Genomic DNA, 115343 nt, shown 5'->3' on the forward strand with positions numbered 1-115343 from the left:
CCCCCTTAAAGATTTTCTTAAGGAGATTATTACATAGCCCAATTAATATTAGAAGGTGGTCTATATTTGACGCTTACGGATTAAATATCACTCACTTGTAATACATTACAAAAAAAGGCATAATAATCAAAAAGAATATATATGAGTTACTTGTCAGCAAACACCTTGTAATACTAAAAAACGATCGGGCACTAAGGGCACCCGATAAATTCCAACTACATACCGCATAATAAGAGGTTGACCAAGTAAATGTTTTGCTTTAAAGAAGTAGCTACCCTAATCTTGGCCGAGAATGGGGCAGTTTACTTCTTTCTTTGATTGGTGACAAGTGCGATTATAGTTACAACCGCTGTTAATGCAGTAACAACAATAGGAGCTATTTATTTTTGTGAATTATTAAACATGGTAAATTTATCAATTGGGAATCATCCCCATCCGTGCAAGGTCAATAGAACTGACATCAGAGCCCATGACTTTACCATCCCTTTAATAATTCTTAGCAGGTTAAAGCACTTCAGAATCATAATGCTTATGCCTATCCATATGTCTTTATTAAACTATACCTTAAATACTTTTTCCAAACCTTTACTACCATCTTCTTGATAATCAAAATATAAACTAAAAAAATTATCTACCACATCAATTCCAGTATATAAATAATCATCGACTATTAATTCATTAATGTTTAATTTCTCCAACCCTTCAAACAACGATACAATCTCTTTAGCCCACTGAGGATTCTTTAAACTCACAATATCTTTTTCCTCTAATTTCAAAAGACTTTCTAGTATAGCAATATTAGTATAAACTGAGGAAATAATACTTCCTTCTAAAGAATATACGGGATACTTTAGTATAATTTCTACTGGGGATTCCTCACTATTAAATTTAACCTGAATACCTAAACCGCTTATATTATTCGAGTTAGACAACTGTTTTTTCGGATCTGAAGGCCTATCGTTTATTGAAGACTTGATCTCTGATAGGATAGAAACCCTTTTATATTTATTAATAACAGTAAAATCTGGAGTTGAATCTTTTCCGTTAGTAATTTTTAACACTCCTAATGGAGAAACATTTTCTAGATTCGCTAGTAAAAGAAATCCTAAACCCTACCCATATGACGAGGATATATCTTTTTTTCTTTCAGGTGTACAGGCTTTGATTAATTTCTCCTTCCCGATTAGTACCCCGTTAATTACGTCTAATGGATGTTGATTTAAGACTGGACAGTATGAATACGAAATTTGGTTTCTTCTAATTTCACTTATATAATAAAAATAATTTACTAGCCATCTAACTTGATTATGATGTATCTGAATATAATCTTGATTTCCCTTTTTAGCAACGATTATTGATTTAAAGCTTATCTGCCCTAATTTAAGTGCGTCCCTTAAAAAGGTTGAACTATCTAAATTCAATAAATTTGAATAAAGGGCCTGCATCTCCGTGCGCGCTTTATTTAATAATTGAATATCATTTTCAAAAGTGGGAACATCAATATTCGGAGCAATCATAAAATTCTCTTTTCTCTTTGTGACAACCAATAATTAATCCTCCTAGAATATTTAATACCCTATAAAAGATCTCTAAACTTAAAAAGGACTCCAGTAAAACTAGAGTCCCAATATTAATAAAAAAATTAACGAAGAAGTTGTAAAACTCCTTATGGTAATTGGTTGGCTTGCTTTGCGCTGTTCTTTTTGGTTACAGAATAGACTATATCTTCATCCACGTTTTCCATGGAGCTAGGCACTTTGAACAGTTTTCACTGCCCTACGAGATTCATAGTCATAGCTTTTTGGCTTAGACCGTACTTCTTTAGTCGTTGGACCTTCTCCAGAATTTCCTCATAGAAGCTTGACTGCTAATTATCCATTGTTTCATTTTTATTATTTTAAGACCTTCACGCTGACCGTTTCCAGTACGTTGTGGTTGATAAAGCTTTAGGAAGTTTCAGCAATTCACCCAGTTATACTCTAGTCATTATCAAGCTAGACACCCTTCTAATCAATATCTCAAGAGTTGTAATACTCCTTGAGGCATCTGATTAGATTGGGCCAACATTGCTTACTGCTTGACCAAGAATTGAATTTTTAGTTTGTTCCATCATTTATTTCGCCATCGTGCGAATATTTACTTTCACAAATGACCAGACTATATCTTCACCCTCTAGCAACCTAGGGGGCGGGCACTTCGTATTCACAATGCTGATAACCATTGTTTCACCTATGGATTTCATCATCGCAGCTTACGCCTTAGATGGTCTATCCTAGTCGTTGAACCTTCCCCATCTTTTTGGGATAGGAGCTTAATAATCACTAGCCATTACCAGCAAGGATACTGTGCTGTCATTGTTCTATGTTTACCAAAGTACAGTCAACATCACGAATACAAAATCTTGAAATTGATGATTTTTCGAAGAACCATATCATCGAATCCTTTAAATGTTATGCTTCATAACATTCATATATTTTTCTGTTCAAAAACTGTCTGCATCTTGAATTTAATTATCCTTAATAATTCAATATATAATTTTGCCGAAGTATTATCAATCAGATTAAGATACTGTCCCCCATTCTCTACAAATACTTTTCGAAAGCTTTGATTATAAACTATCGTGGGATTGAGACTTTTAATCCAGTTAATAAGATGCTCTAAAACTTTTTTATGTACAAGTGCATCTTTTGTTTGTAAGGCACCCTCAAATATATATTTGATACTTCCAGCCACTACTCTACTAATATATATTTCTAACAAATATTTCTTATCATCAAATGATTCAAAATACTCCATACCAACCTTAAAAGATGCAAAGATATCATTCAATGAAGAGATTGGGTTTTTTGGAGCTATAAGCGAAAGAGAATCATATTGCTGTCTTATTCTGTAAAAATATGTAGTTGTAGGGGCTAAATAAATTTTATTTGCATATAGATAGGTATACATTGAAAAAGGTATATCCTCATTATAGTTAATATTTTCAGGAAAATAGAGGTTTTCAATCAACTCTTTTTTATATAACTTTCCCCAGGTATATACATTCGAAAATAACTCTGTGTTTATATAGTCAAATACCCTAATACCTTCAGATAAATCCACATAACTTTGGAAAATAGCAGGTAAATACATCCCATTGTCATTAAAGTTCTTATACATTCCCAAAACTAAATCCGCACTATATTTACTTACAATTCCCATCATGATTTGAACAGCATTCTTACTAAGTAAATCATCTGAATCAACAAACATTATATATGATCCATTGGCTAAGTCTAATCCAGTATTTCTTGCAACCGAAACACCCCTATTAAAAGTTTGACCGATTACTTTAATATTTCTATAAACTTCAGCAAAATGCGAAGCAATTTGAAGTGACTTATCGGTGGATGCATCATCAACTAATATAATTTCAACATTATTATAAGTCTGTTCCACTAAAGATTTTAAAGTTTCTTCTAGGTATTCTTCTACGTTATAGATTGGTACAATTATGCTCACCATTGGTTCATACACGTATACTCCCCCATTACAATATTAGCGGATTTTCTATTTAACAATAAAGTGATGATATAAATTTCCATACTCTTTCCGAAGACTTCCCGTCTTTATATTGATGAACTTTATCTTTAATTTCTTTTCTGAATAAACTATAGTAATCTTTATCTTTTTCATATTTTATCAATTCACATTGAAGTTGTTCCTGAGTAACAACTTTAGGGCCCGGAGTCCAATTTTCAAATGGTTTAAGGCAAAAACCTCTTTCTTCTTGATACTGTTCTAAGTCTGGTGTAGCAAAAACTATAGGTTTATCCAATAATAAATAATCAAAGTAAATTGAGCTATAGTCTGTAATTAAAATATCCGTTGCACTTAAAACTTCATAAAGGTCAGTAGTTTCCTTATAAGCTGTATGTTCAGGATACATACTTATTCTTGAATAACTGAATAAATTGCCGCTAAGATTCTTTTTATAAAGAGGATGAAGTTTTACTATTAGTTCGTAATTATTCACATTCAAGAAATTTTCTAATGAATCTAGGTTAAAATCTTTAAAACCAAAAAGGTTAGAAGAACTATTAGAATTTTGTACATCCTCATTACGAAAAGTAGGCATATAAAATATAAACCTTTGTCCATTATCCTCTTTTCCTAATAATTCCAACAGTAACTTCCTGCTAGTGTCCTGATTAAATAGAAAATCATTTCTGGGTGAACCAGTAATTATATATTTTTCAGGATCTACTTTAATTGAATTATTAATTGTATTACTATACAAATTTGAATATGATGTCAAAAAATCAACTTCGCTCCAAAATTGTTCAATTGAATTTTTATAAAAATAATATGGATCAGTATAAAACATATTTTTTAATGGGAAGCCATGCCATGTATCTATAATAATTTTTTCTCCAATATCAGAAATTTGTTTAGGATTGAATTCCATATTTGTTGTTACTATTACGTCACTCTTTAGAGCCTTTTCACTAAATTCATTTGTCGCTGCTTTAACAAATTCTATTTGAAAATTATCTGTGATGTATGATGGTATTGATTTATATAAAGCAAGGGTATTACAACCACTATAATCTCTATACCCCAGTAATACTTTAGGTTTCTTGGTTATATAATTTTGTTTCTGAATAATCTTTTTCTGTTTATAATCTACTCCGTCCATTTTTAAATTTTGCAAAATCCATTGTTCTTCTTCTTTTACTACCTCTATTGTAGAACTTTTTCTAACATCGTTACCGACCACTAACAGGAATTGAATACTAGCAAAATCACAATCTTTATTCAAGAAAGAAATATACGGATAACAAACAGTAAATTCATCCTTTTTTAGCGAAAAATGATTTATTAGATACTTATCTATATACTTCAAAAATACATCTAATATTTTATTTTGTTCGGTAATTATTATTTTAGTGCTTTCCTCATCCTTTAAGTTTTTTTCATTAGTAAGTGTGACATTTTTTAGATATTCACTGTGAGTAAATATCTTATTTACCTTTTCACTAACCTTTTTAAATACAAAGTTGTCCATTGTATTTTCCAAAACATACTTATAAAAACGAAAATCCTCTTCAAACGTATCCATTGCTAATTTCGCTACTTCTAAAACACTTTCTTTATCATTTGTTTCTATTAAACTATCAATTATATTTATAAAATCTTGCTCGTTAAATCTGTCCCAATCACATAAATCATATAGTTGCAAAGCTTCTCCTTTAAACTCATTAGAAAATAATATCCTAGCAACTTTAAGAATTGTTCCTTTATTAGTTTTTTCTATGTCCTCTAAAATTACATTACACAAGTCATATCTTTTATAAATAAAAAATTGCTGTAATGTATATACGATTAAATTCTCATCAAGATTTACGAGATACTCATTACCATCTAATAAATCCATTAATTCCCTAATCTGCTTACTCTGTTTCATAGAATTAATTAAGGGTATTAAATCATATTCTTGAGACACATAATCGTTTAATAATAATATATCGACAATATTAATCCAATTTGATTCTAACAATTTCTCCAAAACATCTGATTGTAATATGCCGTTTATTTCATCAATATCCCCTACATTACTAATACATAGTCTTTTAAGAATTGAAGCCTTTTGTAATAGTCTATATTTATCCGTATATTCTTTAAGTAAGTTTAATGCTAAAGAAGGGTTACCTACATCAAAACATGCTCTAACATATATTTGAATATTATTCTCATTCACTAGGTTGTTCGTTTTTAAAAAGGTTGCTATTTCATCTTCTGTATGAAATTTGTTTAGTAAGCACACTACCTTATTAATACTTTCTATATTGTTATTATTTATATTTAATACATTTGTAAAATGGTAAATTGCCCCATTATATTCTTCTTGGTTAAGAAATATTTCCCCTAAACGTAGGTGGGGCCTTTGGTCTTTTAAATCGGGTCTTAAAATAATATGCTGATATTTTTCATTATTCTCTATTAGTTCCTGAAAAGTAGATTTTGCATCCTCTAATTGCCCTCTCAAAAAGAAGATTTCACCTTTTAAACATGGAAATTCGGGGGAATTAGCATAAATTTTTTCAGCGTCCACAATAACATTTAATGCATCGTTATATCTTTTTAGATTAATTAAACATATAATAATTTGAATTAATGCAGTAGATACCCATGCCAACCTAAAATCCTTTTTTAATTTATAGGCTGCTAGATATGCATCTAATGCCTTTTCATATTCACCAATTGAACAATACTCATTTCCTATATTAAAGTGATCAAATGCTTTATTACTTCCGTATTTTATTTCCTTATCGATTAATTCTTTATTTCGCCGTCTTTTTTCTTTTTCAACAACTGTATTTTTTAAATACCCCGAATGAAAAATTAACAGATTGGACTTACTATTTTTCAATGGTTTTCCTGAGTTGGTTTTAAATTGTTCATGAATCTTTCGATAATAGCTAATTTCACCGTTATTTTTATAAATTCTATCATGAAAGTTCTGAACTAAAGTTTCTCCAAAACTTCCAGCAAAGTTAAGTATTTTGACAAAGTATGAGTCATATTGACCGTTATCTTCTTTTAACTTTAGAATAAAATCTTTAAAATTTTCCTCATCAACATACTCATCTGCATCTAATACAAGTATCCACTCCCCTGCGGCTTTTGAAGCTGCATAATTTCGCGCAGCTGAAAAATCATTAATCCATTCAAAGTCGTAAATTTTTGATGTATATCGTGATACTATTTCTTTAGTTCTATCTGTAGATCCAGTATCTACAACAACTACTTCATCTACTAAACGAGAAATAGAGGATAAACAGCGTTCTATTACTTTCTCTTCATTTTTTACAATCATGCATAATGAAATAAATGGTCTCATATTGTTAAACCCTCCTAAGGAGTAATAAACTAAATAAAAATATCGTGCTATAGTCACAGCACGATATTTCTTTTAACTTACTACTCCATTAAAATTAACGAAGTAATTGTAAGACACCTTGTGGCTGTTGATTAGCTTGCGCAAGCATTGCCTGAGAAGCTTGTGCAAGGATAGAAGCTTTTGTTTGTTCCATCATTTCTTTTGCCATATCAACATCACGAACACGAGATTCTGCAGCAGTTAAGTTTTCAGAAGATGTGTTCAGGTTATTAATAGTATGGTCTAAACGATTTTGCAAAGCACCTAGTTGTGAGCGTTGTTTAGATACGGCTTCAATAGCACTATCTATATGGGAAATAGCTGTACTTGCCGCAGCATTAGTACCAACAGATACATTAGCAGTTGTCATACTTAAAGCAGAAGCTCCCATGGCAGAGATCGCAACATTAATAACTTGTCCGGAATTCGCTCCAATTTGTAATGTTCCTGAGAATGACCCACCCAATAGGTTTTGACCATTGAATGCTGTGGTATCCGCGATTCTATCGATCTCAGACATTAATTGATTTAATTCGTCTTGAATAGCACCTCGATCAGCTGATACATTAGTATCATTTCCACCTTGAACAGCTAGTTCACGCATACGTTGAAGAATAGAGTGCGTTTCATTTAATGCACCTTCAGCTGTTTGGATTAGAGAAATCAATTATGTTATCGCAGTGGTTTTTTATCCTCTGCTTCTTTATGTTTCCATAAAGTTCAGGTCATATCTTCACCCCTAATCAGGGTGCCCCGCGCTCGTGGGTGGGTTATTGGTACGGTTCCTCACCACCTGACCGTCACACCTTCCTAATTACCAAACTACCGATTCATTAGGCTTGGCTCGGTATTGCCCACCATCCGCATTTGCTGGTTTGGGGTTCCACCGAATTCACGGAGTGTTTATCTAAGTATTACTACTTAGAGCGGCATTTCTAGTCTACCGTCTTGAGAGTTTTTAGCAGCCATATCTAACCCTCGAATTTGTCCACGCATTTTTTCTGAGATTGCAAGACCAGCTGCGTCATCTGCTGCACTATTAATACGAAGCCCAGAAGATAATTTCTCCATTGATTTAGATTGTGCATTGTTTGCCGCACCTAACTGACGATAAGTATTAAGCGCCGCAATATTGTGATTAATTCTCATTTGTTCCTACCTCCATGTGTTTGTTTTAGCAAGTCACGTCCTTGTGTCTCGCTTTAAATTTATAATAACTCCATCAAATGGAATTACTACCAAATAAAATTTGCTCCAAAAAGATTTTTGAAGACTTAAATGATTACCGGTATTTCCTAACGTTAGGCCGTTGTAAACATCTTCCTGACGTCTACACTATTATTATCGGTGGAGTTTTAACAAAGTTTAATAGTTTTTATAAAAATATTTTTTCAAACCTAAAATTTTCTCTAATATTATGTCTTACATTCTTACCATAAAGGGCACTACAAGATACCACAACAAAGAAAAATGTCTTCCTCCCAACAGGAAGAAGACATTAAATATTCCTATTTATTAATCACAGTTGATTGCACATTTGGAGTTCCATATTTAAAATACGTATCTGGTAACGGGGCTCCATAGAAGATAATTGCTCTTTCTACTTGCTCTTCTGCCCACGTTACTGGTTTCCAATCTGGATCAAAGATTAAATATCCAGAATCCCCGAACAGTTCAACACGGTTACCACCTGGTTCGATGACATACATACACATTGCTTGGGATACCCCATGTTTTAATGGACCAGCTTCGATTTGAATTCTATTTTCAGTAAGTACTTCCGAAAGATCGTGTAAATGTTGTGGAAATCCGTACCAGAATGCAACATGGTGAAGTTTCCCAAGGCCTTGCTCTGAAGTTGATGCATCACCCATAAACGCCAACTCATGAACGAGCGGGCTAACACTTAACCAAGAGCCAATTTCTGACCCATCATTTCTTACTACATGCTCTCTTAATCTAAAACCAAGTTCATCCATCATAAAGTTCTTATTTCTTGTTACATCACTAGACATTAAGTTCACATGATCAAGTCTGCGCACCGGAACACTTGTAAGGGGGCGTTTTTGTGGTCGGTTATTTAATACAGTGAATTGACTTTCATTCGGTTGAAAATAATCAACATCCCAAAGAATTTCCATGTTATGGTTGTCAGGAGTAACGAATTGATATGCTGCACCATGACCTAGGTCACCATCAATCCAACCTTTACCCGCTCCTGATTTCTCTAGTTCCTTCACACGTCTCTCTAAAGCTTCTTTAGAACTAGCCCTCCAGCTAATATGACCTAAACCAGGCTCATTTCTCTCCGTCACTTTTAATGTATGATGATAAAAGTCTTCATAAGCACGAAGGTAAACAGATTGCCCATCTCTAGCCGTTTCTTGCATACCTAATAGTTCTTTAAAGAACCATAGTGTGCCATCTGGATCTGGAGTAAAGATTTCCACGTGAGCTAATTGTGCAACATCAAACTTTTTCAATTCCTTTTCCATTCTAAATTCCTCCTTATTATAAAATTTCAATCATTTGGTAACGTTTTCATTAATTTTCAAAAGTTAATTAAACTGCTTGATTCGATTATAATGGTTAAACAAGTAATAAAAACCCAGTAGTTCCTCTATGCGCAACACTCTAAAGTTTCTACCGATAAATTACAAATAGTTACCATGATAGGAGACCCTACATTAGAATCTCCCCATCTCTCAACTACCTACCTAAATTCTTAGCACTTGTACCACCTATAGCCCAATGTGTTTTCGGTACTTCCGTTACAACAACACGAACATTTTCTTTCGGTGCATCCAGTGATTCGCTTACCGCAGTGGTTACATTTTTCAACAGAGCATCAATTTTTTCTTGAGGTCTACCTTCCATAATAGAAATTTGAACGATTGGCAAATCAATCCCTCCTATCTTGATAGTTAATTATTCTTTCACAAAGAAAGAAACATCACCAATCCCACCAACTTTTACATTTACGAAATCACCAGGAGATAACATAACAGCCGCTGTAAGTCCACCTGTTAAAATTGGTTCTCCCGCTTTTACTTTTTCCCCTTTTTTTGCTAACATGTTTGCTAGTCTAGCAACCGAATTAGCTGGGTGACCAAGTACTGCAGCACCAGCACCTAAAGCTTTAATTTCACCGTTAATCGATAGTGTTACACCAACTACATCTAATTCCAAATTGTCAGGTCTTTTCAAAGTGGTACCGAATACCGCTCCTGCTGCAGATGTATTATCTGCAATAACGTCTGGCAATGTGAAGTTAAAATTTTCATAGCGACTGTCAATGATCTCAATTGCCGGGAATACATATTCTGTTGCAGCAAGTACATCTAATGCGGTTACATTCGGACCTTCCAAATCCCTTGATAAAACAAACCCAATCTCAGGCTCTACTTTTGGATGAATGTAGTCTGATATCGAGATAGAATCCCCTTCATTAACTACCATGTAATCAAAAACATAACCATAAATCGGATCATCCACATTCATTTGTTTCATTTTCGCTTCACTCGTAATACCCATTTTCGGTCCTACAATTTTCTTTCCTTCTTCTAGCTTTTGTCTTACTAATTCTTCCTGGACTAAATATGCCTCTTCAATTGAAAGCTCTGGGTACAAATCAGCAGTAATTTTTGTAATCTCTCTTTTTTCTTTTTCTGCGCCATGTGTATAATTCGCAAGTTCCTTAATTAAATGTGTATCCATTTTAGTAACCATTTTCAGCCTCCTGATTGTATTAAACCAACGATTTTGCTTTCGCTAATTCCGCCGCAACATCGATAATCATATCTTCCTGTCCACCGACCACTTCTCGTTTTCCTAATTCTACTAAAATATCGCGGGAGTCAATGTTGAATTTCTTTGCAGCACGGTTTGCATGTACTTGGAAACTAGAATAAACACCCGCAAAGCCTAATGTTAAACTATTTTTTGTAATTTCTTGTGGCTGTGGTAAAATCGGTGCCACGATATTTTCGGCAAGATCCATCATCTTGTAAAGGTCAATTCCCGTATCAATTCCCATTTTTTCAAGAACAGCCACCAATACTTCTGTTTGAGTATTCCCAGCACCCGCTCCTAGGCAACGAACACTACCATCAATCCGGGTAGCACCCTCTTCAATTGCAGCTAATGTATTCCCCATCGCAAGGGAAAGGTTGTTATGAGCATGGAATCCAATTTCCACAGACAACTCTTGTTTGAGTGCTTTGATTCTTTCTTTTACCTCATGCGGAAGTAGTGCTCCAGCTGAGTCGGTTACATAAACGACATCCGCACCATAGCTTTCCATTAATTTCGCTTGTTCTACCAGTTTTTCCACTGGTGCCATGTGACTCATCATTAAAAATCCAACTGTTTCCATCCCTAATTCTTTTGCCGTTTCAATATGTTGCTTGGAAACATCCGCCTCCGTTACATGAGTTGCAACCCTTACCATTTTTGCTCCAAGATTTTCAGCAACTTTTAGATCCTCAATAGTACCGATTCCCGGTAACAGCAATACCGAAATCTTAGAAAAATCAGCAACGCCAACTGCTGCTTCGATTAATTTTAATTCGTCCGTCCTTGATAACCCGTATTGTAAAGAAGATCCTCCAAGTCCGTCTCCATGTGTTACTTCCACATAAGGAACACGTGCTTCATTTAACGCTTTCGTAATGGATGTTACTTGTTCTACTGTAAACTGATGACTAATCGCATGACTTCCATCTCGTAATGCAACTTCTGTAATTTTTAAATTGGACATATTCATCCTCCTCCCCGCTACTTATTTCGTTGTGACGTTCAATCTACTTTTCGCAAATTCTTCCGCTACTTTCACTGCTGCAGATGTCATAATATCCAAGTTCCCTGCATATTTCGGTAGATAGTGTCCTGCACCTTCCACTTCTATGAACACGGTTACTTTATTTCCATCAAAAATTGGATCTGTACGTAATTTATATCCTGGAACATAAGACTGTACTCTTTCTGCCATTTGTACAACAGAATCCGTAATTGCCTTTTCATCAACAGCCCTAGGATCTACAATCGCATGAACCGTATCACGCATCATGATTGGTGGTTCGGCAGGGTTTAGTATAATAATTGCTTTTCCTCTTTTCGCCCCTCCTACTTGTTCAATCCCTTTTGCTGTCGTTTCGGTGAATTCATCAATGTTCGCTCGTGTACCGGGGCCTGCACTCTTACTTGAAATCGTTGCAACAATTTCTCCATACTCGACTGGCGCCACTTGATTAATCGCATGGATAATAGGAATCGTCGCTTGCCCTCCACAAGTAATGAGGTTCACATTATCTGCATCCAAATGAGAACCTAGGTTTACTGTTGGAACGATAAATGGGCCTATTGCAGCTGGGGTTAAATCTATCATTTGTTTTCCTAGTTTTTTAGCCACTTCCGCATTAGCGATATGCGCTTTAGCACTTGTCGCATCAAAAATAATATCTACTAAATTAGGATTATCTAGTAAACCGTCTATCCCGTTATCAAACACTTCCAAACCGATTTCCTTCGCATGTTTCATCCCTCTTGATGTCGCATCAATTCCCATCATGGTTGTAACTTCTAGTAATTCGGATTTTCTTAATTTCACCATTAAATCGGATCCGATATTTCCAGAACCGATAATTCCAACTTTTACTTTACTCATGTTCATCCCTCCTCTTTACTCTGAAAATGAAACTTCCACGGAACCTAATTCAGCAAATTTCACATAAAAATGATCGCCTGGTTTTGCTTCTACCATGGCAGACAATGCTCCGGATAAAATAACTTCACCAGCTTTAAGCGTAATCCCGTAGTTTGCTAGTTTATTAGCCAACCAAGCAACACATTTCGCAGGATCTCCTAATGCTGCCGCACCAACTCCCGTGTTTTGAAGTTCGCCATTCTTATATAAAGCCATTCCAATTTGCTTAATATCTAAATTTGCCGGTTTTTTAAATGTTTCTCCAAGCACATAAAGTCCTGATGATGCATTGTCGGCAACCGTATCTGCTAAAGTGATTTTCCAGTCTTTAATCCGACTGTCAACGATTTCAATTGCTGGCACAATGACATCTGTCGCTTTTAACACATCTAAAGAAGTGACATTTGGACCAACTAAATCTTCTTTTAAGATAAAAGCAAGTTCGCCCTCAATTTTTGGTTGAAGAACACGGTTAAAAGGTACGGTACCTTTATTTTCCACATGCATATCATCTAATAAATGTCCATAATCCGGTTCCCCAACTCCAAGCATTTCTTGGACTGCTTTAGAAGTTAATCCGATTTTTTTACCTGTAATACGTTTCCCATTTTGCAAATATCTGTTAATCGTGTGCAATTGCACTTGGTACGCTTCATCAATGGAAATGTCAGGATCCAGCTCTGTAATTGGCTGAACCCCTTGTCCATTACTCCATGCACTTGCTAAATGTTTGACATGACTTTCTGTTTTAGCTGTCGTTTCTATATTCATCTGGATCCTCCTATAGTTTTAGCGTGACATTCGTTATTTCAGAATAGAAATCAAAACTATGTGCTCCACCTTCACGGCCAATTCCACTACGCTTCGCACCACCAAATGGGGTACGTAAATCACGTAGGAACCATGTATTGACCCATACCATTCCCGCTTCAATTTGTGCAGATAATCTTGCCGTACGTTTTACATCGCCAGTCCAAAGACTTGCACTTAATCCGTAATGCGTATCATTAACTTGTTCCATGACCTCTTCCTCTGTATCGAATGGAAGAACGGTTACAACGGGACCAAAGATTTCTTCACGTACACAACGAGAATCTCTTCCCAAACCGGTTATAATCGTTGGCTCTACATAGAAACCTTTTTCCATATCCGCTTTCTTACCACCAGTTAAGAAGGTACCTCCCTCTTCTTTTGCAATAGCTAAGTAGCTAAGCACCTTATTATAATGTTCCTCACTTACTAGTGCTCCGACTTTTGTATCTTCAGCAAAGGGATCACCAACTTTTAATTCTTTTGTTTTTGCAACGAATCGCTCTAAAAATTCATCATAGATAGCACGTTCTACATAAATTCTTGACCCGCAAAGACACACTTCCCCTTGGTTGATGAAGCTTGATTTCAATGTAGTCTCAATTACATCATCTAAATTTGCATCCGCAAAAATAACATTTGGGTTTTTTCCTCCTAATTCAAAAGATAATTTCTTCAAAGTTGGTGCAGCAGATTTCATAATGGCACTACCAGTAACCGTCTCCCCGGTAAAAGCAATGGCATCTACATCATCATGAGATGTAAGGGCGGCACCTGTATTTCCAAAACCATGTACCATATTAACCACACCTTCTGGTACACCTGCATCTGTACAAATTTGTGCTAAAACAGTCGCTGTCATTGGTGTTACTTCTGATGGTTTCATAACTACTGTATTTCCCGCCGCAAGTGCTGGAGCCAATTTCCAAGTCATTAGTAGTAATGGTAAGTTCCAAGGGTTAATTAATCCAACCACTCCAACTGGACGACGAACAGAATAATGAATCGCAATATCATCCTGTTGATAAGATTCATTGCCAACTGTTGTCATATAATCCGCGAAGAAATGAAAATTGTATGCCGCTCTTTCAATATCAACGCTGTTTGACAACCATATTGGTTTACCGGTATCTAATGTTTCCAGTGTCGCTAACTCTTGTTTTCTTTCTAAAATTAAATCCCCAATTTTACGGATAATAGCAGAACGCTTGCGAACTGGCATATTCCCCCATTCACCTTTCAATGCCTTTCTCGCTGCTTCTACCGCATCATTAACGTCTTCTCTTCCTCCTTCCGCAACTACCCCTATAACTTCCTCTGTTGCAGGATTGATATTTTTAAAGGTTTTTCCACTTTTTGATTCTACGTATTTCCCTCCAATATAATGGGAACAATTAATTGGTTTAATCTCTACCTTTTGTTCAGTCGTTTGCATGTAAAATTCCTCCCTAACATATTTCTTATTTCATCGCTTAACAGTTATCTTTTCTTTACAAATTCATTATAAAATCGAAAAGTGGAATTAAAAAGGTCGCAGTTCCTCTATACGCAACAATAGTTAAAAAATTTGGATTATTTATAGTATAATAAAAAGTAACCGTTACCAAAGATTGATAAAAATAGCATTTCATCATGAGTTTCACAAAAAATGATTGTTCTTATAGACAGAACATGTATTGGAGGAGAAATGATGAAAAAGAAGAATAGTGATCCACAAATCCTTTCATCTGTTAAAAATGCATTACGAATACTAAAAAGCTTTTCCACATTTGAACCAACACAAAAAGTAAGTGATCTTGCTGAGGAATTAGGTTTAGCAAAAAGTACGGTTAGTAGACTCCTTTCTACGCTTGCTAGTGAAGGATTTGTAATCAAGGATGAAGGAACGCGAGATTATCGGTTAGGGTTATCTGTTTTAACCCTTGGAGGAATTGTAACGAACAACCTAGAGATTCATAATGAAGCCGCCCCTGTTCTCAATCGATTAGTGAATGATACTGGTGAAACCGCACATTTATCTATTTTGGATGAACTAGATACCATTTATATTCATAAAGAGGAGTGTCATCATCCTGTCCGTATCTTGACGCATATTGGTCGACGCAACCCCTCTTATTGCACGGGATCTGGTAAAGTATTACTGGCATTTAATGACGATAATATTTTAGAAAGGGTCATCGAAAAAGGATTAGTCTCTTATACCGAGAATACGATAACGGATCCAAACAAACTGAGAAGAGAAATGGAAGTAATCCGAAAGCAAGGTTATTCGATTTGTACAGAAGAGCTAACAGTTGGGACAAGATCTGTTGCTGCACCAATACGGGATTACTCAGGAAAAGTCGTTAGTTCCATTTCTGTTGTTGGACCGATTCAACGAATGAAGGAAGGTAAAATTCCTGATATCACAAATAAAGTAGTAAACGCAGCAAAAGATGCATCCGAGCGTTTAGGATATGATGAACGATACTTTAGAAAATTTTCAAAGGTATAATAAAACAGGCTAGTCCACAGACTAGCCTGTTTTATTTCAATTATCCTGTTAATGATGGTAAAAATGTTACAATACTAGGGAAGATAATTAAGATAATCAAAAACACAATCATGACGCCGACCGCTGGCAGAACCCCTTTAAAAATTTGTTCAATTGGAACATCTTTCACCACACCACTAATAATATACACACTTAGTCCTAATGGTGGAGTCAATACACCGATATTGATCATTAACACCATGATAATCCCAAACCATAATCCATCAAACCCTAATGAAGTAATGATTGGATAAACGATTGGTAATGTTAAGGTCATAATCGCAATTCCCTCAAGAAACATCCCCAAAAATAAATAAACAAGTAAAATTAACGCTAGGATGACATATGGTGATACATCCATGGATACGACCGCATTTGTTAGATGTGCAGGAATTCGACTTAAAGCTAGGAAGCTTCCAAATAAATTTGCTCCAATAAAGATTAGGAAAATCATCACGGTTAATCGTAAAGATTCATCAAGTGATTCCAACATACCTTTGAAGTTTAATCGTTTCATGATAATTGTTACGATAAATGCTAAACATGCACCAATCCCAGCTGCTTCACTTGGTGTAAATATTCCCAAGTAAATACCACCAATACTTATAAGAAAGATTAGTAGAAATGGCCAAATAGTTTTTAAAGAAGCAACCTTTTCCCAAAAAGATATGTCCTCCGCTTTTGCTGGTGCATTTGAGGGATTTACCTTCACTTGAAGCTGAATCAAGAAAATAAACAAAAGCGTTAAAATTATTCCAGGAACAAATCCACCAATTAAAAGTGGTCCAATTGGTACATTGGTTAATGCCCCGTAGATGATTAATAAAACACTTGGTGGAATTAATGATCCTAGTGTCCCCCCTGCTGCTACAGCTGCCGTGGAGAACGTTGTTTTATAGTTATACTTTTCCATCTCTGGAATACTTACTCTTGCAATAGTTGCTGTTGTTGCATTAGATGAACCAGAAATCGCTCCAAAAATAGAAGAAGCGCCAACTGTAGCGATAGCTAGACCACCACGAACTTTACCAAACCATTTATGAACAGCAGAAAACAAGTCATTTCCTAATCCAGAATAGGACAAGAACATCCCCATTAAGATAAATAATGGAATAACACTTAGCCCATAGTCATTGGACGTCCCAAACGCCGCCATTGATAATTGTGCTAAACCTACTGTACCGTCTGTTATCCAAGATACTCCTAGAAATCCAATCAAAAATAAGGATAGACCAACAGAAACTCGTAGGAATATAAGAACAAGTAATAATATTATTCCTAAAACCCCTGCCACCTCAGGACTCATCTGGATTCACCACCTTTAATAGAGAGTTAAAGCCATCCAATAATAATGTGAGTGCAAATGAGAAAGAACCAATAATCGTAAGGCCAGAGAAGATATACAATGGTAAACCAAGGTCACCACTTGTTTCCCCGCCAATCCAAACCCTTACAGAATACTCATATAGTTGCCATGTTGTTAAACATAGTAGAATAAATAGTACGAATGACGATATGCTATAAAGAATGTGTTGGCTTTTAGCAGACATTTTTCTAGTGAAGAAGTCAATTTCAATATGATTTTTCTTTAGTTGCCCCGCGCCTAAACTATAAAAGATCATTAAAGCAAGTAATAAACCTGTTAACTCATAAGTTCCGATAATTGGAGCGTTGAAAAAAAATCTTCCAGCTACATCGGCTGTTGTTAAAAGCATTAACGCCATCAATAAGACACTAGAAATTTTGTGCAATACATCATTTAAATGAACTGTAACTTTTTCTAAAGCCCTTGTAAATTTGACCAGACTGGACGTTTGATCAATCGTAGCATTTAGTTGTTTTTCTTCATTTAATTGTGGACTCATTCTTCCAAACTCCTTTCTATTCATTGATTTCTTCTATTAAACGAACTGCTTCATCATAAATTTCTTGTCCTGGAATCCCTCGCTCTTCCATTCTGTTAATCCAGTTTTCGGCAACATGTTGGGATGCATCTTTAAATTTATTCACTTCTTCTTCTGATAGCTCGATGAACTCTACCCCCGCTGCTTTTGATTCCTCTACTGCTTTTTCTTTTTGTTCGTCGAACGTTCTTCCCGCTAAAGCCGCCATCGGTAATCCAAGCAATTCTTCCTCTAGTAATTTCTGTTCATCTGTAGTGAATTTTTCCCAACTATTTTCATTCATAGAAACATAGAATAAATTCGTATTAAAATATCCTATGGTTACATAATCTACGAGGTCCGTTAAATTAAAGTCTTTGATTGCTGCAATTGGTAGAACCCCACCATCAATCACTCCTTTTTGAATCGCATCATAAATATCTGGTGCACCCATAGATACAGGAGTTGCTCCCCACGCCTCTAGCATTTGACTACCTTCTTCAGATGGCGTTCTTAACCGAAGTCCTTTAACGTCTTCAAAACTACGAACTGCTTTACCCTTTGTGATAATTGCATACGGATCTGCCGCATGAATCCATAAAGATTTTACATCCCAGTACTCATCTTGTATCTCCGGAAACGTGTCATATAATTTCTGGGCAACGATACTTAACTCTTCACCAGTACCCTCTGCCATAAAAGGAAGATTTAGCACAGACTGCACTGGATACCTTCCAGCATTGTATCCGTGAATTCCTCTCCCAACATCCATTAAGCCAGTTACAATATTATCGAGCGTTTCATTTGGCCCTCCTAACGAACCACCCATATACATGCGAAAGTCTACCCTTCCGTCTGTTAACTGTTCCACTTTTTCAGCAAATGCTGGGAAAGTAATTGCATTTTGTACGTGTGGTGGACCATCCATGCTACCAAAATTAAGTGTGACGCTTTCACTTTCTTTCGCCGAACTAGCAGAACATCCGGCTAACACGATGAGACCAACCATAGTAAAAATAAAAACGAATATCCATTTCAACCTTGTTCTGATCATGTTCTTACTCCTTTCTATATAAATCCGTTTCATGTATTACCTAAATATTGGCAATATTCAATAAACAATAAGTGTACGACTACTTCGTTTTTTAAGGTTAACCTGCCACCATTTAGGTAGCAGATTATTATTAACATTTACTCTACATTATTTGGTACTTTAGGAAATTCTACTTTTAAGTCCGCATAATTTTCAGCTATTGTTTTAGATGCCGCTTCTGATGAAGAAATATATTCTAATTCCGCAAGTTGCACTCCATTTTCAAAGTCTGATTTCTGATCATGATGATGAAGCAAATTCGTCATCTGACTTGCAAATCGTTGGGCTCTCCAAACACGGCGTACGCATACCTCAGAATATTGTTCAAGTGCTCGCTCACTACCTGTTTCATAAAAATATTTAAGTCCTTCTGCTAATACGCGGATATCCCCTATCGCAAGGTTCAATCCTTTCGCTCCAGTTGGTGGTACAATATGTGCTGCATCGCCAGCAAGGAATAAACGTCCGTGTTGCATCGTTTCACAAATGTAGCTTCTCATCGACACAATATTCTTTTGAAATATTGGTCCTTCTTCAATTTTCCAATCATCTAAATCCACTCGTGCGTGTATCTCAGACCAAATCCGCTCATCAGACCAGTTATTAATATCGTCATTAGGATCCACTTGCAAATAATAACGCTGCACTTCTGGTGTCCTTGTACTTATAAGGGCAAACCCGCGTTCATGATACGCATAGATCAACTCTGGATTGGCTGGTGGTGTTTCTGTTAGAATACCTAACCATCCAAACGGGTGGACAAATTCAGATTCCTTTAAAAGCTCCTCTGGTATTGCTTTACGACTTGGTCCATGGTATCCATCACAACCTGCGATGAAGTCACAAATCAATTCTTGTTCTTCCCCGTCATACTCAAATCTTATTTTTGGCTCTTTCGTATCAATATCGAAAGGGCTTACATTTTTGGAATTAAATAGAATCCTTCCTCCTGTATTTAAGCGTGCTGCGATTAAATCCTTTAATACCTCATGTTGTGGGTAAACCATAATTTTCTTTCCACCTGTAAGCTTTTCAAAATCGATGCGATGACGTTTCTTATTAAATTGAAATTCGATTCCTTTATGAGGATCACCAAGTTTCATCATACGCTCGCCGACACCAGTTTCATTTAATAAATCCATTGTACTTTGTTCCAACACACCTGCACGAATAGTGCTTTCAATTTGTTCTCTCGATTTCTTTTCAAGAATAACAGAATCTATCCCTTGTAAATGTAAAAGGTGAGATAACATTAACCCCGCAGGTCCTGCCCCGATAATCCCTACTTTTGTCCGCATATAAATATCTCCCTTACTTTGATTTCTTTCAGTAAAATCTAATTTTCTTTCACTATGCAAGAACAATCTTAGGTGATTCAGCTAGGTGGGAATAGTCCTTTTCTGCAAACGTAATTAATGCATTCCAGCTTCCAGATGATTGACCATCTGCCAAATAGCTTGGTGTCCAGCTTTTATCGATCATACTAAATAGCATTGCGATATGGCGACCTCCAGATTCTACTCTTGCCATTCTTGCATACTCAGGAAGCATATTATAAGCAGATTCATAGTCTTTCTTCTTCACTAAATTAACAAACTGTTTATCCAGTGCATGCTCGGAGACAGTTGGAACATTATGTCGTCCTCTTACTAAATTATGGGATAAAGCACCACTGGACAGAAAGACATATTTCTTATCACTTTCTCTTAAGACTTGAGCGATGACTTGCCCCCATTTATTTGTTTCTTCTAAACTTGCCGCTAAGGTAACAGACAAATTCACAATTGGAATATTTTCCTTCGGTGTTAGATAGCGTAGTGGAACAACACTACCATAATCCCAAACAAAGTATGGATCATCTACCCCTTTAACATCCAGGTTCGCTTCTATTCCAGCTTCTACTAGCTGATTTCCTAATTCTGGATCCCCGGGGAAGTAATAAGGGACATCCTTAATTAAATCAGGTGCTTCTGTCGCTGTTAGGGAACCTTTATGAACAGATGTACAATCAACATAGTGAAAGAAAGTAGATGGCCAATGACAAGAAACAAGGACAATGGCATCTGGCTTAATTTTATCGATTTCCTTACTTATCTTTTTCATCGCATTTACCATTTCTCTTTGAAACTCAGGAACTTTCTCCTCATGTGTAATACTAGGTACATGTGGAACCAATGCTGCCAATTCAATAGTCATGTGAATAACCCCCTAAATTTTTTATAGTTTAATTGTGATATTCGATAACTCAGTATAAAAATCAAGACTATGCATTCCTCCGGCCCTTCCAATACCACTTTGATTCGTTCCTCCAAATGGCGTTCGCAAATCCCTTAAGAACCAAGTATTCACCCAGATAATCCCAGCTCGAATGGATTGTGCTACACGATGAGCACGTTTGATGTCATTCGCCCAAATGGTGGCACTTAAACCATAATGGGTATCATTTGCTTGCATAATCACTTCTTCTTCCATATCAAATGGGGTAATGGTTACAATGGGGCCGAAAATTTCTTCGCGAATACAACGAGAGGTTCTTTCTAGTCCAGTAATAATGGTCGGCTCGATATAATAACCTGAATCTAAATCTTCCGGGCGGCCCCCACCTGTTACTATTTCTCCACCATCGTTTTTAGCAATTGCCAAGTAATTTATAACGCTTTCATAATGTTCCTTACTAATTAGAGCGCCAATATCTGTATCTTCATGCAACGGATTCTCTACTTTTAATTCTTTTGTTCGTTCAGCAAACTTCCTGACAAATTCTTCATAAATTGGTCGTTCTACATAAATTCGGGATCCACATAAGCAAACTTCACCTTGGCTAATGAAACTTGATTTAATCGTAGTTTCAATTACCTCATCAACGTCTGCATCCGCAAAAATGATATTCGGATTTTTTCCTCCTAATTCAAATGACAGCTTTTTCAATGATTCCGCACCAGATTTCATAATTGCCTTACCTGTTTTCACTTCACCGATAAATGAGATCGCATCAACATCCGGGTGTTTAGAAATTGCTTCACCAGCAGAATCCGCACCATAACCATGAACTAAATTAACTACTCCATTAGGCAACCCCGCTTCCTGACAAATTTCCATTAATACAGTAGCAGTTAATGGTGTCCACTCAGAAGGTTTAATAACGGTTGTATTTCCTGTAGCAAGCGCTGGGGCTAACTTCCATGTTAAAAGGAGTAACGGTAAATTCCATGGTTTAATCAGTCCAACTACCCCAACTGGATGTCGATAGGAATAATGAAACGCTTCCTTATCTTGTTGATAAGCTTCATTTCCTATTGAGATCATGTAATCCGCATAAAAATGAAAATTATATGCTGCTCGAGGAATATCTATTTTTTTCGCCAAGGATAATGGCTTTCCTGTATCTAATGACTCTAAATACGCTAGTTCTTCTACTCTTTCTAAAATCAGATCACCAATTCGTCTAAGAATCCTCGAACGCTCCTGTAGTGTGTAATCTTTCCACGGACCATCTAAAGCTCTTCTCGCAGCTGCAACAGCATAATTTACTTCTTCTTCCCCTGCTTGAGCGACCGTACCAATTAATTGTTCTGTTGCAGGATTAATATTTTGGAAAGTTTTTAGATTCTGAGAATCAGTAAACTGGCCATTAATAAAATGTCGGCAATGAATCGTTTTTATTTTCGTTTCCATCCGCAAGCGCTTCCCCCCTAATAAAAAATATATCAATCTATCTAAATTAAAGTTACCAATGAAAAATTCCAGTTTCAACTTCCAGTTCCTCTATACGCAACTATGTTCTTTTTTTTGCAAAAATTTAGTATAGAATGATAAATAACAATTATGTTTTAATGAGGAGGTAAGGATAGTTGTTCGATTTTCATACACATTTTATTCCTAATCACGTTTTAACTTGGTTACAAGATCATAAAAAAACAGTCCACGCAAGGTGGGAAAAGAAATTACCTGATAAACATAAGTTTTTAACTGTAAATGGAAAATGGGGATTTGAATTAAAACCAGCATTTTACGATTTAACCTTATATAAACAAGAATCTGTTGATGTTGGTGTTACTCATTCTGTTTTATCACCTATCCCCCAATTATTTATGTACGACTTTAGCCCGGAAATAACTACAGAGGTTTCACAAATCTATAATTCTTCTTTAGCAGAAATTGTAGGCAATTCACCTGATCGTTTTTCTGCTCTTGGAACCTTACCACTAACTGCACCTGAAAAGGCTGCAACTATTTTAAACGAAGCAATGAATCAGGGTTTAAAGGGAGCTATCATAGGCCCAGGATTAGGAGAGAAACTCCTATCTGATAACTTCTTCACTCCTTTATTTGAAGAGGCCAACCGATTAAAAGCGATTCTTTTTATTCATCCACTTTTAAGCACAGATCCTAGAATTAAGTCGAAAAAAATGCCGAATTTAATTGGGGTACCTTGGGAAACAACCGTGACTGCAACAGATATCATTTTAAGTGGACTCATTGACAAATACCCAGACATAAAAATCGTCTTTGCTCATGGAGGAGGCTTCCTTCCATATCAGTTAGGAAGAATGGATAAAGGATATGATCAATGGAAAGATGTATCATCAAATCTAAGTGCAGCACCATCTGAATACGCAAAACGTTTCTGGTATGATACGGTATTATGGAATTCAAATAGTTTAGATTTGTTAATAAAAACAGTCGGAAAAGATAAAGTCGTTCCAGGCTCAGACTTTCCTTTTGATCTCTCAGTGTGGCCACCGGAAGTTAATAGTGAAAAAGGAAGTCAATCCTTATCGGGATTAATAAATATGAATTTCTAATGTTGATATTGTTGTTAAATCCGTACGAGTAAACGAAAAATGAGTGAGATACCCCATCCCACTCATTTTTCATTACTATTAATACACTTTATCTCCATTAAATATAGAATTCTTTACAACTACATAGTCAACATTTCGTATCGCTTTTAGTTCTTTTCCACCTGCATAAGAGATAGAAGATTGTAAATCCTGTTCCATTTCGTCTAAGGTGTCTTGTAGGCTTCCTTTATACTCTACATACATCTTCTTACCTTCCACGTTTTTCTTTTCACCTTTTTGAAATTCGGATGCGGATCCAAAATATTCTTTAAACACCTTTCCATCTCTCTCCACTGTTTCACCTGGCGATTCTTCATGACCTGCAAATAAGGATCCAATCATGACCATCGACGCACCGAAGCGAATGGATTTTGCAATGTCACCGTGCGTGCGAATTCCACCGTCAGCAATAATTGGTTTTGTGGCTGCTTTTGCACACCAGCGAAGCGCCGCTAATTGCCAACCTCCAGTACCAAAACCTGTCTTTATCTTTGTAATACATACCTTACCAGGCCCGATTCCAACTTTAGTTGCATCTGCCCCCGCATTTTCTAATTCTCGAACCGCTTCTGGTGTTCCAACATTCCCAGCAATAACAAAGCTTTCTGGTAAATGTTTTTTAATGTGTTGCACCATGGCAATAACCTGATTGGAATGACCATGCGCAATATCAATCGTAATATATTCAGGGGAAAGTCCCTCTTCTTTCATTTGTTCAACAAAACGATATTCTTCCTCTTTTACCCCGACACTAACAGAAGAATACAATCCACGCTTATTCATATCTTTAATGAAATCTATTCTTCTTTCTGGTTGGAATCGATGCATAATGTAAAAATAACCTTTTTCTGCCAAATAAATTGCAAGTTCTTCATCTATAATGGTTTGCATATTTGCTGGAACCACTGGTAATTTAAAAGTACGATTTCCTAACCTTACAGTTGTATCACATTCGGAACGACTTTCCACAATACACTTTGCAGGAATTAATTGAATATCTTCATAATCGAATACATTTTCCATATCTCCACCCCTAAAACACAAATATTATTTATATACAACACAAAAACATACGTTTATATACTAACAACTTACCTAAATTATGATTGTTTGTCAACAATCATCCATTAAATCGCGAATATAAACAACATTTCTGATGCATGAAATACCTATTTTCAATTATCAATTATTCCACTCCGTAAATTAGAATATTTTGCTTATTCATGATAGGCTTAAGTTTAGAGAAACTACTTTGAGAACTCAGGATTTAGGAAAAGGTTGGGGGCATGAATATGAAAAGAAAAGGAAAAATGATTACGAAAGAAATAGACAGCAAGTATTTAAATGAAACTAAGGAAATTAAAATATACCAACCAGAAAGCTTTTCACCACTATATAAATACAATATTTGCATGATGCAAGATGGAAATGACTTTTTCCAAATGGGACGTGTCGCTACATTAAGTGATCGACTTCACGACGATGGAGAAATAGCAAATACCGTATTTGTCGGAATCCATTACAAAGACAGAGCAGATCGACGGAGAAAATATCATCCAAATGGAGAAGAATATGAAGCATACACAACATTCATTGTAAAGGAAGTCATTCCCCTTTTAGATGAAATAGTTCCGACCCTCATGCTAGGAAAAACTCGTGCACTCATGGGAGATTCACTTGCAGGAACATTCGCACTCGTGACAGCATTAAGATATCCGAATACATTTGGAAAAGTTATTATGCAATCACCATATATCGATGAATCCGTACTAAACATTGTGAAAAAATCTGAAATAAATTTTTCCTCTCTTGATATTTATCATACAATAGGAACAAAAGAAGACGAAGCACCATTATCTGATGGAACTATAGAAGATTTACTCACTCCAAATCGGGAATTAAATAACCTTTTAAATGAAAAAGGTGCAAATTGCACATATTATGAGTTAGAGGATGGTAACCACACTTGGAAATATTGGCAAAAAGACATGCCACGAACATTAATTTCTATGTTTTCCGAATAGGAAAGTTTTGATATAATGTTATAAAATTCAAACGTAAATAATGAGGAGGATCTAGCATGAAATACGGGATTGCAATCTTTCCATCAAAGAACATTCAGGATGAGGCAAATTCATTTAGAAAACGTTATGATCCACACTATGCCTTAATTCCACCACACATCACATTGAAGGAAGCATTCCATGTGGAGGAAAATGAGTTGAAGGATATGGTTACAGAACTAAAACAAATTGCAAACGAAACAAAACCATTTACCATTAACATTAATAAAGTAAGTACGTTTGCGCCTGTCACGAACACCATTTATTTTAAGGTAGAACCAGTTCCAGCATTAATGGATTTACAGAAAAAGCTGCAAGAAGGTACACTTACAAATAATTTGACGCATTCCTTCGTTCCACATATCACCATCGGACAGCAATTAATGGATGATGAGTATTCAGATGTCTTTGGTACTTTGAAAATGAGTAAATTTACGTTTGAAGATACGATAGATCGTTTTCAACTTTTATATCAGTTAGAAAATGAATCTTGGACCGTTTATGAAACATTTGTTTTCGGAAAGGAATTTATATGAACGTCAAAATTGTAGAATCAGAAGAAGAATTACAACAAGCCTACGATATACGAATGATCGTATTTGTAGAAGAACAAAACGTACCTCCTGAAGAAGAAATAGACGATCTTGAAGGCAGTTCAATCCATTTCATCGGTTATGATCATGAAAAACCAGTTGCCGCAAGCCGTCTTCGCTTCGTAGAGGAATATGGGAAATTAGAGAGGATTTGTGTGTTAAAAGAGGCTCGTGGGAAATCCTTTGGCAAAGAAATCATACAAGCAATGGAAAAAGTTGTGCAAGAAAAAGGTTTTAAAAAAGCTAAATTAAATGCACAAACACACGCTGAAGGTTTCTATCAAAAACTTGGCTACCACACTATATCTGGAGAGTTTATGGACGCGGGTATTCCACACGTTACAATGATTAAAGAATTATGATTTAAAGCACTACATCAATAGATGTAGTGCTTTTTATTTTGGTTCGAATGACTTTTCATACAATGGATACACTAATTATTAAACGGTTTTAACTGGGGGATTGAATATATGACAGATTATTTATCCATGTCCATCGATCTTATTTTTGGGTTTATTGCCTTATTCATTGTAACTAAAGTATTAGGAAAAACCTCGATGTCACAAATCACACCATTTGATTTTGTATCTGCTGTTCTACTGGGAGAACTCGTCGGTAACGCTTTATTTGATAAAAAAGCAGGTGTACCTGAAATAGCCTTTGTTGTGGCATTATTCGGAATTCTGATGTGGCTTTCGGAAAAAATAACACAGAAATTCAAACGAACAAGGGCACTTATCGAAGGTTCTCCTTCTGTCGTTATCCATAAAGGAAAATTGTATCGAGATTCCTTGAAGAAAAACAATTTAGATTTAGATCAATTGCAACATTTATTAAGAGTGAAAGATGTGTTTACTTTACAAGAAGTAGAATTTGCAATTTTAGAAGCGAATGGTGAATTATCTGTTTTGAAAAAATCTGATTACCAAACTCCTACACGGAAAGATATGAAATTAAGTCCAAAAGAAGTGAATCTTCCAGCAGCTCTTATTAATGATGGGGAGCTTATTGAGGATAATTTGAGGGAGAAAAATTTAACAAAAGAGTGGGTCATGGAGCAAATTAATGCGCAAGGGTTTGATCGTATAGAAGATGTGTTTTACGCAGAATACGAGAAAGGTGAAGATTTATTAATTTATCCATTTTTAAATCGAAATCATACGAAATGGGATGGCTAATGGACATCCCATTTCTTGTCGTCCAGCTCCAGCGCCCAGCGACTAGCGAGACTTCCTTCACCTTCGTACGATAAGTCAACATCGACTCACTCCGTTCGTCGTGTTTCCTTTATCTCCTACGGCTCAGTCCAGTCCGTACGTCGCTAAACGGGCGCTTGCGCTTTCTTTTTTTAAACTAATGCATGAAAATGCTTACCTTTATAATCGTGCTGTAATTTCTTTCTAGGAGTTGTTGAGGTGGTTTCAGCGTGATAACGTTCGTAACTATTACGGATTTCTTGATGGTGCCTTTCCAGAACAGCTTTATACGATTTTTCTACACTTGTTGCTCCTATTCGTTCAGTAGAATTCACACGTATTTGATAATCATTAACTGGATAATGATTAATTGGCAAAATATATCCCATACTCAACCTCCTCCTTTTAACTTTTCTGATTATTTTAATTATACTTATATTTCTTTTTTCTGTCTACTTATATTATCCATACCCCTTTTTATTATTCCTCAAACGCCTTTTCCAATTGTTTCATGACGGACTCCATTTGCTGGATTTGTTTTAGAAAAGAATCATTCCACTTATTGGCGTTTTTTTCGAAAGTCCTTATCTTCTCCTCCGGCCTTTGGAACCACTTCTCATTTTTTTCCAAATGCTTACCTAAGATTCCAACATTTTCTATCCAAGGGTTCACCTTTCGTTTACTCAAGTTTCACCATCCCTTCTTCCAACGCTTATTAGTATTTTATGTAAAAAAATAATGTGGGAATCAGTCAATCAACAAATTAGGCGCCCAACCTTTTCTTATCGTTTTAATCGTTGATGAAATAGGTAGAAAATAGACATATATTACACAAAATAGAGCCAAATATCGGTATATGCCCACACCAACAATGTAGTCCCACATATTCTATTAGGGAAAAGTAACAAATTATGAAAGGAGACACAAATCATGGGTTGTGGAAAAAAATTTGAGTCAGGTAATTGCGTTGCTGATATCCTAAGAGATATTGTTGATGCGCAAAATGATATTGTTGAAAACTGCTGTGATACAGGTTGTGAGCAATCTATTGGTGATTTATTAGGAGAAAAAGAAAATGGAAATGGGCTAGATACTGTACCTGTTATTCTATATTGCGACTGCAAACCTTTTAAAGGATTCGGTGCTGAGAGGAAAGCGAAGCATGGTCACTTTGGAATGGGGGAAATCATATCAAGCTTCATCTTCCGCGTAAAATCTGTAGATAAGGATAACTGTGCTGTATTAGAATTACTATTATCAGATGGTCAGGGCTGTGGTCACGATAGCCTGAAAGATCCAACCGACCAAGTGACGAAAAAATTAGAAGCAACCGGAATCTGCATCACTGTAGATCTTGACTGCTTCTGCCACGTAACATGCTTACCAGCAATTAGCGTTTTTAACAATGACTAATTCCGTCATATAGAATATAAATTCAGCAGAAACTCCGCCTAACTATGCATTGGGAACACCATGAAAATAACTCATGGTGTTCTTTTATTTTCGTCCGGCTCCAGCGCCCAGTGACTAGTAGACTTCCTTCACCTCCGTACGATAAGTCAACATCGACTCACTCCGTTCGTCGTGTTTCCTTTATCTCCTACGGCTCAGTCCAGTCTATACGTCACTAAACGGTCGCTTGCGCCTTTGTTCTAAAATCCAAGCAATCGAATCGATCTTATGTCGTCAAAAGGTATTTGCAGCATTCTCTTTCCGCTTTGGAACAGAACTTCTTCATTTTCAAAAGAAACAATGATTCCACGAACCGTTCTTTGTCTTGTTTTTATTTCACATCTCATTTTTGGTGCATATTCCGATGTATTAGCAAAATACTCCACTCGCTCACGAATACTCATATCTTTAAATTGCTTTCTCTCTTTAACTGGTTCCTGGTCTTCTACCGTTTCAGTCATCACTTCATTTTTCATTTTCGTTTCTTCCTCCGTAACCATTTCCTGTTCTGAGGAATCAACTGCGTCTTTTTCAGCCTTTTTTGATGAATATTTCTTTTTAGGGGTTTCAATAGGCTTCTCTTCTGTTGTTTCTTCAGCCGTGACTTCTTCTTCCATCATGACTCTCGGTTCTTTTACTTTATTTATTACTTCCTTTTTTGACTTTGCCTTTTTCTTTGGGGTAACATAACTCTCCTGCATAGGTGCGATTGGGTGCGTTATGCCTTTATTTTTCTGTATAAAAAGCAATGGTTCATTCGCATATTTCTCCTTGCCCATACTAACCTCTCCCTTATAACAATTTACAATCTAATATATGTTATTCATTCACCGAGTGTGTATTTGCCTATGAAATCTTGTGTGGGATATGGGATTGAGGGAAATCAGTTACTTTTATCTAATACGTACATAGAAAAAAGCATGAACCGTATTAATGGTCCATGCTTTCCTATTCAAGAAACTAAATAACTCATAAAAGTAGTAGCCATTCCAAAATAAATTAAAATAGAAATAATATCGTTAATAGTGGTTATAAATGGGCCAGAAGCTACCGCAGGATCAACGTTTAAGCGATCCATTACGATAGGAACAAGTGCCCCAGATAATGTCGCAACGATTAAGGATGCCATGATAGATACACCTACAATAATACCTAGATATATATCAGCTTTCCAAAAATAAATAACAATGGCAATGACGATTCCGCAAACAGCTCCTGTAATTAGTCCAGTAGTTGTTTCTCTAACAATGAGTCGCATCTTTCCTTGGTTTCCGTATTCTCCGTTGGATAGTCCGCGAATGGCTACAGCTAGTGCTTGTGTTCCTGTATTTCCGGCCATCCCGCCAATAAGTGGAATAAAAATAGCTAACACGGCAACTTGATTTAACGTTTCTTCAAATTGACCGATTAAGCTCGCTGTAAACATTCCTAAAAACAAAAGAATCACTAACCAAGGTAGCCGTTTTTTTGCCGCATCCAATGGACTATCATCTGGTTTAACTTCTTCTGAAATACCGGCTAATTGGGAGAAGTCTTCACTTGCTTCTTCTTCCATAACATCTAAAATATCATCCACGGTAATAATTCCAAGTAAATGATCTTGAAAATCTACAACTGGAAGTGCTAAGAAATCATAATCTCGGAACATCTGCGCGATTTCTTCTTGGTCTTTTGCAACAGAAACCTTGACCACCTTTTCACTCATTATTTCTTCTATTTTTACCTGATTATCCGCTACAATCAAATCTCTTAATGATAGTACGCCGACAATTCGCTTATCTTCATCAAGTACATATAAGTAGTAAATGGTTTCCGCTCCAGGCGCTTCTTCCTTCAATTGTTGCATCGCTTCGACTACCGTTTTTGTTTTGTATAAAGCGACAAATTCAGTAGTCATAATACTACCGGCTGTTTTCTCCTCGTAATGAAGAAGTTGCTTAATTTCAGCGGCAGCATCTTGATCCATCATCGTAAGGAAGCTAACAACCTCTTCTTTATGCATGTTATTTAAAATATCCACCGCATCATCTGCGGGCATTTTGGATAGAATCATCGCCCCTTGCCTTGGATTCATTTCTGTAAAATAGCCAGGGGTATTTTCCAAATCAATATTTGCCATAATCTCCGCTAATTCATCGGGAGATAAATATGCATAAATTCTTATTCGATTTTCTTGGGATTGATCAACAAAAAACACAGATTGATCATATGGGTGCATTTCAAGGAAATTTTCCCTAAACTCATCTGTCTGTTCTTCATTTAACGCTTCGTACACTTTGTCCCAATGCGCTTTATACTCTTCTTCATATTTTTCTTCGTAATTATTTTGTCTCTCTTCCATAAGGATACTTCCTTTCTCTCACGAAACAGTATAGAACCTATTCCCTGTTCCGCTAATTCGAAACTTTTACTTACGATTTTTCACAAAACTTGGCATTCGTCAACCCTTTGCTATACTTTTGCCTGTCTGCCAAGAATTTCTACTTGAATAAAACTTATAAACTTAATCAATGATAAACTTATACATATCTAATAACCGATAGCAAGGAGGAGTTTTATGAAAATAGACGTTATTGGTGACATCCATGGTTGCATCGATGAATTGCATGCGCTATTTGAAAAACTCGGTTACCAAAAAGAAAATAATATCTTCGTTCACCCTGCTGGTCGTATTCCGGCATTTGTTGGTGATTTAACAGACAGAGGTCCGGATTCATTAGCAGTTATTAGACTTGTCTATCAAATGGTTGTCGAGCATAAAAGGGCAAAATACGTCCCAGGTAACCACTGTAACAAATTATATCGCTTTTTTCTAGGGAACAAAGTCCAACAAAAGCACGGTCTGGAGACTACTGTTCAAGAATATGAGACATTATCTACTAGAGAGCAAAAAATAATAAGTAAACAGTTCAGAACGCTTTATGAACAAGCTCCATTATATTTAGAAATCCCGGAGGTTTCCGCAGTTATTGCTCATGCAGGAATACGTGAAGATTACATTGGTAGAACCGATAAGAAGGTACAAACCTTCGTATTATACGGTGATATCACTGGTGAATTTCATTCTGATGGCCGCCCGTTTCGCAGGGATTGGGCCAAACACTACCATGGTGACCGGTGGATCGTCTATGGTCACACTCCTGTGATGGAGCCACGTATCAAAAATAAGACAATCAACATTGATACTGGTTGTGTTTTTGGTAATAAATTGACCGCTTTTCAATTGCCAGAAGAAAAGATAGTGGCAGTCCCATCCGAACAGCCACTAGTCGAAGAAAAATTTAGTTATTTCGATAATGATTAAAGTGCACGTTCAAAAGGAGGATGTAAAGCACCGAAGTCGTCTAAGTACACAACGTCCTTTTGAACAACCTTTCAAAGAAGTTCCTTCATATCACTCGGTAAATTAGATTCAAGCTGGATGTATTCTTTTGTAAAAGGATGTTCAAATGCAAGCTTATAGCAATGTAAGGCATGTCTCTTTATATAATCCGTTTTCCCGCCATATAAATCATCCCCCGCTAATGGATGATTTATATGGGAGAAATGGACACGAATTTGATGTGTTCTACCTGTTTCCAGTTGAATGTTTACCAAGGTATGTAAGGGTAATCGTTTCTCTACTTTAAAATGAGTTACCGCCCGTTTCCCAGTTTCCTTCACCATTCTTTCGATAATGGAACCCTCTTTCCGATCAATTGGAGCATTTATGGTTCCACTATCTTTCATTAAATCCCCTTCCACCAATGCTTTATATCTTCTCTTTATTTTTCCCGCTTTCTGTGCCGTAGACAATAAGGAATGACTATAACGGTGTTTGGCTATTAATAACAAACCAGATGTATCCCGATCAAGCCTAGTTACGACATGGATCGTATAAGGGATATTATGTTTTTCGTAATATCCTAAAATCCCATTAGCAACGGTTCCTGTTGGATGATGGAGAGATGGAATGGTAGCAATTCCAGCAGGCTTATCCACCACGATAACTGAATCATCTTCATAGACAATGGACAAGTCCATTTCATCTTTAACCATGTACTCTCCTACCTGCTCTTTAGGAAATGAGATTTCCAGTAAGTCCCCTTCCTTCAAGCTGTATCGGACCGTTTGTGGAATACCGTTAATAAGAATCTTTCCTTCCAACTTCACAGCGGTCAAGATTCTTCTAGAAAAACGTTGATATTCCTTTAAGTAATCCCGAATCATCATACCAACATGTTCGGAATTAATCATCCATTTCATAACTACTTCGCCTCATTCTTATTTCCCATCTTCCGTAACAAAAGAATCTCTGACTCGATTCCAAAATGGGAATTGTCTAAATCTAGCAAATCGTACTCTTTCTTTCGCCACCCGACATTGAATCGACTTCACATCATTATAGGTTCGACTAAAATGATCAATGGAAATTAGGAAGCTTTTGTCCTTCTTCGGTTCCAGTAAACATGTATGATGTTTTGGCAAAATTAAAGGAGAGCCTATCGTACGGAAAACCCGATTATTAATAGAAGCCATTTCTGTTAATTGAATTGCTTCAATGGCTGGGTGTATGATGGCACCACCTAATGCCTTATTATATGCAGTACTTCCGGAAGGTGTAGAAATACAAATTCCATCTCCACGGAACGTTTCAAAATACTCCCCTTTAATTTTAACATCAAAGACAACAGAGCCCTCCGCTGTTTTAATCATTGATTCATTTAAGGCGAGAAAACGATCCCTTTCACCGGAGTTTTTTCTTATAATCACTTCAAGTAATGGATACTCAACAACTTGAAATGGAGTTTTCGCAATTTCTATCACTAATTTTTCGATTTCATCTGGTGTGTAATCTGCATAAAACCCAAGATGACCAGTATGAACTCCAATAAAAGCCGTTCGATTTAAACGATGGACGTAGCGATGAAAGGCCTCCAGAAACGTTCCATCTCCTCCAACAGAAATAACGATTTCAGGTTCCTCTCGATCGTATTCCAATTCAAAATCTGTTAAATATTGTTTCATCGTTACTTTTATTTTTTCTGAACGCTTATCCTCTCTAGATACAATTTTAAATTTCAAGTCGTTCCTCCCCTTTAATAAAATTAATTATTTTTCCTATTAAAGATTCGCCGCGCTTCTTGAATTTCATGTTTTATTTTTGACATTTCTTCATCTAATTTAAAAGCCGCTTCAGCAGCATTCTGCAATCTTATTTGGATATCATCAGGAATACTACCTTTATATTTATAATTCAATGAATGTTCATTCGTCGCCCAAAAGTTCATTGCTAGCGTACGTATTTGGATTTCGGCTAAGACTAGTTTTCTCCCCCGAACCATTTCTACTGGGTATTGAATAATCATATGATAGGAGCGATATCCGCTAGGCTTTTTATTCGTAATATAATCTTTCTCTTCTACAATTGAAAAATCATCACGATTACGAAGCATTTCAACAATAGCATAAATATCATCTACGAATTGACACACGACCCGAACACCAGCTATATCATATATTTCTTTTTCAATATTTTCTAATGGGACTCCCCTATTTTTAGCTTTTTCTAAAATACTTTGGACTGGTTTTACTCTTCCGGTAACAAATTCGATTGGCGAATGAGATGATTCGTATTCAAATTGTGATCGCGTTCCTCTTAATTTTACTTTAAGCTCATCAACCACCTGTTTATAGGGGGCAAGTAAATATTCCCAGTTCATAACAAACACACTCCTACACTTAACTGTAACATGAATCTTTCACCATCGTTATTTAGAAAACTTGGCATTTTCTCCAAAAGCTTTAATCATTGTCTCCGCTACACTTTGTGGGAAGAAAACATTGTATTTCCTAGCCTGCAATCAAAGACAAAGTCCACTCAAATTATAGCTTATATTCGTGTAACATACTAGCTTGATTCCTTTTCTTTGCAAATTTATCCTATATTGGCGATAATCATTAATAATATATTTTTACATTATAATTGGAGGCCAAATTTTTTATGGCACAAGAAATAGAAATTGAATTTAAAAATTTGTTAACAGAAGATGAATTTAACATTTTATTGGATAAATTGCCATTCCCTGAATATAGTGTAAAACAAACGAATTTTTATTTTGAGACAAAAGATCTTTCATTAAAGGACAAGGGATGCGCACTTAGAATTCGGGAAAAACAAGGGAATTATCGTCTAACATTAAAAGAACCACATGAATTAGGCTTACAAGAAACACACGATACGTTAACAGAAGAAGAAGCAAAACATTGGTTAAATGGAAAAATCATTCCAAAACCTGAGACAACCCGACAATTGCAAAACTTAGGCGTTGATCAAGAGGAATTAGTATATTATGGAAGTCTCACAACAGAGCGTCGAGAGGTTGAATACCAGGATGTCCTCATTGTTCTAGATGTTAGTACTTATAATGGTGTTCAAGATTATGAATTTGAATTAGAAGCAAAGGATCAAAAAATAGGACTTACAAGATTTCATTCTATTTTAAATCAATTTGGAATTAAGAAGAAGGAAACACCTAATAAAATAGTACGTTTTTTTAATACATCACCTAAATAGGAAGCATTTAATCAGATTTGTTGCCCATTCTATCATCCACTTGTAAAATTAAAAGCAGGAAAATTATATTATATATGTTTTTGTAAACCATAAATAAGGAGAAGCGGATGGAAATAAAACACGGAACGATTTATGAAGCAATTGGTGGCTTTGATACAATAGACAGATTAGTTACTGCTTTTTATAAACGAGTCGGGAAACATCCTGATTTAATTCCCATTTTCCCAGAGGATTTAACGGAAACGGCAAGAAAACAAAGATTATTTTTAACCCAATTTTTTGGAGGTCCTAGACTTTATGAGGAAGAACGTGGTCAACCAATGATGAGAAGACGCCACTTGCCATTCCCCATTACACCAACAAGAAGAGATGCATGGTTAAGTTGTATGAAAGAGGCACTTGACGAAGCTGAAATTGAAGAACCGTATCGTTCGGTGATATTTGAAAAATTGACCCTTACAGCAAATCATATGATGAATAAACTAGATTGATAGAAGAAGTTGTTCAAAAAGTGCGTCACCCTCCTTTTTGAACACGCACTAGAAAGGAGAATTCGATGTGAGTTGGGATCAAACTGAGCTAAAAAAGTTTAATAAGTCAAACACATCGGAAAGCTGCAACTATCTTGACAGTCATTCTAAACCGATTGAAATGTATGTGTTTATAGACCCACTTTGCCCGAACTGCTGGTATTTTGAGCCTTATATAAAAAAGTTTTCGCTTGAATATGGACGATTTTTCACTATCCAACAAATTTTAAGTCCTTCTATAAATCGTGATCAACTGTCTTGCAGAAAATCGTCTTATTCATCTAATAATTTTACTGTTTCTAATCCTTGGATTGTATCTTTTGCTATTAAAGCCGCCGAGATTCAAGGAAAAAGAGCAGGAAAAACATTTTTGAGAAAACTACAAGAACACCTCTTTTTGCGAAATCTTGACATTTCCAATGAACAAATCCTAATGGAAATTGCCCGTGAAGCAAAATTAGATTTAGAAGAGTTTGTAGAAGATATGCACTCCGCCACCGCTAGGAAAGCTTTTCAAAGTGATGTACAGCTTAGACACGAAATGGAAATAGATATAACACCAACTGTTGTCTTTTTTAACCATTCAAATGATGACCAAGGGATTAAAATAGTAGGTCTTTATCCATATGAAGTGTATGAATTTATATTACAGGAAACCTTACAAATTACCCCAATTCCATCAGAGAAACCGCCATTAGAGGAATTTTTAAAACGACATAATATGGTTAGAAGCAAGGAAATTTCCATTGTTTATGATTGGAGTTTATCGAAAACAGAGAAAGAATTGAAAAAGCTGCAATTCAGACAACGAGTAAACCGAATAAATGAAAACGAAAGATGTTATTGGAAATATAAGGAATAATAGTATATTGCAAAAAAAGGATATGCGGGGCAGCGCATATCCTTTTTCATTCTTTGTATAAATACAAAGGGGGATGGGAGAAAGTTTCATGATCAAACAAAAGGGGTATTTGTTTGTGTAATTAACTTACAAATTAATAATAACAAGTATTTTAATGTTTGACAACCCTCTGTTCATAATTTCACAAAATGTTCAATTCTATTATTTTCTTTGTTGCATATACTTGATATAAAAATGAATTCTATGTAAGGAGGGTCTCTTCGTGCAACTACTCTTTCCTCTCTTCTTCTTCGTCTTAGCACTCATTGCATTTGGCTTAAATATTTTAGGAATCATGCAATTAATCCCTATTTATATTACATTACCAATTTTATTTATTGCAATTTATCTCACCATCTATTCTTTGTTCAATCAAAATACATTTCACCGGAGAAGAATGAGATAATTCGTATTTTATGCCTGGAGTTTAGGAGGTGGCTCCCTTCCTTAAATGTGCATCATGGATAAAAGGAATGACACCTTTACTCTAAAAGCTTTATAAAAAAGAAAAAAGAAAAAAGGATATGCGGGGCAGCGCATATCCTTAGTCCGTCTTTGTATAAACAAAGGGGGGATGGGAGAAAGTTTCATGATCAAACAAAAGGGGTATTTGTTTGTATTAAACTTACAACTATATAATATCAAGTTCATGTCGAATTTTCAAGGTTTTTGTTCATGCATTCACAAAAAGTTCAATTTTTTATTTAAAAAGGAGCAGGTACACCTGCTCCTTTGCTTATTAATTTAATAATAGTTTTTCCATTTCATTTAACTTCTCTTCGAAGACATCCAAAGCACCTAAAATGGGCTGTTTCGATGTCATGTCTACCCCTGCTTTTTTCAATACTTCAATTGGGTCATCACTACTTCCTGCCTTCAAAAATTCTAAATAACGCTCTACAGCAGGATCTCCTTCTGTTAAAATTTGATTTGCTAAGGCTGTTGCGGCGGAATAGCCTGTTGCATATTGGTACACATAGTAATCGTAGTAGAAATGCGGAATTCTTGCCCATTCTAAACCAATTTCTTCATCAGATACTACTGCATCACCATAATATTTTTTATTAAGTGCATAATAAATTTCCGTTAATTTATCTGCTGTCAATGCTTCCCCATTTTTTGCCTGAACATGAATATCGTGTTCAAATTCAGCGAACATCGTTTGACGGAATACGGTTCCTCTAAAGCCTTCTAGAAAATGATTTAATAAATATAATTTTTCTTTTTCATCTTCTAAGTTTTTTAACATGTAATCATTTAATAATGCTTCATTACATGTGGAAGCTACTTCTGCAACGAAAATGGAATAATTTCCGTAACGATATGGTTGATTTTTTCTTGTGTAGTAACTATGCAAGGAATGTCCAAGTTCATGTGCTAATGTAAACGTATTATTTACATTGTCTTGCCAGTTTAACAGGACATACGGATTTGTTCCATACGCACCTGAAGAATAAGCCCCACTACGTTTACCTTTATTTTCAACTACATCAATCCAACGATTTTCAAAGCTTTGTTCAAGGATCTTTCCGTACTCTTCACCTAATGGTTTTAGTCCTTTAATAACGTAATCTTTCGCCTCATCATAGCTTATTTTCATCTCCACATCTTTTACTAATGGAGTATACATATCGTACATATGAAGTTCATCCACACCAAGAACTTTTTTACGAAGTTCGATATAGCGATGTAGTAATGGTAGTTTATCATTCACCGCTTCAACTAGGTTATCATAAACTTCTTCTGGAATATTATTGTTATCCAATGCAGATTGTCTTGCAGAGTCATAATTTCGCACTTTCGCTGAGAAATTATGTGTTTTCACTGTTCCGCTTAAAGTGGATGCAAATGTATTCTTGAATTGGCCATACGTATCATACATTGCTTTAAACGCATCTTTACGGACTCTCCTATCTTTTGATTCCATGAAGCGACTATAACGCCCATGTGTTAAATCAATTTCTTCCCCATTCTCGTCTTTAATTGCTGGGAATGGTAAATCGGCATTATTTAACATACTAAAAGTCTGAGAACCTGTCGATAATGCTTCAGAAGCCTCTGCTAATAGAACTTCCTCTTTTTCGCTTAGTACATGTGGACGTTGGCGGTTAATTTCATCTAGAACCTTATTATATTCTTGTAATTCTTTCTTTTCCTGTAAAAAGGATTCCAATTTCGCTTCATCCATCGTAAGAATCTCAGGAACTACATAACTCATTGAACTTGATGCAAGCGTCAATACCGTTTCTGCTTGAGCATTCATTGCTTGGTAAAAGGAATTCGTCGTATCTTGGTCATAGCGCATATGAGCGTATGTATATAACTTCCCTAATCGTTCTCCAAGTTCATCTTGCAGTTTGAATAGATTATAAAGGGTGTCCGCTGATTCGGATAGTTTTCCTTGGAACTTTGTAATTTCAGGAATATCTTTTTGTAATTGTTCAAACTCTTTTTTCCAAAGATCATCGGTTTCGAATATGTCTTCGAGTTTCCATGTTTTTTCTACAGGTACTTCTTCACGTTTTGGTAATTGTTTTGTTGATTGTGCCATTACAAATTCCTCCTTTAATTCCTTATCCTTAATAATTCTAGATTTACTAAAATATTCCTTTTTATTCTCTCCTATTTACTTAGTATATCGAAATACAGTAGATTCATGCTCGGATTTTGTTTCCTTCCTTCATTATTAATTGCTTGATTAACGCCTTATCTCCGTTTACCGCCTCTTCTACGTGAGTATATAACGAAAGCTGCTGATTCATTTTATAGGTATGGTTGGGCAAGATGGATAATATATTTAGTTTTTCTAGAATTTGAAGGTACTCTTTAATTGGGTCATCCTGGTATTGGATTAAAGGATAGGAAGATGTAGGTTTCATTTGTTTTCTTAGCTGATATTGGATGGAATGAAAGGAAATGATACTTCCAATTTCTAAAGGTTGTAGGAGATTCATGCAAATTCTACTTTGCCAATCCCATGGTGGTGATTTCATTCGGTATTGTGCGGACACAGGTAAATATACAATGGAAGGAAGACTTTCTACATGAACTTGTTTCAAATATAACCACTGATACCAAGCTAATTCCATCCCATATAAATTATTTCTTGGTTTAAGACGGAAGTGTAGCTTACGTTTTTCCCACAATGAATAGATTTCTTTTTTCATAAAATGCGAGAGTGCAAACAATTCTTTAAAATGAAATTTCCTAATATCTATTACTTTTAACTTTCCAATTGCTTGGGTTTTTGTAGTAAAAAAGAGATCTTGGATAAAAATAAATTGAAGCGTTTGGGGGCAAAAGTAATATAATACAGTAGGCAGCTCGTAGGAAAATCGATGAATAAATTGTTGCGTGAAGGAGTTGATTTTAAAGGTGTTTTTTCCTTGCCTTTCTAACAGGTTTGCTCCTAAAATCCATATCGGGGTTATTCCAATCGATTGATATCCTCGATTGCGTCTGTTAACTTCCTCTACTGGAATTCTTGCACATTGGTATTCTACTGCAATTTGCTTTTTATTAATTTTCAACAGGATGTCTGGTCGTTGACGGATCTCGGGGATATATTTCTCTAATGTTACTTCTAAGCCTTGTTTCTTTAACCATTGATAAAGTAAAAATTTCCCTTGTTCATGATAGATTCCCTCTCCCCTATCACCCGCAGAACATTGACTTGTTGCATAATGAGCAAAATGCGGAATCATTTTCTTTCCAGCTTTTATTAAAACGGCTTCCTGGCAAGCTGGACAATAAAACTTCACTTCTTTTTGCTTTAGTCTTTCTATTTCTTTTCTTGTTAGATTCATTAGCGTAACCATTTTTCCATTTTTTAATTTTGCTTGCAGCATATGTTCACCACCTCACTACACTAATTCGACAAACATATACAAAATCCTTTATTCATAAAACAAAAAAATAGGCACCCGTTTTAGTTAACGAGCACCTATACCTGTGCAGGAAAGTAGGAACGAATTTGTTCGAAGGCGTTATATTCAAAAAGCTTCTTCCCATATTCTTCTAATACATGAATCGACATATCCGAATCATTTGCAAACTCCAACACTTGACTAATCAGATCTTCTTGTAAGTGGTCATCTAATAGGTCTGGTGAGAATTCCAAATAGAGATAGTATTTATTGTGATAAGAATAAACCGTTTCTTCCACACTATCCGTATCATCTTGGAAGTAATGGCTTAGTTGAATGGCATCTTCAAAATTATCAAACTCAGCGATAATCCACATCCCATCCTCTATCAAATCAATTTCTTCTTCATCATCTTGGCCTAAGTTCTTCCCAAACTTATCTTCAAGGAAATTCTCTAACTTATCCTCTAAGTGACCGTCCAGCATTCCATCCGCTTGTAACTCACCATTGCTACCTATTTTGGCTTTAGTTACAATAATCTCTAAACCTTTTTCAAGAGCTTGGACTTGAATCCACAAAGGACCATCTATGTTAAAATCCTCTTCCTTGTAGTTTACTTCATCCATCATTTGCCAGAAAAGCTGCTCACTTCTTTCCCGATCATACCAAATTTCCTCACGCTCAAAGCCAAGGTCTTCAATGTCTAGATAAGAAATATAAAATTTAACCGTATTTTCATTTATTCTCTCTATATCCATCCTTCTTTCTCTCCCTTCTTCATTAGATAAGCAATTAGCTCACTTTCTAAAGTTCTCTATAAAGTAATAAACAGTAGGTGGAAGAGATTACTTCACCATATCTATATATTGAAAAAATGAAATGCTTTCGCTATGAACTGCTAATTAAACCACTCTGTTAATTCCATTGTATGATAGTGTACGGAATAATGGAAATTAATATGCCTATATATTTTTTATAAATTTTAAAAATAAATCCATTTTGCATATTTCCATACAATCAAAGTAGAATGGTTAATTCATTATTGTAACGGATTTAAGTAATTTTGTCACGATGAAAACTCGCTGTATAGAATAAAAACGCAGAACAATAAATCATTCTGCGTTTTTAACCTTTATTTATATGCAAAATTATTAATTAACCATTCTTTGTGCTTCACGTAGTTGGAATGTACGTACGGTTCTTGGTAAGAATCTACGAATTTCATCTTCATTATATCCTACTTGAAGACGCTTTTCGTCTAGAATAATAGGTCTTCTTAAAAGACCAGGATTTTTCTGAATTAATTGGAACAATTCTTTCATTGGTAATTGTTCAATATTAACATCCAATTTTTGAAAAACTTTAGAACGTGTTGAAATAATCTCATCAGTTCCATCTTCAGTCATACGTAATATTTCTTTAATTTCATCTAACGATAAAGGTTCAGAGAATATATTACGCTCTTTATATGGTATGTTATGTTTTTCCAACCATGCTTTTGCTTTTCTGCAAGATGTGCAACTTGGTGAGGTATAAAGCGTTACCATGTAACTTCACTCCTCATTTCTAAGTATATATATTTCTAAAAATAGCCTATGAAAACTTATTTCATTATTAAATTAAAATAAGTTTAAATAACTCCATTACCTAGTATACTACAATTGTCAAGTTAAAGGTAGAGGTATTTTAGAAATAATAGGTATTTTTCACTGATATTGACAAACGTAACTCCAACTACTACATAAGATACCCTATTCCCTTGCCAATTAAACCAAGTAATCGAAATAAAATATATATGTAATATTGAAAAAGAAGCATTTTCCCTTTCATAAAGGAAAACTGCTTCTTGTTATCTTCGTAAAGACAAGTATGAGAAATCTGCTTTATTATAATCAGCTACCAATTAAATAATCTACATTCTTCGTATAATGGTTTCCAGCATTCCATAATAAAAATTCATTGATTCCATTTTTGTAAAGTGCACGAATTTGCGCTTCCACTTCTTCTACACCATATGCTTTCGTCTTCCCGTTCGTATACAACCATGGCGCTTCAAAGTCTTGGATCCATGGCCTCGATATCGGAGGGGTGTCCAATTTTCCAAGAACATCATTTTCCACTTTCGCGTATTCATCCACTAAGCGAAACGGTTCTTTATCAGGGATAGGTATTCCAAAGTAATTGTTTGACCAATGGCTTGGGTAAATCATGGATGAAATTACATCTACATTTTCTGATATCCGTGAGAAATTTTGACCAATTCCTGGAGCCTCTTCAATCGTTGCTGCATAACCAAATATATCAACAGATACATCTATCTCATAATCCTTTAATTGTTCTTTCGCATAAGCTACAAAATCTGATACAGCTTCTACCCGTTTTTTCACGTTATTCATCTTTAAATTTTCATATTCTCCTGTTGAATATTGCAATATTTCATCTTTCTTCTCAAAGCCTTCTGGAAATCGTACATAGTCAAACTGAATTTCTTGGAATCCCATTTCTGCCGCCATCTTAGCAACGCCTATATTATAATCCCACACTTCTTTCTCAAATGGATTTACAAATGCCTCTCCATTCTTATTTGTCCATACTTGTCCATTTTCAGTAAAAGAAAGATCTGGCCTTTGTTTCGCTAGCATGGAATCCTTAAATACAACCACCCTAGCGATAGGATAAATCTTTTTCTTCTCTAATGTTTCCATCAATGTTTTTGGGTTCGGTATATCGTCAGTAGCGACCGAATGATACGGGGAATCTTTGTCTACCTTAAAGGACAAATTTCCGTAATCATCCTTTACATCGATTACCATCGTATTTAAATCCGTTGTTTCAATCAAATCAATTAAGGAGTTAAAACGTTCAGAACCCGCAGCTTTACTGGAGACATAGATTCCTCTAACTGCATCAGGGTACGTAAAATCGTATTCCTCTGATTCTTCACCATTCATAACATATGGGAAAATTAGACTCGTTATGGTCGTAAATAAAATAAAGTTTAATAAGATTTTTTTCATCATCTGTACCAATCTCCTTTGGATAAAAATTATCGATTGGAAGATGCTAAATGGTGGTTAATGGTGAAATTTATTTAATCTTATTATATGAATGCCTAGGGTTAAATATAGTTTGTAATTAAAGGTTAAAAAGACTGGTATTCACATTTCTTCCATTAAAAACCATTATTAAAAGCCTCCCAATGAAATTGGAAGGCTTATCTACCATTAATCTTCAAATATGTTTTTTAAATCAACACGAAAATCATTTAATACCTTTGATGTAATTTCTCCTGTTTCTTTTTTAATATCATGTTGTTCATACATTTCTTCATCATTTAAGGTATATACTGTTATGGTTTCCAGCATCGGATTGATAATCCAATACTCTTTCACACCATAATCCATATAAAGATTTAGCTTCGTTACTAAGTCGTGTGATTGGTTGGATGGGCTTAAAATTTCAACAATAAGCTTGGGAATCCCTACATATCTAGCATCTGTAAAACCAGTTTTATCACAAATAATACTAATGTCAGGTACAACGATTTTGGTACCTTCTATGTTGTCATTCTTTAATTCGATATCATACGGGGCTGAAAATACCTCGCAATTGCTACTAACTAAAAAATTTCCGAATTTTATTTGTAACTTACTCGATACACGCTGATGCTTTGTAGATGGTGAGGGTGACATGTAAACAAATCCATCAATATACTCCAATATTTCCTCTGATTTTTCACGAACTTGAAAATACTCTTCAAGCGACATAGAACTATTACGGTACAGATACATTTGTATTCCCCTCCATTTCATTCACTTATTGGTTTTTATCCTTCTTATTTGTTCCACGAAACACTCTTGCACTTCTTGCATACTCGACATCAGGAACATTTAATCTTGAATTAATAACACGTGCTACTGCAAATAAATAATCTGAAAGTCGATTGACATATTTTAAAGGGACTGAAGATATTTCTTCCTCTTTCATAAGCGCAACAATCATTCTCTCCCCTCTTCTTGCCACGGTTCTTGCAATATGAATCGTTGCAGATGCATCAGAACCACCAGGAAGAATAAACTTCTCCAGTTCCGGTGCCTCATCAATAAGTTCATCAATTTTGTTTTCCATATACGTAATCGGTTCTTCAGATAATGTCTGTTTTTTATTTTTGGATACATTGGATAATTCAGTTCCACAATCAAATAGTTCATGCTGTATTTTTTCAAGATCATCGATAATATCATGAAAAAGTTTTTTATCACAGCGGAGCTCAGAAATGGCTTTACCTATAAAGGAATTCAATTCATCTAATGTACCATAAGCCTCCACTCGAATATTATCCTTATCGACTCTACCGCCAATTAAACTGGTCTGGCCTTTATCCCCTGATTTTGTATATAAACGCATACGTTCTCCCCTCTCCTGTTCCTATTGCTAATTATCCTAATTATAGCAAAAGAAATATAGACAATCGAATAATCCATTGCCTTATTCAGACGTTTTTGACTTTCTCACTTAAAACCTGAAATCTCATGGGACTTCTGGCAAAGATAAAAATAGGAGCAATACAGAAGCCCCTATGTTTTTAAAGTGTTTTTACTATTCCCTAATTATAAAACGACTTCACCTTCATTAAATGATAGAGTGTTCGCGCTTGTCGTCCCTTTTGGGTATATGGATTAATTTTAGGCTCTAGGCGACGAAGAAACACCTGGTCACAGGCGTGTCTATTTCCGTTCCTTCTGTAGCATTCATCATGTGCTTTACAAATAGCATCGACATCATTGATTGGCGCACCAGGACCACTACATCCTGGTCCACACCATCTGTAGCCAGGAAAAACACAAAACCGAATACCTCTATTTCGTTTATGAGGTATCATATTTCTCCCCCCCTTTACAAAATGAATAATTTGTTTCTACTATAGAATATTCGGAGGGTTTTAGAATGGTATGAACGATTACCTACTTTGCCTTTGGCTGATAAAGAAAACTTCCATCAGTCGGCTTTTTCCTTCATCCCCCACTGATGTTATCGGACCTTTACGGGCAGTTGATCTCCCACCTACCTTCTTTGTTCCTCGAAAGCTTGGGGGGGTAATTGGAGATTAGGGAGCAAATAATTTATTCCTTATCTAAAAAATGACAAACAATATGCCCCACTGATTTAGCTGCAACAAGCATCGCATCTTCGTCAATATCAAATTTCGGATGGTGGTTAAAGTAAGGTTGCTGAACTCCCTTTGGGGTACAACCGATATAGAAATAAGAACCAGGGATTTTTTCCAGATAGTATGCAAAGTCATCTGATGGCGACAGTTTAGGGAATTCTTTCACTTCTTTGATGTCACTATCTTGTATCCCATTTAGGGTATCGGCAACAAATGATGTCAATTCAGGATCGTTATACAATGGTGGATAGTCCGGTGTATACGTAAGTTCACAAGTAACATCGAATAATTCTTCCAGTCCCTTCACAATCCTTTTGAATTCTTTGTCAATCACTTCCCGCGTTTCATCATTAGAATAACGTACGTCCCCCTCAAGTTCAATGCTATCTTTAATTATATTAAAGCTTCCTTTTCCGTCGAATGATCCAATGGTTACAACACCAGCTTCCATTGGATTTACACGGCGACTAACAACTGTTTGTACCGCTGTTACAAAGTAGGAACCCGCAACTATTGCATCATTTGCTTTGTCAGGAGATGATCCATGTCCACCTTTTCCTTGAATTTTCAATTTAAAATAAGTTCGACCATTAAAAGAATATCCACTATGATATCCAACTGTACCTGCTGGCGCCACTGGTAATATATGAATACCAAAGATGGCATCTACATCATTGAGTTTTCCAGATTCCATAATACTTTTTGCACCACCAGGAGGCTGCTCCTCTGCATGTTGATGAATTATTTTTATCGTCCCTTTTATTTGATCCTTTAGTTGGATCAGACAGTCAGCCAAAATTAACAAATATGCTGTATGAGCATCATGTCCACAAGCATGCATGACACCTTCATTTTTCGACCTAAATGGAACATCCGCTTTTTCCGTGATTGGCAGAGCATCAAAATCCGCGCGAAGGCCAATTGTCTTTCCCTCCGATGCTCCTTCTATCGTTACAATAATTCCATATCCGTTTCCTACATTCGTTTCTATTTCAACATCTTTTCCTTTATAAAAATCAGCAATGTATGCTGCTGTTTTTTCTTCTTTAAATGAAAGTTCAGGATGTTCATGTAGATATCGACGTATTTTAATCATCTCATCTTCTCGTTCTTCAAGCATTTTCATTAATTCATCTTTCATCATGTAAATCTCCTTTATAACATTGATTTTACACCTTTATTGTTAGTCGATGCCGCTACAACTGTATTAAAGACTTTGCCGTAAAATAATTTTCCCGATATTGCGATTTTCTTCCATATAATTATGCGCTGTTGCTACTTCTTCGATCGGAAAGACAGTATCAATAATAGGTTTTATATTTCCACGTTCTAAATGTGGCATAACAACTTCAGCAAATTCCTTGGTTAAATCAGCCTTATATTCATCACTTCTTGGAGTTAATAATGTCCCAGATAGCTGCACATACTTAGCAATTAACTCCATTAAATTTACTTTTTCCACAACGCCTCCACCAAGTACTCCGATTAGCACCCATCTTCCGGCCTTTTTGATGCTTGCTAAGTTTTTCTCCCAGTAACTAGCACCAATAAAATCTAAGATAACATCGACCCCTTCTCCATCTGTTGCTTGTAAAACTTCTTCATCAAAGGATTGTTCTTTATAATTGATCAATGTATCAGCACCAAGTTGTTTACAGAATTCCAGTTTCTCTTTGGAACCGGCTGTTACAATAACCTTTGCATCGGAAACTTGCTTGGCTAACTGGATAGCTGCTGTCCCCACACCACTCGCACCTGCATGAATAAGCACTGTTTCATGTCGCTTAAGTTTTCCAATCCAGTAAAGTGTTTGGTACGCTGTTAAAAAGACTTCAGGAATAGCCGCCGCCTCCTCAAATGAAAGGTTATCCGGAATTTTTAACGCCCGGTTAGCTGGCATAACGGCATACTCTGCATAGCCACCTCCATTTACTAATCCCATTACACGGTCACCAATTTTAAAGTGTCTTGTTTCGGAAGTTTTTTCAACTATACCAGCCAACTCAACTCCCAATATTGCACTTTTGGCATAACCTGATTTTCCCTCTCTTGTTACAATATCGGTACGATTTACAGCGGCGGTCTCGACCTTTATTAATAGTTCCCCATCCGATAAAGTTGGAATCGGTAAGTCCGTTAATTCTAGTTGATCAGATCCGCCTGGCTCCCTGACAATAATTCCTTTCATTTTCATTTAAATTCTCCTTTCTATCTTTTCATTGCTCTGTAGGTACTATTTAAAACTTACGCCTATTGGCAAAAATTAGTCAAATAATAAATTTATAACTTTAAAGATATAGTCCATCGATGTTTGTTAGTCAAGGTAAACACAAGGGTCAGCTGGGCCATTGACGTAATAAGTCATTATTTGCATGACTAGTATAGGTATTTTGGTTGTTAATTATTAACCGTTGGGAATGGGATTACATCAGAAGAGTTGTTTATTTTCATCACGACTATGTGTATAAAGATGGGAAAAAACAAAAGGAAAATCGTAATATAATGTCAATGAAATTACAACGATTTAACGGTGAAGGAATTCAACTTTTTGATTATAAAAAGATGAAAGCGATGGAAAGAATAAATGATGATTTTACTACAAATAAAATAAAATTTCTTCTTTAAAAGATACATAAAACTATTCCTTCATTCAATTTGGATGAAGGGAATTTTTCAGCAAAAAAATCCTGCACAATCATAAACTTACTTCACTCTTTCAGTTTCTTTTTTGGAATTCTTCACCTACAATAAAGGAGCAGTTTATAAAGACGCCTCATTTGTTTTGGTTAAGTATGGTATAAATTGAGCAAATTAGTATATGAATCCGGATTCTCTAAATAGAGAAGATCCAACATCGTCTCCACCTCTTTTTCGTTATTTTGGCGCCTACGGTAACTAACTGATCGCATATCGATATTTCAATCTGTGTCCTGATAACGATTTTTTCATTTCTAGGAATTTAGCAAATAAGGATAACCCTTGGGCTACCCTTTGTAACTTTTTGGTATATTGTCAATGATATAGACATCATTTTCGATAAGTATTTTGAAAAGATATAGAGTCAATTTGAAAATGAATGTGTCTACCGCGTTTTCCTCTTTTAGTTCAAAGTCCTAAGTTTAATGGTAATAGTCACTATAAAATCAGTGTTTTTCCTTTGGGTGAAGAAATATCATGTGGTGATACTGAGGTATAAATTCTCCAGATTCCCCATGTTGTCACCGATATACTCTAAACTATTATTGTATATTATTCCAACCTCGTCAGCTAACTTTTCACCTAAACCCATAATATGAGTGGAAAGTAAAATTAAACAACCTGTGTTAGCCAATTCTCTCAAAACATTTCTAAATAAAACAATCTGTTTCGGATCGAGGCCATTTGTTGGTTCATCCAGCAATATTATTTTAGGCTGATGAATAACAGAAATAATAAATGCAACCCTTTTTTTTGTGCCTTGGGATAAGGAATCCATAGGCTGGTTACGATATTCCATTAAATTAAAAGTATCTAGCCATTTTTCTATCTGATTCTCTAAAAATCCTTGTTCCAGGCCTCTTAACTGCCCTACCAATCTTATCATTTCTATAGTAGTCAAAAATGGATAAAAATACGGGTATTCCGTTAAATAACCTATATTTTTATTAAGGAATTCCTTATCTTCTTTTCCAAAAGAATTAAACAAAGTAATAGTACCTAATGTAGGTTTTATCGAACCCGCTAATAAATTAAGAAAAGTAGTCTTTCCCGCACCGTTCGGTCCTAAAAGTACATATATTTTCCCAGAACTAAGTGTCCAATTTATATTATCAAGAGCAACTTTTTCTTCATAGGAATGAGAAAGGTTGTTTATTTGTATATTGAAACTATCAAACATAGAGTACACTCCTAACTGTTTTTTCATGATAAACGACCCTCACAAAAATAATTCCTAATATTATAGCTTCTATTAAGAGTAACTTACCAGAAATAAGGAGGCTTCCAAATACTGACAACATGCTTATACCCGAAATTATTACCCCTACCATATTTATACGATAATACGTGCGCGAATTGAAATCAGAAAACTTTAGTCCAATAAAAATATATATTATACTGATTACAAAGTTAAACATTACAAGTTGAAATATATCATTAGTAATATCTACGACGGATAGATTGTAATAAATACTCCAGAACAGATAAATACTTAAACCAAATAAAAATACCAGTGAAAAGCAAATAAACCATTTCTTGACAATAAGCTTTTTAGAAGATACTCCTGTGTATTTATATAAGTAAATTGTTGACTCTTCTAGGCCAATAATATTTAAAGTCCATGCATCATGCATTAGAGTCACCAAAATTAAAGTTACTAGTAAAATAACATTGAATGGTAACTTCGATTCTAATAAGAAACCTATTTGTCCTACTACCAATAATATTGTTAGGGGCACAATTCTTTGGGGATTAAATAGTAATATTAATTCCTTTTTTATAATAGGATTCCCCGACAAAATGGTCCCCCGTTTCTTTCGTTTAAATTTATTTATTTCATAAAGACGTTTTTCCCAACTCTTTTTTGAACACCAATAAAAAAAGAAAGAAAAAAGAAAACTGGCTATTATCTTAATTCCTAAATGCCCCTCAAGTAAACTCGTTATAACAATTAATAAGGTACCTGCTAAATGAATTAACTTCCACTTTTTATCTAGATGAAAGGTTAAAAATATATAAGGTCCCAGGAACCCCCCCAGAATAACTTCTGTTTGGTACTCAAATATACGACCAGGGTAATTTGAATAGAATATTAATGAACCAAATAAAATAATACTTATTAAAATAATGGGCATGGCCAACTTTAAAATGTAATACCAGGTAATAATACTTACTTTATAAGTTGTAAGATATAAAAAGGATACTTCTTCGCTATCATACTGACTAAAACTAATAAATACTCCTATTATGATACCTATTAAAAGGGACGTTGAACTAATGATAAGCGGCTGATTGAATTGTAAGATAATAGGATAAAAACTTCGGAGGGAATATGCTAGCCCCAAAATAAAAAGCACAACAATGGCCAAGTCGGTTCCCTTCCAATTTCTTATTTTTCCTTTAAACAGTTTTTTGAATAAGTATAGGGCGATTCGTAAATTTTTTGTCATAGTTACCCCAAAGTATACTTCTCCTTTTTAAATAATTGAATAAATATCATCATTAATAGAATAGTGTAAAAAATCGTAGATAAAATCGAAATAGATATAAAAGATGTAGATATCTCATTGATCAATATGCTCTTTATAGATAATACACTATTAACTACAGGGATCAATGCTAGTTTTAAATCTGTACCCTTTTCCATCATTGTACTTATAAACCCAACAAATATAATAACTATATATAGAGGCATAATATATGAATTGGCTTCTTTAACGTTTTTGGAAAAAATCCCTAGAATTAAAATTATATTACTGAAAAACAATGATATTGGGAATAATATTGTCAACAATAGAAAGAAATTCACAATATCAATATTAATTAGATTTTCCATATCTAACATATTTGCTGAAATTAAAGATCCCACTATAAACCCTGTTATAGTTAGTAAGGAGGTTATTATACCAAAAAAACTGGTAGATAGAACCTTGCCCAATGCTATTTCACTACTACTTTGACTTGAGGTCAATAATGTAACTAAGGTATTCCTTTCTTTCTCGCCAGCAGTATTATCAACACCAATTCCCATTATACCCGCGATAACACCAATCAGTATTATGTATGGGATTATAGAAACCAATTGACTACGTTGACTCTCGGGTGTAACATCCGTTGATTGAAATTTAAAATCATATAAACTTGTTGTGTCTATATTTTCTAAGCTATTTATAAAATCATTTAACTGATTCTTTTCTATTAGAGAAAACCATGCTTTTACCTTTTCATAACTTGCCAATGATTTTGGAGAATTTGCCTTATATTGATAACTTACCTTGATTTTACTTCCATTTCTAGCGAGATTCATAATGCCTTCTATCTCATCATCTAACAAGACCTCTTTTTTTCTGTCTCCCTCATATATTATAAATGGTATAGTCTGAAAATTTTCCCGAATAAATCGAGCATCATTCTTTTCTAGTGCTATAGTAGGTATATTCGATTGAGCAGCATCTAAACTTTTTTCTTGAAAGTAAGTAACACCAATCATTAATCCAGGATAAAATACTAATGTACTAATAACAATAGTTAACATAACTCTAAAATCTATCAATGAATGCTTTACTTCTTTTTTAGCTAATATATAAGATTTGAAAATTTCCAATTTAAAAATCACATTCCCATTTTAACATTTTTATTATAACGTGTAACATCAAAAAATAAATCCTCCAGTGAATTGTAATTATTAATTACATCCATTGTGTTACTTTCATAAACTAAGTTTCCTTTGTTTAAAACAATCAACCGATCACACATTTTTATATCAGTGATAATATGTGTTGAAATAATAATAGAAGTCTGAGTTTGTTTTAATTTTTTTATTATTTCTCGAACGTAATAAGCAGCTATTATATCTAACCCGTTGGTTGGTTCATCAAGTATAAGTAAATGTGGTTTATGTAATAATCCTCGCGCAATAGAAATCTTTTGTTTCATTCCTGTTGAAAGATGACTGATTTTTTTATATAGATAATAGTCAAAATCTAACAAACTTGCCAATTCTGTTATCCTATTAAAGGCCTCTTTTTTGCCGTAACCATGCACTCTACCAAAATAATACAGGAATTCAAAAGATGTCATGGACCCATATAAACCGGTTTCTACTGCGACATATCCAATGTCATCTTTAATTCCTCTGTTATGAGTTGAGGTGTAATTATTATTAATTTTAATTGTACCTTCAGTAGGTAATGTAAGTGAAGCTATCATTCGTAACAAAGTAGACTTTCCCGCACCATTAGGGCCAACTATCCCTAAAATTTCTCCACTATTTAGTTTAAAGCTAACATCATTTACAGCCTTAATTTGTTTTTTCTTACTCGAAAATACTTTGCTAATATTATTTACAGTTAACAATTTTAATTTACCTCCATTAAATGGAACAAAAAAGCCACTAAGTGGCTTTTGACTTTTTCATTAATTTCTATTAATAACTTATTAAACATTCTATTTCCCTATGAAAATTAAAAACAAATTTTTGATTACACTGGACGAACAGAACAAAAGGTTATTACTTCAGTTTATAAGCAAAACTGCCCTTAAAATATTCTGTTCGCCAAAGACCAACTCACCTGAAAACTTTCATAATTGCTTTTCTAATCTATATTATTTATTAAAAGCAATTATTTAATGAACGATACTAGGGTTTATAAGGACTCCACCAATAACAATTAACCCACCAACAATCCAAACCATTCTTTCATCCCCCTTTGATGAGTACTCTAATTTAGTAGATTATGAGTTACCTTTCCCTTATTAAGCCTATTGGATTATATTATTTTTTTCTCCAGTTATCTTGATTCCAGATAAAATTCCTTCCAAATTAGCCGAAAGACATGTCACGGACGTTTCCCCAACAATTCCCGGTTCTTTTGGTCGTGATAACACGCGTCACGGACATTTACTCAACGATTCCCGGCTATTTTGGCCGTGACAGCACGCATCACGGACGTTTCCTCAACGATTCCCGGCTATTTTGGCCGTGATAGCTTGCATCACGGACATTTACTCAACAATTCCCGGTTCTTTTGGCCGTGATAGCTTGCATCACGGACGTTTCTTCATAGATTTCCTATTTTTTGTCCGTGATAATCCCATGACTAATTGGAACAGCTGTTATTGAATATGCATCATGCAAACAAGCCCTGCTTATTACACAAGGCTTGTGCATACTTTAGTGTAAATTTTTATCGACATACTTCCCATAATCTGGTACTGCAATACTATCAAAGTGTAAAATTAACTCTTCTAAGCTCTCTGATAATTCCTCACCAAACATAGGAAACCCATGTCCAGTAACGGCAACTGATGGATTCAACGCTGCTAATTTTTTAACCGACTCCTTTGCGGCTTTCCAATCTGTTGTAAGATATCGTGGTGGTCCACTTATTTCCTGTTCCTGTGTTAAAACTTTATATAAATATTCTTGCTTAACGGTAACAAATGCATCTCCCGCTATTAATGCTCTGTCTTTTTCTCTAAAAAAGGAAACATGTCCTGGTGCATGCCCCGGTGTATGAATCCATTGAAATTCAGGCATGTGAGGAACCGATCCGTCAGAAGGAAGCATTTCAATATGATTTCCTAAGTCAATTGGTTCATTAGGGAATATAGGTGACATTTTTGAAACCATGCCACCTTCTACCGTTGGGTCTGGTTCTGGATAAGCCTTCTTACCTGTTAGAAAAGGCATCTCTAATTCATGTGCATACACAGGTACTTGCCAATGCTCAACCAATTCTATGATAGCCCCTACATGATCAAAATGACCATGTGTTAAAATAATCGCTTCCGGACGACTGTTTTCACCAAATCGTTCTTCTGTAGTCGAGATAATTTCATCTGCAGAATGTGGCATTCCTGCATCAATTAATACAAATCCTTCAGATCTGGAATTTCCAACTAAACAAATGTTAACAATTTGGACTGTATGACAATATAAGTCCGGTAATACTTCTAGCCCCATTCCACTTTGGATGGACGTTGTAGGTATATATTTATAATCACTACCATAATTCATTTCTTGATCCAATTGTATTCCTCCTTGAAATTTCCGCACTTCAAAAATATTGTTCCCGAAAGCGCCCGTCCCAATTAATCCAGATTTTACATGTAATCCAATCATAAAAAGAGCTTTGCCCACTTGGCAAAAGCTCTTTTTACGGTTGGATTATATATGTTAAAAAACACTCTGCTCAATTTGTTTCATTTCATAAAAATAACCTTTTTTCTCCATTAGTTCATCAAATGTCCCTACTTCAACAATTCTACCGGATTCCATTACAATTATTTGATCCATGCTTTCTAATCCTGTTAAGCGATGGCTGATAAGGACAACGGTATCCTCTTTTGCTTCTTTAAATAAATAGTTATAAATATATTTCTCGGTCAATGCGTCAATGGATGAGGTCGGCTCATCCAACAGCCATATTGGAGCTTTCTTTAGCAATACTCTAGCGATGGCGAGTCGCTGTTTCTCCCCTCCTGAAAGATTCTCTCCCTTTTCTAACACTTGGTCGTTTAAAGTAAAATGATTGAGTTTAACTTTTTCCAATATATTTTCCATCTCTTCATCCGTCAATCCGTTTTTGGCAATCATTAAGTTTTCACGAATCGTTCCGTAAAAGAAATGATTCTTTTGCAGTACAACGTTTGTGTTTTTCCAAATGCTTTCTTGTGACAATGAATTTAGCGATTGATTATTCATATAAATTTCACCTTGGTTAACCGGGTACATTTGTAATAATAATTGCATCAACGTTGATTTACCGGATCCACTTGGACCAACAATAGCTGTTTTGGAACCAGGAGGTAACGTAAAGGATATATCAGATAAGGTATCCCTTGTTTCATCAGGAAATGCAAATGACACCTCATTTACTCTAATATATGGAGATTTCGTTATAGACAATTTTTCTTTATTATCTTTCGACGATTCCTGTTCTTGCTCCGTACGAACAACGTTGTTTAGTCTTGTTGCAGCTTGTCTGCTATCCTCCAAGTAACTCGGAAATACTGACATGGATGTGGTATTTTCAAATGCGGTTAATGATACTATCACAAGCATAGCGAGGAAGATTCCATCTAATTGTTCCGTAGCGACTAAATAAGCTCCAAAAACTAGCACAGTGAACGACACAACTAGGGATAAGAATGTATTAGATGATTCACTTAACAAGTTATGAACACTTTCATGTTCTTGTTCTTTTAAGTAGACATCAGCAGAATGACGTAATCTACTTTCTTTTATTTCTAGTTTTTGGTATATCTTTAAATCACGAAATCCAAATAGAAATTCAGATATTTCAGTAGATAGTTCTCCACGACTTTCCCTAACTCTCCGTTCTACTTTTCTTTGTTTGAATGCAATAATTGCTGGGAATATAAACGTTGTCGAAATAAAACCAACAAGTATAATCAATGTTACCTCTATTGAAAAAAAGGCTGTGAAGAAAATAGTACTTAAAAATACGAACATTAAAACAATTGGAGGATAAAATACACGTAAAAAGAAATTTTGTAGTGTCTCTACATCGCCAACAATCCTTGAAAGAAGATCCCCGCTCCTATATCTTTGAAAAATAGATGGCACTAATGGCTCGAGCCTTTCATAAAAAGAAACGCGTAAATGACTTAACATAGTAAATGTTCCACGATGCGAAAAATAACGCTCCCCATAACGACTTAACGCCGAAATAATTCCCAGCATTTTAACAGACGCAACTAGAATCATCAACGTATAAATAGGAGGTACTAGAGCCGACTTGGAAATTAAATATCCACTTAATGCGAATAAACCAATTGCCGTTGTTCCTGCTATAAATCCACAAAGAATGGAGATTATAATATCTCGTTTCTCCACGAACATTACTTTAGTAATCGTGATTAATTCTTTCATTTTAGAGCCTCCCCTGCTGTACAGAGACCATATTGCGATACGTTTCATTTGATTTTAGTAATTCATTATGTGTACCGGATGCTATTATTTCCCCATTATCCATGAAAAGAATCTTGTCAGCATTTTTAATCGTATGAAGACGATGTGCAACCGTTATAACCGTGGATTTCTTTGATAATTCTTTCATCGAAGACTGCAAGATACGCTCGGTCTGTAAATCTAAACCAGTTGTTGGCTCATCAAATAGAATAATCGAAGGGCTATTTAAAAAAGCTCTAGCGATGGCGATCCGCTGTCTTTCCCCACCCGAAAGACCCCTTCCCGCTTCTCCAATTGGTGTATCATATCCATTACGGAGGGATTCGATTAATTGTGAAATCCCGGCTTTTTGAGCAGCTTCCATTATGTCTTTCCTCGTAACATTCATGTTACCACCAACCGCAATATTCTCAGCAATGGTACCAGAGAAAAGATATGGATCTTGTGAAATATAGCTTATTCCATCAAACCAAGCCTTTTCACTGTATAATTTTCGTGGGTTTTCATTTAAAAGTACCTCCCCTTTAGAAAGGGCAACAAGACCAGCAATAACATGCAATAATGTTGTTTTTCCAGATCCAGTTTTACCAACAATTGCCACTTGTTCAAATGGTCTTATTAATACATTGATGTTTTTTAAGGAAAATGTGTCACCTTCCCCGTAACTGAATTCTACTCTACACAATTCAATAGTAGGTGGTGTGGTACTATTTAAATGTCCTTCTCCCCATTCAACAGGTTTTACGGAAGAAGCTAATTCATACTCTAATTTTTTAAATGCCCCCATGCTCCCTCTACCTGTATGAAAGGCACTACCTAAATCCCTCAATTTCGTATAAAACTCGGGGGCCAATACTAACATAAGAAATCCAGTATAAAATGAAAGGTCTTGAAAAATAATCATGCGAAAAGCAACTTCTAATGCAATCAGTCCAATACTTAGCATAGAAATAAATTCTAGTGCTAAGGAATTTTGGAAAGCAATTTTTAGTACGTCCATCGTTGCCTCTCTAACCCCTAAACTCCCCTTTCGAATCGCTTCTTTTTGTTTAACGGATTGACCAAATAATTTCAGGGTAGTAAGCCCCTGTAACGTATCAAGGAATTTCCCAGAAAAAGCTGACATTTTATCTAATTGTACTTCCGTTTTATCTTTTGTTTTAAGCCCAATTACCATCATGAATATAGGAATAAATGGTGCCGTTATTAAAATGATAGCTCCTGTAGCAACATGCTCTGTGAAAATAACAAGAAGAATCATAAGTGGTATAATACTTGCCTGAAACAACTGTGGAATATAATTACTAAAATAACTATCAACCTCATCTACCACATCCATCATTACACTAACCTTTTGACCTGACTGCCCTTGGATAGAGGTTTGTACTGGATTGGTAGAGAATTTATGTAACAGTGAGTTTCTAAGGTCACGTTTTACCTTGGAAGCCATCTCAATTCCAATTCTTCCACTTACATAATGAAAAAATGTTCTTGCAAAAAGAACTGCTAATAGCCCAAGTAATAGGGGAATAACTTCAGAGAATGAATCATTTTTTAGAAAAATACGATCCACGATTGTGACAAATAAGTAACTCTGCCCAATCATTGACGTACCCGACAATATGGCAAAAAAGCCTAATAGAATTAACTTTTCTTTCTGTTTTTTTGCCATACCTTTAAGCCCAATCATGATTTTGCCTCCCGAACATAGTACTGAACGCTTTCACAAAATTATACATAACTAGTATGATACTTGCAAAATAATAGGGATGCGGTTAATTGGCATTATACTAAGAAAATTAGGCATTCACCATTGGGCTTGGCGAATGCCTAATCGCACGAAGGTTTATACTTCCCATTCATCCAGCATGTATGTTTTATTCCAATCATAAGCTTGGGAAAGATAACTTTAACATTATACGAAAACGAATGAACCACTCAAGTATTTTAAATTTCATTATCTAAATTTATTTCCATCATTGTAGAAATTTCCTGAAAACCAAGCTTTTGATAAAGGTGTTTTATATGATTTCCCGAAAATACATTCAATTGAACTTTCGTATGTCCTTCTTCTTTCAAACGCTTGAGGGCTTCTTTACACAGTATTTCCGCTAATCCTTGTTTACGATAAGGTGGGAGAACATAAAGTTCGGGAATAATCCCGACTGTATCATCTGTATAATAGTCAATGGTACTAGCAACAGCAATCCAACCCTTTATCACATTATTTTCAATATAAACAAGATAATAACCATCAGTTAAAAACGGTAAGACCATTTGACGTGCTTTTCCCTTTGTTGGAATAACATACCCCATGCTTGCTTCTTTCAATACATCTAATGAATGATTCAATATTTTTTGCGTTTCACGATAAGTAGCTTTTCGAATAGTCATCTTTTCATCCCCTCAAAATGATAACTTTTTAATTCACCTAAACGATTCTACTTACAACATCTAAAAATTCTAAAACCAAGCACCTCTTTGTAATCTTCCGTTAGTTGTTCATGTTTTTCCAGTATTTCAAAATATTTACTATCAATATCTTCTGAAAGTGTAAAATCAGCACTAAGTTCTAGATCCACCTTGATAGGTAATTGTAAGGATAAATACCTTTTTCTTGCTTTATCCAACATCATTTTATTGCAGTCTAGAGATGTAACATGACACTGATATTTTTTTGAAATGTATGCACTTGTTTAACCGGTTCCGCAACCAGCATCAAGAATCGATTGCTTTTCATCTATTTCTTCCTTGGATAATATTCTTTTCGTTAATGGAAGCCCACCTGGATGAGCGCCCCCAACACCAAATAATGCTAAACAATCAAGATAATTGTTATTCAAGCGTAGCCCCACTCCTTTGTGTCAAATAATCCTATTTACAATATGTGGTTAAAAAATTTTAGTTCCCTATATAAATGATTTTGTTAAGTAACGTTTAGTTAAAATGCACATATTGTATGTAAGAGATAATCATAAGGAGCATTGCTATGAGTGTGATTAAAACGGATAAATGGTTGCTAGATTTGTATGACAAACCGATTGAATTATGCGAAAAGCTATTGAAACACTTTGACGGGGCTTATGCCGATGAAATCTATAACCACTTAACTTCCCATGGTATGTATAAGTATCCCATAAAGAATGGAGAAGACTTAATAAGAAAATTACAGGATAATAAAATATGGGAAATTGTTCATTTGGAAAAACAACAACTTCAAACATTATGGCAAGGACCTGATATCCCGGTTTTTATCTTTCCATCCGATCCCAATGACCGAAAAATGAAACAGAACCAGAATGGAAAATCTGGTCTTGCGTTCAAAGATAAACTATTTTTATTTATTTCAAAGGATAATACGGAGAAGGAGATAAGAGCTCTATTTACTCATGAGTATAACCATGTTTGTCGTCTTTCTCGTTATTCAAAAAAAGAAGAAGATTACGTCCTGTTGGATACCATTATTTTAGAAGGATTGGCTGAAAACGCAGTCTTTGAAAGGTTTGGTGATAAACTTTTAGCTAATTGGACAACGTATTATTCGGAAGATCAATTAGAGAAACTATGGAAAGAGCTAATTCTCCCAAATAAAAACACTTTAAAAGTGAAACGTAAACATCAGGAAATTTTGTATGGATTACGTCGCTATCCAAAAATGATAGGATATTGTGTCGGATATTACCTCGTTAAAAAATATAAAAAAACAAACGAATTAACATCTAAAGAGTTGTTAGGGATTAAATCCAATGTAATTGCACAGGTATAACAGACGAAAAAAATTCGTGTGTTATACCTGTGAGAAAAGTAAAGAAGACTAACCATCAATGGGAGATTCTTCCATCCCCACTGATGGTTAGTCGCACTTATCGGACCTTTATGGGCAGTTGACCTCCCAACCACCTTCTTTGTTTCCCAGAAGCTTGTGGTTGGAGTCTTACTCCCCGTTGAGGTGGGGCAAATTTCATATATATTACCAGAAGAAAAATGGAATTAAAGCCAATCCAACAATAGTACCTAATGCAAGCCCATAGCCGAATCCACCAAATCCATATCCATATCCATATCCATAACCAAACCCACCTAAATTTCTCCTACGCCCAAGTGGTTGTATATACACCCTATTGCGACTAACATGCTTAATAATTCCTCTGTGACGTCTTCCATCACGGGTTCTTATTTCAACTGCTCTACCCATATATTTTCTGCAAAGTGCATGATAATGACCAACTGACATTATTTCACCCCCATATTATTAGAGCTATCACATTGTATGTATCGGGGTTAATTGTCGTAAAGGACAAATTCATCAGGGTATTCGTTGAGTTTGAAAAACGTTTAAACATATGGATAAGCCTAAATCACTAAACCATAGGATATCCGTCTAAGCAGTATAGATTTTTCTACATATGTTGGTTTTTATGGAGGTGATGATCTTGAGTGAACCTGTTGCAGAATATGGTTATGGCGCAGGATTTGCGTTAATTGTCGTATTGTTTATCCTACTTATTATAATAGGAGTGTCCTATGTAGGATACGGTTACTAAGAAATATAATGTATGAGTATAAAGATAGATCTCCCACCTACCTTCTTTGTTCCTCAGAAGCTTGAGGTGGGGGTCTTACTGCCCGTTTAGATGAGATAAAGGCGTGGGATACTACTAAGTAGTTCACTTTTGATAAAGAGAAAACGGAATGAACAAGTCAAATAGCATACCAAATCTTGTAAATTAGTATACTATTTGACGTCTATGGGTTTATTAACCACAACGCTATTCCTCTAAAAAGCTAATTGAATAATATAAATCCTCTAAACCATCATGATAACCCCAGCCAATTCCATCTGACTCAACTACTACTTCATACAACCGGTCCTTAAGTTCATGAAATAGCTTTTCATCTTTTTCACATTCCGCGATAACTTTATCGTACATCGAAAGCATACTATCATAAAATCTCTCGTCTATATCCCCATATGTATTTGTGAATTCTGTTCCCACCTCAACATAAAACAACATTAAGTCAACTGTTTTAAGATGATCTTTTGTTAACTTTTTGAAGTTAGTAATTGCACTTTTTGCTTTAGACAAACGCATCTTCCCGAATCCCTTTTCTGGGAAAAATTCATTTTCTATTTCTGCCTTAGCATTCTCATATAAATCTTGAATGGTTTCCTCGCCTAAAAGCTTCACAGAAAGATAGTCTTGTATATTATTATTTTGTTTATACAGATCTACAATTAATTTAATCAGCTCATTTTGATTATATTCTTTTAAATGTCTCTTTAATTCTGGAATTTTAACCTTCGTAATGTTAGCCACACTATATCTCTCCTTGAAATTCAATAAATATTAATCAATCGTTCGTTAATCCATATCATCAATCTTCAGCATCGCGCTTTTTCGTACGTACATAATGAGTCGAATACGTTTTTTTAATTTTTTCCTACTCATCATTACCCTTTTTATGCTTAAACAATAGTGTTAATAAAATCATATCACATTTTAAAACATCATTCCCTTTTGTCAACATATAACTATGCTAAATACTTTCACTCATTCCGATTCCACTCAAATAGTACAAGCTTTCTAATCCATCCACTTTAACAAGAGACCAATAAGGTGAAAAGTCGAATTTTTCCTTCTTCCCAATATTTGGGGTAAGAACCTTTATCGCGGTTCTCTTGCATTTAAACCAAAGAATTTATATAATATTACAGAATCTAACAAATTTAGCGTAGACAAAATAAAAGTACAAATACCCTCTGGGTACGTAGAGAACTTGTGAATTTGGAAAACAAGTACCGATGATATTGGAGCTTGGTTTTTGTATCTTATTCGTCTAAAGTACATAAGTTAAGAAAATTAGGATGGCAATTCGGTTCATTCTTCCCTTTCCGGTGGGGGAATGGCCTTTTTTAAACGGGGAATTCAATAAAAATGGAGTGAAACAAATGGAAAAGATTTTTTCTGGTATACAACCTAGTGGTACATTAACACTTGGAAATTACCTAGGAGCACTTAAACAATTTGTGGAATTACAAGATGACTATGAATGTTATTTCTGCATCGTAGACGAGCATGCGATAACCGTGCCACAAGATCGATTAAAATTACGAAATAATATTCGTTCACTGGCAGCGCTTTACCTTGCTTCAGGAATTGATCCTAAAAAAGCAACCCTATTCATTCAATCTGAAGTACCAGCACATACTCAATTAGGATGGATTCTGCAATCGATGAACTACGTTGGCGAATTAGAGCGAATGACACAATATAAAGATAAATCGGAAGGGAAAGATGCTGTATCTGCTGCTCTTTTAACCTATCCTTCTTTAATGGCTGCAGATATTTTACTATACCAGTCAAATATTGTTCCGGTTGGAGACGATCAAAAACAACATCTTGAATTGACAAGAGATTTGGCCCAACGCTTTAATAATCGCTATGATAATGAAGTGTTTACGATTCCGGAAATTCGTATTCCAAAAGTTGGAGCAAGAGTCATGTCTTTACAAGATCCAACGAAGAAGATGAGTAAGTCCGATGAAAATGAAAAAGGATTTATTTCTATGCTTGACGATCCGAAGCGTATTGAAAAGAAAATAAAAAGTGCTGTTACAGACTCAGAAGGTATCGTTAAGTACGATAAGGCAAACAAACCAGGCGTATCTAACTTATTAACTATTTACTCTAGTTGCACAGGCGAATCCATTGAGGCTTTGGAAGCGAAATACGAAGGAAAAGGTTACGGCGAATTTAAACAGGATGTAGCCCAGGCTGTTATCTCTGTATTACAACCAATCCAAGAAAAATATAAAGAACTTATTGATTCTGATATCCTTGATGATATATTAGACCAAGGAGCAGAAAAAGCAGCTATTCCAGCAAATAGAACGTTAGCAAAAGCTAAAAAAGCAATGGGACTAGGAAGAGTAAAGAAGAAGAAATAAATTAAAACAGGCATTCGCTACTCAGCTTGGCGAATGCCTTATTAACAGGAAGAAATCCCTAACTTATTAAGAAAAGGCCATTCTAATAAAATAGAATGACCTTTTCTTTATTGACTAGAAGTGTTCTGTGTTTGACCGTTTTCCACTTCCCACATTTTTTCTAAAAACGGTTGGCCTTTAATTAACTTTCCACATAAATCCTCGTGTTGCTTACTCCAACCATCTTTTACCCCATTATATAATGTATCCCATGCTCTCTCTTCATCCATATATTTAATATAAGGATATTGCTTCGGATCCCATTCTGTTAACCAATAACGTAACTCTTCCAAATTATTAGATGTACGTAATTGATCTAACCCTATCATTAATAAATGTTTTAATTGACGCTCTTTTCTCGTAAGACCAAACACAAGATCTGGTGGCATAGAAAGTAAATGATACTCTTTTCCGTAATTTTCTACATCAAAACCAAATGATTGTGGTTTCGCCTTTTTAATCATATCGTAAACTAACTGTTCTTGTCTTGGGATTAATCTACTTTTACGTATGGGAATATGATATCCGGCTGTATCAATTGCCAAAATATCTTCCCCATTTGTTACGACACATGCATACTCCAATACTGTTCTTTCGTGTCCTTTTCTAATGTAAGCACGCTTATAGATAGCATCTGTTAAATCTTTCGGTAGATCATGCATATCATTTTCAATATAATCAAATAATCCTGGTGTTATGTACAATAGAGGAACCTGGTCTAGTAATTCAATCCCATCATCTTTTCGCCATTCATGAAAATGACAAACATTATACCCGTTTTCTTCTCCTTCAAACCAATTCACCCAAACATCATGCAAATATAACATAGACAACCCTCGCTTTAAATAAAACTTAATTATTAGAAGAACTCGCATTCGCTCGTCTTTTAGCGAACGTTAAAATTTTAGCTTCTTCGAGTTCGCTTTCTGCTAAAATTTTATAATTTCCTAACCTATAAAATCAGTCCGTCTTTGATAGATGACCATTTGCTTCAGCTGAACTAAATGGTTAACTTACCATACATTATGACCAATCCTGTAAAAAAATATTCTCTTCCAATGCGATTATGGGTTGTTTGAAAATCGATAAATAACCAACCATATGATAAGCAGTCCTATCGGTAAGAAATAACATTCGATTCTAGTAACAATGAAAGCAAAATAATCTGACCACAATAATCCTGCTGGTAAAAAGTTCAAATAGAATATTAATGAAATTCCACCTGTAATAGCTAGTCCAAATCCAACTAAAAAGAGAAAAACTGCTCCCATATTATTCACCTACACCTTGTCCACTTTAAAAATATATATGCTTGTCCATTGGCTTGATATGTCCAAATAAATAAAAAAGTAGCTGAACCCACATATTGGGATTCAACTACTCCTAATTTCTATTATCCATTATATTTTTTGAAAATTAAACTTACATTATGTCCACCAAATCCTAGTGAATTACTCATTACGATATTCACTTCTTGTTCACGAGCTTTGTTTGGTACATAATCTAAATCACAATCGTCATCAGGTGTTTCGTAATTTATAGTTGGTGGTACGATTCCATTTTGAATAGCTAGCAGTGAAATGACAGCTTCAATTCCACCTGCTGCTCCTAATAAATGACCTGTCATCGATTTAGTAGATGAAACAACTAAATTACGGGCGTGTTCAGCAAATACCGCTTTAATTGCTTGTGTTTCATATTTATCATTTAATGCGGTACTCGTTCCATGTGCATTAACATAGTCTACATCTTCTTTGTTAATACCCGCATCAGATAATGCATGGTTCATCGCACGGGTTGCACCTTCTCCATTTTCTGCTGGAGCTGTTATATGATATGCATCGCCAGTGGCACCGTAACCAACAATTTCGCCATAAATTCTAGCTCCACGTTCTAATGCTTTATCGAGGGCTTCTATTATTAGAATCCCTGATCCTTCTCCCATAACAAATCCATCACGATTCTTATCAAATGGACGACTTGCAGTTTTAGGATCTTCATTTGTTGATAAAGCCTTAGACGATGAGAAACCAGCAAAGGCCATATCGGAAATAGGTGCTTCCGTTCCGCCTGTAATCATATAGTCTGCATCACCACGTTGAACTGCTTTAAATGCGTCCCCAATGGAGTTTGCACCTGAGGCACAAGCAGTAACGGTACAAGAGTTGATACCTCTAGCACCGAGCTGAATGGATACCTGGCCCGCAGCCATATCTGGTATCATCATTGGAACGAAAAACGGACTAACACGACGAGGTCCCTTTTCCATTAAGATGGTATGTTGGTCTTCCCACGTTTTCATTCCACCAATTCCAGAGCCAATCCACACGCCAATACGGTCTCGGTTTTCATCATTTATATCTAATTTAGCATCTTCCACCGCCATTTTCGCCGCTGCTACCGCATATTGGGTAAATGGATCCATTTTCCTTGAATCTTTTTTATCCATAAATTTAGTTGGGTCAAAGTCTTTTACTTCTGCGGCAACTTTAGCAGGATATTTATCTTTATCAATCTTCGTTACAAAATCAATTCCTGATTTTCCATTAACAATGCTATCCCACATACTTTGAACATCATTACCAACGGGAGTAATTGCCCCTAAACCTGTAATTACAACTCGTCTTTTGTCCAATACGGATCCTCCTAACAATTCTCTATTTTCCCCAGCGTATAGCCATGGATCCCCATGTCAAACCACCGCCAAAACCTACTAAAACAATAATATCATCATCTTTTATTTTACCTTCTTTAAATGACTCTGATAGCGCAATGGCGATGGATGCTGCAGATGTATTTCCATATTTCTTAATTGATTGATTCATCCTATCCTCAGAAATTCCTAACCTTTGTCTAGCAGCTTCCATAATACGAATGTTCGCTTGATGAGGAATTAAATAATCTACATCTTCTTTCTTTAATCCCGCTTTTTCAATTACATTTACGGATGCTTCTGGCATTTTACGTACTGCGAATTTAAATACTTCACGGCCATTCATAAAAATATGGTTATTTGGATCTTCATACAGATGTTTTCCACCCGTTCCATCAGATCCTAGTTCATGCGCAAGAATCCCTCTTCCTTCCGATACTTCTCCAAGTACCGCCGCGCCAGCACCGTCCCCGAAAAGAACACATGTTGATCGATCGGTCCAATCCGTGATTTTAGACAGCTTTTCTACGCCAACTACTAGAATTTTTTTATAGGTTTTCGTCTCGATAAATTGTTTAGCAGTTGTTAGAGAGTAAATATATCCTGAACATGCTGCACTTACATCCATAGACGCTGCATTCACTGCACCAAGTTTCTCTTGAATCATACATGCTATAGATGGAAAAGGTGTATCCGGTGTAACCGTAGCAACTAGGATAAGGTCAAGTTCCTCCGCTTTTACATTGGCATCTTCTAATGCACTAGCAGCAGCGTGAAATGCCATATCCGAAGTTTTTATATCATCATCTGCTATTCTTCTTTCCTCTATACCTGTTCTTGTACGTATCCATTCATCATTCGTATCCACTATTTTTTCTAAATCATGATTGGTAACAACTTTTGGTGGAACATAATGTCCTAAACCTAAAAAACCAACTCCCATTTTCACCGCTCCTTAAAAAACTTGATAAATATATATCAATTCATACAATCAATTATTATGACTTGGTACTAATTTTAATATATAAGGGTACACTTGGCAAGAAAAAATCATTAATAGCGGATAAGAAAACCCCCTCTTGTATGATACATACAACTAAGGCATTCGCCAAACTTAAAGCAAATGCCTAGTTTTCTAACCGCTCATTAGGAAGTAAAGAACTTTCTTTATAGTCTTCAACGGTTTTATTTAAGGTCTCAATAAAATCCTTAGGAATAACCTTATTAAATTCCCCTAGAGAAATTACTCCATCTTGAAAATCAAAAGTTAGAATATCACCTTCTAATTTTCCTTTATTGAATTTCTCCGCGGTAATCTCATAGAGCTTGTCCACTTGTTGAATCGTACTGGTTAAAACTGCATTTGGAGCAAATTCTAATTGATCTTCTACATAACCAATAGCATATAAGCCATCTTTTTCTACTTGTTTAATAACTTTTTCACTATATGCATTTCCAACCGGATAAAAAACATCGACATTTTCATTCTTCATTTTTTCATACATCGAATAAGCGGTCTCTGTATCGTCCCAGCCTTTGATATAATCTATTTTAACCTCTGCGTTTGGGTTTTGGTATTTTACCCCTTCATAAAAACCTTCAATTTCTGGTTGCCACAAAAATGCTGCTACTACTCCGACTTTATTCGTCTTCGTCATTTTTCCTGCAACCATACCACCAAAAAATCCCATTGCATGAGAATTAAAATTAAGGCTGGTAATATTCTCTCCGTAAATACCACCATTAAAATAAACAAAGTGAACATCCGGATAATAACGGGATAACTCAGAGAAATAATCCCCATACAAACTACTATGACCAAAAATAAGATTGACACCATCATAAACAAGTTCATCGACTGCTTTTCTTATTTCTTCTTCCGTATCAATATTTTCTTTATAATAAACATCTGTATCAAATTCCTCACCGATACCAAGTAAGCCCTCATATCCACTTTCATTCCATGCGTTGCCATCAATTGTACTATCTAAAAGCATACCAACATTTTGAATTTGCCCTGATTCAAAATAGCTGCATCCAGTTAAAAATAGGACCATTAGGCAGATAAACAAACTACTTTTAAACGCTCTCAAAATATTGGCACTCCAATCTAAGAATCACTTATCCTATCTTATTATAGTTTATAACCTAATTACAGTTCAGTAAACATCAACATCACGAATCGTACAATATTCTATATTGTTTATAATGTTCTCTCAAATCCGCTACGTATTTCTCTTTTGGTTCACTCTCTCTAATGTATATAGCTTTCTTCTCAGAACGTTTCTCCTTTTCCTGTCTTGGATGGACATAAAGTTCATTGGTTTGGCTAGAAGTTTGAATCAATTGTAACAATACAGGCGTAAAAGAGTGAATTGATAGCGCATTATTCTTAAATTCCTCCGAATCAAATGTTATAAACTTTTTATGATGATAGATACCATTTTCATTCATTGGCATCCACTCACCGAATAAAATTGGCGTATGAATAGTAGTCAGGTCTGTTTGTTCTTTTTTCTGAATCCCGTTAATTGGTAAAAGCCATTTATTTCCGGCCTTAAAATCTTGAGCCTTTGGATGATCACCTATTATAATACATGTCTCATATTCCCTTTTTTCATCATTCACCATTTGAAAATCACTATTTCTACCAAAAAACATCAATAAATCGTCTTGCAAGTTGGGGTTAATCATTCCGTCTATGTTAAAATCGTGTTCCAGTAATGTATTTACAATATGGAACCCAATCCAATGATTACAATTCACAACCAATATCGACATTTCGATATACCTCCTCTAAAGTTTTTACTTTGCAGGTAGGAAAGTATAAAAATCTTTCCCGTCTGGGGATCCGATTACTCGCCCACCGTAAAGATTTGCATAAGTGCAACTAAGGCATTTGCCCAACCTAAAGCGAACGCCAAGTTTTCTAATCTTTATTTTAATAGAAATAAAGCTTTTCCTTTATGCTCTCTTTTGATAAACTAGATTTATAATTGCAAAATAAAAAAACTAGAACTAAATAGTTAATTGTGGGGTGTAATCATGCGATACATAGCATCTATTGTTTGGGCAATTTTAATCAGTTTTGCTATTTCTTATGTATTGTCAAGTATGGGTGGAGAACCATTTGTACTTTCTCATTCATTGATTTTAGCTGCATTATTCTCTATAGCGGTCTTTATTTTAGGAGACGTAGTATTAAAAGAGGATAATTAACCTTTAAAAGAATGACTAAAGAGTAATTAAATGGAAACCCTTGCCGCCAACTGGCAAGGGTTTTGATTTGTTTTAGTACCACGGTAATGCAGTAAGGGCAACTAAGGCAGCTAATGGTAGTACAAGTCTTGAAAATCTCCTTCTAGGATACGGATATCCATATCCAGGAAATCCGTATCCATAATAACCGAATTGTCTCATTTCTTCCTGTTCACCATACATTTGTTCATGAGAATTGTTTCGGAAGTTACCGTGGGTATGTTCATTCATCATTCCTGGATGAGTCGAATAACCCTGCATATTCCCCATCATTCCAGGCTGATGTTGATGCTGATGATGTGGGTAGTCTGCCATTTGTCCCATATTCCCTTGTTCAATTGGAATAGCGAAATAAGCATATTCCTCATCAAGGCCTGTTAAAATACCGTCAAATCTTTGACCATCGTTTGTTTCAGCTAGCACATAGGAGTGCATATGCTGTTTGCACAAATCATACATATGTTTATGTTTCATCTTTCAACCTCCTCACCATTTAGACTATTCATTAGCCTATTGGTTGGTGAATTATTTTTTGGAGGAGAAATTTATTCAAGTTAGGAGAGAAGGAATTGGATTTTTTTGAAAAAATATGGACTTTAATCGAGTACTTTATTTTGGGTTTAGTCCAAGGTATAACGGAACCTATCCCCATTTCATCTAGTGGCCATTTAATTATCTTCCGGGAATTATTCGGTATTGAAGCAGAAGGGCTTTCCTTTGAAATCTTTGTTAATTTTGCATCTTTATTAGCCATTTTAGTTATTTACTGGGAAGATATCATTCGATTAATCAGGAATGGATACTTATATGTTTTTAAAAGGGAAAATGCTGCCAAAGATGACTTCCGTTTTATCGTATACCTAGTTATAGCCACTATTCCAGTCGGAGTCGTTGGTGTATTATTTGGAGATGTGATTGGAGAATCGCTTAGTAGCACAAAAATAGTCGGATACACTTTATTAATTACCGCTGTTGCATTATGGATTATTCGGAATCTCCGTGGTAGAAAAAATGATGGTGATTTATCAACAAAAGATGCCATTATCGTAGGTTTGGCACAAACAGTGGCCGTTACTCCTGGCATTAGTCGTTCGGGTGCAACTATTGTTGGATCTATGTTAGTGGGAATGAAACAAGAGACTGCATTACGATTTTCATTTCTATTATATATCCCAGTTAGTCTCGGAACAGGCCTACTTGAAATACCAGATTTAATTAAAAGTCCCGAATTCCAAACGATGCTAATACCACATATCATTGCATTCGTTACAACATTTATCGCAACCTATTTTGCGCTAAAATGGTTTATGGGAATCATGGCCAAAGGAAACTTAAAATATTTCTCCTATTATTGTGTTGTAGTAGGATTTTTGGTTATTTTCTTTTTGTAAAATATAGTTTTATTTACCTAAACAGCAGAGCATTCGTAGTCGAATTTGCTTCTGCTGTTTTTTATTCCTTTTAGGGGGGAATAGAATTTTCTCACGGACATTTGACGGTTTTCTCATTGGCGTTTTGGCCATGATATCTACTCACGGACATTTGATGCATCTTCCATTGACGTTTTGGCCGTGATATCGCCTCTCACGGACATTTGATGCATCTTCCATTGACGTTTTGGCCGTGATATCGCCTCTCACGGACATTTGATGCGTCTTCCATCGGCGTTTTGGCCGTGATATCGCCTCTCACGGACATTTGATGCATCTTCCATTGACGTTTTGGCCGTGATATCGCCTCTCACGGACATTTGATGGGGCTTCCATTGATGTTTTGGCCATGATCTCACCTCTCATGGACGTATCCCGGTTTTCCTGAATGAATTTTGTCCGTGAGATAAGCTTTCCAAAGGGGCTTCTTTAGATTAAATTTTTATTTGCATAAAAAATATCAGGTTGAGAATAAATATTAATTCTCAACCTGATATTGCGTCATTTTCTATACATTTTTTCAAATGCTGAATCGTCCTGGGAACTCGTTACCGCAAAAAGAGCTGCGTCTTCTTGAATCAATCCGGAATACCCAAAGCAATTTTTGCATAACGTGACATCATATGTTTATTCCAAGCTGGTTCCCAAACAATGTCAACTTTTAGCTCTTTTATTTCAGGTATGTCTGCTAAAACAAATTTCACATCACGTTCGATATGTGCAGAAAGTGGACATCCCATTGAAGTTAAAGTCATAACGACCGTGCACAATCCTTCTTCATCCAAATCAACGTCATAGACTAGTCCCAAGTTAACAATATCTATCCCTAGCTCAGGGTCAATAACGTTCTCTAATGCACCCATAATATTTTCTTTAAGTGCTTCATCCATTCATTACAACCTCCCTTTAATGCCTTTCCTATATTTAAACATATTTTTCATACTATTTAAATGATGTAAATCACATTATACGTATTTTTCAAACCATTTCACAGTTTCCAGCTTTGCCATGCGACTAACTTTATGATCTCGATTTTTTTCTTTTATATAACGAATATGTTCTTTAATCTTATACTGCTCTTTCACTTCATTATAAAAGCTAAAAGAATGGTCAAATGGAACAACCGAATCCTTTTCACCATGCCAAAATAACAATGGTCGATCATTCAAGGTATCCTTCCTTAATGATAAATCGATTTCCTTTAATTGATCATATAATTGAGCAATCATTTCATCAAAATTAGGTATCGTTATTTGATCTTGAACACTTTTAATTAATTCCCTTGCAAATATTGATGGCTTGGGAGATCCCATTAATACAGCGGCTGCTTTAATCCACGGGAATTGAGTTAGCGCTGCAGATGTTGTTATTCCTCCCATGCTCGTACCAGCCAATCCAATTCTTTCATCTAATAAAATTTGTCTATCCTTTAACTCATGACGAATGGTATCGATATCTTTTAAATTTTGCAGAACAATTTCCCAAAATGCTAAGGTTCGTTTTACCGGGTCTATATCAAATTCTCTTTCACCATGATGTAAACTATCTGGTAAAATAACCCGTAAACCTCTCTCGGCAAGTAAATAAGCTAAATCCAGATTATGTTCTTTTGCACTTGTAAATCCGTGACTATATATTACTGTCGGCAATTTTTCTTTTTCCTTTGAAGCTTCAACTACGATTAAACTAGGTATCTTTTTTATTTCTTCTTTAAACACACCAATCATTACGACGCGACTCTCCTTGAACTATAATAATTATATTTTAAGCTTGTTGGACCCCTTCTTGCAAATTTTGTAAATACATTACACCTTTACACATTGCCTTTTCCACTATAAACTTGGCAGAAAGGTCTTTCTTACTAAATAAGTATAACCAGGGCATTTACAACCTAATAGCGAATGCCAAGTTTTCTAAATGGGGTGAATGGAATGTTAGATAAGTACTTAATTGCGTTAGATTTAGATGGAACGTTGTTAACGGATAGTAAAGAAATAGATCCTCGAACGAAACAAACCTTGCTTAAAGCAATGAACGAAGGACATATCGTTGTTATCGCTACAGGGAGACCACATCGGTCAAGTATAAATTATTACCATGAACTTGGTTTAAATACACCTATGGTAAATTTCAATGGTGCACTCCTTCATCATCCAACTGAAGAAAAGTGGGATATACTACATAATCCAATGTCGTTGAGAACAGCCAAAAAGATTATAGAAGCAAGTTATGATTTAAATGTACGAAATATTCTAGCTGAGGTAATGGATAATGTATACCTAGAACAATTTGATGAAGAAGTAATAGAACTCTTTCAAGGACCTAAAAACAATCCTCCGTTTACGATTGGCAATTTAAAAAACAAATTAACGGAAGATCCAACTTCTCTTCTTATTTTTCCAAACGAAAAAGAGGTTCATACATTGCGTAATCATTTAACAGAATTTCACGCTGAACTCATCGAGCATCGTAATGGGGGTGCACCATATCATGTTGTAGAAATTGTAAAAAAGGGAATGAACAAAGCAGTTGGACTCCATAAAATTGCGAAATACTACAATATTTCCAAAGAAAATATCATTGCCTTCGGGGATGAAGATAATGATTTAGAAATGATTGATTATGTAGGTGTAGGTGTTGCAATGGGAAACGCTATTAAAGAATTAAAACAAGTTGCAAACCATATAACAAATACCAATGAACAAAATGGTATTGGTACGTTTCTTGAAGAGTATTTAAAGTTAGATTAGACAAATGCGCACTAATTCCCGATTATTACCAAGCTTAATTTCGTTCAGGCGAACCATACTATAATTGAACGTAAAAAACGTTCACTTTTTGTTTTACTTCTTGAGCATCATTCAGGGGTTAAATTTAACCCCTGATGTTTCCATTCTAATTTCTGAAGGAGGAATTCAGGTATGGGAAAAGGAAGTAAATCACGTCGATTTGTACAACATGGTTCTGATTCCGTTAAAAAACATGCCGAGCGTTTCCCCTATCGTTCTACATTAGCTGAACGTGAAAGAGAAGTGAATGGACAAGAGAATCTTTAGAAGTACCTTTAGGAGGGTTTTCATTGCAAAACAACTTATTTCAACAAGCTAAAGACGCAGTAAATAACCTCATTAATGGTAATGCTAGTGAAGCTGATAAACAAGCAGCCGAAAGCGCAATTCAGTCTGCATACGAGGATGCATCTCCGCAAGAGAAGGAACATCTACAACAGCTTGAGCAACAGTTGAAGCAATCAAACCAACTAAAATAATTCATGTAACAAGTATAGACATCCCCTTTCATCAGGAAGGGGATGTTACTTTCATCCTTAAAAATAATTTGGTAATATAAAGACAAGTAGGTTTACGAGGAGGAATGACAAATATGGCAATTCATGTTGAAGGTACACCAAATCCAAACGCAATGAAATTCACAACAGATAAAATTATTTTCGAAGGTACAAATAGTATTTCTGTTATGCCTGGAAATACAAGTGAACACGACATTCTTAATGATTTAATGAAAGTGGAAGGCGTTGACAACGTCTTTGGATATCAAAACTTTATTACCATCAATAAACAATTTGATGCGGAATGGGAAGACTTAACCCCTCGTGTTAAAGAGGTAATGGAAAGATACGGTTATTAATACATAAGAAAGGCGCAAGTACCCGTTTGGGTGGGATAAATGGACCAAAAATAAATAATTATTTTTGGTCTCTATTTTATTTCAATCGGTATGTAATTAGGATTCATTGCTTTTCCATTTTCACTTTTTCCATAAATAACAAAAATTGGAGCATCATCCGCTTCCATTACTTTTTTAGGTAATGTGACTTCAATTTCAAAAGGTTTCCATTCCTGACCATTAAGTTGGATAGGTTTCTCATCTTGTAGAACTTCCTCCCCTAGTTCAACTCGATAGAATATTTCTTCACTCGATGTTTTTACATCAGCAACTAAGTTAGCCGTAAGATCTTCAACCTGGACATCCACATTTCGAATATCTATCGTATTCGGTGAATCGGAATTTGATATCAATTCATCTGTGTTGCTACAACCAACAAGAAGAACAGCAAAAAGCATCAAAAGCATGATTCGTTTCATTTTTCACTCTCCTCCCTCATATTCTTTTAAATGTCATCATCATTGTAAGCTTTTTTCCAAAATTTAACCACCTTCGTGACGTAAGGGATATACGATTCCAAATTCCATATAAAATTTTATTTTTGACTAAATATGGATATCGCTATAAACTTAAATAAAGAAAGATTTTTTATTAGGAGTGATTGAATGGCAATTCAAATACTTACCGATTCCAGTTGTGATTTAACGCTAGAACAGTTTTCGGAATTAGACATACAAATTGCACCATTAACAGTTCATCTAGATGGACAAGATTATGAAGACGGTGTAACGATTCAAGCAAAAACTGTTTATGATGCCATGAGACAAGGAAAAGCACCAAAAACCTCCCAGATCTCTCCACAAACGTTTAAAGAAATATTCACTTCCCACGCAAAAGAAAATAAACCATTAGTATACATAGCTTTCTCTTCCCAACTTTCAGGAACCTATCAAACCGCGAAAATGATGGAACAGGAAGTAAAGGAAGCGTATCCTGATGCACCAATACATGTTATCGATACGAAATGTGCATCCCTTGGGCAAGGTTTAGTTGTATTACATGCAGCAAAACTCGCAAAACAAGGAGCCTCAGTAGATGAGGTTGTAAACGCAGTAAGATATCAGTCGGAACATATGGAACATATATTTACCGTGGATGATTTAGAATATCTAAAACGTGGTGGCCGTATTAGTAAGGCTCAAGCTTTTGTTGGTACTTTATTAAAGGTAAAACCTTTACTACACGTAGATGACGGAAAGTTGGTTCCACTAGAAAAAATTCGAGGTTCAAAAAAAGTTTTAAGTCGAATGCTAGAACTAATGGAGGAACGAGGGCTCGATCTCACGAATCAAACCATTGGTATAAGTCACGGTGACGACCTAGAAAGAGCCGAACAACTTTCCAAGATGATCCAAGATAAATTTAGTGTTAGTGAAAATCAAATTGTAATTGAAATGGTTGGTTCTGTCATAGGAGCACATTCTGGTCCAGGAACGATAGCCCTATTCTTTTCCAATAAACCAAAACCGAATTAAAACAACATCCTAACCCCATGGAAAAACTTTAAGATTAAAAGCATGAAATCTATTTTTTAAACATATATTCAATTAAATATAGATATAAAGTCATACACTTAATGAGGGGGAATCTACATTGCATATTTTCGATTTAGTAGACAGATATATGTCCGTTCGAAATCACATGCCAGATTCAGTTAACGACTTACTCGACTTTTATCAGCATAAGTACATTATGGGGGAAATTGACATAAAAGACTATCGACACATATTTGCATACTTGCATAAACAAGGTGCCATATCAGCATTTGATTACGAAAGATCAGTAACCTATTAATACGGAAGCGACTAAAGTCCTTTTTTAAAAAGGGCTTTTTTTCTATTATGCTTTCTTCATGATTGGATTTTCCCACGAAGGGTACATTAATGATGAAGGAGGAGATGTGGATGAGTATGGAGCATCATAACGGAAAAATTACTCCACCAAAACAAATTCAAGGGAAACAACCAGGAATCGAATCTGAGATGATTCCAAATCCGGAATTTATCCGCCATGATTATGAAGGAGGTAATAAATTAAAAAACAAAGTAGCTATTATTACCGGTGGGGATAGTGGTATTGGCCGAGCCGTGAGCGTACATTTTGCTAAAGAAGGTGCGGATGTTGCGATTATTTACTTAAATGAACATGACGATGCCAATAAAACGAAAGAACTCGTGGAACAGGAAGGCAGAAAATGTTTACTCCTAAGCGGGGATATTGGTAATGAAGCTTTTTGTTCAGAAGCAGTAAAAAAGACATTTGATACGTTTCATCAAATTGACATATTAGTAAATAACGCTGCAGAACAACATCCTCAACCAAGTTTTTTAGATATAACAAGTGAACAATTAGAAAAAACATTCCGAACGAATATATTCAGTATGTTTTACTTAACGAAAGCAGTCATTCCTCATCTAAAAAAAGGGAGTTCTATTATTAATACTTCCTCGATTACTAGTTACAAAGGAAATGTGGATTTGATTGATTATTCGGCAACAAAAGGAGCAATTACTTCATTTACTAGATCATTATCCGGTGCTTTGGCTGACCAAGGAATTCGGGTTAACGCTGTTGCTCCGGGTCCGATTTGGACTCCACTAATTCCCGCTTCTTTTAACAAAAAGAAAGTGGATTCATTTGGAGCCGATACTCCGATGAAACGGCCTGGTCAACCGAAAGAGGTTGCACCTGCTTATGTTTATTTAGCTAGCGATGACAGCAGCTACGTAACTGGGCAAATGATTCATGTGAATGGTGGAACGATTGTGAACGGGTAAGATAACTTATGGTTAGTTATAAAGAAGACTTCCATCAGTGGGGGGTTCCCTTCCCCAACTGATGGTTAGTCACACTTATCAGACCTTTATGGGCAGTTGATATTCTTTTCACATCTCTTAATCCTTATTTTCTAAAAACCCCGTATATGGTACCCATTCTTCTTGTGTTCTACCAGGAATACTTGTATGATCTTGACTTCCACCTTCTGCGGCCATTGCATCTGCTTTTGTTACATGAACCGTTCCACGTGGATGGTTCGGTGGTGCATAGATGGAATAAAGTTTTAGCGGGATAGTTCCTGTATTCGTTACATTATGCCATGTTCCAGCGGGTACCATAATTGCAAAATCATCAGCAACTCTTCTTTCAAAATCAAGGTTATCTTTTCTCTTACCCATTTGAACAATCCCCTGTCCTTGTTCGATACGTAAGAATTGATCAACTTCAGGATGTATTTCTAAACCAATATCATCCCCTACATTAATACTCATCACCGTAACCTGTAAATGTGGTCCGGTCCATAAAGCCGTGCGATACGTATTATTTTGCTTAGATGCCTCATTAATATTAACAACAAAAGGATTAGGACCGTAATCTCTTAATAAAATATTATTATTTTGTCTAACTGTTTCAAATCTATTTTCATATAACTCGGCTGGTTTTTCCCAGTATTCAGAGTGCCTTGTATAGTTATTCATTGGTGGTGCATTTACATAATAAGGATATTGATAATATGGATTATTGTAAGGAAAAAAATACATTCTACTCCATCCTCTCACATTTTATAATTGGGTAGTTAAAACAACTAATATAAATATTATGCAATCGTATTTATTATGAATAGGCACAAACCTACCCTGAATAAATTTCTCAAACGTTTCACTTAAAAATTGATGCAACATTTTAGATAAACACCTATATATTATAGGGATTAAACATCTCAAAATTAGGAGAAGAGGACATGAACGAAGAACTTCAGAGGTTATTTAACAATTTGATTCAATTGGAAATAGCAAATTGCAGCATCTTCCATTAAATTATATTGGTATAAAGTGATATAATGGCTGATCAGAATGTTGGTCTTTTTGATTTTGTATTGTCATATTAATAGCCGAAATCACAGATCCAGCAGCTTGAATCCATGCTCCCGTATCATCTAGTAAACTTACATCTACATTTTCCACCTCTTCTTTAATTCCTGATATTCCTTGAATGCCATTGCCGATAGACTGTAAGAAATCTCCCTGAAATCCGAACACATCGTTTTCTTCAATTGCTGGTATTAATCCAATTCCTGCTCCCATGGCTTGAATAAAATTACCTTGAATCTCAAGATTGATGTTTTCTACATATAAACCTGTTACTACAAAAAGATTTCCAATGGTTTGGACTTCGTTGGCTAATTTAACTAATTCCTCTGATGTATAATCAGAAATAATCGAACTTCCAATAGCTTGCAGTATATTTCCGACTTTCGCAATTACCTTACCATCATCTTCACTAAAAGGAGGGTCTATAGCATTGATTACTGTTCCTACTGCTTGAATCCACGCCCCGATAACCGTATGGTGACTCAACTGACTCTCACCTCACTAATCATTTATCTACTCTTATACCGTGTATTCCTGCAGTATCATATGAAAACAATACCTACATGATTATCATTTTTCGCAAACATTTTTTAAATAGGTCATAGCCTATTCAAAATCATCAAAAATAGCCTTAAATAAAATGTAGACGCTAATCCTTTTTACAGGATAGCGTCCTAAAATTTTTCCAGATATTTTTACGAAATGGCCATTCTATTTTAATCTGTCACTTCACTAAGAATAATGGTACTGAGACTAACACATAGTACTAATGTTAATGCAATAAGTCCAATCACTCTTTGCACCTCCTATCCTATTTAAGGAAAATATCCTTTTACTCTTCTGCTTCACGTTTTTTTTGTTTTCTACTTAAGTAAATAACCCCAACAATGAATAATAGCAATGTCCCACAAATAAAACTGATGAATCCCCAGTTTAGTCCTTTGTCTGGTTGCAAATGAAAAACTTCTACAGATTCTCTAGGTAATCCGATACGATAGTCGCCATTATCATCAGCGCGTACTAAATTATCTTCCAAATAACCTCTCAATTGCATTCCGGGCTCTATACCAGATACAGTAATATCCTGTGATGTGCTACTGTTATTAATTGCTATATATAAGGTGTCTCCTTCATATGACCTACGAAAAACACTCATAGCATTACTTGTATCAACTAATTCAAAATCCCCGTATTGTAATGCGCGAAATTGGGATCGTAAGGATGATATTTTATGGAAGAACTCTTGTAAATCAGAATCTCCGCTATTAAATTGAACAAGATTTTGAGCAGCAACCGCATCTTCGCCATACATCGGAATCTCGGATCCTTGGAAAATCATTGGAACTCCTGGCGTTGTATACATATATGTCAATGCCAGTTTCCAAGCCGTCAATGAGTTTCGGCCATTTTCTGAGAACTCTTGTGTGAACCTTTTCGAATACATATCATCCATATAAAGTATTGGTAGTTGATTTCCGCTTTCTTCCCAAACATTATAGATAGCGGAAACCTCCTTGTCTTCTTTAGAAAAGGTTTCTCTCATCGTTTGATTTAACGCTGTATTTTCAATCACTTGTATACCAGTGCTATCTAATATTTTTTGACTGTTCTCATTCGTTTCAAGAATATCTCCTATTAAATAAAAATTAGAATGAATAGATTTAATATGTTCTGTTAACTTTTGTAAAAAAGAAACTGGCATTTGATCAACTGCATGAATGTTAAAACCATCAATTTCAGTTTCTGCCATCCAGAAGTCTGCAACATCCATTAAATATTGTTGAACTTCTTCATTTTGTAAATTTAATTGCACGGTATTATTGATCCATTCAGGTCCAGATAATTCTTGTTCCTTTACCCAATCAGCTTTTTCAGTATCTTGAACGATTGGATTCGTTGGTGCGATGAATTGTGTTACAAATTCAATGACAACCTTCATCCCTCTCTTATGCGCTTCCTTTACAAGCAATTGAAAGTCTTCCATTGTTCCAAACTGTTCTTCCAATTGATAGAAGTCTTCAATCCAGTAACCATGGTAACCTTTATCAGCATTTGCCATAATAGGTGAAAGAGAGAGAGTTGTAATCCCAAGTTCCTGAAGATCATCTAATTTTGTAATAATTCCCTGGAAATCCCCTCCATGATATGCATATGGATCATTAACATCAACATTACTATCCATGCTATGGTCGCCATTATTATATCTGTCAATTAGGATGTGATAAATAACCTCTTCTTGAATCTGTCGTTCATCTGCATATAATAAAGTGTTTTCATTACTTAGCAAGAAAACACCAGCTATTAAAAATAGCATTCGTATTTTTTTCATTCAACTATCCCCCAAAATATGTATTCACCCTTTTATTATTAACCAACTAATCTATTAGTCAACCAGATTTCGAATATTGTTGAAAATCATTCATAATGTGGAACATCATTTAAAGACGTTCCACTAAATAAAAAAACTGCCGTTTAGACAGTTTTTAATCCTTCATATGATAACTACATCGGTAATCTTACAAAACCTAAAATCAACACAATGACTAACGCGATAACAAATTGGATCCAGAAGCTTCTGACTGGTTTTCCTTTAGATTTTTTCACTAAAATCATTTCCATTGCAGCAATTAACCATATACCAGCTAATGATTTTGTAATGGCTTCAGCAAATAATGGCATTTGTATACTTTGGAAATATACTCCAAGTAAGTCCCCACCAGTGTATAAAATAAATAAGTAATCAAGACGTAAAATCATGTGAACGATTTTCGCAGGTTTTTCTTTTCCTTGATTAAGGAAGACAAGTGCAATGATAAAAAGAATAAAACCTAGTACCCACGAAGTAATATGCATATGTGTCATCTATTATGTATCCTCCCTTTCAACTTTCATTCTAACGATATCATACCATAATCTGGTACAACGGTCATTTTTTGTTCTTTTTAGCATTAGAAAACGAAGGCGCTCGACAAACCTTTGCCGAAAGAATGCTTTCTTATCTGCGCAAAAATGGTTGTCGCTTCCAATACGTAAGGCTTCTCCATACCCATTCTAATGGGCCGAATCGGAAACGGCTAAACCACCACTTGCTAAAGATAATTTGACCTATATAAATGATAACAACCATTACTACTCCAGTAAAAGGGCCAATTTTGCCATATAGCCCAAACCCTACTCCGTAAAACAATAGAAAACTAATAATAGACTGAAATATATAATTTGATAATGCCATTCTCCCAACATATGTAAATGGTTTCATTATTTTTCTTCCTAGGTCCGTTCTAAACAAAAGAGTAACTGAAAAAATATAAAATAAAGCAGAAAACATTCCACCAATATTATCTTGAATATAAGAAAACCATATTGGATTTCCGAATAAATAGGCACCCATTTTTAAACCTATAAAGAGTAAAAAGGAAACAACCCACCATTTGATTAACAGAGATTTATATTTTCCAGGTTCATGGAGCCAACGTTTCTCCCCTATAAACATACCAAATAAAAATAGCGGAAGGAGTACTAGTATTAAAAATATTAGAGTAACAGGATTATTTGCAAACAACCAATCCTCATAATTCTGTAACCAAACCAATCCTATTTCATTGCTTAAATAATTTTTGTATGACTGTTCAATCATCACAACATCTACATAATCTAAGTAATCTTTGGTTAAATAAAATAAAAAGGAAAGAAAACTTACACTTCCGACCATCATAGCTATTCCAATTGCCAGCTTTGTATTTGACTTTGTATGTAGGAATAAAAGCGACAGTATTCCAACTAAAGCGTAAGATAATAAAATATCCCCGTGCCAAAGTAGAAAAGCATGCATCGCACCAAAACAAAATAAAATGAATAATCTTCTTAATAAAATGAGATTGGGATTATTTCCTCTTGCCATTATCCGCTCTCTCATCATTTGTAACCCAAATCCAAATAAAAGGGAAAATAACGTGTAAAAACTACCCTGGAAAAATATATCAATAAAAATTAGCGCAGCTTGATCTATATTTGATGTCCATGCTTCTTCCGCCCCGCCATACATAAAGTATGGTGCACTAAAAGCCCCAATATTTACAATAAATATTCCAAATATCGCTAATCCCCTTGCCGCGTCAATCCATTCTAATCGATTCGATTCCTGTAATGGCGTTGCATTATTTTTCATCATCCAATCCCTTCCCCTTTCATATCTGATTTAGCAAATTCCTTACTTGCGCACACTATTCAATTATAGCACCCTTTTTTAAAGTAAAACTAAATCCTCTCACCTATTCCATTTTTTATTCTATTCATACGCACATTCTTAAAATCAAGCATAAACTGTGATAAAGGAGGATGTTATATGCCTGCAATCGTTGGAGCTATTAAAGTAGTCAGTGTTTCCAATTCGAGTGTATTTCATGTTGGAGACGTATATTCCATTTTGCCACAAAGTAGTGCGAAAACGTATGCCGGTGGAGGATCCTTTAATACGGGAAATGGAATTAGAATTCATTTAGGAAATTCAAATACACACGTTAATGACCGAGATCATATAGATCAACCGAAAGTTCTATGAGGTGACAACGATGGACATGACCATTCATCAAGCAATCCATATTCATTTTTTAAAAATCGGTGCTATCACTAATTCTTCCGTTGTACAAATTGGTAGCACTGGCTGTATTCAAGCTCAATCAGATATTCATAATACTGGGGGTTATACTGAAACTGCTGAAGTTGCTGAAGCGCAAACAGAGGCTCCACTTGTTCCTTTAGCTCCAAATGCTTAATCACAACTTCTAATCATTCGCATAAAATAATCTAGGCATTTGTCGGAGAACTAAATTACGACCTTGTATTGGAGGCAATGCAATGTATGGTCAAGATTGGAACCAGTACGTTTATGAATTACAAAGACATATACAGAACTTGGAAATTCGGATGAAAAATTTAGAAGACCAAGTACACCAACTAAACGCGAACAAAGAATCAAAAGACAGGGTTAATATTGAAAAAGTCGAGTACAAATTTGATCAATTAAAAATTGAAACATTATCAGGTAGTCTTCATATTGGACTTTCACCCGAAAACTTAGAACAAATGGAAGACTTTGCACTTGGTCAAACCAATCAACAGACTGCTCAAAGTTTGCCTTTATTTAATCAAAAACTTTGTACTGATCTTAGCGATTGGCTGCACCAATCCGGACCAAACATGATTAATGATCTAGCTAATACTCATGAACGGACCATTGATAGCTCGCATCAATCCTTATTACTCCAAGATATTCAAAAGCAGCTGCCAAATCGAATTTCCTATTATAAGGAACAAGCCGAAAAAGATAATAATATTTCTGAGGAACAAGAGTTTGAAAGTTTTATAAAGTCTAAGGTAATGGAAGAAATCCAACATTCCTTAGCTAACTATATTAAAAAATATAAAGGTTAACTTATTCAGTGGGCTTTTTCCACCCCCCATTGATATGGTTGAACTCATCAGAACCCTACTAGCTGTTTTCCCCATTCACAAAACTTAATTTAAACGATGATTCTTGAAGTGGGGGATTACAAGCCGGTAAAGTCGTGACAAAGGAGAATATTAAATGATAATGGAAGTTCATAATTACGGGTTACATGTTGCCAATGTTCAAATTGATGCAATTGCTGCTTCTTCTGTCTTTTTAATCGGAGATAATGATTCAATCGTTTTATCATCTTTTTTTGATACACCTCCTGAGAGTTATTCTATACTCAATTTGGTACCACTAGGAGCCTAACTAGGGGGGGATTTATTTGGTAAAACGTACATCCAACGTTCAATTAATAAATACAGTCTCTGCTATAAATGCCTCTTTCATTAATATTGGAGATACACATGAAGCCTGTCCGGAAACAAGAGCCATAGCCTTACAAAAAGAAGGTGAGACGTTTCAAGGTGAATTAGAGTTTGAAGATTATTCCATCTTTAGTCAAAAAAAAAATTTACCTAAAACCAAACCTAAAGTTATAAAACATACGATCAACCATCAACCTAATATTTATGTACAAAATGTTAACGTCATTGCTCTTTCCTCTTCATCTATCATGCAAGTAGGAAATTTAAATCATATTTCAGCGGAGTCTAGAATATTGCATATTCGCTATGTTATTGCTGAAGATTAATTCTTAACAATATATAACTAGTGTCATATACTATAAATAAATTTCATAACCCAAAAGTAGGTGTTAGCATGCCATCAATTGTTGGCCCAATAAGAATAAACAGTGTCGGTGGAGGCGTCATTAATTTCGGTGATACATTTTATTTATCACCAAAAAGCTCCTCTAAAACAAATGCAGGTTCTGGCGGATTTAATACGGGGGATTTTATTAATACTAACTCAGGAATTAGTAATACTGGAACAAACGATCCCGATATAGCTGATCAAACTCAAACCGCCAATGCCTAATTTTTCAAAAAACAAAAAACCTTACAGGTCCATAAAGAAGACTAACCATCCTTAGGGGTTCCTTCATCCCCACGGATGGTTAGTCGCATTTATCGAACCTTTTATGGGCAGTTGATCTCCCACCTACCTTCTTGAGTTAGGAGTCTTACTGCTCATTTAGGTATGATAAACTCTGTAGAGTGTTAAAGTTTTCTGGTACTTCAACAACAAGTTGTTTAGAAAAGAAATACAAGTATGTTTTCTTCACTGGTTGTTTCGATATTTCCTCTATAGCATGGCGATAGAGATTCATTTGGGTTTCATATTTTTTGATTAACTTATTTTTTAATCTATCTGTTAATTCCTCATTGATCGCATCTGTCTTATAATCTAGTACCATCCATCCATCTTCAAAAGGGATAAGGCAATCAATTACCCCTTGAATAAGTACCCTTTCATTCCCACCAGTCCAATGTGCATATACTTCATTTGCCGGAAGGGTTAAACTGAAAGGTACTTCCCTATGGACCGATGTCGCTTGTTCCAACATAGTAGCGGCTATTTCTGTATTATAAAAATTCTTGATTGCAGGAATATCAATAATATCCGCTTCTTGTCTCGTCAAAATTTCCTTTTCAACAAAAACTTCTAGTTGTTCTTCAATTTCCACTTGATTAAGTGGCTTAGTTAGTGGAAGATGTTGCATCACGGTATGCATGGCAGTCCCTTTTTCTGCAGCTGTAATAACTTTTTGTTCTTGCATAAAATTCGGTCGTTTCACAATCGGCGGCTTAAATTCTTTCACCAATTGATCTGCACTGTACTCATCTTTGATTTCCCGCTGTCTTTTAATTTCCGTTACAGACTGCTTTGCTCGGGAATATGCTGCTTGTTCATGTGGATAAGTATAGGACAATCTATTTTCTACTACTTCTTTCCACTGTTCATCTTGAGTGCCTATTGTTTTCCATCCGATTACTTTCTCTTTTAAAACCTGGTCAAACTCAGTTGATGTTTCATCCAGATTTGTGTAATCACTTGCATGAACAACCGATATATCCCATTTAGATGGATCCATTTGAATGTCTTTTAAAACGACATCCTTCACGTCACCTGAACGTAAGGAGCCCCCATCTTGGTGTCGCATTAAAGCTGGGCCTACCCAATCCAGATAAGAAACAGCGGCCATGCGGAAATACGCTGGTAAAACCCACTCGGAATGGTCAACCATCCTCTGCCATTTTTCTAACTTTTTCTTAAATGAAGCAACATTTCCAATCATAACAAGCTTTTCTTTTGCACGTGTTAACGCAACATAAAGGACGCGCATTTCTTCTGCTAATAGCTCTCGTTTCTGCTCTCCTTGTACAGCGTGATAAAACAATGTTGGATACATAATTCTTTTTACAGGATCAATATATTTACTCGCAAACCCCAAGTCTTTATGCAGTAAATACTTCCGATTTAAATCCTGCATATTAAATTGCTTGTCCATTGCACCAAGAATAACGACAGGAAATTCCAATCCTTTACTTTTATGGATTGTCATAATGCGTACAACATCTTCCTGTTCACTTAGTGCACGTGCTGCTCCAAGATCGTCTCCGCGTTCCTCCATTCTTTCAATAAAACGTAAGAAACGGAATAATCCACGAAATGATGTTCTTTCATAACCTCTTGCACGATCATATAACGCACGTAAATTCGCTTGACGCTGGCGTCCACCAGGCATCCCACCTACAAAATCGTAGTAACCAGTTTCTTGATAAATATCCCAAATTAATTCTGACAATGCGCCTTGTCTTGACGCAAGGCGAAATTGATTTAATTGTTTTAGAAAATAAGAAATCTTTTCAGCTGTCTCATCCGAATTTTGCTGTCTATATATTTTTAAGGCATCATAGTATGGATTATATTTATCAACTAAGCGAATTTTGGCTAGTTCATTTTCTGCTAAGCCAACAATTGGTGACTTTAGAACAGATGCAAGCGGAATATCTTGTCTAGGATTATCGATGGTTTTAAGTAAACTAATCATAATTTTCACTTCCATCGCTTCGAAATATCCTGAAGATAGTTCCGCATATACCGGGATTCCTTGATTTTTCAATTCATCAACAATCGTTGGTGCCCATGTCATGGAACGAAGCAATATAACAATGTCTCGATACTGAATATCACGCTGAATCCCCATGCCTTTATCATAAACTTGTAACGGTTTATTTTCACCTTCATGACCTAACCATGACTTTATTTTTTTAGCATAGGCACGCGCCTCGATTTGTGCCTTTTCTAAATCCTGAAAGCTTTCTTCACCTTCTTCTACCTCATCCTTTTCGTCCTCTGAATCGCGATCAATAATAATCAATTCCGGATTAGGCTTGGGAAAGTCGTACTCATCATACATTTTATTTCCATAGATGAGTTCCGCCTTTTCATCGTAGTCAATATCCCCCAGTGTTTCGTCAAGGATTTGACGGAAGATATAGTTCGCACCTATTAAAACTTGCTCTCTACTACGGAAATTCCTAGCTAAGTCAATGCGGATCCCAACAGAATCATCATTAGTAAATTGCTTATATTTCTTAATAAAGAGGGACGGTTCTGCATGACGGAATCGATAAATACTCTGTTTGACATCCCCAACCATGAACCTGTTCCCTTTTCCTTTTTGATCACTAACAAGGGAAAGAATCGTTTCTTGCACAAGGTTCGTATCCTGATACTCATCTACCAAAACCTCGCTAAACTGGCGTTGAAACTGGACAGCCACACTTGAAGGAATAAGCTTCTCAGAAGTTGAATGTTCGTCTAACAATAACCGTAAACAATAATGTTCCAAATCCGAAAAGTCAACCAATGCTTTTTCTCTTTTTTGTTCGGTGAATTTAGCATCAAATTGTTTTACTAATGTTGTTAACTGTTTAATAACTGGAGCAAGTTCCCGCATATCCTCTATGTGCCCAGCAAGATTACGGTTAAACCATTTGTCTGCCATCTTCTTCCAGCGCTTTTTGTAACTATCTCTTAGATTTTTTACTTGCTCCTTTTTCATTTCATCGCAATCTTGCTTTTTCCTAGATAAAGCTTTAAATGTATGTTCTTGAATAAAGTTTTGCAAATCGTCCCAGTTCTCTATATGCTGTTTGGCTGCCTCTAATAAAGCAAGATCATTGTCAATGGTTTCCGCATATTGATATGGCCCATCACTTTCCCTTGTGATTTCCAATGCTAAATACATTTCCTGTTCCATAGCGAAAAATTGGTTTTTCACTTCTTTTTTCATTAGGTCTAACCAATTTAAATCTTCCTCTTGAAAGATTTCTGGTATCGCATAACGATTAGCTAGACTGTCTAACCATTCGTATGGCCAAGGGTTTTGAATAGCAAAGGTATGTAAATCTAGAATTACCTTTTCCAAATCTACATCACTTCGATCACTCGAAAAACGATCGACAACAGCAAAGAATTTTTTTTGTTCTTCTCCTTCCATTCCATACCATTCTTCAAATAACTCATCCATCACATCTTGTTTGATTAAATCTGCCTCCATATCATCGGCGATACGGAAAGCAGGATCAATATCTAGTAAATAAGCGTATTTGCGTATTACTTCCAAACAAAAGGAATGCAACGTGGAGATGGATGCACGCTGTAATAAGGATAGCTGCTTTTTCAAATGAATCGAGTTAGGATTTTGTTCTAGAGCTTCTTCTAAAGCTAAACCTACTCGACTCCGCATCTCTGCTGCAGCTGCATTCGTAAATGTCACAACAAGCAATGAATCAATATCAACAGGGTTATTTCGATTTAGAAGCTTTTGAATGATTCTTTCAACTAATACGGCTGTTTTTCCGGAACCAGCCGCTGCTGCTACAAGGATATCGGCACCATCTGTATAAATTGCTTCTTCTTGTTCTTTTGTCCAACTAACCATCGTTTTCCACCTCCACCCTTATTTTTTCTAAAACTTCTTTATCTTTCATACTCTTCAATTTACGGTAATCATTTTCTTCTAATATCGGATCAAATTGGCATACAGAACGAAAAGGACAATAGGTGCATGCAATTTGATTTTTATTTTCATATGGATTTAAATGAACTTTACCAGAAGTAATGTCCAAACCAGCACGCTCCATCAAATGATGGATATGGGATTGTAACTGATCAAATGTTTCTTTTCCAGCAATACTAGAATTGCTTTTAAATTCTCCATTCTTTTTAAGTCCTGCTGGTACAATATGACTCATATTTACAGAGTCAATCGAAGTATCCATTTTCTTTACAATCTCTTCATCAGAAAGTAATAAGCCTTTCATTTTATACTTCTTGAAAATTTCCTCATCAATTTTCTCTGAATCTAATTTTACATCTTTTGAAATCATGGGATTGTGTACATGAAAATACAGTACCCCAGCAGGAGTTGCTTTTTGCTTCAACCATCGTTCTGAATGTGTAAGAACTACATCTAAATAAGTGAGCATTTGTAATGCCAAACCATAATATACTTCGATTAAGTCGAGTCCCCTTGAACTAGATTTATAATCAATGATTCGTAAATATAAGTCATCTATGTTCGTAGCTTTATCTACTCGATCGATTCGACCCCGCAGCAATAATTTGTATCCATTAGGAAGATTCATCGTTAATGGTGGAAGGTCTTCATCAACACCAAAACCTAACTCTAAACCAACCGGGGAAAAATGACTAAGGCGGGCTTGCTCACTTAAAATGTAAGTTGCTCTCGCAATAATTTCCTCAAGCTTTTGACTAATATATTTATGTCTATTAGAACTGTGTAAGATTTGATGTTGCAATATCGGCGCTAAATTCCCCACTGCCCTCTTCGCATACGTATTTGCATCCGTCTGATTAATAGTAGAGTAATCCTTGCCTTCTTTTTGAATCCATTCCGTAATTATTTTAATCGCCTCATGGAAAAGCATTCCAATATCTGGAGCATCTAACTTGTACGTTTGCCGCTCATCTAGTTTTAAACTATATTTTGCAAAATGCTGATAAGAGCACCTGAAATAGGATTCGAATCTACTTACACTTGCATGAATTTCTTTCGGGTATAATTGTTTAACTGTCTCCTCGTCTAAATCTTTCGGTTCATTTTGATAATAGAGACTTTGTAAAACTTTATAGGTCGTACTATTTTTAGATTGGTTTTTCACATACCAATTGAAAACCTCCCACCAAATTGGTTGAATCAGATAACCTTTTTGGTGACGTGATAGTTGGGCAGTAAGAGCTGACCTTGTTTTCACAGGTGATGTTACAAAGCGTTCGGCTTCGAATAAATCATCTGGATCTTGGAGCAATAACCGATCCTTACATGTAGGAAATAAATCTTCTAACCGTTTCAATAATTGTGAAGGCATTTTTCCTTTTCCTTCTTCGTCACTTAAAGGATAGCTAACCCAAAGACGATCTTTCGCGGCCGTGAATGCTAAATACATATAAAACCAATCATCAAGGAGTTGACGTTTACTACTGTCTGCAAGTTGGATTCCTTGTGAAGCTAACATTTCCCTCTCCTCTTCACTGATCATTCCATCTGCAGGCGGCTTCATTGGCCATACTCCATCATTTACTCCTAATAAGAAAGAGCATTTAATCCCACTCATCCGAGAACGGTCAATCGTACCGACAATGACATGATCAATGCTTGGTGGAACATGGGAGAATGTCAATGTCTCAAACCCAGCATCAAGGGCTGAGCTAAATATGGACAATGTCATTTCTTCTTCTCCAGCCATCTCTACCATTTCATCGAATAATTGAACAACAGCATTCCATACTTGTTCCTGCTCCCGACCCTTTTCTAGTAAACCTTCCTCATCATAATACGTTCGCATTTTCTCCAAACGTAATGGTACCCCTAATCTTTCTAACAACAAATAAATCGTTTCGCAAAACTCCACCACTGTCTTTGCTTGACGGATATCTTCATCAAATGGCTTCAAAGCGTGAACAACTTGGGCACGATAGCGATTAATTCTTGTTTGTATTTCTTTTTCGTGGTTTGTTTGTGCAGCTTGATCAAACCCTCGGAATCGTTGAAACTTCCATTCTTTTTCGCTAAACCAACGATCTCTAGAACGGATACCATATTCTAGTACATAATTTTCTAATTCATCTATTGCATCATTAGTCAGCGGATACTCTTGGTCTGACTTCGGAATAAATCCTGTTTTTAAAACACGAAAAATGGCATCATATCTCCAATTCCCCTCCACAATATCTAATGCCGAACGTATAAATTCAATTAATGAATGATTTAACATCGTACGTTTTTCATCAATAAACACAGGGATTCCATGATCGGCAAATATGGTATGAATTAAATCATGATAAACATTGGATTGTCTCATGAATATCGCAATATCTTGAAAACGGTAATTTTCTTCTCTTACTAAACGAAGAACTTCCTGTGCCGCCCCTTCTACCTCTGCCCGAGGGTGAACCGCTTCTGCAATCTGTATATTGGCATTGCCTGCAAAACTTGGAGCAGGTCTCGTGTCAAAGTAATTTTCCAAATGGGCAAAATAAGGTCGATCTTTAAATTTCCCGTTTTCCGGCTCCATTCGAACTACTTCATCAATTGAGATATGATTCTCTGCAGCTATTTGATTTAATACGTGATACGTTTCCGTCGTTTGGTAAAACAAATCCATTTCATTACCCGTTTTCTCCGGATTATCTAGTGTTAATGTAATAGTGACCGAACTACAATTTCTCATTAACTCTTCCACAACGGTTAACTCTTTTGGAGTAAAACTATGAAAACCGTCTATATAGATCTCTGCACCTCGTAATAACGATGATTCCTTTATCTTTTCTGCCAAAATTTGCAGTTGATCTTCACTATCTACGTAATGATCTTTTAATGTAAACACCAATTTTTCATAAACATATAATAAATCCTCTAATTTATTTGTCAGTGCTACTTCCCCAGGTTCTTTATGGACAAATTGATTCATATGTTCAATCTGCGCCCTTAAAACTTCTGGAGTGACTTGATATCGTTTAAATTCAGTAATCATTTGTTCTAGCTGGTTTAAAAATCCTTGCTTTTCCATCGCTTTATGAAAAGTGAACCATTCGCCTTGCTTTTCTTCGATGATTTTACGGAGCATCATTTGAATACCAACGGAACTGATAAACTGTTTGGTTGCTCCTCCCGTTTCTTGCAAAATGCGCCAAGCAAGTCTTGAAAAACTTACCACTTGAGCTCGAATGCTTCCTGTTAATTCTTTATCATGAAATAAAGCATATTCCTGTTGAAAGGTCATCTGATCTGGAACGATGTATAGAAGTGGTTTTCCTAATGGATTTTCTAATTGTTTTTCTTTTATTTCATCCATGACTCTTCCACTTTTCCCAGTTCCTGACCTACCTATAATAAATCGGAGTCCCATATTTCTCCTCCATTCGTTAATAAAACTTGGCATCCCCCTATAGCTCGGCGGATGCCTTAATTGCATTTAGGTATATCTTTACGGTGCTATATATAATAAAGCTCCTACCTTTTCTATTTTACCAAAGATAGAAGCTCACTTATAGTTTATCATTCTGTCAGTTATTTCTTGCCGCCCGTTTTTCTAGCCGCTTTTCGACGACCTTCCCAATAATCCAGAACAAGCCAATAATGATTAATACAATAATGGTCTTCATCGGTTTTTCTGCAAACTCCATGATGCTTGAACCGACATAAGATATAGAAAAAATCATAACAGATTTCCCAAGAAGAACCGCTAATGCAAATTGTTGAATGCTAATTTTCGATAATCCAGCTACAACATTAATAATAGAGGATGGAGAAAACGGGAAGGCAAGTAAAACAAATAATGGTCCAAAACCGTGCTTGTCTACCCATGATGTAACCGCAGTTACTTGTTTATTCTTCCTTATTTTCTTTACCCATTTTCTATTTCTTACTTGCCTTATAATAATAAAAACAACCACTGCACCAGAACTAGCACCAAGCCAGGATAATAAAAAACCCTCAAATAACCCATATGCTGCAGCATTTGTTAAGACAAATACAATCAATGGTAAAAAAGGTAAAAATGCTTCGATAAAGGGAAGAACAAAGCCGGGAACTGGACCTAATCCTTCATATTGATCCAGTAATCGCATAATAAAATCTTCGGTTCCTTCTTTTTGGAGCACCGTTTGCCAATTGGAAAAGCTAATGTTCATTAACATCAAATTAATACTCCTCATTATGTAAATGTTCTATCTTTCCGAGTGTATTTATTCTCATTCTATCCTAAATGAAGGTACCTGCATACTTTCTAAGTTGAATTAAGCTACTTTCTTTCATTTTACTAAAAAATATTAATTTATGTTGTATTTTAGTTTGATTTTATCATATAATAAGAATAAACACAGAACACTTGTTCTTTAACGGAGGAGTTCATATGCGATATCTTCATGATGATGAACTACAAATTGCAACAAGATTCTTATTTCTCTCCATGGCAATCGTCGTATTGAATCAAGATATGAACCATATTAAAGATGGTAAGTTTAAAATTAATGAGCCCTATCTTGACCTTATAGAGAGAATGACATTGCTTGCGAGAAAAGAACGTAGAAAGCTTCGCAAAATCATGCAAGACAAAAAAATGCAAATTATCCATTTAAATAAAAATGACTCATTTTCTTCTTTTCTTTTCCTTTGCCAAGGAAGAGAAGAAAAAAGAAATTATTTTAACCCTGCTATTCGTAAGAAAGTGGAAGAAGTTATTCGAAGTTTAATGGGAAAGGCTCTGCTATCATTTCAGGACTCTGCTGTTGTAAATAATTAAGTCGCTTATCAAGTAGAAAACGAAACTGTGCCGTTCGTTGTACTTGATTCAGCATCGTTCTGATGGATACATCTAATATTAACTTTTTTCCATTTTTAAAAAGAATCTTAGTTTTACGTTCTGTCACCTTACTTATTTTGTCAATATGAGAATGGGAAATCCAAGAACATTTGGGGTTTTTAGGTGATGTCGTGGGAAAAAAATACATACCGCTAGAAGGGTCGATGGATATTGGAATTTTACTAGTAAAGCCAGAAATGTTCCTGGCTCCATCTTGCCTGCCTCTTAGACTCGACCCGAAATATTTGCAGGCAGAATTGATAATTTGATAAGGAGTAACATCAACAATATATTCTTCATCTTCTTCCATGATTCTAGTAATAATTCCATTATGATCATTCTGTTCCGCGACAATTGCCAATGTAAGAGGGCTTATTTCAAAAATTGAGGTATCTTGTTCTTCTAACATAATAACCTTCCTTTCCATTAGAAAACGAAAAGAAAGTAGCTTACTACTAATTTAACAAATTTTGTCTAAAAATGGTAGTAAAAAATTAGAAAACTTGACATTTTCAAGAACAAAGGCGTAAGCGCCCGTTTAGTGACGTATAGACTGGACTGAGCCGTAGGAGATAAAGGAAACACGGAGAGCGTAAGCGAGCCGATGTTGACTTATCGTACGGAGGTGAAGGAAGTCTACTAGTCACTGGGCGCTGGAGCCGGACGTGGCCTCTTCTGAATAATCATCCACATGCAGCAAATTTTATAACTTCCTAACAACTAAAAAACAGCCCACAAAACGTGAGCTGTTTTAATTTTTTAATATAATAAGCTTAAAAAATCTTCCTTAGAGATTTTACCCAAATAATGTGGAACGTCTACTTCTTCTAATGCATTCTCAATTGCTTGACGTTCGTGACGAATTCCTATTAATTTTTCTTCTAATTCCTTTATGTCCCCGATTCCAAAGAAGTCTCCATAAATTTTGCAGTTTTTAATTATCCCTTTTTGGACATCAAGACGAACGTCTACTAATCCTGCAGGGAATTTATGAGATTCTTGAACATTATAAGATGGGGATTTTCCATAATTCCATTCCCATTTTTGATATCTATTTTTAGAAATTTCATGAATTCTTTCCCAATCTTCTTCTGTGAGTTCATACTGAGGCACATCTTTCACATCATCTACTTCAAAAACATTTTTTAAGATTATTTCTTTAAATTCTTCCATTGAAATTTTTTCATCTAAGAATTCCGAAATAGTTGCAACTCGACTGCGAATGGATTTAATACCTTTGGATTCAATTTTTTCCTTTTTCACTTTTAATGCTTTCGTTAATTCTTCTACTTCAGAATCTAGCATTAATGTTCCATGACTAAACATCCGTCCTCTGGTTGAGAACATAGCATTACCAGATATTTTTCGTCCATTGACTGCAACATCGTTTCGCCCTTGTAGTTCTGCTGGCACACCCATATCATTTAACACTTTTATAATCGGTTTTAGGAATTTAGCAAAGTTTTGAAAACTTTCTCCATCATCTTTCGTAATAAAGCTAAAGTTTATATTTTGCTCATCATGGTAAACTGCCCCTCCACCAGATAAACGACGAACCACTTTAATACCTTTTTCATCAATATAATCTGTGTTTATTTCTTCAATCGTATTTTGGTTTCTACCAATGATAATAGACGGTTGATTAATATAGAAAAGTAAATATGTATCCTTTTCGCCAAAATTTTCAAGGATATATTCCTCGATAGCTAAATTAATCATTGGATCTGTAATACCTTTGTTGTCGATAAACTTCATAACCTATCATCTCCTATAAGAGGTTGTTCAAAAAAGTCCGGTGAAAATGACACTTCGCATTTCTTCGTTGGCTTGCTTTTCCGTTCCTCACGTATTAATTGCATACGTTCCGGTACTCAAAGCTACGCCGCCTCGAACTGCTTGGTCCTTTTCATCCTCCTTTTTGAACACACACTATAATTATCCTACTTCATTATTTTAACAAATTGAATCACAATTCAAAGAAAAATGCCCTAAATTACCTATTCCAAATTAACCCTTCTTTTGCCAGTTGAACTTCTCCGGGAAAATGTTGCTTTGCTTCTTTAATTAATTTTTCCCTCTCCCCATATTGAGGCAAATGAGATAATAATAGTTGTTTGACATTAGCCATTGCAGCAATTCGACCAGCTTCCTCGCTATTCATATGACCGGCGTTTGAACCGTCACTACCCGCATAATAGTTACAGTCCGTTATAAGCAAGTCTGCACCTTCAGCGAAAGCCCCCCATTCTTCTTGATAACTAGAATCAGCGGTGTATACTACAACAGATTCACCATCTGTAATTCTCATCCCAAAACATGGCACAGGATGTTTGGTTCTTAGGAATGTGATCGTAAAAGGACCAATTTGCAATGCTTCATCAGGACTGTAAGCCATTCCCTTCGTATATGTATGGGAGAGGGCTTGAAAACCATCGCTATCTTCGGCATGTCCATAAATAGGTAAAACTGTATCATTTCCTGTTACATAATACTCAATTAATTTTGCATATTGTAATACACCAATATCAGCGACATGATCATGATGATAATGGGAAACAATCACAGCATCAAGGTCTGCGATATGCTTATATTTTTGCAATTTCGATAAGGAACCACTACCAACATCCATTAATAGTGAATACCCATCCTTCTCCAACAAATAAGCAGAAGTTGCACCATCTACGGCTGGATAACCGCCCCAAAAGCCAATTACAGTAAGCTTCATCAAAACACTCCTTCATTTTTTAAAAATGTTATAAAACAGCATTGACAATTTTAACCCTGTTGTAATACAATAATAGTACAATAACAAAAGGGGGAAATAAAAACATGATGAACGTAATTGAGTTTTTCAAAAACCTACCTAAAAAACAATGTAAGCAGTGTGGTGGAGACATCCACGAAAAGGCAGATTGCTATGGTAATATCTGTGACGAATGTGACCACCCAGCAAGATAATCCAATATCGCTCTTTTTTTATACCACTGCTGTTATACAACATAATAAAAAAACAACACCTAACATACAACACAATCTAAGTATTTACTAAGGGGGAAAGTTATCATGATGAATATAATCGAATTCTTTAAAAATCTTCCTAAAAAGCAATGCCACGTTTGCGGAGGGGAAATCCACGAAAAAGCCGATTGTTATGGTAATATTTGTGACGAATGCGATCATCCGGCTAGATAATAAATATTAAGTATTTTTCTCGTTATAACAGAATCACGATATATTTATTCCACCTCAAGCTTTCGGGGAACAAAAAGATAGGTGGGAGATCAACTGCCCGTAAAGGTTCGCCATCAGTGGAGGATGATGGAATTTCCCCACTGATGGAAGTCTTCTTTATCAATCTCATCTTCCTAATGATTCAAAATGGATACAGCTGCATTGCAGTTGTATTTTTTATTTAAGACAACTTGTATTAGCTATTAGGTTGATAAGTGCTATTGTAGCCAAATTGCCTTTTAAAATAGCGTTGATTAAAATAATCAACGCCACTCGTTACGCTAAGTTATTTAAAACTTCATGTGCAATGTTTTCCCCACTTGCAATACAATCAGGAATTCCTGAACCATCATACGAACTACCAATTAAATAAACGCCTGGTAATTGTTCGGCTATATTTTCTTTGACTTTCTTTATTCTGTCCAAGTGGCCTACTGTATATTGTGGACGGGAATCTTTCCACCGAGTGACAATAGTAAATTCAGGTTTTCCCTTAATTTTCATCACTTGTTTTAAATCATTTATTACTATTTCCGTTATTTCTTCATCTGATAAATCCACAATCCCTTGATCAGTCGGTTTTCCAACATAACACCGCAATAACACTTTGCCTTTTGGTGTTGTTGTTGGCCATTTTTTATTAGTCCATGTACATGCCGTAATTCGGTATTTATTACTGTTACGGGCAACTTGAAAACCTGTTCCTTCTACCTTGTTCTTAATAGCTTTTTCATCAAATGCCATAACTACATTCGCTGAGGATGTAAGTGGAATCTCTTGTAACGTCTTAAAGAATTCAAATTGGCTAAATATTTTAGGTACAACATCATGCTGTGTTGCCATAATAACAGTATCCGCTTTTATTACGTCACCATTACTTAATAATATATGGTAACCGTGTTCTTTCTTTTCAATATGATCTACCGATTTTTGCATGGAAATAGATTCTTTATCTATTTCTTCTACTAAACGGTGAATTAAAGTCTCCAAACCATTCTCAAATGAAAAAAATGCCCCTTTTTGCTTTTTATTTTTCTTTTTGGTACTAGGCATTGTTTTTTGTAGACCTTTCATCACACTTCCGTATTTTTGTTCTAATTGATAAAACAGAGGGTAAGTGGCATTAATACTCATTTCGTCAATATCTCCGGAATGAATACCAGATAAAAGTGGAGAGATTTGCATATCCACAGTCTCATTTCCAAAACGAGCACGTAAAAATTTGCCTAATGATTGGTCTCCATCATTATTACTTTTTGGTAAAACAAGATCATTTAGTGCCCTAATCTTACCTTTCCAGGAAAGGAGACTGGATGACATCAAAGCACCTTTGTCTTTAGGTACACCCATATACGTTCCTTTTGGTAAAGGATGTAATTTATTCTGTGCTAAAATATAGGACTGTCCAGTTGCATTATGTATCATTTCATCTTCTAGACCAAGTTCCTTCACAAGCTTAATTGCGGAAGGTTTTCTTTCTAGTAAAGAATCCGGTCCTTTTTCAATTGTAAATCCATCGCGTTTTATTGTTTGTATTTTTCCACCTAGACGATAACTTGCTTCGATTAATTTAAATGTATAAGGAAGAGACTTTGATTGGATTAACTTTTTTAAATAGTAGGCAGCGGAAAGACCTGTAATTCCGCCACCTACAATGACTATATTTTTCTTTTCCATTATGCTTCACTCTTCGTAGTATTTAATACAACGTCAGCAAGTGTCTCAATGAACAATGGATGGACATTCGGCATTTCTGGACGATAATAATTCGCATTTAGTTCGTCGCAAACTACTTTGCATTCATAATCATTATCATATAAAACTTCCAAATGATCCGCTACAAATCCAACTGGTGCGTAAACAAAGGAACGATATCCTTTTTGTTCAAATAAATCACGAGTTAGATCTTGTACGTCTGGTCCTAGCCAAGGATCGGGAGTATTTCCTTCACTTTGCCAACCTAATTCATAATTTTCGATTCCAGCTTCTTTCGCTATAAGATCAGCAGTCTCTTTTAACTGGTTCGGATATGGGTCTCCATTTTGTAAAATTTTCTCTGGTAAGCTATGTGCAGAAACAATTAATACAGCTTTATTACGTTCTTCGTCACTCATTTTATTAAAGATAGTTTTGACACCATCTGCCCAGAATTTAATAAAGCCTTCTTCGGTATACCAGCTCTGTACAGATTTAATAGAAATTCCGTGTTTTTCACATTCGCTTTGCGCACGATCATTATAAGATTTCACACTAAATGTAGAATAATGAGGTGCTAATACAAGGGAAACAGCCTCCGTAATTCCGTCTTTTGCCATTTCTTTCACGGTATCTTCAATAAATGGATGAATATGTTTCAAGCCAATATAAGCCTTAAATTCATATTCATCTTGAATAGAATTTAATTGTTCTTCTAGTGCTTTCGTTTGGTCTTTTGTAATTTTAGCTAATGGAGAAGTCCCGCCAATTGCTTTATAACGATCTTTTAAATCTTGCAATGCCTCAGGTTCTGGCTTTCTACCATGACGGATATGTGTATAATATGGTTCGATATCCTCTTCTTTATATGGAGTTCCATATGCCATTACTAGTAGTCCAATTTGTTTCTTACTCATTTGTTCGCGTCCTTTCGTGTCTATTTCCTTGAGTATTCATGAATTAAAGCTGTCAATTTCTTCAATGTTTCAGGTTTAATTTCTGGAGTCACTCCATGTCCTAAATTAAAGACGTGATTTCCATACTCTTTACCTTCGTCTAAAATAGCTTTTGTCCTATTTTCTATTGTTTCCCATTCTGTAAGTAAAATCATAGGATCAAGATTTCCTTGTAGAACCTTCGTAACGCCCATTTCTCGCGCTTCTTTAATAGAAGTTCTCCAATCCAACCCGATAACATCAACCGGTAAGTCATTCCACTCTAATAATAAATGACGAGCACCAACACCAAAATAAATTAACGGTACATCTTGGTTACGTAATTCCGAAAAAATTCTTGTCATCACAGGCTTAATGAATACACGGTAATCTGGTGCATTAAGTGCCCCTACCCATGAGTCAAAAATTTGAATTGCCTTTGCACCAGCTTCAACTTGTGCTTCCACATAGGAAATAATCATATCAGCTAATTTATCCATTAAAGCAAACCATGTGGATGGTTCACGATACATTAATGCCTTTGTCTTATTATAGTTTTTTGAAGGACCTCCCTCAATCATATAACTAGCAAGCGTAAATGGCGCACCACTAAACCCAATCAAAGGTACTTCTAATTGTTCTTCCGTTAACAATTTGATCGTATCTAATACATATGGAACGTCACGGGATGGATTGATTTCACCTAGGCTTTCCACATCTTGGAAGTTGTTTATCGGATTATCAATAACAGGTCCAACGCCCGCTTTTATTTCCACTTCAATACCAATGTAAGGAAGTGGTGTCATGATATCTTTATATAAGATAGCAGCATCAACCCCATAATTTTCTACTGGTAAACGCGTTACATATGCGCATAATTCTGGTTGATGAGTGATTTCAAATAAAGAATACTTTTTCTTTAGTTCTCGATATTCTGGTTGTGATCTACCTGCTTGTCTCATAAACCAGCCAGGAGTATAATCCGTTTCTTCCCCGTTATATGCTTTAATAATAGTATCATTGATTTTTTTCGACATTTTTTTCATCCTTTAACCGTTTCTTCTATCCCTACTATAAAGATTTGCGTAACAAAAGTGTAGTAAAATCCACTTTTGTCACTAATTTGACTCAATTACACGATGATATGAAAACATTTTACCATGATAAAGAAGACTTTCATCGGCGGGGTTTTTCTTCATCCCCTACTGACGGCCGCACCTATCGGACTTTTACAGGCAGTTGATCTCTCAACTACCTTCTTTGTTCCCTAGAAGGCTTGAGGTAGGATAAATTTACCGTATCAGACCTTACGCCTTCCAATTTTGTAAGTGGATCATAAGGAACAACATAATAGTTATTGGAATGGAATAAATTAAAATTTATATAAAATTCATCCTTTCCTGTAACTTCTCCAACCCGTTCATCGATTCCATCTTTTTCACGATAGATACGATAAACTACACGTTTATCCTTAGACCCATTCCATGAAATTTTTCCTCTGACGAAAGAAACTCCTCCGAATTCGAGTTCAGCGCGAATATTCTCAATTTCAGGTAATACAATTGGTTCAGGTAAGTCTTTCACATTACTAGGTTTGATGAAGTCCTTGGATAATGAATGTTCTTTATCCATTTCCGTTAGTATCGATTTAGTAAGAGCAGTAGGATAAGTACTGCCACCTGTAAGATAATGATTTTCATCCGATTGATCATACCCCATCCATAATACACTTACATATTCTGGTGTATATCCTACAAACCATGCATCTTTTGTTTGTCCTTCGACGTGAGGATGTTCCGTGGTTCCCGTTTTTCCTGCTAAGGCCTTCTTATATTCCCCTGCACTTCCTGTCCCCTTCTTCACTGTAGTAGATAAAATTTTTGTCATATCCCATGCGACCTGAGGACTGAAAACCTTAGTTTTTCGGGATTCTGCCTCATAAACCACTTTATCATATCGATCATAAATCCGATCAATCGTATATGATTTCACCATTTTTCCCTCATTAGCAAAGGCACTATACCCTTCCATCAACTGAATTGGGGTAACTCCACGAGTTAATCCACCTAAAGCAATTGCAAGTCCTTTATCATCATTATCTAGTTGTATTCCCATTTTTTCTAAATACGTTTTAGAATAGTCTACCCCTATTTCATTCAATAACCACACAGCAGAAGTGTTTTTGGATTGAACGATTGCTTCATAAACCGTAGTTATATTCGCGTACGTATCATCTGCATTTGAAACCTCGTAATCATGAATATCCATTTGTTGATCGGGAATAAGTGTAAATGCTGAATATGCATCTTCTTTCATCATAGCAGGACCATATACTGCTAAAGGTTTGAATGTCGAACCTGGTTGTCTCTTCACTAACACGCGATCTAAATTACCAAACTGATAATTTCTTCCCCCTAAAGTCGCGACAATTTTCCCGCTTTTCGCCTCCATCATGACAAATGTTCCTTCCACCTCATCATTGTTTCCCGGGAAATAATCACTATCTTGGAACTTTTTGTAAGCAACCTTCTGTATATTATTGTCTAAATTAACAACAATCCGGTAACCTCCCCTCTCTAAATCATCCAAGGACAATTTATATTTTTCTTCAGCTTCTTTTACTACTAGATCCATATAAGAATCATTCCATGGTTTTTCTTTTTCCTTTTGCAAATTTAGATCAAGGGCTGTACTTTGTTCTTTTAATCTTACTTCATGAGAAATCTTTCCTGCATCTTCCATGGACTGTAAAACGATATTTCTTCGTTTCAAGGCCTTATCGGGATAATCGATTGGGGAATAACCATTTGGAGCTTTTGCAAGACCTGCTAACATAGCACCTTCTGCAATGGTTAAATCGGAAACAGATTTAGAGAAAAAGAAATGAGAAGCAGTTTCTAATCCATATACCCCCTTTCCAAAGTAGAGTTGGTTCAAATATAATTCTAATAGTTCATCCTTTGTAAACTGCTGCTCTAAATAAATAGCGGCCATTACTTCTTTAGCTTTTCTAGACCATGTTTTATCATTATATAAAAAGAGATTTTTCGCTAATTGTTGGGTTAAAGTGCTTGCCCCTTCTACCTTTCCCATAGCAAGAATATCTTTGTAAACAGCACGTATAACAGATTTGAGATCCACACCAAAATGGTCGTAGAAACGTCTATCTTCAATCGAAATAAATGCATCTTTTACATGTTCAGGTATCTCATCAATAGATATGTAGTTTCTATTCTCATTATAGAGTTTGCCTATTATTTCACCATTAGTCGTTTCAATTGTAGTAGTCCCATCTAAACTTAATTTTTCTTTGTCAACAACTAAACTTCCACCAACCCAAATGGCCCCATAACCAATGAAGCAAAATAATAAAATACTAATAAGAAAAATGAAATACCTTTTCAATTTTCTTATTAACCGATGTCGTATTGATAATTGTTCCTTCTTATTATTCTGCATCGATTCACCTCTGTAATGATACTCACCTAATTATACGACAAATTCCGCAATCAGAAAAGCAAAATAAATTATTTATTAGTTAATAATAATTATAAATTACAAACTCCCTGTGAATGATTTTTCTCACCTAAACTGGAAGCAAGACTCCCCTCTTAAGCTTCTTGAAAATCAAAAAGGTTGGTGGAGACCAACTGCACTTATGGGCGATAAATGCAACTAACCATCATGGGGGGATGAAGAGAACCCCCACTGTTGGAAGTATTCTTTATATTTAGTAGTATATACATAACTGAAACTTATATTTTTTCTATTCGGGTAATATAATAAGAAGAGAAAGGGTGGTACGATGAGGGCCCATATGACAAATGGTACGTTAGATTTTCTACTTAAACTAGAAGAAAAGCACCCCAACATTTCATTTCACTTTATGACTAGTAATAGTGGAGCATTAGCATACTATGAGAACAGTGATAAGAAGGTATTCAGTGCTGGTAGAACGTATGAAATAGTTAAACAATCCGGTAATTTTATTAAAAAAGCCTATATTGTTATGAATACCATTACTGTATATGAAGAAGATCAAAACGTATTTGAGGATCGAATAAAAAATAGACTAGTGAATAAAATAGATGACTGCCACGCTTACCGTTTTCTAAAACCGGTAAAAGGTAATAAATTTGTTATTCTAACCGTTTGGAAGTCCGTTGAAAACTATAATAACTGGAAAAAATCTCAACGATTTCAAGATGCACAAAAAATATTGCACGCAGAAACACCTGCTTACCCTAGCGATTTACCGTTTACTACTTCCTATTTTCTTTATGAAAAAGAAGGAGCTAACTAGTTTTTTATCTAGTTAGCTCTTTCCGTAGTAAGACGTCCAGCTCCAGCGCCCAGCGACTAGCGAGACTTCCTTCACCTCCGTGCGATAAGTCAACATCGACTCACTCCGTTCGTCGTGTTTCCTTTATCTCCTGCGGCTCAGTCCAGTCCGTACGTCGCTAACCGGGCGCTTACGCTTTTGTTTGCCTATTTAAGTACATATTCATCAAAAAATTTCTGGAATTCTTCTTCTGATTGTTGACCTACAATTCTTGCTTCTTCTTTCCCATCTTTAAAATGAATTAATGTTGGAGTACTTTCAATAGCGTAAGGCTCACCCTCTTCAGGAAACTCTAGAAGATTGAGCATCTTCATATCGACACCGTTTTCTTCAGCAAGCGGAACTAGGTATGGTGTCGTATTTTGGCAATACGAACATGTCGGACTAAAGAAATATACGGTCACGTCTTCACCATTTTTCAACTTTGACTCCAGCTCATCTGGCAAAATTTGATTTTGATAATTTGGATCATCTAGCTGATCAATAGTTGCTTGATCTAAATCACTCGTTCCATAAGGATTATCTGAACCATTCGTTTTTTGGTTATTTTGATACTGGACAACGAAAAACAAAGCAATAATTAAAACCACAATAACCCCAATGATTGCTATCATTTTTTTACCCATTATTTACTTCCTCCTTTACTACTTTCCATAAAAATATACTTAAAACAAATATAACAGTAAAAGCGACAAATGCTAAAAATGGTATGGTAATAAAACCAAAATAATTCACATATATTGCATTACAAGGAACGCCCCCAGCACATGACCCTCCCATTTCTTGCATTGCTGGTACTTTTTGAACAAGATAATGATAGAAAGAAACAACGATACCGACTCCACTTAAAATAATACCAGACACAATACTATTAATTTCTTTCTTGATTGCAGCAACACCATAAATAACAACTAATGGGTACATCAAAATTCGTTGATACCAACATAATTCACATGGTATGTATCCCATTACTTCAGAATAAAACAAACTCCCTGCCATTGCGATAAAGGCCTGGGTCCATGCTAACATTAATAAATTTTCAGCTTTTTTGGATAGTTTTCCCATATAATATACCCTTTCATGGTTTACTTTTCTCTAAAAACTAATTATACATGGTTGGTTTCCTATCTGCCTAAAAAAAACTATGACAACTTTATGACTCTTTTGGAAAAAGTTTTTCATATAGATAAATGTAGCAGATCAATAGAATAAATCCTATACCAAACCCTGCTAATACATCTGTTAAATAATGTGCATTAATAATGAACCTACTAATTCCAATTAGAAATACAAGAAGAGATAAGCTAACTTGGATAATTATTGATATACTATGTACTTTCACTTTTCTTGTAATAAAAAATGCTAGTAAACCGTAGCAAACCATCGAAATCATGGCATGACCTGATGGAAAACTTCCTCCTACCGCATTAGCTGCTACTATAATACTAGGCCTTTCGCGAGGGATAATATCTTTGATAAATCCATTTATAAAATAGGAAAAAAGTGTCCCTCCCGCAAATATAAAAGGAGGAAGCAAATGTTTATATATCAAGGCCAAAATTACCGACGCTATTAGAACAAAAGGAATTAAAAATTGTCTTGAACCCAACTGAGTAATGGCAAACGCAAAATAGTATAAAGGTGTACCTGCATACCCTTCTACTAATTTAATTGTCCACTGATCCACTAATGGAACGTAGCCATTCCTAATTTGAAATATCCAAACCGAGATTGGTATGAATATAATGATGGTTAGCAATATCATTAGATTTCTTTTTCGCAATAATGTTAACCCCTTTTTGTATGTAATGTTTAAAATAATCGTGATGTGGTATACAGGTAGTATAACAAAAATATAAAGGTAGGGATAATCATGGAAAAAGAAATGAAGCAATTAATAGATGGACTAAACGAAGACCTATCTCATGAATACGGTGCAGCTATCCAATATACTTATAGTGCTTCCGTTGTATCCGGACTTTACCGTTCTGCTCTTAAACCATTTTTTGAAGAAGAGATTACAGATGAGTTAGGACATGCATTGTATCTTTCTGAAAAAATCAAATCACTTGGCGGAACACCAACAACTAGCGCTGCAGAAGTTCCACAGCCTACTGATGTTAAAGACTTACTAGAGGCGACTCTAAAAGCTGAATCTGATACCATTAAACGATATGAAACAAGAAAACAACAGGCAGAAAATCTAGGATTAACAGAACTTGTTGTAAAATTAGAAGATTTAATTTCGGATGAAACCAATCATAAAGAAGAAATCGAACGGTTATTAGAAGATCCAAGATTTAATTCATGAAATAGCTATAAAGAAGACTTCTATCAATCGGGGGTTTCTATCTTCCAAAAATAAATCAGTGGAGCTTATTATTCCACTGATTATTTTTGTTTTATTCTAATTTAGATTTCACATACCCACTAATAAATACGAAACTAAACAATAACCCACCAATTAAAGCAATCACAAATCCTAAATATTCTTGTGTTAATACAATAACAAGAGCAAAAAGAATCGTTTGAACAATACTTAATTGATATAAAATTTTCATGACGGCTCTTTTGCGCTCACTCATTTCAACAGGATACAAATCTAACCATATATTCACTCGATGGTGATGATACAATGTCATCATTTGGAATGTACTTAAATATAAAAATAGGATGCTAAGAATAACCTTTAACCACATATTTGGGACAAAGAAAATGAATAATCCTCCAATTACGAGTAAACGGAAATACATCCCTATGTACTCTCCACTACGTACAAAAGTGATACGGTATAAGTAGTCATAACTATTTTTATTATGAAATGGAACAGAATTTGTAACCAATCGAACGAGCCACTGACGTTTTTTAACACGTACCTTTAAATGTGGCACATCTGCAAACATATTAGCAAAACGATAAAATGCCTGTAAGCGATGTTGGTCTTTTTCGATTAATAATTCCCAGTTAATCCCTATTTGCTTTTTGGAATAATAATAATCGTAGAGAAAGATGATAACAAAAATAAACGTCGTAATCCCTGCAAACATAACATCGCCACGTATTACAAAATAAAAAATGGTTATGTTTAATATGATACGGACGAAAGCATCCAATAATCGTATATTTTTATCTCTAACTTTTAGCATCCACCAATTTGCAAAAAGATTGCCTATTTTTATAATAAGTAAAACGAGTAAAGTAAGTAGATAAATACTTCCAGTACGTTCCGGATAAGAAGCAAAAAATAAAGGACCTAAAGCAGCTGCTATAAGTAAAATTAAATATAGTTGAATCACGAAACTATAAATTAAAGTATTACGAAAATAAGCACTCATCTTATCTTCTGCAGTAATGATAAAAACAAGATCAGGTTCCTTTAATAACGTTCGTACAGGACTATAGCTAGCAACTAAACCAAATAAAACTCCAATAACCAGAGCAGTTGGAAAGTTAGACGGTAAATCATCTAAAGCCTGCCGATAATAGACAGCTAAAGTAGAAATTAAAAAGAAAAGCACAATAACCATATGTCCATTTAAAATATAGCGTAAATATCTCCCTAATTCCTTTATATGGGCAGATAAACGCCTTTTATAAAACAAATGGGAATCAAACATGGCTATCTTCCTTTGTTAATTGAACATATAAATCATCTAAAGTTGCTTGAGGCATATTGAAATCGTCTCTTAACTCGTCCAATGTACCTAAAGCACGAATCTTACCGTCATGCAAAATAACAAAACGATCACAATACCGTTCAGCAGTTGCTAAAATATGTGTAGACATTAAGACACCTGCACCATTGTTTTTTACATCATTCATTAATTGTAAATAAGACTGTATTCCTAATGGGTCTAGTCCAACGAACGGCTCGTCGACAATATACAATGGAGGATTAATTAAGAATGCACACATAATCATTACTTTTTGACGCATCCCCTTTGAAAAATGAACAGGAAACCAATTTAGCTTTTTTTCCATACGAAATTCCTTTAGTAAAGGATCTAATCGTTCCTTAAAGATATCTTCACTAAGTCCGTATGCCATTGCAGTAAGTTGAAGGTGTTCATATAAAGTCAATTCATCATAAAGGATTGGCATTTCAGGAATATATGCGATTTGCTTTCGATAAGTTGTAGAACTTTCTTTAAATGTTTTTCCATTTACGACGATGTTCCCTTTTTTGGGTTGCATAAGTCCAATTACATGTTTAATGGTTGTACTTTTTCCTGCACCATTTAATCCAATTAACCCAACAATTTCTTTCGGCTTCACATCAAAGGAAATACCATGAAGGACGTTTTTATGTGTATAACCACCATAAAGATTATCAATATGTAAAAGTGAATCCAAATCATTTCCTCCTCTTCATTACCCTTGATTTTATCACGTTTAGCAAGCTTTTCCAAAACAAACTGTCATTAAAATTTCGACACGAAAATAGGGTTTTATTTTTTTAAAGAAATATTTTTAATTTGTTGTATATAAAATAAGAAACAAGTACAGAATAGGTAGTGAAGAAACAGGATGCAGCAAACACTTAACCAAGTGTGAATCACAAATGAGGTGTTAGTGATCGAGTTACTAATATAGATTTTGTGTATATTAAAAAACACAAATGAGGTGTTAGTGAACGATAATCTACTCTGAATTTGAGACTAATTTACACACAAATGAGGTGTTGGTGTTGGCGATTCTAATGTAGAAAACCCTTTTGCCAGATATCGTCTCATTATATGAGGCTTTGACAAAAAGGTTTTTGTAAACAGTTAAATTACGATTTAACAAGTTTACTGTCCCCACTCATTAGGTTTACCATCCTGTTTCTTCAAATAATAGGTCTAGCTCGTATATATACGGGTTGGGCCTATTTCTTTTTCTAAAACACTTTACTTTGTTTCCGCTTCCTATATACAATAGAAGAGGATGTTCAAAAAGTCCGATGAAGGTAGTAATTACTATTAATTAGGAGTGATCAATATGAATCATGAAGATTGTATTTTTTGTAAGATTATAAATGGTGATATTCCGTCTGCAAAAGTTTACGAAGATGAGCATGTGTATGCGTTTTTAGACATTTCTCAAGTTACAAAAGGACATACATTAGTCATTCCAAAAACACATGTCAAAGATATTTTCGAAACACCACCCGAAGTAGCTAAAGAATTGTATGCGCGAATTCCAAAAGTAGCAAATGCTATAAAAGAAACATACCAACCACTTGGATTAAATACGTTAAACAACAACGGAGAAGCTGCTGAACAGTCTGTATTTCATTTACATATCCACCTTATCCCACGATATGGCGAAGGAGACGGCTATACACCAAATTGGACCGTTCACACCGATGACTATACTTCAGAAGATTTACAACAGATTGCTAAAGAAATCGGACAAAACATCCAAAATTAGTCTGAAAAAATAGAAATAAATAAATAGCACTATTTATTTATTTCTATTTTTGTTATAATAGCTGTAAGTTTCCGCAACTGACAACGAGTGTACAGTTGGGAGTAGCTTAGAAAAGCATAGATGAGGAGAGATCAGTATGAATATTCGCATTTTAATTACTTTGTCACTTTTGGTGGGGATTGGTACAGTATTACACGCAGTCGTACCAGGGTTTGTTTTTGGTGTTAAGCCAGATATGTTGTTATCCATGATGTTTTTAGGCGTATTTCTATTCCCTAAAGCAAGATACGTTCTGTTATTGGCATTAGTATCTGGAGTTATTTCTGCTTTAACTACACAAGCACCCGGTGGACAAATTGCAAACATGATTGATAAGCCTTTATCTGCATTTATTGTTTTAGCTCTTTTTGTACTACTACAAAAGAAAGTTCGCAATGCGATCAGTGCACCTATCTTAACTTTCATTGGAACGGTCATTAGTGGTTCCGTATTTGTTGGTGTAGTTGCATTGTTTGCTGGGTTAGGTAATGGAACTTTCTTAGCAATGTTTGTTGGTGCTGTCCTACCCGCTGCTGCAGTAAACACGCTAATCATGGTAGTTATTTACCCTGTTGTCCAATCCATCATGAAACGAACAAAGTTCATCGCAGCAACTTAAACGCAAAGAGGTTCCTCTGGCATCATGCCTGAGGATCTTTTTTTCTAAAAATAGAGATGTATCACTTACAACCAACGCATTACTGTAGTATTATTATGTTATAATATAAAGTGAAAGGAGCGTGTTAACTTTGTCAAGAACGAAATCACTCGTTTTAGGACTCATTGTTGGCGGAGCTGTTAGTGCATCCGTAGCTTTATTAACTACACCTTCATCTGGAAAAGACTTTCGTAATCGTTTTAGAGAACATGATATGAAAGAATTACTTAATAACTTAAAAGAAGATGGATTACGTCTTAAAAGACAAATTACTGAAACTTCAAAGGAAAGTGCTTCCTTAATTAAAGATTTAACCCAAGATATCAAGAAATCAGTAGAAGAATGGAAAGACACGGTAGAGCCTCACCAAGAAAATATTCATAAGTACTTGGAACAAATAGAAAGCAGTTTAAGAGACCTTGAAGAAAAGGTAAAGACTACCACCACAAATTAAACAAAAAGCTGATACATTTTAAACATGTATCAGCTTTTTTATGCCTATTTAATTATTCAATTCCTTCTGTCCACTCAGCTACTTTATCTTGGTTTTCTTCTACCCAAGCTGCTGCTGCATCTTCAGGGCTTTCCCCATTTTGAATAGCTAACATTACTTCTTCCATATCAGAAATATCCCAATGGAAGTTATCCAATACTTGGTAAGCTTCAGATGCATCGTCTTTTAATCCTTCGCGAACAAAGGTATTAATCGTTTCTTCTCCTCCAAAAGTTCCTTCAGGGTCATCTAAATATTTAAGATCATATTTGGAGAATTTCCAGTGTGGAGACCAACCAGTTACAACAATATCTTCTTTGTTTTTAATTGCTTCCCCTAATGCAGTTGCCATTGCACCACTTGAAGAAGTTTGAACTTCCCATCCATCAAGATTATCATAGTCTTCTAATGATTGTTCAGCGGCAGCAACTACACCAGCACCTGCGTCAATACCGGTAATTTTTTTATCAGCTTGATCTTTTAAATCAGCAATAGAATTAACATCTTCCATATATTCAGGAACAACTAAACCTATTTTAGCGCCTTCCAAATTAGGTCCTAAATCTTCCACCTGGTCACCGTATTGGGCGGCTTGTGATTCATGTGTTACTGGCAACCATGCAGAAACCGAAGCATCGGCTTCCCCACTTGCAACTGCTTCCCACATAACGGCATTATCAAGTGGAGTTAATTCAACTTTATAACCTAAATCTTCAAGAACTTTCCCAATAACATTGGAAGACGCGACCTCTGAATCCCATTCTACATAAGCTAAATTCAATTCTTTTTGCTCTTTTGATTTACCGTCAGAAGCAGTATTATCTGATTCTGAGTCATTCGCACCACAACCTGCTGCAACTAATGATAAGGAAAGTCCAGCTACAACACTAAGACGTTTCCAGTTCAGATTAAACATAAATAAAATCTCCCCTTTTTTAAAATTATTATATTTAGACTTTTCAAATTGAAAAGATACCAACTAGACTTATTTTTTCTTGTTCATATTTTGGGTAATACGATCAATGATAATTGCTAAAATAACAATACCTAAACCAGCTACGAAACCAGTACCCACCTCTGCACGTTGAAGAGATGAAAGAACTTCTCTACCAAGACCTTTCGCGCCAATCATAGAAGCAATAACAACCATGGATAGAGCTAGCATTACGGTTTGGTTAATTCCAGCCATAATGGTTGATTTCGCCATGGGTAATTCTACCTTAAATAACTTCTGTGCTCCTGTACTACCAAAAGCATCTGCCGCTTCAACCAGTTCACTGGAAACTTGCCTAATCCCTAGGTTTGTAAATCGAACAGTTGGCGGTGTGGCAAATATTAAAGAAGCAAACACACCTGGAACCATACCAATACTGAAAAATGCTACAGCAGGTATTAAATAAACAAAAGCTGGCATGGTTTGCATAAAGTCTAGAATTGGCGTAATAATGGTATTTGCAATTTTACTTTTAGACATCAATATACCAATTGGAACACCAATAATAACGGATAAGATACTCGCTAACAATACTAGTGTGACAGTATTCATTAAATTTTCCCAATGACCTTGATTATAAATTAACCAAAGACCAACGATGGAAAAAGCTGCAAGACCAAATTTCTTCCCGGAAACAAAGAACGCTAGCACCGCAACGGCAAGGATAAAAATGACAGGTGGAATTGCTAATAGTACATCATCTGTGAAGAATCCCATAAACTCATTTAAATATTTTTTGATCGGTTCGAATAAAAATGCAAATGTTTCTTTCGTTTTATCTGTTACCCATTCCGTACCTTCTGCAATAGGTAATTTTGGTATAAAATCTAATAGACTATTAAGCATTTTCTACATTCACCTCGCCTTCCCCAGCAAGAGCCGCTATAACAGAACCTCTGACAATAACTCCTACTAGTTTCCCTTCTTCCACTACTGTTACTGGTACTTGCGAATCATAAATGATAGAAAATATATCGTGCAATGCCGTATCTTTATTCACTGTCGGCATGTCCGTTTTGATTATTTGTTGTACATCTCTAATGTCTTTCTTACGTGCGTCAGAAGCATCATCTGCAGTAATATATCCTTTTAAATTTCTCTTACCATCTACTACAAAAATACTCGATAAACCTTCTTCCCTCATTCTTTCTAAAGCAACACGTGGTCCATGTTTTTCTACATTAATCGTTTCTGGTCGTTTCATAATGTGTTGAGCACTTAATACTTTAGACTTATCAACATCTTCCACGAATTTTTCAACGTAATCATTTGCCGGATGAACTAATATCTCCTCAGGAGTACCAATTTGTACAATAGAACCATCTTTCATTAATGCAATTCGATCTCCCAAACGTAATGCTTCATCAAGATCATGTGTAATAAAAACAATTGTTTTTTGCATCGTTGTTTGTAGATCTATTAATTCATCCTGCATTTCTTTACGAATTAATGGATCAAGTGCCGAGAAGGCTTCATCCATTAATAATACTTTCGGATCATTTGCTAGTGCCCTGGCCAATCCGACACGTTGTTGCATCCCGCCCGAAAGCTGACCAGGAAATTGTTCTAAATAATTACCAAGCCCGACTAATTCGAGAGCTTCTTTTGCTTTCTTCTCACGTACCTCTTTAGGTACATCTTGGATTTCTAAACCATATTCCGCATTTTTTAATATCGTTCGATGTGGGAACAATCCAAACTTCTGGAAAACCATACTTAGTTTTTCTCTTCTTACTTGACGCAGAGCTGTTTTATCCATTTTAGATAAATCCTCTTCGTCAATAAATATGCTTCCCATCGTTGGTTCAATTAATCGATTAATAAGGCGAACTAATGTTGACTTACCGCTCCCCGATAAACCCATAATTACAAAAATTTCACCTTGTTCTACAGAAAATGAAGCCTGGTTAACCCCAACCGTACATCCTGTTTCTTTCAGAATGGCTTCTTTAGATTTGCCCTCATTCAGTAGTTTTAATGCTTGCTTTGTATTCTTTCCAAATACTTTTGTTAACTTTTCTACTTGGATGATTGACATATCTTTCACCTCTTTCTTTTAATCTATTTAATTAGAAAACTTGGCATTCGCTATTAAGTTGGGCGATGCCTAAGTAACACTTTTACAGGAAGAAAACATATACCTTCCTTTCTGCTAAGCAAAATGTTTACTATTTAGAAACCTGTTTTGACATCAAAAGTTCTAAATAACTGATCATACTATATAACTATACATCTAATTGTTAGTCTTTCACAAACTGTGAATACCGTTGTTTTCGAATATATTTTATGTACAGTTTGAACTGTACAAAGATTAAGTAAGTAATGCTTTGAATTCCTCCTAATCACGTCAAAATACTGCATAACTGTCAATTTTATAAATTTTATTATTTATTGTAGGGTTTTATATAAGAGGGGATTGGTGGTTTAATGGATATTATAAATAATGAAAAAACAGAGCAAATTATTACGGAATTTTCAAAAACTGTTCAATTGTTCGGGTTACATCCATTAGAAGCACGTTTATTTTCATATTTATACCTTTCCGGGAGGGCGCTTACACTTGATGAAATGAGCGAAGCTTTAGGTAAAAGTAAAACTTCTATGAGTACCAATATTCGTAGTTTATTAGATATGAATTTAGTACAACGCGTTTGGAGAAAAGGCGTAAGGAAGGATTTATATAAGGCAAATTCACCATTATTTAAAACATTTATGAACTTTTATATCACGGAATGGGTTAATGCAGCAAAAAGCCAAAAAGAAACATTAGAGGAAATACAAATAATGATAGACAAACAAAATAAAGAACCTTCAACAGATGTGAAGAACGTTTCTAATCGGTTGAAGGAAATTATTGCTTTTCATAGCGAAATTGAATCACTCTATGAGAGAGTGGAGAACAAAAGCGGAAGCGCCCGTTAAGCGACGTACGGACTGCGCCTGGCCATGCCAGGTGGTCCGATGTTGCCGCGCAAAGCGGCGGTTTTAATCGGACATTCCACCGCCGTAGGAGATAAAGGAAACATGCCCCTTCATAGGGGTATGCCGACGTTGGCCGCAAAGGCCGTACTTAGTCGGCCTTCCTTTAGTACTTTGAGTCGATGTTGACTTTCACCACAAGGGTATAAGTGCGACTAAGCCTCTGGTTTCACCATCGGCAAGTCTTCTTTATCGTCCGGAGGTGAGGGAAGTCTCGCTAGTCGCTGGGCGCTGGAGCTGGACGTGGTCTTCCCTTTAACAAGATTTAATAAGCTAAATTTTTATACTTTCGTATCTTTTGAAAAATAGTAATTCTACCTTTTTCGTATTTTCGATTCTCTCGTTATGATATTGGTAAACTCATTCATTAAAGAAGGATAATATCCTTCTTTTTTTAGTGCAGCTATTGTTTCATTTGGGTTGAGTTTTTCATTTAGCATGCCTGCGAATCTTACAAGAAGCGTAGTAAAGTCTATAAGCCCCTCTTCTTTTTGTTGATGGTATGTCTGATTAAGGCCATTTAACAGTTCCATCAAATCATTATACTCTTTTTCCGATATATTATTTTCAATAATTAATCTAATAAATGGATACCTATTAAGATTGATAACCTTTGAAATTAATTGAATATGAAATGAAG

At 35.4% G+C, this 115343-nt stretch carries 121 protein-coding genes and 3 pseudogenes (1 of these 124 running past the window's edge); 40 read left to right on the forward strand and 84 right to left on the reverse strand.

Annotation, left to right across the window (positions count from 1 at the left end; all coding sequences use genetic code 11):
• Positions 1-557 precede the first annotated feature (557 nt).
• From ACFQ18_RS08270 to ACFQ18_RS08335, 14 genes and pseudogenes are all read right to left on the reverse strand, one after another.
• Positions 558-1061 carry a hypothetical protein gene (locus tag ACFQ18_RS08270; RefSeq protein WP_204798176.1) on the reverse strand — a complete coding sequence of 168 codons (504 nt, stop codon included), beginning with the start codon at positions 1059-1061 and terminating at the stop codon, positions 558-560.
• Between the two features lie 51 nt (positions 1062-1112).
• Positions 1113-1547, reverse strand: coding sequence for a hypothetical protein (locus tag ACFQ18_RS08275; protein ID WP_204798175.1), 435 nt, complete (start codon positions 1545-1547; stop codon positions 1113-1115).
• 463 nt (positions 1548-2010) lie between these two features.
• A pseudogene (locus ACFQ18_RS08280) lies at positions 2011-2113 on the reverse strand (flagellin); the annotation flags it as partial.
• A 353-nt stretch (positions 2114-2466) separates the two neighbouring features.
• On the reverse strand, positions 2467-3516 hold the full coding sequence (locus ACFQ18_RS08285; RefSeq protein WP_204798174.1) for a glycosyltransferase: 1050 nt from the start codon (positions 3514-3516) through the stop codon (positions 2467-2469).
• Positions 3517-3553: 37 nt separating this feature from the next.
• A complete protein-coding gene (locus ACFQ18_RS08290; protein ID WP_204798173.1) occupies positions 3554-6883 on the reverse strand; it encodes a CDP-glycerol glycerophosphotransferase family protein in 3330 nt (1109 codons plus the stop codon).
• A gap of 94 nt (positions 6884-6977) precedes the next feature.
• Positions 6978-7586 (reverse strand): annotated as a pseudogene (locus tag ACFQ18_RS08295) (flagellin); the annotation flags it as partial.
• 278 nt (positions 7587-7864) lie between these two features.
• Positions 7865-8071 (reverse strand): annotated as a pseudogene (locus ACFQ18_RS08300) (flagellin N-terminal helical domain-containing protein); the annotation flags it as partial.
• Positions 8072-8430: 359 nt separating this feature from the next.
• Positions 8431-9417 (reverse strand): catechol 2,3-dioxygenase, encoded by a 987-nt coding sequence (locus ACFQ18_RS08305; protein ID WP_204798171.1) that lies wholly within the window; start codon positions 9415-9417, stop codon positions 8431-8433.
• A 214-nt stretch (positions 9418-9631) separates the two neighbouring features.
• Positions 9632-9823, reverse strand: coding sequence for a 4-oxalocrotonate tautomerase (locus tag ACFQ18_RS08310; protein ID WP_204798170.1), 192 nt, complete (start codon positions 9821-9823; stop codon positions 9632-9634).
• A 27-nt stretch (positions 9824-9850) separates the two neighbouring features.
• A complete protein-coding gene (locus tag ACFQ18_RS08315; protein WP_204798182.1) occupies positions 9851-10639 on the reverse strand; it encodes a 2-keto-4-pentenoate hydratase in 789 nt (262 codons plus the stop codon).
• Between the two features lie 31 nt (positions 10640-10670).
• Positions 10671-11681 carry a 4-hydroxy-2-oxovalerate aldolase gene (gene dmpG, locus ACFQ18_RS08320; protein ID WP_204798169.1) on the reverse strand — a complete coding sequence of 337 codons (1011 nt, stop codon included), beginning with the start codon at positions 11679-11681 and terminating at the stop codon, positions 10671-10673.
• Positions 11682-11702: 21 nt separating this feature from the next.
• A complete protein-coding gene (locus ACFQ18_RS08325) occupies positions 11703-12587 on the reverse strand; it encodes an acetaldehyde dehydrogenase (acetylating) (protein ID WP_204798168.1) in 885 nt (294 codons plus the stop codon).
• Positions 12588-12602: 15 nt separating this feature from the next.
• Entirely contained in the window at positions 12603-13397 is a 795-nt protein-coding gene (locus tag ACFQ18_RS08330) for a 2-keto-4-pentenoate hydratase (protein ID WP_204798167.1), read from the reverse strand.
• Positions 13398-13407: 10 nt separating this feature from the next.
• Complete coding sequence (locus ACFQ18_RS08335) at positions 13408-14871, reverse strand: aldehyde dehydrogenase (RefSeq protein WP_204798166.1); 1464 nt, start codon at positions 14869-14871, stop codon at positions 13408-13410.
• Between the two features lie 255 nt (positions 14872-15126).
• Here ACFQ18_RS08335 and ACFQ18_RS08340 point away from each other — a divergent pair, with 255 nt between their 5' ends.
• Positions 15127-15930: an IclR family transcriptional regulator gene (locus tag ACFQ18_RS08340; RefSeq protein WP_204798165.1), complete on the forward strand. Its 804-nt coding sequence runs from the start codon at positions 15127-15129 to the stop codon at positions 15928-15930.
• Positions 15931-15970: 40 nt separating this feature from the next.
• Here ACFQ18_RS08340 and ACFQ18_RS08345 read toward each other — a convergent pair whose 3' ends face one another.
• The 6 genes from ACFQ18_RS08345 to ACFQ18_RS08370 form a co-directional block, all read right to left on the reverse strand.
• Positions 15971-17275, reverse strand: coding sequence for a TRAP transporter large permease (locus ACFQ18_RS08345; protein ID WP_204798164.1), 1305 nt, complete (start codon positions 17273-17275; stop codon positions 15971-15973).
• A complete protein-coding gene (locus ACFQ18_RS08350; protein ID WP_204798163.1) occupies positions 17265-17834 on the reverse strand; it encodes a TRAP transporter small permease in 570 nt (189 codons plus the stop codon). The genes ACFQ18_RS08345 and ACFQ18_RS08350 overlap by 11 nt, the downstream gene beginning before the upstream one ends.
• Before the next feature lie 16 nt (positions 17835-17850).
• A complete protein-coding gene (locus ACFQ18_RS08355) occupies positions 17851-18906 on the reverse strand; it encodes a TRAP transporter substrate-binding protein (protein WP_204798162.1) in 1056 nt (351 codons plus the stop codon).
• A gap of 137 nt (positions 18907-19043) precedes the next feature.
• Positions 19044-20243 carry a 4-hydroxybenzoate 3-monooxygenase gene (locus tag ACFQ18_RS08360; protein WP_204798161.1) on the reverse strand — a complete coding sequence of 400 codons (1200 nt, stop codon included), beginning with the start codon at positions 20241-20243 and terminating at the stop codon, positions 19044-19046.
• Positions 20244-20295: 52 nt separating this feature from the next.
• Positions 20296-21141 carry a DODA-type extradiol aromatic ring-opening family dioxygenase gene (locus tag ACFQ18_RS08365; RefSeq protein ID WP_204798160.1) on the reverse strand — a complete coding sequence of 282 codons (846 nt, stop codon included), beginning with the start codon at positions 21139-21141 and terminating at the stop codon, positions 20296-20298.
• A gap of 21 nt (positions 21142-21162) precedes the next feature.
• A complete protein-coding gene (locus ACFQ18_RS08370; protein WP_204798181.1) occupies positions 21163-22620 on the reverse strand; it encodes an aldehyde dehydrogenase in 1458 nt (485 codons plus the stop codon).
• A gap of 176 nt (positions 22621-22796) precedes the next feature.
• Between ACFQ18_RS08370 and ACFQ18_RS08375 the strand changes: the two genes are divergently transcribed.
• The gene (locus tag ACFQ18_RS08375; RefSeq protein WP_204798159.1) at positions 22797-23750 is read left to right on the forward strand and encodes an amidohydrolase family protein; all 954 of its coding nucleotides are present in this window, start codon (positions 22797-22799) and stop codon (positions 23748-23750) included.
• A 78-nt stretch (positions 23751-23828) separates the two neighbouring features.
• On the opposite strand, the gene guaC is transcribed toward ACFQ18_RS08375, so the two are convergent.
• Positions 23829-24812, reverse strand: coding sequence for a GMP reductase (gene guaC, locus ACFQ18_RS08380; RefSeq protein WP_047184474.1), 984 nt, complete (start codon positions 24810-24812; stop codon positions 23829-23831).
• Between the two features lie 269 nt (positions 24813-25081).
• On the opposite strand from guaC, the gene ACFQ18_RS08385 reads away from it, so the two are divergent.
• From ACFQ18_RS08385 to ACFQ18_RS08400, 4 genes are all read left to right on the forward strand, one after another.
• Complete coding sequence (locus ACFQ18_RS08385; protein ID WP_204798158.1) at positions 25082-25813, forward strand: alpha/beta hydrolase; 732 nt, start codon at positions 25082-25084, stop codon at positions 25811-25813.
• Positions 25814-25869: 56 nt separating this feature from the next.
• On the forward strand, positions 25870-26388 hold the full coding sequence (locus ACFQ18_RS08390; RefSeq protein WP_060668587.1) for a YjcG family protein: 519 nt from the start codon (positions 25870-25872) through the stop codon (positions 26386-26388).
• A complete protein-coding gene (locus tag ACFQ18_RS08395; RefSeq protein ID WP_047184471.1) occupies positions 26385-26807 on the forward strand; it encodes a GNAT family N-acetyltransferase in 423 nt (140 codons plus the stop codon). Before ACFQ18_RS08390 ends, ACFQ18_RS08395 begins: the two co-directional genes overlap by 4 nt.
• Positions 26808-26915: 108 nt before the next feature.
• Positions 26916-27623, forward strand: coding sequence for a YetF domain-containing protein (locus tag ACFQ18_RS08400; protein ID WP_204798157.1), 708 nt, complete (start codon positions 26916-26918; stop codon positions 27621-27623).
• A gap of 170 nt (positions 27624-27793) precedes the next feature.
• Here ACFQ18_RS08400 and ACFQ18_RS08405 read toward each other — a convergent pair whose 3' ends face one another.
• Positions 27794-28030, reverse strand: a complete 237-nt coding sequence (locus ACFQ18_RS08405; RefSeq protein WP_204798156.1) for a hypothetical protein — start codon at positions 28028-28030, stop codon at positions 27794-27796.
• A 91-nt stretch (positions 28031-28121) separates the two neighbouring features.
• Positions 28122-28328, reverse strand: a complete 207-nt coding sequence (locus ACFQ18_RS08410) for a hypothetical protein (protein ID WP_379566146.1) — start codon at positions 28326-28328, stop codon at positions 28122-28124.
• 243 nt (positions 28329-28571) lie between these two features.
• Between ACFQ18_RS08410 and ACFQ18_RS08415 the strand changes: the two genes are divergently transcribed.
• Positions 28572-29054, forward strand: coding sequence for a CotY/CotZ family spore coat protein (locus ACFQ18_RS08415; RefSeq protein ID WP_204798155.1), 483 nt, complete (start codon positions 28572-28574; stop codon positions 29052-29054).
• A gap of 239 nt (positions 29055-29293) precedes the next feature.
• On the opposite strand, the gene ACFQ18_RS08420 is transcribed toward ACFQ18_RS08415, so the two are convergent.
• Both ACFQ18_RS08420 and mgtE read right to left on the reverse strand, forming a co-directional pair.
• Positions 29294-29872, reverse strand: coding sequence for a CotO family spore coat protein (locus ACFQ18_RS08420; protein WP_060668592.1), 579 nt, complete (start codon positions 29870-29872; stop codon positions 29294-29296).
• A 173-nt stretch (positions 29873-30045) separates the two neighbouring features.
• Entirely contained in the window at positions 30046-31434 is a 1389-nt protein-coding gene (gene mgtE / locus ACFQ18_RS08425) for a magnesium transporter (protein ID WP_204798154.1), read from the reverse strand.
• A gap of 216 nt (positions 31435-31650) precedes the next feature.
• Between mgtE and prpE the strand changes: the two genes are divergently transcribed.
• Entirely contained in the window at positions 31651-32397 is a 747-nt protein-coding gene (prpE, locus tag ACFQ18_RS08430) for a bis(5'-nucleosyl)-tetraphosphatase PrpE (protein ID WP_204798153.1), read from the forward strand.
• A gap of 71 nt (positions 32398-32468) precedes the next feature.
• Here prpE and ACFQ18_RS08435 read toward each other — a convergent pair whose 3' ends face one another.
• Genes ACFQ18_RS08435 through ACFQ18_RS08445 form a run of 3 tightly spaced genes read right to left on the reverse strand, consistent with a single transcriptional unit; the run spans position 32469 to position 34795 of the window.
• On the reverse strand, positions 32469-33338 hold the full coding sequence (locus ACFQ18_RS08435; RefSeq protein WP_204798152.1) for an RluA family pseudouridine synthase: 870 nt from the start codon (positions 33336-33338) through the stop codon (positions 32469-32471).
• An 18-nt stretch (positions 33339-33356) separates the two neighbouring features.
• Positions 33357-34157: an NAD kinase gene (locus tag ACFQ18_RS08440; protein WP_047184462.1), complete on the reverse strand. Its 801-nt coding sequence runs from the start codon at positions 34155-34157 to the stop codon at positions 33357-33359.
• Between the two features lie 23 nt (positions 34158-34180).
• Positions 34181-34795, reverse strand: a complete 615-nt coding sequence (locus tag ACFQ18_RS08445; RefSeq protein ID WP_204798151.1) for a GTP pyrophosphokinase — start codon at positions 34793-34795, stop codon at positions 34181-34183.
• A gap of 281 nt (positions 34796-35076) precedes the next feature.
• On the opposite strand from ACFQ18_RS08445, the gene ACFQ18_RS08450 reads away from it, so the two are divergent.
• From ACFQ18_RS08450 to ACFQ18_RS08465, 4 genes are all read left to right on the forward strand, one after another.
• Positions 35077-35649, forward strand: a complete 573-nt coding sequence (locus ACFQ18_RS08450) for a CYTH domain-containing protein (protein ID WP_047184460.1) — start codon at positions 35077-35079, stop codon at positions 35647-35649.
• A 107-nt stretch (positions 35650-35756) separates the two neighbouring features.
• Positions 35757-36140: a globin domain-containing protein gene (locus ACFQ18_RS08455; RefSeq protein ID WP_060668598.1), complete on the forward strand. Its 384-nt coding sequence runs from the start codon at positions 35757-35759 to the stop codon at positions 36138-36140.
• Between the two features lie 67 nt (positions 36141-36207).
• Positions 36208-37041, forward strand: a complete 834-nt coding sequence (locus ACFQ18_RS08460) for a ClpXP adapter SpxH family protein (RefSeq protein WP_047184458.1) — start codon at positions 36208-36210, stop codon at positions 37039-37041.
• 262 nt (positions 37042-37303) lie between these two features.
• Positions 37304-37486, forward strand: a complete 183-nt coding sequence (locus tag ACFQ18_RS08465) for a hypothetical protein (RefSeq protein WP_204798150.1) — start codon at positions 37304-37306, stop codon at positions 37484-37486.
• A gap of 333 nt (positions 37487-37819) precedes the next feature.
• Here ACFQ18_RS08465 and pepF read toward each other — a convergent pair whose 3' ends face one another.
• From pepF to ACFQ18_RS08515, 10 genes are all read right to left on the reverse strand, one after another.
• Positions 37820-39631: an oligoendopeptidase F gene (gene pepF, locus ACFQ18_RS08470; protein WP_204798149.1), complete on the reverse strand. Its 1812-nt coding sequence runs from the start codon at positions 39629-39631 to the stop codon at positions 37820-37822.
• A 103-nt stretch (positions 39632-39734) separates the two neighbouring features.
• Entirely contained in the window at positions 39735-40928 is a 1194-nt protein-coding gene (locus tag ACFQ18_RS08475) for a competence protein CoiA (protein WP_204798148.1), read from the reverse strand.
• Between the two features lie 95 nt (positions 40929-41023).
• On the reverse strand, positions 41024-41704 hold the full coding sequence (gene mecA, locus ACFQ18_RS08480; protein ID WP_204798147.1) for an adaptor protein MecA: 681 nt from the start codon (positions 41702-41704) through the stop codon (positions 41024-41026).
• Positions 41705-42097: 393 nt separating this feature from the next.
• Positions 42098-42493, reverse strand: coding sequence for a transcriptional regulator SpxA (gene spxA / locus ACFQ18_RS08485; protein WP_047184075.1), 396 nt, complete (start codon positions 42491-42493; stop codon positions 42098-42100).
• Positions 42494-42838: 345 nt separating this feature from the next.
• Complete coding sequence (locus tag ACFQ18_RS08490) at positions 42839-43966, reverse strand: putative glycoside hydrolase (protein ID WP_084824008.1); 1128 nt, start codon at positions 43964-43966, stop codon at positions 42839-42841.
• 204 nt (positions 43967-44170) lie between these two features.
• Positions 44171-44737 (reverse strand): Uma2 family endonuclease, encoded by a 567-nt coding sequence (locus tag ACFQ18_RS08495; protein WP_047184077.1) that lies wholly within the window; start codon positions 44735-44737, stop codon positions 44171-44173.
• A gap of 25 nt (positions 44738-44762) precedes the next feature.
• On the reverse strand, positions 44763-45353 hold the full coding sequence (locus tag ACFQ18_RS08500) for a cob(I)yrinic acid a,c-diamide adenosyltransferase (RefSeq protein ID WP_047184078.1): 591 nt from the start codon (positions 45351-45353) through the stop codon (positions 44763-44765).
• Positions 45354-45552: 199 nt separating this feature from the next.
• Positions 45553-45828 (reverse strand): phospholipase A2 family enzyme, encoded by a 276-nt coding sequence (locus ACFQ18_RS08505; RefSeq protein WP_047184079.1) that lies wholly within the window; start codon positions 45826-45828, stop codon positions 45553-45555.
• 241 nt (positions 45829-46069) lie between these two features.
• Positions 46070-47257, reverse strand: coding sequence for an amidohydrolase (locus ACFQ18_RS08510; protein WP_047184081.1), 1188 nt, complete (start codon positions 47255-47257; stop codon positions 46070-46072).
• 66 nt (positions 47258-47323) lie between these two features.
• The gene (locus ACFQ18_RS08515) at positions 47324-48304 is read right to left on the reverse strand and encodes an NAD(P)H-quinone oxidoreductase (protein ID WP_204798179.1); all 981 of its coding nucleotides are present in this window, start codon (positions 48302-48304) and stop codon (positions 47324-47326) included.
• Positions 48305-48510: 206 nt separating this feature from the next.
• On the opposite strand from ACFQ18_RS08515, the gene ACFQ18_RS08520 reads away from it, so the two are divergent.
• Positions 48511-48741, forward strand: coding sequence for a DUF3994 domain-containing protein (locus tag ACFQ18_RS08520; protein WP_047184082.1), 231 nt, complete (start codon positions 48511-48513; stop codon positions 48739-48741).
• A 547-nt stretch (positions 48742-49288) separates the two neighbouring features.
• Here the strand turns inward: ACFQ18_RS08520 and ACFQ18_RS08525 are convergent.
• The 10 genes from ACFQ18_RS08525 to ACFQ18_RS08570 all read right to left on the reverse strand — a co-directional run bounded on the left by ACFQ18_RS08525 (position 49289) and on the right by ACFQ18_RS08570 (position 59592).
• Entirely contained in the window at positions 49289-49993 is a 705-nt protein-coding gene (locus ACFQ18_RS08525; protein WP_047184083.1) for an ABC transporter ATP-binding protein, read from the reverse strand.
• Positions 49986-51263, reverse strand: a complete 1278-nt coding sequence (locus ACFQ18_RS08530) for a hypothetical protein (protein ID WP_047184084.1) — start codon at positions 51261-51263, stop codon at positions 49986-49988. The genes ACFQ18_RS08525 and ACFQ18_RS08530 overlap by 8 nt, the downstream gene beginning before the upstream one ends.
• A 2-nt stretch (positions 51264-51265) precedes the next feature.
• On the reverse strand, positions 51266-52417 hold the full coding sequence (locus ACFQ18_RS08535; protein WP_204798146.1) for an ABC transporter permease subunit: 1152 nt from the start codon (positions 52415-52417) through the stop codon (positions 51266-51268).
• A gap of 8 nt (positions 52418-52425) precedes the next feature.
• Positions 52426-53169: an ABC transporter ATP-binding protein gene (locus ACFQ18_RS08540; protein ID WP_047184086.1), complete on the reverse strand. Its 744-nt coding sequence runs from the start codon at positions 53167-53169 to the stop codon at positions 52426-52428.
• An 817-nt stretch (positions 53170-53986) separates the two neighbouring features.
• Positions 53987-54844 (reverse strand): MBL fold metallo-hydrolase, encoded by an 858-nt coding sequence (locus tag ACFQ18_RS08545; protein WP_060667521.1) that lies wholly within the window; start codon positions 54842-54844, stop codon positions 53987-53989.
• 147 nt (positions 54845-54991) lie between these two features.
• Positions 54992-56710 carry a thiol reductant ABC exporter subunit CydC gene (gene cydC, locus ACFQ18_RS08550; protein ID WP_204798145.1) on the reverse strand — a complete coding sequence of 573 codons (1719 nt, stop codon included), beginning with the start codon at positions 56708-56710 and terminating at the stop codon, positions 54992-54994.
• Position 56711: 1 nt separating this feature from the next.
• Complete coding sequence (cydD, locus tag ACFQ18_RS08555; protein WP_204798144.1) at positions 56712-58439, reverse strand: thiol reductant ABC exporter subunit CydD; 1728 nt, start codon at positions 58437-58439, stop codon at positions 56712-56714.
• 257 nt (positions 58440-58696) lie between these two features.
• Entirely contained in the window at positions 58697-59143 is a 447-nt protein-coding gene (locus ACFQ18_RS08560) for a GNAT family N-acetyltransferase (protein WP_204798143.1), read from the reverse strand.
• 47 nt (positions 59144-59190) lie between these two features.
• Positions 59191-59385: a hypothetical protein gene (locus ACFQ18_RS08565; protein ID WP_225344195.1), complete on the reverse strand. Its 195-nt coding sequence runs from the start codon at positions 59383-59385 to the stop codon at positions 59191-59193.
• Between the two features lie 60 nt (positions 59386-59445).
• The gene (locus ACFQ18_RS08570; RefSeq protein ID WP_379566159.1) at positions 59446-59592 is read right to left on the reverse strand and encodes a hypothetical protein; all 147 of its coding nucleotides are present in this window, start codon (positions 59590-59592) and stop codon (positions 59446-59448) included.
• A 146-nt stretch (positions 59593-59738) separates the two neighbouring features.
• On the opposite strand from ACFQ18_RS08570, the gene ACFQ18_RS08575 reads away from it, so the two are divergent.
• Positions 59739-60515: a DUF2268 domain-containing protein gene (locus tag ACFQ18_RS08575; protein WP_060667454.1), complete on the forward strand. Its 777-nt coding sequence runs from the start codon at positions 59739-59741 to the stop codon at positions 60513-60515.
• A 204-nt stretch (positions 60516-60719) separates the two neighbouring features.
• Here ACFQ18_RS08575 and ACFQ18_RS08580 read toward each other — a convergent pair whose 3' ends face one another.
• A complete protein-coding gene (locus ACFQ18_RS08580; RefSeq protein ID WP_204798142.1) occupies positions 60720-60983 on the reverse strand; it encodes a hypothetical protein in 264 nt (87 codons plus the stop codon).
• 199 nt (positions 60984-61182) lie between these two features.
• Between ACFQ18_RS08580 and ACFQ18_RS08585 the strand changes: the two genes are divergently transcribed.
• Complete coding sequence (locus ACFQ18_RS08585) at positions 61183-61293, forward strand: YjcZ family sporulation protein (protein ID WP_225344197.1); 111 nt, start codon at positions 61183-61185, stop codon at positions 61291-61293.
• Positions 61294-61518: 225 nt separating this feature from the next.
• Here the strand turns inward: ACFQ18_RS08585 and ACFQ18_RS08590 are convergent, their stop codons facing one another.
• A complete protein-coding gene (locus ACFQ18_RS08590) occupies positions 61519-62067 on the reverse strand; it encodes a DUF6155 family protein (protein WP_060667456.1) in 549 nt (182 codons plus the stop codon).
• Positions 62068-62699: 632 nt separating this feature from the next.
• Here ACFQ18_RS08590 and trpS point away from each other — a divergent pair.
• Positions 62700-63698 (forward strand): tryptophan--tRNA ligase, encoded by a 999-nt coding sequence (trpS, locus tag ACFQ18_RS08595; RefSeq protein WP_060667522.1) that lies wholly within the window; start codon positions 62700-62702, stop codon positions 63696-63698.
• 107 nt (positions 63699-63805) lie between these two features.
• Here trpS and ACFQ18_RS08600 read toward each other — a convergent pair whose 3' ends face one another.
• From ACFQ18_RS08600 to ACFQ18_RS08625, 6 genes are all read right to left on the reverse strand, one after another.
• The gene (locus tag ACFQ18_RS08600) at positions 63806-64564 is read right to left on the reverse strand and encodes a YjbA family protein (protein WP_047186436.1); all 759 of its coding nucleotides are present in this window, start codon (positions 64562-64564) and stop codon (positions 63806-63808) included.
• Positions 64565-64801: 237 nt separating this feature from the next.
• On the reverse strand, positions 64802-65008 hold the full coding sequence (locus tag ACFQ18_RS08605; protein WP_047186437.1) for a hypothetical protein: 207 nt from the start codon (positions 65006-65008) through the stop codon (positions 64802-64804).
• A 122-nt stretch (positions 65009-65130) separates the two neighbouring features.
• Positions 65131-66372 carry a beta-ketoacyl-ACP synthase II gene (gene fabF, locus ACFQ18_RS08610; RefSeq protein WP_204798141.1) on the reverse strand — a complete coding sequence of 414 codons (1242 nt, stop codon included), beginning with the start codon at positions 66370-66372 and terminating at the stop codon, positions 65131-65133.
• Positions 66373-66394: 22 nt separating this feature from the next.
• A complete protein-coding gene (locus ACFQ18_RS08615; protein WP_047186439.1) occupies positions 66395-67333 on the reverse strand; it encodes a beta-ketoacyl-ACP synthase III in 939 nt (312 codons plus the stop codon).
• Positions 67334-67517: 184 nt separating this feature from the next.
• A complete protein-coding gene (locus tag ACFQ18_RS08620) occupies positions 67518-68483 on the reverse strand; it encodes a BMP family ABC transporter substrate-binding protein (RefSeq protein ID WP_257456410.1) in 966 nt (321 codons plus the stop codon).
• A gap of 82 nt (positions 68484-68565) precedes the next feature.
• Positions 68566-69171 (reverse strand): hypothetical protein, encoded by a 606-nt coding sequence (locus ACFQ18_RS08625; RefSeq protein ID WP_204798140.1) that lies wholly within the window; start codon positions 69169-69171, stop codon positions 68566-68568.
• Positions 69172-69435: 264 nt separating this feature from the next.
• Between ACFQ18_RS08625 and ACFQ18_RS08630 the strand changes: the two genes are divergently transcribed.
• Positions 69436-69609 (forward strand): DUF2929 family protein, encoded by a 174-nt coding sequence (locus tag ACFQ18_RS08630; RefSeq protein WP_083452449.1) that lies wholly within the window; start codon positions 69436-69438, stop codon positions 69607-69609.
• A gap of 72 nt (positions 69610-69681) precedes the next feature.
• Here the strand turns inward: ACFQ18_RS08630 and ACFQ18_RS08635 are convergent, their stop codons facing one another.
• On the reverse strand, positions 69682-70122 hold the full coding sequence (locus ACFQ18_RS08635; protein WP_204798139.1) for a hypothetical protein: 441 nt from the start codon (positions 70120-70122) through the stop codon (positions 69682-69684).
• Positions 70123-70217: 95 nt separating this feature from the next.
• Here ACFQ18_RS08635 and ACFQ18_RS08640 point away from each other — a divergent pair, with 95 nt between their 5' ends.
• Positions 70218-71039, forward strand: coding sequence for an undecaprenyl-diphosphate phosphatase (locus ACFQ18_RS08640; RefSeq protein WP_204798138.1), 822 nt, complete (start codon positions 70218-70220; stop codon positions 71037-71039).
• A 617-nt stretch (positions 71040-71656) separates the two neighbouring features.
• Here ACFQ18_RS08640 and ACFQ18_RS08645 read toward each other — a convergent pair.
• Both ACFQ18_RS08645 and ACFQ18_RS08650 read right to left on the reverse strand, forming a co-directional pair.
• Positions 71657-71968: a metal-sulfur cluster assembly factor gene (locus ACFQ18_RS08645; protein ID WP_047186445.1), complete on the reverse strand. Its 312-nt coding sequence runs from the start codon at positions 71966-71968 to the stop codon at positions 71657-71659.
• A gap of 75 nt (positions 71969-72043) precedes the next feature.
• Positions 72044-72805, reverse strand: a complete 762-nt coding sequence (locus tag ACFQ18_RS08650; RefSeq protein ID WP_047186446.1) for an alpha/beta fold hydrolase — start codon at positions 72803-72805, stop codon at positions 72044-72046.
• A gap of 204 nt (positions 72806-73009) precedes the next feature.
• Here ACFQ18_RS08650 and ACFQ18_RS08655 point away from each other — a divergent pair, with 204 nt between their 5' ends.
• The 4 genes from ACFQ18_RS08655 (at position 73010) to ACFQ18_RS08670 (ending at position 74723) form a co-directional block, all read left to right on the forward strand.
• Positions 73010-73828, forward strand: coding sequence for a Cof-type HAD-IIB family hydrolase (locus ACFQ18_RS08655; RefSeq protein WP_047186447.1), 819 nt, complete (start codon positions 73010-73012; stop codon positions 73826-73828).
• Between the two features lie 171 nt (positions 73829-73999).
• Positions 74000-74134, forward strand: a complete 135-nt coding sequence (locus tag ACFQ18_RS08660; RefSeq protein ID WP_257456403.1) for a hypothetical protein — start codon at positions 74000-74002, stop codon at positions 74132-74134.
• Between the two features lie 23 nt (positions 74135-74157).
• The gene (locus ACFQ18_RS08665; RefSeq protein ID WP_047186448.1) at positions 74158-74346 is read left to right on the forward strand and encodes a DUF3813 family protein; all 189 of its coding nucleotides are present in this window, start codon (positions 74158-74160) and stop codon (positions 74344-74346) included.
• A gap of 113 nt (positions 74347-74459) precedes the next feature.
• Entirely contained in the window at positions 74460-74723 is a 264-nt protein-coding gene (locus ACFQ18_RS08670; protein ID WP_047186449.1) for a NifU N-terminal domain-containing protein, read from the forward strand.
• A 71-nt stretch (positions 74724-74794) separates the two neighbouring features.
• On the opposite strand, the gene ACFQ18_RS08675 is transcribed toward ACFQ18_RS08670, so the two are convergent.
• Entirely contained in the window at positions 74795-75181 is a 387-nt protein-coding gene (locus tag ACFQ18_RS08675; protein WP_047186450.1) for a putative periplasmic lipoprotein, read from the reverse strand.
• Between the two features lie 186 nt (positions 75182-75367).
• On the opposite strand from ACFQ18_RS08675, the gene ACFQ18_RS08680 reads away from it, so the two are divergent.
• From ACFQ18_RS08680 to ACFQ18_RS08690, 3 genes are all read left to right on the forward strand, one after another.
• A complete protein-coding gene (locus ACFQ18_RS08680; protein ID WP_204798137.1) occupies positions 75368-76237 on the forward strand; it encodes a DegV family protein in 870 nt (289 codons plus the stop codon).
• 118 nt (positions 76238-76355) lie between these two features.
• Positions 76356-76556, forward strand: coding sequence for a YppF family protein (yppF, locus tag ACFQ18_RS08685; protein ID WP_047186452.1), 201 nt, complete (start codon positions 76356-76358; stop codon positions 76554-76556).
• Positions 76557-76666: 110 nt separating this feature from the next.
• Complete coding sequence (locus ACFQ18_RS08690; RefSeq protein ID WP_047186453.1) at positions 76667-77539, forward strand: SDR family oxidoreductase; 873 nt, start codon at positions 76667-76669, stop codon at positions 77537-77539.
• A 117-nt stretch (positions 77540-77656) separates the two neighbouring features.
• Here ACFQ18_RS08690 and ACFQ18_RS08695 read toward each other — a convergent pair whose 3' ends face one another.
• From ACFQ18_RS08695 to ACFQ18_RS08715, 5 genes are all read right to left on the reverse strand, one after another.
• On the reverse strand, positions 77657-78301 hold the full coding sequence (locus ACFQ18_RS08695) for a cupin domain-containing protein (protein WP_084824119.1): 645 nt from the start codon (positions 78299-78301) through the stop codon (positions 77657-77659).
• A 276-nt stretch (positions 78302-78577) separates the two neighbouring features.
• Complete coding sequence (locus ACFQ18_RS08700) at positions 78578-79117, reverse strand: DUF6944 family repetitive protein (RefSeq protein ID WP_047186454.1); 540 nt, start codon at positions 79115-79117, stop codon at positions 78578-78580.
• Positions 79118-79463: 346 nt separating this feature from the next.
• Positions 79464-80960, reverse strand: coding sequence for an alpha-amylase family glycosyl hydrolase (locus tag ACFQ18_RS08705; RefSeq protein ID WP_145523886.1), 1497 nt, complete (start codon positions 80958-80960; stop codon positions 79464-79466).
• A gap of 173 nt (positions 80961-81133) precedes the next feature.
• Positions 81134-81493 (reverse strand): YisL family protein, encoded by a 360-nt coding sequence (locus ACFQ18_RS08710; protein WP_047186456.1) that lies wholly within the window; start codon positions 81491-81493, stop codon positions 81134-81136.
• 133 nt (positions 81494-81626) lie between these two features.
• Positions 81627-82802 (reverse strand): DUF418 domain-containing protein, encoded by a 1176-nt coding sequence (locus ACFQ18_RS08715; protein WP_240473185.1) that lies wholly within the window; start codon positions 82800-82802, stop codon positions 81627-81629.
• A gap of 174 nt (positions 82803-82976) precedes the next feature.
• On the opposite strand from ACFQ18_RS08715, the gene ACFQ18_RS08720 reads away from it, so the two are divergent.
• The 6 genes from ACFQ18_RS08720 (at position 82977) to ACFQ18_RS08745 (ending at position 85064) form a co-directional block, all read left to right on the forward strand.
• On the forward strand, positions 82977-83192 hold the full coding sequence (locus tag ACFQ18_RS08720; RefSeq protein WP_047186457.1) for a spore germination protein: 216 nt from the start codon (positions 82977-82979) through the stop codon (positions 83190-83192).
• A gap of 10 nt (positions 83193-83202) precedes the next feature.
• Positions 83203-83406 carry a spore germination protein GerPB gene (locus ACFQ18_RS08725; RefSeq protein ID WP_047186458.1) on the forward strand — a complete coding sequence of 68 codons (204 nt, stop codon included), beginning with the start codon at positions 83203-83205 and terminating at the stop codon, positions 83404-83406.
• 82 nt (positions 83407-83488) lie between these two features.
• The gene (gene gerPC, locus ACFQ18_RS08730) at positions 83489-84064 is read left to right on the forward strand and encodes a spore germination protein GerPC (protein WP_047186459.1); all 576 of its coding nucleotides are present in this window, start codon (positions 83489-83491) and stop codon (positions 84062-84064) included.
• 160 nt (positions 84065-84224) lie between these two features.
• A complete protein-coding gene (locus ACFQ18_RS08735) occupies positions 84225-84392 on the forward strand; it encodes a spore gernimation protein GerPD (RefSeq protein ID WP_379566172.1) in 168 nt (55 codons plus the stop codon).
• A 16-nt stretch (positions 84393-84408) separates the two neighbouring features.
• Complete coding sequence (locus ACFQ18_RS08740) at positions 84409-84777, forward strand: spore germination protein GerPE (protein ID WP_047186461.1); 369 nt, start codon at positions 84409-84411, stop codon at positions 84775-84777.
• Between the two features lie 68 nt (positions 84778-84845).
• Positions 84846-85064, forward strand: a complete 219-nt coding sequence (locus ACFQ18_RS08745; RefSeq protein ID WP_047186462.1) for a spore germination protein — start codon at positions 84846-84848, stop codon at positions 85062-85064.
• 145 nt (positions 85065-85209) lie between these two features.
• Here ACFQ18_RS08745 and addA read toward each other — a convergent pair whose 3' ends face one another.
• From addA to ACFQ18_RS08760, 3 genes are all read right to left on the reverse strand, one after another.
• Positions 85210-88980: a helicase-exonuclease AddAB subunit AddA gene (gene addA / locus ACFQ18_RS08750; protein WP_204798136.1), complete on the reverse strand. Its 3771-nt coding sequence runs from the start codon at positions 88978-88980 to the stop codon at positions 85210-85212.
• Complete coding sequence (gene addB, locus ACFQ18_RS08755) at positions 88973-92470, reverse strand: helicase-exonuclease AddAB subunit AddB (RefSeq protein WP_204798135.1); 3498 nt, start codon at positions 92468-92470, stop codon at positions 88973-88975. Before addB ends, addA begins: the two co-directional genes overlap by 8 nt.
• Positions 92471-92627: 157 nt before the next feature.
• Positions 92628-93263 (reverse strand): TVP38/TMEM64 family protein, encoded by a 636-nt coding sequence (locus ACFQ18_RS08760; RefSeq protein WP_084824121.1) that lies wholly within the window; start codon positions 93261-93263, stop codon positions 92628-92630.
• Positions 93264-93475: 212 nt separating this feature from the next.
• Between ACFQ18_RS08760 and ACFQ18_RS08765 the strand changes: the two genes are divergently transcribed.
• Complete coding sequence (locus tag ACFQ18_RS08765; protein WP_047186466.1) at positions 93476-93865, forward strand: hypothetical protein; 390 nt, start codon at positions 93476-93478, stop codon at positions 93863-93865.
• Here ACFQ18_RS08765 and ACFQ18_RS08770 read toward each other — a convergent pair.
• From ACFQ18_RS08770 to ACFQ18_RS08780, 3 genes are all read right to left on the reverse strand, one after another.
• The gene (locus ACFQ18_RS08770) at positions 93801-94334 is read right to left on the reverse strand and encodes a competence protein ComK (protein WP_083452452.1); all 534 of its coding nucleotides are present in this window, start codon (positions 94332-94334) and stop codon (positions 93801-93803) included. The two genes, ACFQ18_RS08765 and ACFQ18_RS08770, sit on opposite strands and share 65 nt — an antisense overlap.
• Before the next feature lie 350 nt (positions 94335-94684).
• Positions 94685-95680: a lipoate--protein ligase gene (locus ACFQ18_RS08775; protein ID WP_047186736.1), complete on the reverse strand. Its 996-nt coding sequence runs from the start codon at positions 95678-95680 to the stop codon at positions 94685-94687.
• Positions 95681-95918: 238 nt separating this feature from the next.
• The gene (locus ACFQ18_RS08780) at positions 95919-96650 is read right to left on the reverse strand and encodes an MBL fold metallo-hydrolase (protein ID WP_060667475.1); all 732 of its coding nucleotides are present in this window, start codon (positions 96648-96650) and stop codon (positions 95919-95921) included.
• 104 nt (positions 96651-96754) lie between these two features.
• Between ACFQ18_RS08780 and yhfH (ACFQ18_RS08785) the strand changes: the two genes are divergently transcribed.
• Positions 96755-96883 (forward strand): protein YhfH, encoded by a 129-nt coding sequence (gene yhfH, locus ACFQ18_RS08785; RefSeq protein WP_083452453.1) that lies wholly within the window; start codon positions 96755-96757, stop codon positions 96881-96883.
• Positions 96884-96991: 108 nt separating this feature from the next.
• Positions 96992-97117, forward strand: a complete 126-nt coding sequence (yhfH, locus tag ACFQ18_RS08790; RefSeq protein WP_379566188.1) for a protein YhfH — start codon at positions 96992-96994, stop codon at positions 97115-97117.
• 315 nt (positions 97118-97432) lie between these two features.
• Here yhfH (ACFQ18_RS08790) and hemY read toward each other — a convergent pair whose 3' ends face one another.
• The 4 genes from hemY to ACFQ18_RS08810 form a co-directional block, all read right to left on the reverse strand.
• The gene (hemY, locus tag ACFQ18_RS08795) at positions 97433-98833 is read right to left on the reverse strand and encodes a protoporphyrinogen oxidase (RefSeq protein ID WP_204798134.1); all 1401 of its coding nucleotides are present in this window, start codon (positions 98831-98833) and stop codon (positions 97433-97435) included.
• Complete coding sequence (hemH, locus tag ACFQ18_RS08800) at positions 98833-99768, reverse strand: ferrochelatase (protein WP_145523890.1); 936 nt, start codon at positions 99766-99768, stop codon at positions 98833-98835. The genes hemY and hemH overlap by 1 nt, the downstream gene beginning before the upstream one ends.
• Positions 99769-99788: 20 nt before the next feature.
• Positions 99789-100823 (reverse strand): uroporphyrinogen decarboxylase, encoded by a 1035-nt coding sequence (gene hemE, locus ACFQ18_RS08805; RefSeq protein WP_145523891.1) that lies wholly within the window; start codon positions 100821-100823, stop codon positions 99789-99791.
• A 214-nt stretch (positions 100824-101037) separates the two neighbouring features.
• Positions 101038-103245: a transglycosylase domain-containing protein gene (locus ACFQ18_RS08810; RefSeq protein ID WP_204798133.1), complete on the reverse strand. Its 2208-nt coding sequence runs from the start codon at positions 103243-103245 to the stop codon at positions 101038-101040.
• A gap of 358 nt (positions 103246-103603) precedes the next feature.
• On the opposite strand from ACFQ18_RS08810, the gene ACFQ18_RS08815 reads away from it, so the two are divergent.
• Positions 103604-104089, forward strand: a complete 486-nt coding sequence (locus ACFQ18_RS08815) for an antibiotic biosynthesis monooxygenase family protein (protein WP_225344049.1) — start codon at positions 103604-103606, stop codon at positions 104087-104089.
• Positions 104090-104274: 185 nt separating this feature from the next.
• On the opposite strand, the gene ACFQ18_RS08820 is transcribed toward ACFQ18_RS08815, so the two are convergent.
• The 3 genes from ACFQ18_RS08820 to ACFQ18_RS08830 form a co-directional block, all read right to left on the reverse strand.
• Positions 104275-104754 (reverse strand): thioredoxin family protein, encoded by a 480-nt coding sequence (locus ACFQ18_RS08820; protein ID WP_204798132.1) that lies wholly within the window; start codon positions 104752-104754, stop codon positions 104275-104277.
• A complete protein-coding gene (locus tag ACFQ18_RS08825; RefSeq protein WP_047185316.1) occupies positions 104747-105193 on the reverse strand; it encodes a disulfide oxidoreductase in 447 nt (148 codons plus the stop codon). The genes ACFQ18_RS08820 and ACFQ18_RS08825 overlap by 8 nt, the downstream gene beginning before the upstream one ends.
• 88 nt (positions 105194-105281) lie before the next feature.
• Positions 105282-105911 (reverse strand): phosphatase PAP2 family protein, encoded by a 630-nt coding sequence (locus ACFQ18_RS08830; RefSeq protein WP_244986925.1) that lies wholly within the window; start codon positions 105909-105911, stop codon positions 105282-105284.
• 90 nt (positions 105912-106001) lie between these two features.
• Between ACFQ18_RS08830 and ACFQ18_RS08835 the strand changes: the two genes are divergently transcribed.
• Entirely contained in the window at positions 106002-106439 is a 438-nt protein-coding gene (locus ACFQ18_RS08835; protein WP_047185315.1) for a ferritin-like domain-containing protein, read from the forward strand.
• 91 nt (positions 106440-106530) lie between these two features.
• Here ACFQ18_RS08835 and ACFQ18_RS08840 read toward each other — a convergent pair whose 3' ends face one another.
• Both ACFQ18_RS08840 and ACFQ18_RS08845 read right to left on the reverse strand, forming a co-directional pair.
• Positions 106531-107745, reverse strand: coding sequence for an ABC transporter permease (locus ACFQ18_RS08840; protein ID WP_204798131.1), 1215 nt, complete (start codon positions 107743-107745; stop codon positions 106531-106533).
• On the reverse strand, positions 107738-108481 hold the full coding sequence (locus ACFQ18_RS08845; RefSeq protein WP_047185313.1) for an ABC transporter ATP-binding protein: 744 nt from the start codon (positions 108479-108481) through the stop codon (positions 107738-107740). Before ACFQ18_RS08845 ends, ACFQ18_RS08840 begins: the two co-directional genes overlap by 8 nt.
• Positions 108482-109108: 627 nt before the next feature.
• Here ACFQ18_RS08845 and ACFQ18_RS08850 point away from each other — a divergent pair.
• The 3 genes from ACFQ18_RS08850 (at position 109109) to ACFQ18_RS08860 (ending at position 110691) form a co-directional block, all read left to right on the forward strand.
• Complete coding sequence (locus ACFQ18_RS08850; protein ID WP_047185312.1) at positions 109109-109540, forward strand: HIT family protein; 432 nt, start codon at positions 109109-109111, stop codon at positions 109538-109540.
• Positions 109541-109676: 136 nt separating this feature from the next.
• Positions 109677-110198 (forward strand): tryptophan transporter, encoded by a 522-nt coding sequence (locus tag ACFQ18_RS08855; RefSeq protein WP_047185311.1) that lies wholly within the window; start codon positions 109677-109679, stop codon positions 110196-110198.
• A gap of 121 nt (positions 110199-110319) precedes the next feature.
• Positions 110320-110691, forward strand: coding sequence for a YtxH domain-containing protein (locus tag ACFQ18_RS08860; RefSeq protein WP_370447396.1), 372 nt, complete (start codon positions 110320-110322; stop codon positions 110689-110691).
• A gap of 52 nt (positions 110692-110743) precedes the next feature.
• On the opposite strand, the gene ACFQ18_RS08865 is transcribed toward ACFQ18_RS08860, so the two are convergent.
• The 3 genes from ACFQ18_RS08865 to ACFQ18_RS08875 form a co-directional block, all read right to left on the reverse strand.
• Entirely contained in the window at positions 110744-111646 is a 903-nt protein-coding gene (locus ACFQ18_RS08865) for a glycine betaine ABC transporter substrate-binding protein (protein ID WP_047185309.1), read from the reverse strand.
• A 69-nt stretch (positions 111647-111715) separates the two neighbouring features.
• Positions 111716-112570: an ABC transporter permease gene (locus ACFQ18_RS08870; RefSeq protein ID WP_047185308.1), complete on the reverse strand. Its 855-nt coding sequence runs from the start codon at positions 112568-112570 to the stop codon at positions 111716-111718.
• Entirely contained in the window at positions 112563-113762 is a 1200-nt protein-coding gene (locus ACFQ18_RS08875) for a quaternary amine ABC transporter ATP-binding protein (protein WP_060667479.1), read from the reverse strand. The genes ACFQ18_RS08870 and ACFQ18_RS08875 overlap by 8 nt, the downstream gene beginning before the upstream one ends.
• A gap of 389 nt (positions 113763-114151) precedes the next feature.
• Here ACFQ18_RS08875 and ACFQ18_RS08880 point away from each other — a divergent pair, with 389 nt between their 5' ends.
• Positions 114152-114646 carry a GbsR/MarR family transcriptional regulator gene (locus ACFQ18_RS08880; RefSeq protein WP_047185306.1) on the forward strand — a complete coding sequence of 165 codons (495 nt, stop codon included), beginning with the start codon at positions 114152-114154 and terminating at the stop codon, positions 114644-114646.
• A 371-nt stretch (positions 114647-115017) separates the two neighbouring features.
• Here ACFQ18_RS08880 and ACFQ18_RS08885 read toward each other — a convergent pair whose 3' ends face one another.
• Positions 115018-115343, reverse strand: partial view of a DUF1878 family protein gene (locus ACFQ18_RS08885; protein WP_052771721.1) — the 3' portion only. 28 nt of this gene lie beyond the right edge of the window; the window shows 326 of its 354 coding nt (coding positions 29-354); its start codon lies off the right edge, out of view; it ends in the stop codon at positions 115018-115020.

This window comes from Oceanobacillus caeni, assembly GCF_042678465.1.
In the GTDB taxonomy this organism is placed as follows: Bacteria; Bacillota; Bacilli; order Bacillales; family Amphibacillaceae; genus Oceanobacillus; species Oceanobacillus caeni.

What these genes read in the sequence shown, in the direction of transcription:
- ACFQ18_RS08290 (WP_204798173.1), bottom strand. Translation starts at nt 6,883, where the DNA reads ATGAGACCATTTATTTCATTATGCATGATTGTAAAAAATGAAGAGAAA.
- ACFQ18_RS08305 (WP_204798171.1), bottom strand. Translation starts at nt 9,417, where the DNA reads ATGGAAAAGGAATTGAAAAAGTTTGATGTTGCACAATTAGCTCACGTG.
- ACFQ18_RS08315 (WP_204798182.1), bottom strand. Translation starts at nt 10,639, where the DNA reads ATGGATACACATTTAATTAAGGAACTTGCGAATTATACACATGGCGCA.
- dmpG (WP_204798169.1), bottom strand. Translation starts at nt 11,681, where the DNA reads ATGTCCAATTTAAAAATTACAGAAGTTGCATTACGAGATGGAAGTCAT.
- ACFQ18_RS08325 (WP_204798168.1), bottom strand. Translation starts at nt 12,587, where the DNA reads ATGAGTAAAGTAAAAGTTGGAATTATCGGTTCTGGAAATATCGGATCC.
- ACFQ18_RS08330 (WP_204798167.1), bottom strand. Translation starts at nt 13,397, where the DNA reads ATGAATATAGAAACGACAGCTAAAACAGAAAGTCATGTCAAACATTTA.
- ACFQ18_RS08335 (WP_204798166.1), bottom strand. Translation starts at nt 14,871, where the DNA reads ATGCAAACGACTGAACAAAAGGTAGAGATTAAACCAATTAATTGTTCC.
- ACFQ18_RS08340 (WP_204798165.1), top strand. Translation starts at nt 15,127, where the DNA reads ATGAAAAAGAAGAATAGTGATCCACAAATCCTTTCATCTGTTAAAAAT.
- ACFQ18_RS08345 (WP_204798164.1), bottom strand. Translation starts at nt 17,275, where the DNA reads ATGAGTCCTGAGGTGGCAGGGGTTTTAGGAATAATATTATTACTTGTT.
- ACFQ18_RS08350 (WP_204798163.1), bottom strand. Translation starts at nt 17,834, where the DNA reads ATGAGTCCACAATTAAATGAAGAAAAACAACTAAATGCTACGATTGAT.
- ACFQ18_RS08355 (WP_204798162.1), bottom strand. Translation starts at nt 18,906, where the DNA reads ATGATCAGAACAAGGTTGAAATGGATATTCGTTTTTATTTTTACTATG.
- ACFQ18_RS08360 (WP_204798161.1), bottom strand. Translation starts at nt 20,243, where the DNA reads ATGCGGACAAAAGTAGGGATTATCGGGGCAGGACCTGCGGGGTTAATG.
- ACFQ18_RS08365 (WP_204798160.1), bottom strand. Translation starts at nt 21,141, where the DNA reads ATGACTATTGAATTGGCAGCATTGGTTCCACATGTACCTAGTATTACA.
- ACFQ18_RS08370 (WP_204798181.1), bottom strand. Translation starts at nt 22,620, where the DNA reads ATGGAAACGAAAATAAAAACGATTCATTGCCGACATTTTATTAATGGC.
- guaC (WP_047184474.1), bottom strand. Translation starts at nt 24,812, where the DNA reads ATGGAAAATGTATTCGATTATGAAGATATTCAATTAATTCCTGCAAAG.
- ACFQ18_RS08385 (WP_204798158.1), top strand. Translation starts at nt 25,082, where the DNA reads ATGAAAAGAAAAGGAAAAATGATTACGAAAGAAATAGACAGCAAGTAT.
- ACFQ18_RS08390 (WP_060668587.1), top strand. Translation starts at nt 25,870, where the DNA reads ATGAAATACGGGATTGCAATCTTTCCATCAAAGAACATTCAGGATGAG.
- ACFQ18_RS08395 (WP_047184471.1), top strand. Translation starts at nt 26,385, where the DNA reads ATGAACGTCAAAATTGTAGAATCAGAAGAAGAATTACAACAAGCCTAC.
- ACFQ18_RS08400 (WP_204798157.1), top strand. Translation starts at nt 26,916, where the DNA reads ATGACAGATTATTTATCCATGTCCATCGATCTTATTTTTGGGTTTATT.
- ACFQ18_RS08405 (WP_204798156.1), bottom strand. Translation starts at nt 28,030, where the DNA reads ATGGGATATATTTTGCCAATTAATCATTATCCAGTTAATGATTATCAA.
- ACFQ18_RS08415 (WP_204798155.1), top strand. Translation starts at nt 28,572, where the DNA reads ATGGGTTGTGGAAAAAAATTTGAGTCAGGTAATTGCGTTGCTGATATC.
- ACFQ18_RS08420 (WP_060668592.1), bottom strand. Translation starts at nt 29,872, where the DNA reads ATGGGCAAGGAGAAATATGCGAATGAACCATTGCTTTTTATACAGAAA.
- mgtE (WP_204798154.1), bottom strand. Translation starts at nt 31,434, where the DNA reads ATGGAAGAGAGACAAAATAATTACGAAGAAAAATATGAAGAAGAGTAT.
- prpE (WP_204798153.1), top strand. Translation starts at nt 31,651, where the DNA reads ATGAAAATAGACGTTATTGGTGACATCCATGGTTGCATCGATGAATTG.
- ACFQ18_RS08435 (WP_204798152.1), bottom strand. Translation starts at nt 33,338, where the DNA reads ATGAAATGGATGATTAATTCCGAACATGTTGGTATGATGATTCGGGAT.
- ACFQ18_RS08445 (WP_204798151.1), bottom strand. Translation starts at nt 34,795, where the DNA reads ATGAACTGGGAATATTTACTTGCCCCCTATAAACAGGTGGTTGATGAG.
- ACFQ18_RS08450 (WP_047184460.1), top strand. Translation starts at nt 35,077, where the DNA reads ATGGCACAAGAAATAGAAATTGAATTTAAAAATTTGTTAACAGAAGAT.
- ACFQ18_RS08455 (WP_060668598.1), top strand. Translation starts at nt 35,757, where the DNA reads ATGGAAATAAAACACGGAACGATTTATGAAGCAATTGGTGGCTTTGAT.
- pepF (WP_204798149.1), bottom strand. Translation starts at nt 39,631, where the DNA reads ATGGCACAATCAACAAAACAATTACCAAAACGTGAAGAAGTACCTGTA.
- ACFQ18_RS08475 (WP_204798148.1), bottom strand. Translation starts at nt 40,928, where the DNA reads ATGCTGCAAGCAAAATTAAAAAATGGAAAAATGGTTACGCTAATGAAT.
- mecA (WP_204798147.1), bottom strand. Translation starts at nt 41,704, where the DNA reads ATGGATATAGAGAGAATAAATGAAAATACGGTTAAATTTTATATTTCT.
- spxA (WP_047184075.1), bottom strand. Translation starts at nt 42,493, where the DNA reads ATGGTAACGCTTTATACCTCACCAAGTTGCACATCTTGCAGAAAAGCA.
- ACFQ18_RS08490 (WP_084824008.1), bottom strand. Translation starts at nt 43,966, where the DNA reads ATGATGAAAAAAATCTTATTAAACTTTATTTTATTTACGACCATAACG.
- ACFQ18_RS08495 (WP_047184077.1), bottom strand. Translation starts at nt 44,737, where the DNA reads ATGTATCTGTACCGTAATAGTTCTATGTCGCTTGAAGAGTATTTTCAA.
- ACFQ18_RS08500 (WP_047184078.1), bottom strand. Translation starts at nt 45,353, where the DNA reads ATGCGTTTATATACAAAATCAGGGGATAAAGGCCAGACCAGTTTAATT.
- ACFQ18_RS08505 (WP_047184079.1), bottom strand. Translation starts at nt 45,828, where the DNA reads ATGATACCTCATAAACGAAATAGAGGTATTCGGTTTTGTGTTTTTCCT.
- ACFQ18_RS08510 (WP_047184081.1), bottom strand. Translation starts at nt 47,257, where the DNA reads ATGAAAGATGAATTAATGAAAATGCTTGAAGAACGAGAAGATGAGATG.
- ACFQ18_RS08515 (WP_204798179.1), bottom strand. Translation starts at nt 48,304, where the DNA reads ATGAAAGGAATTATTGTCAGGGAGCCAGGCGGATCTGATCAACTAGAA.
- ACFQ18_RS08525 (WP_047184083.1), bottom strand. Translation starts at nt 49,993, where the DNA reads ATGTTTGATAGTTTCAATATACAAATAAACAACCTTTCTCATTCCTAT.
- ACFQ18_RS08530 (WP_047184084.1), bottom strand. Translation starts at nt 51,263, where the DNA reads ATGACAAAAAATTTACGAATCGCCCTATACTTATTCAAAAAACTGTTT.
- cydC (WP_204798145.1), bottom strand. Translation starts at nt 56,710, where the DNA reads ATGAAAGAATTAATCACGATTACTAAAGTAATGTTCGTGGAGAAACGA.
- cydD (WP_204798144.1), bottom strand. Translation starts at nt 58,439, where the DNA reads ATGATTGGGCTTAAAGGTATGGCAAAAAAACAGAAAGAAAAGTTAATT.
- ACFQ18_RS08560 (WP_204798143.1), bottom strand. Translation starts at nt 59,143, where the DNA reads ATGACTATTCGAAAAGCTACTTATCGTGAAACGCAAAAAATATTGAAT.
- ACFQ18_RS08565 (WP_225344195.1), bottom strand. Translation starts at nt 59,385, where the DNA reads ATGATGTTGGATAAAGCAAGAAAAAGGTATTTATCCTTACAATTACCT.
- ACFQ18_RS08575 (WP_060667454.1), top strand. Translation starts at nt 59,739, where the DNA reads ATGAGTGTGATTAAAACGGATAAATGGTTGCTAGATTTGTATGACAAA.
- ACFQ18_RS08580 (WP_204798142.1), bottom strand. Translation starts at nt 60,983, where the DNA reads ATGTCAGTTGGTCATTATCATGCACTTTGCAGAAAATATATGGGTAGA.
- trpS (WP_060667522.1), top strand. Translation starts at nt 62,700, where the DNA reads ATGGAAAAGATTTTTTCTGGTATACAACCTAGTGGTACATTAACACTT.
- ACFQ18_RS08600 (WP_047186436.1), bottom strand. Translation starts at nt 64,564, where the DNA reads ATGTTATATTTGCATGATGTTTGGGTGAATTGGTTTGAAGGAGAAGAA.
- ACFQ18_RS08605 (WP_047186437.1), bottom strand. Translation starts at nt 65,008, where the DNA reads ATGGGAGCAGTTTTTCTCTTTTTAGTTGGATTTGGACTAGCTATTACA.
- ACFQ18_RS08615 (WP_047186439.1), bottom strand. Translation starts at nt 67,333, where the DNA reads ATGGGAGTTGGTTTTTTAGGTTTAGGACATTATGTTCCACCAAAAGTT.
- ACFQ18_RS08625 (WP_204798140.1), bottom strand. Translation starts at nt 69,171, where the DNA reads ATGTCGATATTGGTTGTGAATTGTAATCATTGGATTGGGTTCCATATT.
- ACFQ18_RS08630 (WP_083452449.1), top strand. Translation starts at nt 69,436, where the DNA reads ATGCGATACATAGCATCTATTGTTTGGGCAATTTTAATCAGTTTTGCT.
- ACFQ18_RS08635 (WP_204798139.1), bottom strand. Translation starts at nt 70,122, where the DNA reads ATGAAACATAAACATATGTATGATTTGTGCAAACAGCATATGCACTCC.
- ACFQ18_RS08645 (WP_047186445.1), bottom strand. Translation starts at nt 71,968, where the DNA reads ATGGATGAAGCACTTAAAGAAAATATTATGGGTGCATTAGAGAACGTT.
- ACFQ18_RS08650 (WP_047186446.1), bottom strand. Translation starts at nt 72,805, where the DNA reads ATGATTGGTGTGTTTAAAGAAGAAATAAAAAAGATACCTAGTTTAATC.
- ACFQ18_RS08655 (WP_047186447.1), top strand. Translation starts at nt 73,010, where the DNA reads ATGTTAGATAAGTACTTAATTGCGTTAGATTTAGATGGAACGTTGTTA.
- ACFQ18_RS08660 (WP_257456403.1), top strand. Translation starts at nt 74,000, where the DNA reads ATGGGAAAAGGAAGTAAATCACGTCGATTTGTACAACATGGTTCTGAT.
- ACFQ18_RS08670 (WP_047186449.1), top strand. Translation starts at nt 74,460, where the DNA reads ATGGCAATTCATGTTGAAGGTACACCAAATCCAAACGCAATGAAATTC.
- ACFQ18_RS08675 (WP_047186450.1), bottom strand. Translation starts at nt 75,181, where the DNA reads ATGAAACGAATCATGCTTTTGATGCTTTTTGCTGTTCTTCTTGTTGGT.
- ACFQ18_RS08680 (WP_204798137.1), top strand. Translation starts at nt 75,368, where the DNA reads ATGGCAATTCAAATACTTACCGATTCCAGTTGTGATTTAACGCTAGAA.
- ACFQ18_RS08690 (WP_047186453.1), top strand. Translation starts at nt 76,667, where the DNA reads ATGAGTATGGAGCATCATAACGGAAAAATTACTCCACCAAAACAAATT.
- ACFQ18_RS08695 (WP_084824119.1), bottom strand. Translation starts at nt 78,301, where the DNA reads ATGTATTTTTTTCCTTACAATAATCCATATTATCAATATCCTTATTAT.
- ACFQ18_RS08705 (WP_145523886.1), bottom strand. Translation starts at nt 80,960, where the DNA reads ATGAAAAAAATACGAATGCTATTTTTAATAGCTGGTGTTTTCTTGCTA.
- ACFQ18_RS08710 (WP_047186456.1), bottom strand. Translation starts at nt 81,493, where the DNA reads ATGACACATATGCATATTACTTCGTGGGTACTAGGTTTTATTCTTTTT.
- ACFQ18_RS08715 (WP_240473185.1), bottom strand. Translation starts at nt 82,802, where the DNA reads ATGATGAAAAATAATGCAACGCCATTACAGGAATCGAATCGATTAGAA.
- ACFQ18_RS08720 (WP_047186457.1), top strand. Translation starts at nt 82,977, where the DNA reads ATGCCTGCAATCGTTGGAGCTATTAAAGTAGTCAGTGTTTCCAATTCG.
- ACFQ18_RS08725 (WP_047186458.1), top strand. Translation starts at nt 83,203, where the DNA reads ATGGACATGACCATTCATCAAGCAATCCATATTCATTTTTTAAAAATC.
- gerPC (WP_047186459.1), top strand. Translation starts at nt 83,489, where the DNA reads ATGTATGGTCAAGATTGGAACCAGTACGTTTATGAATTACAAAGACAT.
- ACFQ18_RS08735 (WP_379566172.1), top strand. Translation starts at nt 84,225, where the DNA reads ATGGAAGTTCATAATTACGGGTTACATGTTGCCAATGTTCAAATTGAT.
- ACFQ18_RS08745 (WP_047186462.1), top strand. Translation starts at nt 84,846, where the DNA reads ATGCCATCAATTGTTGGCCCAATAAGAATAAACAGTGTCGGTGGAGGC.
- addA (WP_204798136.1), bottom strand. Translation starts at nt 88,980, where the DNA reads ATGGTTAGTTGGACAAAAGAACAAGAAGAAGCAATTTATACAGATGGT.
- addB (WP_204798135.1), bottom strand. Translation starts at nt 92,470, where the DNA reads ATGGGACTCCGATTTATTATAGGTAGGTCAGGAACTGGGAAAAGTGGA.
- ACFQ18_RS08765 (WP_047186466.1), top strand. Translation starts at nt 93,476, where the DNA reads ATGCGATATCTTCATGATGATGAACTACAAATTGCAACAAGATTCTTA.
- ACFQ18_RS08770 (WP_083452452.1), bottom strand. Translation starts at nt 94,334, where the DNA reads ATGTTAGAAGAACAAGATACCTCAATTTTTGAAATAAGCCCTCTTACA.
- ACFQ18_RS08775 (WP_047186736.1), bottom strand. Translation starts at nt 95,680, where the DNA reads ATGAAGTTTATCGACAACAAAGGTATTACAGATCCAATGATTAATTTA.
- ACFQ18_RS08780 (WP_060667475.1), bottom strand. Translation starts at nt 96,650, where the DNA reads ATGAAGCTTACTGTAATTGGCTTTTGGGGCGGTTATCCAGCCGTAGAT.
- yhfH (WP_083452453.1), top strand. Translation starts at nt 96,755, where the DNA reads ATGATGAACGTAATTGAGTTTTTCAAAAACCTACCTAAAAAACAATGT.
- yhfH (WP_379566188.1), top strand. Translation starts at nt 96,992, where the DNA reads ATGAATATAATCGAATTCTTTAAAAATCTTCCTAAAAAGCAATGCCAC.
- hemY (WP_204798134.1), bottom strand. Translation starts at nt 98,833, where the DNA reads ATGGAAAAGAAAAATATAGTCATTGTAGGTGGCGGAATTACAGGTCTT.
- hemH (WP_145523890.1), bottom strand. Translation starts at nt 99,768, where the DNA reads ATGAGTAAGAAACAAATTGGACTACTAGTAATGGCATATGGAACTCCA.
- hemE (WP_145523891.1), bottom strand. Translation starts at nt 100,823, where the DNA reads ATGTCGAAAAAAATCAATGATACTATTATTAAAGCATATAACGGGGAA.
- ACFQ18_RS08810 (WP_204798133.1), bottom strand. Translation starts at nt 103,245, where the DNA reads ATGCAGAATAATAAGAAGGAACAATTATCAATACGACATCGGTTAATA.
- ACFQ18_RS08815 (WP_225344049.1), top strand. Translation starts at nt 103,604, where the DNA reads ATGACAAATGGTACGTTAGATTTTCTACTTAAACTAGAAGAAAAGCAC.
- ACFQ18_RS08820 (WP_204798132.1), bottom strand. Translation starts at nt 104,754, where the DNA reads ATGGGTAAAAAAATGATAGCAATCATTGGGGTTATTGTGGTTTTAATT.
- ACFQ18_RS08825 (WP_047185316.1), bottom strand. Translation starts at nt 105,193, where the DNA reads ATGGGAAAACTATCCAAAAAAGCTGAAAATTTATTAATGTTAGCATGG.
- ACFQ18_RS08835 (WP_047185315.1), top strand. Translation starts at nt 106,002, where the DNA reads ATGGAAAAAGAAATGAAGCAATTAATAGATGGACTAAACGAAGACCTA.
- ACFQ18_RS08840 (WP_204798131.1), bottom strand. Translation starts at nt 107,745, where the DNA reads ATGTTTGATTCCCATTTGTTTTATAAAAGGCGTTTATCTGCCCATATA.
- ACFQ18_RS08850 (WP_047185312.1), top strand. Translation starts at nt 109,109, where the DNA reads ATGAATCATGAAGATTGTATTTTTTGTAAGATTATAAATGGTGATATT.
- ACFQ18_RS08855 (WP_047185311.1), top strand. Translation starts at nt 109,677, where the DNA reads ATGAATATTCGCATTTTAATTACTTTGTCACTTTTGGTGGGGATTGGT.
- ACFQ18_RS08865 (WP_047185309.1), bottom strand. Translation starts at nt 111,646, where the DNA reads ATGTTTAATCTGAACTGGAAACGTCTTAGTGTTGTAGCTGGACTTTCC.
- ACFQ18_RS08870 (WP_047185308.1), bottom strand. Translation starts at nt 112,570, where the DNA reads ATGCTTAATAGTCTATTAGATTTTATACCAAAATTACCTATTGCAGAA.
- ACFQ18_RS08875 (WP_060667479.1), bottom strand. Translation starts at nt 113,762, where the DNA reads ATGTCAATCATCCAAGTAGAAAAGTTAACAAAAGTATTTGGAAAGAAT.
- ACFQ18_RS08880 (WP_047185306.1), top strand. Translation starts at nt 114,152, where the DNA reads ATGGATATTATAAATAATGAAAAAACAGAGCAAATTATTACGGAATTT.